Source organism: Blautia sp. St.27G3 (assembly GCF_059728505.1).
On sequence record NZ_BAAGFO010000001.1, the window covers coordinates 519,042 to 634,384 of the forward strand.

Annotated in this window: 102 protein-coding genes, 1 pseudogene and 1 riboswitch (2 of these 104 cut by a window edge); of the genes and pseudogenes, 12 read left to right on the plus strand and 91 right to left on the minus strand. The window is 46.9% G+C overall.

Annotated features, from left to right (window positions below):
- The 10 genes from tsaD to AC6I2O_RS02400 all read right to left on the minus strand — a co-directional run.
- On the minus strand, positions 1-335 hold the 5' end (the start) of the coding sequence (gene tsaD / locus AC6I2O_RS02355) for a tRNA (adenosine(37)-N6)-threonylcarbamoyltransferase complex transferase subunit TsaD (RefSeq protein WP_120393390.1). The gene continues 691 nt to the left of window position 1, outside the view; 335 of the gene's 1,026 nt are visible here — the first part of the coding sequence; its start codon is at positions 333-335; the stop codon falls past the left edge of the window.
- 13 nt (positions 336-348) lie between these two features.
- A complete protein-coding gene (locus AC6I2O_RS02360; protein ID WP_120393389.1) occupies positions 349-1,260 on the minus strand; it encodes a ribonuclease Z in 912 nt (303 codons plus the stop codon).
- An 87-nt stretch (positions 1,261-1,347) separates the two neighbouring features.
- Entirely contained in the window at positions 1,348-1,563 is a 216-nt protein-coding gene (locus AC6I2O_RS02365) for a hypothetical protein (RefSeq protein WP_120393388.1), read from the minus strand.
- A 137-nt stretch (positions 1,564-1,700) separates the two neighbouring features.
- Positions 1,701-2,144 carry a ribosomal protein S18-alanine N-acetyltransferase gene (gene rimI / locus AC6I2O_RS02370; protein ID WP_120393387.1) on the minus strand — a complete coding sequence of 148 codons (444 nt, stop codon included), beginning with the start codon at positions 2,142-2,144 and terminating at the stop codon, positions 1,701-1,703.
- Positions 2,131-2,880 carry a tRNA (adenosine(37)-N6)-threonylcarbamoyltransferase complex dimerization subunit type 1 TsaB gene (tsaB, locus tag AC6I2O_RS02375; protein ID WP_120393386.1) on the minus strand — a complete coding sequence of 250 codons (750 nt, stop codon included), beginning with the start codon at positions 2,878-2,880 and terminating at the stop codon, positions 2,131-2,133. The genes rimI and tsaB overlap by 14 nt, the downstream gene beginning before the upstream one ends.
- Positions 2,877-3,311 (minus strand): tRNA (adenosine(37)-N6)-threonylcarbamoyltransferase complex ATPase subunit type 1 TsaE, encoded by a 435-nt coding sequence (gene tsaE / locus AC6I2O_RS02380; protein WP_120393385.1) that lies wholly within the window; start codon positions 3,309-3,311, stop codon positions 2,877-2,879. Before tsaE ends, tsaB begins: the two co-directional genes overlap by 4 nt.
- 19 nt (positions 3,312-3,330) lie before the next feature.
- Positions 3,331-3,828 carry a YcxB family protein gene (locus AC6I2O_RS02385; RefSeq protein ID WP_497741702.1) on the minus strand — a complete coding sequence of 166 codons (498 nt, stop codon included), beginning with the start codon at positions 3,826-3,828 and terminating at the stop codon, positions 3,331-3,333.
- A 62-nt stretch (positions 3,829-3,890) separates the two neighbouring features.
- Positions 3,891-4,529: an NUDIX hydrolase gene (locus AC6I2O_RS02390; protein ID WP_120393408.1), complete on the minus strand. Its 639-nt coding sequence runs from the start codon at positions 4,527-4,529 to the stop codon at positions 3,891-3,893.
- Between the two features lie 152 nt (positions 4,530-4,681).
- On the minus strand, positions 4,682-5,443 hold the full coding sequence (locus AC6I2O_RS02395; RefSeq protein WP_120393383.1) for an ECF transporter S component: 762 nt from the start codon (positions 5,441-5,443) through the stop codon (positions 4,682-4,684).
- Positions 5,444-5,600: 157 nt separating this feature from the next.
- Positions 5,601-5,800, minus strand: a riboswitch (FMN riboswitch).
- Positions 5,801-5,891: 91 nt separating this feature from the next.
- Entirely contained in the window at positions 5,892-6,200 is a 309-nt protein-coding gene (locus AC6I2O_RS02400) for a peptidoglycan-binding domain-containing protein (RefSeq protein ID WP_120393382.1), read from the minus strand.
- Between the two features lie 456 nt (positions 6,201-6,656).
- Here AC6I2O_RS02400 and AC6I2O_RS02405 point away from each other — a divergent pair, with 456 nt between their 5' ends.
- On the plus strand, positions 6,657-6,998 hold the full coding sequence (locus AC6I2O_RS02405) for a hypothetical protein (RefSeq protein WP_497741703.1): 342 nt from the start codon (positions 6,657-6,659) through the stop codon (positions 6,996-6,998).
- 171 nt (positions 6,999-7,169) lie between these two features.
- On the opposite strand, the gene AC6I2O_RS02410 is transcribed toward AC6I2O_RS02405, so the two are convergent.
- On the minus strand, positions 7,170-10,094 hold the full coding sequence (locus AC6I2O_RS02410) for a methyl-accepting chemotaxis protein (RefSeq protein WP_497741704.1): 2,925 nt from the start codon (positions 10,092-10,094) through the stop codon (positions 7,170-7,172).
- Positions 10,081-12,162, minus strand: coding sequence for an efflux RND transporter permease subunit (locus AC6I2O_RS02415; RefSeq protein WP_120393379.1), 2,082 nt, complete (start codon positions 12,160-12,162; stop codon positions 10,081-10,083). The genes AC6I2O_RS02410 and AC6I2O_RS02415 overlap by 14 nt, the downstream gene beginning before the upstream one ends.
- Positions 12,163-12,310: 148 nt before the next feature.
- Here AC6I2O_RS02415 and AC6I2O_RS02420 point away from each other — a divergent pair, with 148 nt between their 5' ends.
- The gene (locus AC6I2O_RS02420) at positions 12,311-12,931 is read left to right on the plus strand and encodes a TetR/AcrR family transcriptional regulator (RefSeq protein ID WP_497741705.1); all 621 of its coding nucleotides are present in this window, start codon (positions 12,311-12,313) and stop codon (positions 12,929-12,931) included.
- 112 nt (positions 12,932-13,043) lie between these two features.
- Here the strand turns inward: AC6I2O_RS02420 and AC6I2O_RS02425 are convergent, their stop codons facing one another.
- The 12 genes from AC6I2O_RS02425 to AC6I2O_RS02480 all read right to left on the minus strand — a co-directional run bounded on the left by AC6I2O_RS02425 (position 13,044) and on the right by AC6I2O_RS02480 (position 24,201).
- Positions 13,044-15,188 (minus strand): Tex family protein, encoded by a 2,145-nt coding sequence (locus AC6I2O_RS02425; protein ID WP_497741706.1) that lies wholly within the window; start codon positions 15,186-15,188, stop codon positions 13,044-13,046.
- A gap of 241 nt (positions 15,189-15,429) precedes the next feature.
- On the minus strand, positions 15,430-16,443 hold the full coding sequence (locus tag AC6I2O_RS02430; protein WP_120393376.1) for an asparaginase: 1,014 nt from the start codon (positions 16,441-16,443) through the stop codon (positions 15,430-15,432).
- 9 nt (positions 16,444-16,452) lie between these two features.
- On the minus strand, positions 16,453-17,226 hold the full coding sequence (locus AC6I2O_RS02435; RefSeq protein ID WP_120393375.1) for a creatininase family protein: 774 nt from the start codon (positions 17,224-17,226) through the stop codon (positions 16,453-16,455).
- Positions 17,227-17,335: 109 nt separating this feature from the next.
- Complete coding sequence (locus AC6I2O_RS02440) at positions 17,336-18,478, minus strand: ABC transporter substrate-binding protein (RefSeq protein WP_120393374.1); 1,143 nt, start codon at positions 18,476-18,478, stop codon at positions 17,336-17,338.
- 54 nt (positions 18,479-18,532) lie between these two features.
- Positions 18,533-19,648 (minus strand): branched-chain amino acid ABC transporter permease, encoded by a 1,116-nt coding sequence (locus AC6I2O_RS02445; protein WP_120393373.1) that lies wholly within the window; start codon positions 19,646-19,648, stop codon positions 18,533-18,535.
- Positions 19,648-20,544, minus strand: coding sequence for a branched-chain amino acid ABC transporter permease (locus tag AC6I2O_RS02450; RefSeq protein ID WP_120393372.1), 897 nt, complete (start codon positions 20,542-20,544; stop codon positions 19,648-19,650). The genes AC6I2O_RS02445 and AC6I2O_RS02450 overlap by 1 nt, the downstream gene beginning before the upstream one ends.
- A 2-nt stretch (positions 20,545-20,546) precedes the next feature.
- Positions 20,547-21,254: an ABC transporter ATP-binding protein gene (locus AC6I2O_RS02455; protein WP_120393371.1), complete on the minus strand. Its 708-nt coding sequence runs from the start codon at positions 21,252-21,254 to the stop codon at positions 20,547-20,549.
- Positions 21,241-22,023, minus strand: a complete 783-nt coding sequence (locus tag AC6I2O_RS02460) for an ABC transporter ATP-binding protein (protein ID WP_497741707.1) — start codon at positions 22,021-22,023, stop codon at positions 21,241-21,243. The genes AC6I2O_RS02455 and AC6I2O_RS02460 overlap by 14 nt, the downstream gene beginning before the upstream one ends.
- A gap of 241 nt (positions 22,024-22,264) precedes the next feature.
- Entirely contained in the window at positions 22,265-22,666 is a 402-nt protein-coding gene (locus AC6I2O_RS02465; RefSeq protein WP_120393370.1) for an SdpI family protein, read from the minus strand.
- Positions 22,667-22,690: 24 nt separating this feature from the next.
- Complete coding sequence (locus tag AC6I2O_RS02470) at positions 22,691-23,089, minus strand: PH domain-containing protein (protein WP_497741708.1); 399 nt, start codon at positions 23,087-23,089, stop codon at positions 22,691-22,693.
- A gap of 120 nt (positions 23,090-23,209) precedes the next feature.
- Positions 23,210-23,857 carry a DUF3887 domain-containing protein gene (locus AC6I2O_RS02475; RefSeq protein WP_497741710.1) on the minus strand — a complete coding sequence of 216 codons (648 nt, stop codon included), beginning with the start codon at positions 23,855-23,857 and terminating at the stop codon, positions 23,210-23,212.
- On the minus strand, positions 23,854-24,201 hold the full coding sequence (locus AC6I2O_RS02480; protein ID WP_497741711.1) for a PadR family transcriptional regulator: 348 nt from the start codon (positions 24,199-24,201) through the stop codon (positions 23,854-23,856). Before AC6I2O_RS02480 ends, AC6I2O_RS02475 begins: the two co-directional genes overlap by 4 nt.
- A gap of 184 nt (positions 24,202-24,385) precedes the next feature.
- On the opposite strand from AC6I2O_RS02480, the gene AC6I2O_RS02485 reads away from it, so the two are divergent.
- Together AC6I2O_RS02485 and AC6I2O_RS02490 are read left to right on the plus strand one after the other, a co-directional pair.
- Positions 24,386-24,922, plus strand: a complete 537-nt coding sequence (locus AC6I2O_RS02485) for a hypothetical protein (protein ID WP_120393366.1) — start codon at positions 24,386-24,388, stop codon at positions 24,920-24,922.
- A complete protein-coding gene (locus AC6I2O_RS02490; protein WP_120393365.1) occupies positions 24,919-25,671 on the plus strand; it encodes a DUF975 family protein in 753 nt (250 codons plus the stop codon). The genes AC6I2O_RS02485 and AC6I2O_RS02490 overlap by 4 nt, the downstream gene beginning before the upstream one ends.
- A gap of 122 nt (positions 25,672-25,793) precedes the next feature.
- On the opposite strand, the gene AC6I2O_RS02495 is transcribed toward AC6I2O_RS02490, so the two are convergent.
- The 5 genes from AC6I2O_RS02495 to AC6I2O_RS02515 all read right to left on the minus strand — a co-directional run bounded on the left by AC6I2O_RS02495 (position 25,794) and on the right by AC6I2O_RS02515 (position 30,981).
- Positions 25,794-27,200, minus strand: a complete 1,407-nt coding sequence (locus AC6I2O_RS02495) for a DUF4179 domain-containing protein (RefSeq protein WP_120393364.1) — start codon at positions 27,198-27,200, stop codon at positions 25,794-25,796.
- A 22-nt stretch (positions 27,201-27,222) separates the two neighbouring features.
- Positions 27,223-27,723: an RNA polymerase sigma factor gene (locus tag AC6I2O_RS02500; RefSeq protein ID WP_120393363.1), complete on the minus strand. Its 501-nt coding sequence runs from the start codon at positions 27,721-27,723 to the stop codon at positions 27,223-27,225.
- A gap of 255 nt (positions 27,724-27,978) precedes the next feature.
- Complete coding sequence (locus AC6I2O_RS02505) at positions 27,979-29,181, minus strand: cofactor-independent phosphoglycerate mutase (RefSeq protein ID WP_497741712.1); 1,203 nt, start codon at positions 29,179-29,181, stop codon at positions 27,979-27,981.
- A gap of 93 nt (positions 29,182-29,274) precedes the next feature.
- Positions 29,275-30,483 carry a homoserine dehydrogenase gene (locus AC6I2O_RS02510; RefSeq protein WP_120393362.1) on the minus strand — a complete coding sequence of 403 codons (1,209 nt, stop codon included), beginning with the start codon at positions 30,481-30,483 and terminating at the stop codon, positions 29,275-29,277.
- Positions 30,484-30,537: 54 nt separating this feature from the next.
- The gene (locus tag AC6I2O_RS02515) at positions 30,538-30,981 is read right to left on the minus strand and encodes an ACT domain-containing protein (RefSeq protein ID WP_120393361.1); all 444 of its coding nucleotides are present in this window, start codon (positions 30,979-30,981) and stop codon (positions 30,538-30,540) included.
- A gap of 272 nt (positions 30,982-31,253) precedes the next feature.
- Between AC6I2O_RS02515 and AC6I2O_RS02520 the strand changes: the two genes are divergently transcribed.
- The gene (locus tag AC6I2O_RS02520; protein WP_497741713.1) at positions 31,254-31,403 is read left to right on the plus strand and encodes a CD1871A family CXXC motif-containing protein; all 150 of its coding nucleotides are present in this window, start codon (positions 31,254-31,256) and stop codon (positions 31,401-31,403) included.
- On the plus strand, positions 31,396-32,340 hold the full coding sequence (locus AC6I2O_RS02525; RefSeq protein WP_497741714.1) for a 4Fe-4S binding protein: 945 nt from the start codon (positions 31,396-31,398) through the stop codon (positions 32,338-32,340). The genes AC6I2O_RS02520 and AC6I2O_RS02525 overlap by 8 nt, the downstream gene beginning before the upstream one ends.
- On the opposite strand, the gene AC6I2O_RS02530 is transcribed toward AC6I2O_RS02525, so the two are convergent.
- The 6 genes from AC6I2O_RS02530 to AC6I2O_RS02555 all read right to left on the minus strand — a co-directional run bounded on the left by AC6I2O_RS02530 (position 32,240) and on the right by AC6I2O_RS02555 (position 37,009).
- The gene (locus AC6I2O_RS02530; protein ID WP_120393358.1) at positions 32,240-32,782 is read right to left on the minus strand and encodes a M48 family metallopeptidase; all 543 of its coding nucleotides are present in this window, start codon (positions 32,780-32,782) and stop codon (positions 32,240-32,242) included. The genes AC6I2O_RS02525 and AC6I2O_RS02530 overlap by 101 nt on opposite strands.
- A gap of 47 nt (positions 32,783-32,829) precedes the next feature.
- Complete coding sequence (locus tag AC6I2O_RS02535; RefSeq protein WP_120393357.1) at positions 32,830-33,471, minus strand: YidC/Oxa1 family membrane protein insertase; 642 nt, start codon at positions 33,469-33,471, stop codon at positions 32,830-32,832.
- On the minus strand, positions 33,468-34,169 hold the full coding sequence (locus AC6I2O_RS02540) for a MerR family transcriptional regulator (RefSeq protein ID WP_497741715.1): 702 nt from the start codon (positions 34,167-34,169) through the stop codon (positions 33,468-33,470). Before AC6I2O_RS02540 ends, AC6I2O_RS02535 begins: the two co-directional genes overlap by 4 nt.
- An 85-nt stretch (positions 34,170-34,254) precedes the next feature.
- A complete protein-coding gene (locus AC6I2O_RS02545) occupies positions 34,255-35,304 on the minus strand; it encodes a helix-turn-helix domain-containing protein (RefSeq protein ID WP_497741716.1) in 1,050 nt (349 codons plus the stop codon).
- A gap of 189 nt (positions 35,305-35,493) precedes the next feature.
- The gene (locus tag AC6I2O_RS02550) at positions 35,494-35,748 is read right to left on the minus strand and encodes a kinase (RefSeq protein ID WP_497741717.1); all 255 of its coding nucleotides are present in this window, start codon (positions 35,746-35,748) and stop codon (positions 35,494-35,496) included.
- 58 nt (positions 35,749-35,806) lie between these two features.
- Positions 35,807-37,009 carry a class I SAM-dependent rRNA methyltransferase gene (locus tag AC6I2O_RS02555; protein ID WP_120393354.1) on the minus strand — a complete coding sequence of 401 codons (1,203 nt, stop codon included), beginning with the start codon at positions 37,007-37,009 and terminating at the stop codon, positions 35,807-35,809.
- 182 nt (positions 37,010-37,191) lie between these two features.
- On the opposite strand from AC6I2O_RS02555, the gene AC6I2O_RS02560 reads away from it, so the two are divergent.
- Positions 37,192-37,422 carry a hypothetical protein gene (locus AC6I2O_RS02560; protein ID WP_120393353.1) on the plus strand — a complete coding sequence of 77 codons (231 nt, stop codon included), beginning with the start codon at positions 37,192-37,194 and terminating at the stop codon, positions 37,420-37,422.
- 81 nt (positions 37,423-37,503) lie between these two features.
- Here AC6I2O_RS02560 and AC6I2O_RS02565 read toward each other — a convergent pair whose 3' ends face one another.
- The 16 genes from AC6I2O_RS02565 to rsmH (AC6I2O_RS02640) all read right to left on the minus strand — a co-directional run bounded on the left by AC6I2O_RS02565 (position 37,504) and on the right by rsmH (AC6I2O_RS02640) (position 54,716).
- Positions 37,504-37,734 carry a hypothetical protein gene (locus tag AC6I2O_RS02565; RefSeq protein WP_120393352.1) on the minus strand — a complete coding sequence of 77 codons (231 nt, stop codon included), beginning with the start codon at positions 37,732-37,734 and terminating at the stop codon, positions 37,504-37,506.
- Positions 37,725-38,288, minus strand: a complete 564-nt coding sequence (locus AC6I2O_RS02570) for a DUF3990 domain-containing protein (protein ID WP_497741718.1) — start codon at positions 38,286-38,288, stop codon at positions 37,725-37,727. The genes AC6I2O_RS02565 and AC6I2O_RS02570 overlap by 10 nt, the downstream gene beginning before the upstream one ends.
- Positions 38,272-38,505 carry a DUF3791 domain-containing protein gene (locus AC6I2O_RS02575; protein WP_120393351.1) on the minus strand — a complete coding sequence of 78 codons (234 nt, stop codon included), beginning with the start codon at positions 38,503-38,505 and terminating at the stop codon, positions 38,272-38,274. Before AC6I2O_RS02575 ends, AC6I2O_RS02570 begins: the two co-directional genes overlap by 17 nt.
- Positions 38,506-38,862: 357 nt before the next feature.
- Positions 38,863-40,137, minus strand: coding sequence for an adenylosuccinate synthase (locus tag AC6I2O_RS02580; RefSeq protein ID WP_120393350.1), 1,275 nt, complete (start codon positions 40,135-40,137; stop codon positions 38,863-38,865).
- 134 nt (positions 40,138-40,271) lie between these two features.
- On the minus strand, positions 40,272-41,705 hold the full coding sequence (gene purB / locus AC6I2O_RS02585; protein ID WP_120393349.1) for an adenylosuccinate lyase: 1,434 nt from the start codon (positions 41,703-41,705) through the stop codon (positions 40,272-40,274).
- Between the two features lie 49 nt (positions 41,706-41,754).
- Positions 41,755-43,215: an amidophosphoribosyltransferase gene (purF, locus tag AC6I2O_RS02590; protein ID WP_120393348.1), complete on the minus strand. Its 1,461-nt coding sequence runs from the start codon at positions 43,213-43,215 to the stop codon at positions 41,755-41,757.
- An 82-nt stretch (positions 43,216-43,297) separates the two neighbouring features.
- Positions 43,298-44,092, minus strand: coding sequence for a hypothetical protein (locus AC6I2O_RS02595; RefSeq protein WP_120393347.1), 795 nt, complete (start codon positions 44,090-44,092; stop codon positions 43,298-43,300).
- 21 nt (positions 44,093-44,113) lie between these two features.
- Positions 44,114-45,376, minus strand: a complete 1,263-nt coding sequence (locus AC6I2O_RS02600; RefSeq protein WP_120393346.1) for a DUF5716 family protein — start codon at positions 45,374-45,376, stop codon at positions 44,114-44,116.
- A gap of 15 nt (positions 45,377-45,391) precedes the next feature.
- Positions 45,392-48,949, minus strand: a complete 3,558-nt coding sequence (locus AC6I2O_RS02605; RefSeq protein ID WP_497741719.1) for a DUF5717 family protein — start codon at positions 48,947-48,949, stop codon at positions 45,392-45,394.
- Positions 48,950-49,258: 309 nt separating this feature from the next.
- Positions 49,259-49,708, minus strand: a complete 450-nt coding sequence (gene nrdR, locus AC6I2O_RS02610) for a transcriptional regulator NrdR (RefSeq protein WP_120393344.1) — start codon at positions 49,706-49,708, stop codon at positions 49,259-49,261.
- Between the two features lie 179 nt (positions 49,709-49,887).
- Entirely contained in the window at positions 49,888-50,145 is a 258-nt protein-coding gene (locus AC6I2O_RS02615; RefSeq protein ID WP_120393343.1) for a YlmC/YmxH family sporulation protein, read from the minus strand.
- A gap of 65 nt (positions 50,146-50,210) precedes the next feature.
- Positions 50,211-50,990, minus strand: a complete 780-nt coding sequence (gene sigG, locus AC6I2O_RS02620) for an RNA polymerase sporulation sigma factor SigG (protein ID WP_120393342.1) — start codon at positions 50,988-50,990, stop codon at positions 50,211-50,213.
- A gap of 113 nt (positions 50,991-51,103) precedes the next feature.
- Positions 51,104-51,844, minus strand: coding sequence for an RNA polymerase sporulation sigma factor SigE (gene sigE / locus AC6I2O_RS02625; RefSeq protein WP_120393341.1), 741 nt, complete (start codon positions 51,842-51,844; stop codon positions 51,104-51,106).
- 1 nt (position 51,845) lies between these two features.
- On the minus strand, positions 51,846-52,637 hold the full coding sequence (locus AC6I2O_RS02630) for a sigma-E processing peptidase SpoIIGA (RefSeq protein ID WP_497741720.1): 792 nt from the start codon (positions 52,635-52,637) through the stop codon (positions 51,846-51,848).
- A gap of 134 nt (positions 52,638-52,771) precedes the next feature.
- The gene (gene aroD / locus AC6I2O_RS02635) at positions 52,772-53,536 is read right to left on the minus strand and encodes a type I 3-dehydroquinate dehydratase (RefSeq protein WP_497741722.1); all 765 of its coding nucleotides are present in this window, start codon (positions 53,534-53,536) and stop codon (positions 52,772-52,774) included.
- Between the two features lie 133 nt (positions 53,537-53,669).
- The gene (gene rsmH, locus AC6I2O_RS02640) at positions 53,670-54,716 is read right to left on the minus strand and encodes a 16S rRNA (cytosine(1402)-N(4))-methyltransferase RsmH (RefSeq protein WP_497741724.1); all 1,047 of its coding nucleotides are present in this window, start codon (positions 54,714-54,716) and stop codon (positions 53,670-53,672) included.
- 222 nt (positions 54,717-54,938) lie between these two features.
- Here rsmH (AC6I2O_RS02640) and aroE point away from each other — a divergent pair, with 222 nt between their 5' ends.
- Entirely contained in the window at positions 54,939-55,808 is an 870-nt protein-coding gene (gene aroE, locus AC6I2O_RS02645; RefSeq protein WP_497741725.1) for a shikimate dehydrogenase, read from the plus strand.
- Positions 55,809-55,960: 152 nt separating this feature from the next.
- Here the strand turns inward: aroE and ftsZ are convergent, their stop codons facing one another.
- From ftsZ to AC6I2O_RS02805, 32 genes are all read right to left on the minus strand, one after another.
- Complete coding sequence (ftsZ, locus tag AC6I2O_RS02650; RefSeq protein WP_120393402.1) at positions 55,961-57,115, minus strand: cell division protein FtsZ; 1,155 nt, start codon at positions 57,113-57,115, stop codon at positions 55,961-55,963.
- Between the two features lie 363 nt (positions 57,116-57,478).
- Positions 57,479-58,639 (minus strand): cell division protein FtsQ/DivIB, encoded by a 1,161-nt coding sequence (locus AC6I2O_RS02655; protein WP_497741726.1) that lies wholly within the window; start codon positions 58,637-58,639, stop codon positions 57,479-57,481.
- A gap of 4 nt (positions 58,640-58,643) precedes the next feature.
- Positions 58,644-59,906 carry a UDP-N-acetylglucosamine 1-carboxyvinyltransferase gene (gene murA / locus AC6I2O_RS02660; protein WP_497741727.1) on the minus strand — a complete coding sequence of 421 codons (1,263 nt, stop codon included), beginning with the start codon at positions 59,904-59,906 and terminating at the stop codon, positions 58,644-58,646.
- 132 nt (positions 59,907-60,038) lie between these two features.
- Positions 60,039-61,130, minus strand: coding sequence for an FtsW/RodA/SpoVE family cell cycle protein (locus AC6I2O_RS02665; RefSeq protein WP_497741728.1), 1,092 nt, complete (start codon positions 61,128-61,130; stop codon positions 60,039-60,041).
- An 11-nt stretch (positions 61,131-61,141) separates the two neighbouring features.
- Positions 61,142-62,500: a UDP-N-acetylmuramoyl-L-alanine--D-glutamate ligase gene (murD, locus tag AC6I2O_RS02670; RefSeq protein WP_497741729.1), complete on the minus strand. Its 1,359-nt coding sequence runs from the start codon at positions 62,498-62,500 to the stop codon at positions 61,142-61,144.
- Positions 62,501-62,603: 103 nt separating this feature from the next.
- Complete coding sequence (gene mraY, locus AC6I2O_RS02675; RefSeq protein ID WP_120393399.1) at positions 62,604-63,572, minus strand: phospho-N-acetylmuramoyl-pentapeptide-transferase; 969 nt, start codon at positions 63,570-63,572, stop codon at positions 62,604-62,606.
- Between the two features lie 117 nt (positions 63,573-63,689).
- Entirely contained in the window at positions 63,690-65,429 is a 1,740-nt protein-coding gene (locus tag AC6I2O_RS02680) for a peptidoglycan D,D-transpeptidase FtsI family protein (protein WP_497741730.1), read from the minus strand.
- Between the two features lie 88 nt (positions 65,430-65,517).
- Entirely contained in the window at positions 65,518-67,776 is a 2,259-nt protein-coding gene (locus tag AC6I2O_RS02685; RefSeq protein ID WP_120393334.1) for a peptidoglycan D,D-transpeptidase FtsI family protein, read from the minus strand.
- Positions 67,777-67,785: 9 nt separating this feature from the next.
- Positions 67,786-68,295, minus strand: a complete 510-nt coding sequence (locus tag AC6I2O_RS02690) for a cell division protein FtsL (RefSeq protein WP_497741732.1) — start codon at positions 68,293-68,295, stop codon at positions 67,786-67,788.
- A gap of 12 nt (positions 68,296-68,307) precedes the next feature.
- Positions 68,308-69,255 carry a 16S rRNA (cytosine(1402)-N(4))-methyltransferase RsmH gene (rsmH, locus tag AC6I2O_RS02695; RefSeq protein ID WP_120393332.1) on the minus strand — a complete coding sequence of 316 codons (948 nt, stop codon included), beginning with the start codon at positions 69,253-69,255 and terminating at the stop codon, positions 68,308-68,310.
- Positions 69,256-69,270: 15 nt separating this feature from the next.
- Complete coding sequence (mraZ, locus tag AC6I2O_RS02700) at positions 69,271-69,702, minus strand: division/cell wall cluster transcriptional repressor MraZ (protein ID WP_120393398.1); 432 nt, start codon at positions 69,700-69,702, stop codon at positions 69,271-69,273.
- Between the two features lie 319 nt (positions 69,703-70,021).
- Positions 70,022-70,171, minus strand: coding sequence for a hypothetical protein (locus AC6I2O_RS02705; protein ID WP_497741733.1), 150 nt, complete (start codon positions 70,169-70,171; stop codon positions 70,022-70,024).
- On the minus strand, positions 70,137-71,036 hold the full coding sequence (gene lgt, locus AC6I2O_RS02710; RefSeq protein WP_120393331.1) for a prolipoprotein diacylglyceryl transferase: 900 nt from the start codon (positions 71,034-71,036) through the stop codon (positions 70,137-70,139). Before lgt ends, AC6I2O_RS02705 begins: the two co-directional genes overlap by 35 nt.
- 51 nt (positions 71,037-71,087) lie before the next feature.
- The gene (ychF, locus tag AC6I2O_RS02715; RefSeq protein WP_120393330.1) at positions 71,088-72,185 is read right to left on the minus strand and encodes a redox-regulated ATPase YchF; all 1,098 of its coding nucleotides are present in this window, start codon (positions 72,183-72,185) and stop codon (positions 71,088-71,090) included.
- A 288-nt stretch (positions 72,186-72,473) separates the two neighbouring features.
- Positions 72,474-73,352: a ribosome small subunit-dependent GTPase A gene (rsgA, locus tag AC6I2O_RS02720; protein ID WP_120393329.1), complete on the minus strand. Its 879-nt coding sequence runs from the start codon at positions 73,350-73,352 to the stop codon at positions 72,474-72,476.
- The gene (locus tag AC6I2O_RS02725; RefSeq protein WP_497741734.1) at positions 73,352-75,718 is read right to left on the minus strand and encodes a protein kinase domain-containing protein; all 2,367 of its coding nucleotides are present in this window, start codon (positions 75,716-75,718) and stop codon (positions 73,352-73,354) included. The genes rsgA and AC6I2O_RS02725 overlap by 1 nt, the downstream gene beginning before the upstream one ends.
- 16 nt (positions 75,719-75,734) lie before the next feature.
- A complete protein-coding gene (locus AC6I2O_RS02730; protein WP_120393327.1) occupies positions 75,735-76,454 on the minus strand; it encodes a Stp1/IreP family PP2C-type Ser/Thr phosphatase in 720 nt (239 codons plus the stop codon).
- Positions 76,451-77,506 (minus strand): dual-specificity RNA methyltransferase RlmN, encoded by a 1,056-nt coding sequence (gene rlmN, locus AC6I2O_RS02735; protein ID WP_120393326.1) that lies wholly within the window; start codon positions 77,504-77,506, stop codon positions 76,451-76,453. The genes AC6I2O_RS02730 and rlmN overlap by 4 nt, the downstream gene beginning before the upstream one ends.
- 12 nt (positions 77,507-77,518) lie before the next feature.
- A complete protein-coding gene (rsmB, locus tag AC6I2O_RS02740; RefSeq protein WP_120393325.1) occupies positions 77,519-78,901 on the minus strand; it encodes a 16S rRNA (cytosine(967)-C(5))-methyltransferase RsmB in 1,383 nt (460 codons plus the stop codon).
- Positions 78,894-79,637, minus strand: a complete 744-nt coding sequence (locus tag AC6I2O_RS02745; protein WP_120393324.1) for a zinc metallopeptidase — start codon at positions 79,635-79,637, stop codon at positions 78,894-78,896. The genes rsmB and AC6I2O_RS02745 overlap by 8 nt, the downstream gene beginning before the upstream one ends.
- Before the next feature lie 81 nt (positions 79,638-79,718).
- A complete protein-coding gene (gene fmt / locus AC6I2O_RS02750; protein ID WP_120393323.1) occupies positions 79,719-80,675 on the minus strand; it encodes a methionyl-tRNA formyltransferase in 957 nt (318 codons plus the stop codon).
- Between the two features lie 43 nt (positions 80,676-80,718).
- The gene (gene def / locus AC6I2O_RS02755; RefSeq protein ID WP_120393322.1) at positions 80,719-81,210 is read right to left on the minus strand and encodes a peptide deformylase; all 492 of its coding nucleotides are present in this window, start codon (positions 81,208-81,210) and stop codon (positions 80,719-80,721) included.
- A 150-nt stretch (positions 81,211-81,360) separates the two neighbouring features.
- Positions 81,361-83,589 (minus strand): replication restart helicase PriA, encoded by a 2,229-nt coding sequence (gene priA, locus AC6I2O_RS02760; RefSeq protein ID WP_497741735.1) that lies wholly within the window; start codon positions 83,587-83,589, stop codon positions 81,361-81,363.
- Between the two features lies 1 nt (position 83,590).
- On the minus strand, positions 83,591-85,072 hold the full coding sequence (locus AC6I2O_RS02765) for a UDP-N-acetylmuramoyl-L-alanyl-D-glutamate--2,6-diaminopimelate ligase (protein WP_120393321.1): 1,482 nt from the start codon (positions 85,070-85,072) through the stop codon (positions 83,591-83,593).
- Positions 85,073-85,266: 194 nt separating this feature from the next.
- On the minus strand, positions 85,267-87,672 hold the full coding sequence (locus tag AC6I2O_RS02770; protein WP_120393396.1) for a glycoside hydrolase family 3 protein: 2,406 nt from the start codon (positions 87,670-87,672) through the stop codon (positions 85,267-85,269).
- Between the two features lie 169 nt (positions 87,673-87,841).
- On the minus strand, positions 87,842-89,194 hold the full coding sequence (locus AC6I2O_RS02775) for a sensor histidine kinase (protein WP_120393320.1): 1,353 nt from the start codon (positions 89,192-89,194) through the stop codon (positions 87,842-87,844).
- A 12-nt stretch (positions 89,195-89,206) separates the two neighbouring features.
- Positions 89,207-89,920, minus strand: coding sequence for a LytR/AlgR family response regulator transcription factor (locus AC6I2O_RS02780; RefSeq protein WP_497741736.1), 714 nt, complete (start codon positions 89,918-89,920; stop codon positions 89,207-89,209).
- Positions 89,921-90,020: 100 nt separating this feature from the next.
- Positions 90,021-91,505 carry a glutamate synthase subunit beta gene (locus AC6I2O_RS02785; RefSeq protein WP_120393318.1) on the minus strand — a complete coding sequence of 495 codons (1,485 nt, stop codon included), beginning with the start codon at positions 91,503-91,505 and terminating at the stop codon, positions 90,021-90,023.
- 12 nt (positions 91,506-91,517) lie between these two features.
- The gene (gltB, locus tag AC6I2O_RS02790) at positions 91,518-96,083 is read right to left on the minus strand and encodes a glutamate synthase large subunit (protein WP_497741737.1); all 4,566 of its coding nucleotides are present in this window, start codon (positions 96,081-96,083) and stop codon (positions 91,518-91,520) included.
- A gap of 191 nt (positions 96,084-96,274) precedes the next feature.
- A complete protein-coding gene (locus AC6I2O_RS02795; protein WP_497741738.1) occupies positions 96,275-96,982 on the minus strand; it encodes a CPBP family intramembrane glutamic endopeptidase in 708 nt (235 codons plus the stop codon).
- Between the two features lie 28 nt (positions 96,983-97,010).
- Complete coding sequence (locus AC6I2O_RS02800; RefSeq protein WP_120393315.1) at positions 97,011-98,189, minus strand: hypothetical protein; 1,179 nt, start codon at positions 98,187-98,189, stop codon at positions 97,011-97,013.
- A gap of 11 nt (positions 98,190-98,200) precedes the next feature.
- Complete coding sequence (locus AC6I2O_RS02805; protein WP_120393314.1) at positions 98,201-99,253, minus strand: YARHG domain-containing protein; 1,053 nt, start codon at positions 99,251-99,253, stop codon at positions 98,201-98,203.
- A 294-nt stretch (positions 99,254-99,547) separates the two neighbouring features.
- Here AC6I2O_RS02805 and AC6I2O_RS02810 point away from each other — a divergent pair.
- Both AC6I2O_RS02810 and AC6I2O_RS02815 read left to right on the plus strand, forming a co-directional pair.
- A pseudogene (locus AC6I2O_RS02810) lies at positions 99,548-100,772 on the plus strand (RecQ family ATP-dependent DNA helicase); the annotation flags it as partial.
- Between the two features lie 86 nt (positions 100,773-100,858).
- A complete protein-coding gene (locus tag AC6I2O_RS02815) occupies positions 100,859-100,972 on the plus strand; it encodes an HRDC domain-containing protein (RefSeq protein WP_497741740.1) in 114 nt (37 codons plus the stop codon).
- Between the two features lie 115 nt (positions 100,973-101,087).
- On the opposite strand, the gene AC6I2O_RS02820 is transcribed toward AC6I2O_RS02815, so the two are convergent.
- The 4 genes from AC6I2O_RS02820 to AC6I2O_RS02835 all read right to left on the minus strand — a co-directional run bounded on the left by AC6I2O_RS02820 (position 101,088) and on the right by AC6I2O_RS02835 (position 107,923).
- The gene (locus AC6I2O_RS02820; protein WP_497741741.1) at positions 101,088-102,170 is read right to left on the minus strand and encodes an RpnC/YadD family protein; all 1,083 of its coding nucleotides are present in this window, start codon (positions 102,168-102,170) and stop codon (positions 101,088-101,090) included.
- Positions 102,171-102,458: 288 nt separating this feature from the next.
- Positions 102,459-103,310 (minus strand): AraC family transcriptional regulator, encoded by an 852-nt coding sequence (locus tag AC6I2O_RS02825; protein ID WP_497741742.1) that lies wholly within the window; start codon positions 103,308-103,310, stop codon positions 102,459-102,461.
- Between the two features lie 112 nt (positions 103,311-103,422).
- Positions 103,423-106,197, minus strand: a complete 2,775-nt coding sequence (locus AC6I2O_RS02830) for a hypothetical protein (protein WP_497741743.1) — start codon at positions 106,195-106,197, stop codon at positions 103,423-103,425.
- Positions 106,187-107,923, minus strand: a complete 1,737-nt coding sequence (locus AC6I2O_RS02835) for a serine/threonine protein kinase (RefSeq protein WP_120393311.1) — start codon at positions 107,921-107,923, stop codon at positions 106,187-106,189. The genes AC6I2O_RS02830 and AC6I2O_RS02835 overlap by 11 nt, the downstream gene beginning before the upstream one ends.
- Positions 107,924-108,374: 451 nt before the next feature.
- Between AC6I2O_RS02835 and AC6I2O_RS02840 the strand changes: the two genes are divergently transcribed.
- Positions 108,375-108,812: a DUF3795 domain-containing protein gene (locus AC6I2O_RS02840; RefSeq protein WP_120393310.1), complete on the plus strand. Its 438-nt coding sequence runs from the start codon at positions 108,375-108,377 to the stop codon at positions 108,810-108,812.
- A 73-nt stretch (positions 108,813-108,885) separates the two neighbouring features.
- Here the strand turns inward: AC6I2O_RS02840 and AC6I2O_RS02845 are convergent, their stop codons facing one another.
- Positions 108,886-110,217 (minus strand): MATE family efflux transporter, encoded by a 1,332-nt coding sequence (locus AC6I2O_RS02845; protein ID WP_120393309.1) that lies wholly within the window; start codon positions 110,215-110,217, stop codon positions 108,886-108,888.
- 135 nt (positions 110,218-110,352) lie between these two features.
- On the opposite strand from AC6I2O_RS02845, the gene AC6I2O_RS02850 reads away from it, so the two are divergent.
- A complete protein-coding gene (locus AC6I2O_RS02850) occupies positions 110,353-111,177 on the plus strand; it encodes a MerR family transcriptional regulator (RefSeq protein ID WP_120393308.1) in 825 nt (274 codons plus the stop codon).
- A 12-nt stretch (positions 111,178-111,189) separates the two neighbouring features.
- Here the strand turns inward: AC6I2O_RS02850 and AC6I2O_RS02855 are convergent, their stop codons facing one another.
- The 3 genes from AC6I2O_RS02855 to AC6I2O_RS02865 all read right to left on the minus strand — a co-directional run.
- Positions 111,190-113,034: a serine hydrolase gene (locus AC6I2O_RS02855; protein ID WP_497741744.1), complete on the minus strand. Its 1,845-nt coding sequence runs from the start codon at positions 113,032-113,034 to the stop codon at positions 111,190-111,192.
- A 256-nt stretch (positions 113,035-113,290) separates the two neighbouring features.
- Positions 113,291-115,021 (minus strand): ammonium transporter, encoded by a 1,731-nt coding sequence (locus AC6I2O_RS02860; RefSeq protein ID WP_120393307.1) that lies wholly within the window; start codon positions 115,019-115,021, stop codon positions 113,291-113,293.
- 171 nt (positions 115,022-115,192) lie between these two features.
- Positions 115,193-115,343: the 3' end of an HAD family hydrolase gene (locus AC6I2O_RS02865; protein WP_120393394.1), read on the minus strand. The gene runs 509 nt beyond the window's last position; the window shows 151 of its 660 coding nt (coding positions 510-660); the start codon falls outside the window, past its right edge; it ends in the stop codon at positions 115,193-115,195.

Sequence of the window (115,343 nt, forward strand, 5' to 3'; positions counted from 1 at the left end):
ACCAGTGGCAGACCTGCCGCGTAACTGATTGCCTTAGCTTCTGCCACGCCGACAAGAAGCGCTCCGACAAGCCCGGGACCATACGTCACAGCAATGGCATCCATATCCTCCAGTCGTTTATGCGCTGCTGCGAGCGCCTCCTCAATCACCTGATTGATCTTCTCGATGTGTTTCCTGGATGCAATCTCTGGCACAACCCCTCCATAAAGTTTATGGAGCTCTATCTGCGAAAAAATAATATTCGACAGTACCTCCCGGCCATTTTTCACTACAGCGGCTGCTGTCTCATCACAGGAGCTTTCAATTGCCAGTATCAGAATGTCTTTCTCCTTCATTCGTATGCCTCCGTCATTCCTCTTCAAAATCAAGCTCAATGGTTTTTCCATCTTTTCCCGGATATATCTCCGGATAAACAGCCCGGATTTTTTCTATATAATCTTCAGCCCTTACCAGAGAAGGACTGTAATGAGTCAGCCACATTTGACGCGGTCTGGCCTTTTTCGCTAAATGTGCCGCCTCTTCAAATGTCATATGCTTATACTCTACTGCCTTCGCTGCTTTCTCCGGCTCACCATACATCCCTTCACAAATAAACAGATCCGCATGTTCAGCCTGCCGTGCAATAATTTCCACCGGTCTTGTGTCTGTACAGTAGGTCACTTTAATTCCCTTTCGCGCAGGCCCAAGAACATCAGACGGCTGATAAATCCGTCCTTCCGCCTCAATCACCTCGCCTTTTTGCAGTCTGCTCCAGAATTGCATCGGTATCTGTGCAGTCCTCGCACGGTCCACATCAAACTTTCCTGCACGGTCAATTTCAATCGTATAGCCATAGCAGCAAACATTATGCTGGACTCGAAACGCAGTTATTTTATATCCGTTTTGTTCAAAGACTTCCTCCTGTCCTTGAATTTCTTTAAAAACGAGCGGAAATGGAAGTTCCGGCGCAATGACACGCAGGGCATTCACCACTCGTTCCAGCCCCTTGGGGCCAATCAGCGTAAGCGGCTCGGTTCGCTCTGCATTTCCCATTGTAAGCAGCAAGCCCGGAAGTCCGCTGATATGGTCGCCGTGATAATGGGTAAAGCAGATCGTATCAATCGGTTTAAAACTCCAGCCTTTTTCTTTTATCGCAATCTGAGTCCCTTCCCCACAGTCAATCAGCAGATTACTCCCGTTAAACCTTGTCATGAGGGAAGTGAGCCACCGGTAGGGGAGCGGCATCATCCCGCCGCATCCGAGCAAACAAACATCCAGCATAATACTCCTCTTTTCATCTTAATTTTCCAAGCAATCTTACGCGCAAATATTTTACACTTTTGTTCATACATTCTTCTGCTGCGTTTTTTACAAGTAATCCTCTACCGTGACTGGCAATACGAAAGACTTCCGTATTCTGTCATAGCATGCCTCACACAGACAGAAAGAATGCTTTTCACCATCTTTTTCCGAAAAATATCCCCAGTTCCAGTCTACCTGAAGTACCCCTTCCCGGATCATACCATTTTCTGAAGAAATATTTTTCCCACAACCGTTACAGCGTAGTACTTTTTTCGTTTCCATCCTGATCCCTCCTGTGTTCTGACATTTTATGTCCTTGCAGACAAGGATCATTATAAATCTGCGTTCCTTTTATGGCTACTGGGAATTCCCGAGAACACAGGCAGCTTATTCCGTTTTTATTTTTTCAGCAATTTTTTTTATTCATCTGTCCACATAATCAAAGCATCTTCGCGTGGTCGTTCATAAAAATTTTTTCGGATACCAGCAGAAACAAAACCCAGTTTTTCATACAGATGAACTGCCGCTGCATTCCCTGTGCGTACTTCCAGTGTGTACCGCAAAACTCCGCGTTCTCTGCCAAGACGCATCAGCTCGGCAAGCATCTGATACCCCACTCCCCTTCCACGGCAACGCTCGCATACCGCAACGTTTGTGATATCCGCCTCATCAAAAGACTGCCAGAAACCACAGTATCCGATTAATCTTCCGTTTTGTTTTGCAGATAAATATAATGTATCCGGGGAACTCAGCGCAGAGCGAAACCCTTCCTCACTCCACGGCATTGTAAAAATCTGAGCCTCCAGCGCCGCCGCCTCTTTCACATCTCCCGGATGCATTCGCTCTATCTCAAGATCTGTCATCGCTGATGATTCCGCCTTTCTCTGGCTCTGCTGACCGTTTCTGCGCTTCCGCCCGTTCGCGCTCTGCCTGAGACATGCGAAGATAATCCGGAACGTGATCTGCCGCAGACTCTGTTTTTCCTTCTTTTATATACCGACTCGCAAGAAACGCTACCGATGCTGCTCGCTGGCGGTTCATATGCGCCGGAGCATAGGCGAAAGGTACCTCCATCCATTTTTCCAGCAATTCCTGATAAACTGGAACACCGTCTCCCAAAAAAACCACTTTTTTTCCAAGTGCGTTCAATTTCCCGATAATTTCTTCCACTGCCATTGGACTCTGAGCCTCCAGCGTCCGGAGACATCCATTTTCAAAACAGTAAATCCCCGTGTAAACCTGATTTCGACGTGCGTCCATAAGCGGGCATATATAACCGTCGTATCCGTATAAATTGCAGGCCAGCGCATCCACAGTTGGAATATGCACCAGTGGTTTTTCTAACGCAAAACCAAGCCCTTTTGCTGTCGCAGAACCGATGCGAAGCCCTGTAAACGACCCTGGCCCCGCTGCCACCGCAATCGCATCAATCGAGTGCAGATCCAGCTCAATCATTCTGGCAACCTCATTGAGCATGGGAAGGAGTGTCTGTGAATGTGTTTTTTTATAGTTTACTGTATATTCTGCCAGCAATACGTCATCTGCTACCACTGCTACAGACGCCACAAGGCCGGAGCTGTCCAATGCCAGTATTTTCATTTTCCATTCTCCTGTTCCACCGTAATTTTCCGAAAGTCAAAACCACGGCTCAAATCTTTCTCAATCGTAATCGTTACAGTATGCTCCGGCATAAGCTCCCGGATCAGATCCGCCCATTCCACAAGACAGATACCGTTCCCGTAAAAACAGTCCTCATACCCGATCTCTTCCATCTCCTCTGGTTCTTCAATTCGATATACATCGAAATGATAAAACGGAAGTTGTCCTCCCTCATATACCTGAAGAATGGTAAATGTCGGACTGTTTACCGGTTCTGAAATGCCCAGTCCTTCTGCCATTCCCTGCGTAAAAACGGTCTTGCCGACCCCTAGATCCCCCACCAGGGCAAACACCTGCCCTGCCTGCGCATCCCTGGCAATCTGCCGTCCAACCTCGCGTGTTTCTTTTTCCGAATTCGTTTCTATAATCATTTGATTCCCTCCCTGACACTTATCTTTTTAACTTTACAAGCGCAGGAGATACATTCTTTTTCAGAATCTCTCGTACGTTTTCCGTCTGCGATCCCATCTGCTTCTTTATAAGAATACAGGCATTTTTCGGCCCCGTGTAAATCAGGATACTGTCAGAAGTTTCTCTTACTTTCCGGACAGCAGTCCACGCTACGTTACTTTCCGCTTCCCCCTGTCTCGCCAGAATGCCTTCCTCGGAAAGTGTATAATGAAGCGGATTTTTAAAAACCGGGTTTAGTTTTGCCTGCTTCACTGCCCCAGTATAAAGCGTCCATGGCTGATAAACCAGAAACAATGTGCCAAATAACAGATAAATCCATGTATTTGCACCGCCTTTTCCCAAACTCCAAATATAATAAAAAATCAGAGCCGCTCCTGCCACAATACTGAATATCCCACTGAAGCTGTGGTACGCATGATACATCAGAAAACGATACATACTCGCCGTCGTCATTTTAATATCAAATTCCGTTTTCATAAATAGCTTCCTCCCAACTGCCAAACGCGACATTCTGAATAAATCACAGCAATCATACCCTGCTATTCAGAAAATCCTGCTCCTTCTCCTCTGTCTGCATGAAGAAATGCAAATGGCTCTTCATCCTGTAAAAAGTGCATTAACATGTAGGAACACACAACAGCAACACGTTCTTCCCTCAAAATACGCCGCACCTCATCCCGGTCTGCAAGCACAACCTCAATTTCCTCACTGTCTTCCAATGCATCCATATTAATTTCGCCATCGGCATATCCGTACACAGTTCCGCAGCACTCATCTGTCATCCCTATCGTAGTATAATACGGTTTTTCGTAGATTGTGTCAACCTTAAGCGGATGTAGTGTAAGGCCAGTTTCCTCTTTCATTTCCCGCACCGCAGATGCATGATAATCTTCCCCTGGTTCAACAAGCCCTGCCGGAAATTCATAAATATAATTATCAATCGCATAGCGGTACTGCCGAACCAACACAACCCGATCCCGTTTTTCTCCATACAGACTGTATATAATGACGCCATCCGGCTGTTGCTGTTTTGTGGACAATTCGAGATGCTCCTTATCTTTGGCCCTTGAAGCCACATAATAATATCCCTGTCCCCCGACGCGATTCTCCACTTCCAGATTATATAAATTCACATATGGATTGCTTGTAGCCTGTTGAACTTTCTTTATCTTACCCATAGCATCATCCTCCCCAAAAACAAAAAGCTGTCGCACAAAATGCAGATTGTGCGACAGCCCTGCCTTGTCATATCTCACTTTTAAACAGATTCTCCAGATGCGTCCTGCTGTCCGCTTTTTCAGATCTCTGTCCAACCGCCATTTCTCTCTGCTCAGTTCTGCATCTGGCTCTTTTGGCCCGATGTGAGGCCATCCTGAGCTGCATTATGCAGAACCTGGCTGACCCGCTTATATAATACCATAGTCAGCCCAGAAATCAATACACCTTTTAAGAGATTCAGCGGAGCCACTGCCAAAAGGACAAGCATCGAAATACTGTCGATTGCCGGATTGACAGCAGTTCCCATGCCTACCAATGTATCCAGCGGTAAACCATAAAGCTTCGAAAATGCCGGCAGCAGATAAATTGCATTAAACATACTTCCAAATACTGTCATGACGGCCGTACCTGATACAAGACCGGCAATCGCCATTTTCCGCGTCTTTTTCGTATGATATACAATAGACGCAGGCACCACGAAGGAGCAACCGATTACAAAATTGGCAAGATCTCCGACAAAAGCAGTCGAAGTCCCCTTGACTACCAGCTTCAAAAGAATTTTAACCAGTTCAATGATAACACCGCCAACAGGCCCGAGATAAAAGGCTCCAATCATAACCGGAACCTCGCTGAAATCCAGTTTGTAAAAATCCGGCGCCAAAAACGGCACAGGAAAATCATAAAGATGCAACAATGTGGCAAGCGCTCCAAGCATAGCACACAAAGTAAGAAAATGCGTCTTCTTTACGCGCGTCATACTGTCCTTTAAAATTTTTCTCTCCACCAGTTCTGATACCCCGACAATTGACAAAACAACAACCAGACTGATAAAAAGAAATTGCAGATTTTCTGCTGCTGCTTCCAAAAATCCCATGTTTTGTTCTCCTTTTCTTTTATTCATTTGGGAAAATCCCTTTAAGAAAAGTTCCTTCCGGCTGCTCCATAAATGTTGTATATGCACTGTTGCGCATACAAAAAAGGCGGAACGGAATATGTAAAAACTCCGTGGCCGCCCATATCATTACAATATGCTGCTTCTTCTCACATCCAGACTATACTGTCGGTACCGGAATCCATCTTTTTGAAACTATCTGGCAAATACGCCTGCAAGCTCCCTCTGATCTCACCGGTTCAGCCGCCTAAGCGGGTCGCGGACTATACCGCCGGTGGGGAATTCTCATTTCTCAGACTACAAATGCCGGATAAAAGTCACCCCGCCCCGAAGAACCAATTCTTAAATTTCTGTCATTATATCCTATGATCAGACTACTTACAAGTATAATTTCAAACAGATTTTCACAGCTTTTTTGGTGATTTTTCTATTATTCAACGCCCAAGCCTGCTGCAAGTATCGACAAAATGAGGTGGTCTGTGGTATTATTATGCTTTTGCTCTTCTAAAAATTTTTTTAAAGACTCTTTTGTCTTAGTCCCAGCAACCCCATCAACTGTGCCGCAACTATATCCCTTTTGGTTCAGCACTGCCTGGATAATCTTTATCAGATCTTTGGAAACCGTTATATTTATTCCGGAGCTTACCTCTATTCCTTCGTCAGCCGAATTCACCAGATTGACTGCCGCACTGTTTTGATCTACATTGATGGTTGCTTCGCTGCCTGTATAGGTCTCCACACTCGTATAAGGACAGCTTCCACCATCGTGCAGATGAGCCGGATTACCATCACAGTAATAATAGCAGTCTGCGCCACTTGTATTTCTATTCTCATTATGATGGCCATGCCAATCTTTTTAATATGTTTCTCATCTGAAATCTCCTCCTTTTCATATCATTCACAGCATAGCTGTTCGTCAACTTACGAAGTTCTGCCTTTTAAGCACGTGAACTGCGTATTAGCTATATTCGCAACAAATAAAACAATTGCAACAGCTAAAACAAAAGCAATCTTCAAAAAACAATTTCATAATTGTCTATAATTTGCTCGTATAATATACCACAATAATTGTTATAAATGCAACTATATGTCTCTCAGTATAAAAGGTTCGGAAAATGTTTTTCAGCCCAAACTCCATAGACTTAATCACTCAAATATGATATACTTTTTCATAAATCTGAAGAAGGAGCGTGGTATGATGACCGATCGAGAATTGTTGGAATTGCTACTTACAAATCAACAACAAATGCAGACAGAGCTCACTGATATCAAATTAAAAATTGGCTCTGTTGATGCCAAAGTCGACGCCGTTGATGCCAAAGTCGACGCCGTTGATGCCAAAGTAAACGAAATCAACGCTAAAGTTGATCTCAACTATGAAAAAACCCTTGAATTCTATGCTGATTACAAAGAAACGATTACCGACATCAAGGACATGCTCAGGATCATCATCGGGCAGCAGCAGATGCACAGTAACCAGATTTCGCGCAATACCTCTGACATTAATGATATGAAGAAAATCAGAAATATATCATAACACAAACATCACACCTGAACTGAGTGTAAATTTTGTTGGACTTCCGACTGATTTACACTCCTTTTTATTCTGGGGGCTATTTCAACAAAAGAAGGCAAAGCCATACAGCCTTGCCCTCTGTTTTTATAAATATCTGAATAATATCTGCAAACTTTTTTCAACCAAAGCCTGTCACTCGATTGCCGCTGTCTCGATAATGAACTTGACATTTCCATCCATATTTCCGGAATCGCTGAAGAGTTTGTAATCCTCTCCCGCGGTCTGTACTGCCTCAAGCCGGTCAAGCAGTTCCTGTACGTCTTCATCCAGGAAATCGGTAATCTTTTCAATTCCCTTTTCATTGAATTCTTTCATACCGTCGCGAAGCTCATCAGCTCCGTTTTTCAGATCTTCTACACCTTCATCCAGGTCTTCTCCGCCTTCTGCAAGCTGGGCCGTTCCATCTTTAAGTTTTGCACTGCCATCGGCAAGCTGCTGTACACCGTCCGCAAGCTCACCTGCTCCGCTTGCCAGCCTTACGCTTCCGTCCGCAAGCTGCACAATCCCGGCACTCAGAATTGCTGCTCCGCCGTTTAACTGATTTGCTCCGTTCTCCAGTTCTTTTGCCCCGCTATAAAGTTTGTTTGTTCCCGCAGACAAAGAAGCCGTTGCTGCTGCAAATTTTTCAAGATTCCTATCCAATGTCTGTGCGCCGCCCAAAAGCTGTTCCAGGCCACTGTCAAGGGCGTCTGCTCCCTCTGCCAGACTGCCAAGGCCTAACGCCAGGGCATCTGCTCCCGGTTTTAACTGTGTCGCGGCAGCTTCAAAGACTGCGCTCACTCCTCCATGCAACGCTACCGCTCCTTCTGACAACTGCTGAGCACCGCCAGTCAGCATCTGGGATGCTGTCGCGCCGGTCTGCGGGTCCGCTGCCCCAAGCAGAACTGCTCCATCTTTTAAAGCTGATCCACCTAGTTTCAGCGCCTGTATCTCTTCTCCTTCCGTAAGCTGTGTCCCCGCACCGCGAAGAGCTGCTGCTGTCTGGGCAAGGACAGCCTGATCCATCTGCATCTGAGCGTCGCTGCCTGTACCGTCTCCACCGCCCGTCGTCTCCATGATAACCTGAGGCGCTGCCATCAAAACTCTGGTCTGTACCGGCTGCTCAATGGTCTGCTCAACGGTCTGTTCCATTGTAACTGTGTCAATCGTCTCCTCCTGAATTCCCCCAAGTGCACCGCTGAGCAATGTAATACAGTCATTCAGCTCTGCCACATACGCATCATAAGAAGCATACAGTCTGATCAGATCTTCTTTTGTTGTCGCACCGTTAATCGTATTTTGCACATCCTGCAAATTTGCCAGAACGGTCTGAATATTTGCAACTGCCTCTTCATTAATCGTAGTTTTCGTCACCTGCGCTTCCGCTTTCACAACCGGTTCCCTGTAAATCTGTTCTTTCACTATGTCGGATACCTGCTGTACTTCCGGCTCTCCGACTGCAATCTGCTCTACTTCCGCAATCATCCTTTGCTGCGTACCACTGTCCACAGAAGTGGTGGTAGAGCCCGCTGTTATGCCATCCAAAAGCCCGTTCACTGCCCCGACATAATTTTGTACACTTTGCATATACTGATCAACGCCGTCCACATATCCCGGCAGTCCCTCTGCAATCTGATCTACTCCGTCTGTATATTCTCCTAAATTTTTTACAAGGCTCTGGCTGCCTGTTTCAAGAGCCTGGCCGCCAGCCAGAAGCTTTTTGCCATCTTCCCCTTCCACAAGCGCCGTAATTCCATCCGCAAGTGTCTGACTACCCTGTGCAAGCTCTTTGCTGCCTTCCACAAGTGCCTTGCTGCCTTCCGTAAGCTGTTTGCTACCTGAGCCCGACGCAAGTTCTTTCGCTCCGGCTTCCAGCTTTTTACTGTTTCCTGCAAGTTCTTTACTGCCTTTTTTCACGGTATTCATCCCTTTCCGAAGCTCTGTTGCTCCGGAAGCCAGATCGCCAACTCCCTGCACAAACATACTTTTTTTGTCGTTTAAAGTACCAATCCCATCTGCCAAAGTACCGATCCCGGCAGTCAGATCATCCTTTTTTTCGTTCAGCGTTGCAATTCCACTGGCAAGTGTTCCCATGTTTTCATCCACAGTGTTCATACCGTCGATCAATTCTGTACAGGCATCCTGTAATGTTTTCACTCCGTCTGCCAGCTCCCCGCTTCCATCCACAAGTTGCGTTGCTGCATCCGTCAGTTCTGTAAATAATTCTTCAAGGTCCTCCAACCCCTCGATCTCATCAAGACCAAACGTATCCAGATTCAGAGGAACAGCTACTGTCATTGTCATTGCCAGCTTACAGTCTGTTACATCTGCCTCAATTTCAAACGTTTCCGGAAGTTTGACGTCTTTCAAAAGTTCTGTGTCCTGAAGCTTCAGACTCTCTGCCATACCAGGAAATCCGATTCCGACTGCGATTTCCTTTTCCCCGTCTGAAATGACTTTTCCGTTGTTCACTTTGACATTTTTGAAATTTTCAGAGGGCAGAACCAGACCAGTGGCCATCGTAAAAGGCGTATATACGTCGTTATTTTTCAGTTTATTTTCATACGTATAGCAAATTTTCAGATGGCCGCTCTTTCCAGCAAGTTCCTCTGGAAGTATCTTTCGCCCATCCAGATAATAGGTCGCGCACACAGTTACCGGAAGCTCCTTTTGCGTACTGCCCTGATAATAAATGTCCTGTCCGTTTGCATCCCAGGTCATCTTCTGCCCATCAGACGAAAACCCTTCCTCTCCTTTTACATTTTCAATATCTTTCAGATCTGACTGGTCCGAAATGGAGGCCTTTCCTTCACTGTTTTTGAGCCAGTCACTGACGATAATCTCCTGTACTGTGCCTGCCGCATCCGCTTTTACGTACACCGTCTCCTCTTTCGAAACCGAAGTGTTTTCTGCCCCTGAAGTGCCTTGATCAGCCGATATGACCGTTTTCCCATATACTGCCTCCGTATTTCCATCCGAAGCAGTTCCTGCATATACAAGCGGCGCCCCTGCTTGCGCCATCATCACACCTGCGATTGCCACTGCAAATTTTTTTGTCATTTTTTTATTTCTGTTCATTTTTTCTGGCCCCCTTAAAATTTTTACTCGTTTTACAGATTACCTTGTCAAAAACCATAAACATGGACGGCAGTACACACAGAACCACAACCATACTGATCAGAGCGCCGCGTGCCATAAGGCTGCACAGAGCGCTAATCATATCAATATTCGAATAAGCCCCCACACCGAAGGTTGCAGCAAAGAAACTGAGCGCACTGACAATCACAGATTTCATACTTGCGCGATGTGCAATCTGAATCGATTCCTTTTTACTCTTTCCGCTTCCACGTTCCGTCTCATAACGGCTCGTCATTAAAATTGCATAATCCACCGTCGAACCAAGCTGAATCGTACCTATAACAATGGATGCAATAAACGGAAGCGTCGTTCCAGTCAGATACGGAATGCCAAGGTTGATAAAAATTGCAAACTCGATGACAGCTACAAGTACAACCGGTAAAAAACAGGATTTAAATACAAAAATAATAATGATAAATACCGCCAGAATTGAAACAGCATTCACTACCTGAAAATCCTTGTCTGTAATGGTAATCAGGTCCTTGGTACAGGGAGCCTCTCCAACCAGCATACCGGTCGGGTCATAACGCTTCAAAATCTCCTGCAATTCACCGATCTGTTGGTTTACCTCGTCGGATGCCACCTTATATTCATTGCTGACCAGCATAAGTTCATAATTACCGTTTTCCAGTATCTTTTTGATAGAATCTGGAACCATACGCTCCGGTATCCGGCTTCCAAGCAGCGTTTCCATTCCAAGCACCGCTTTTACTCCGTCCACCTGCTCCATTTCACCGATCATCGAGCGTACCTCTTTTCCAGGCAAACGATGATTAATCAGAAGCATGTGCAATGCTCCCATATTGAAATTTTCCTGCAATTTATGATTTGCCATAATACTCGGCAAATCCTCCGGAAGCGTTTCGTCCAACGCATAATATACATCCGCATTTTTCTGGCAATATGCAGCCGGAACAAATAGCAAAAGCAACAGCAGCGCAAAAATCTGATAATGTCGTGTAATAAAATCCGACACGCGCGGCATATCCGGCAGAAGCGGTCTGTGCTTCGTCTTTTCCAGAACCCGATCAAAAATCAGGATCATAGACGGAAGAATCGTAACACAGCAGAATACTCCGATCACAACACCCTTTGCCATAACGATACCCAGATCAAGTCCCAGGGTAAAACTCATAAAACAAAGTGCGATAAAACCTGCTACTGTGGTAAGTGAGCTGCCGCATACGGATTTGATTGTCTTTTCCACCGCATGGGCCATCGCTTCCTTTCGATCCGTGTAATTGTTAAGCTGCTCCTGATAGCTGTGCCATAGAAAAATAGAATAATCCATGGTAACTCCAAGCTGGAGAACCGCTGCGAGCGCTTTTGTAATGTAAGAAATTTCTCCGAGAAACAGATTCGTTCCCAGGTTGTAGAGAATTGCCATGCCAATGCCAAGCAAAAACACCACCGGAATAAAAAACGATTCCATTGCAATCGCCAGTACCAAAGCTGACAGAAAAACTGCAATCAGAACATAAACCGGCGTTTCCTGCTCGGAAAGTTCCTTCGTATCTGTAACAATCGCCGACATACCGCTCAGGAAACACTGTTTTCCGGCCAGAGCACGTATTTCCTTGATCGCCTCCATCGTCTCATCTGCTGACGTAGTCGTATCAAATATAAGAAACATCATGGTACAGTCTTCCGTATTAAAAATCTCCCGCACTTTATCCGGAAGCATCTCCATCGGCACGCTCAAATCCATCAGACTGTCATACCAGACAACTTTCTCCACATGCTCTACCTGTTCTATTTTTTTCTTCAGTACTGAAACATCTTTGTTCTCCATCCCCTCACAGAGAAACAACGAGTATGCTCCGGTGCCAAATTCCTCTACCAGGATATCCTGCCCCTGCATTGTCTCAATGTCTTTTGGCAGATAGTACAGAATATCGTAGTTGACTCTAGTCCGTATCATTCCCAACAAGGAGGGAACTAACAGAAGAAGGCCCACTATGAAAATCGGGATTCTCCACTTTACAATCTTTTCTCCTACTTTATACATCTCTTCCTCCTAAAATTGACCTTTAGTCATTTTCTATTATGTGTTATAACGCAAAAATGACCATTAGTCAATATCCTTTCCAGAAAAACATTGACCAAAAGTCATTTTTGTGATAAAAATAGAGAAAGGGGATGCAGGAGGCTTGAAAATGGGAAAAATTGAACAAAACAAGAAAATAAAAATGGAATCTCTTCTGAACACAGCGTTTACACTGTTTACTTCAAAAGGATTCCAAAACACATCCATTTCTGATATTGTAAAAAATGCCGGTGTTGCCAAAGGCACTTTTTATCTTTATTTCACAGATAAATACGACATCCGAAACAAACTGATCGCTCATAAAGCAACCAGTCTGTTCTATGATGCCTATGCTTCCCTTTGTACACGTCCCGATATCGTGAGCTTCGAGGAACAGCTCATTTACATGACAGATTACATTATAGAACGCTTAAACACAGACAAGTCCCTGCTGAATTTCATCGCCAAACACCTGAGCTGGGGGATTTTCCGCAACAGTCTGATCAGCTTCCATGACAGCAACGACCACAATGCCTATGAACTGTTCAACGATCTGCTGCGCCAGTCCGGCCTTGCGTTCCGTGCCCCCGAAATCATGATCTACATGATTATCGAGCTTACAAGCGGCACGATCTACAACCCGATTCTTTATGGGCAGCCTGTGCCGCTCGACCAGATCAAACCTCATCTTTACGATGCCATCCGAAGCCAGATCCGCCGGCATATCATAGCACAGCAGGAACATCCGTAATGTAGCTGACCATATAACCGCAGACGATGCATCTAAATGCATAACCGTACATTCCGCAGACAGCGTATCGAATTGCATAAGCATCCTTATTTGGCAAAAATACTTACCACGCCTATAACCGCATCGTCAGAGCAATTCGCTTCTTTTGAAGATCTACACTCAGAACCTTCACCTCAACGATATCGCCGACGCTGACAACTTCCAGTGGATGCTTCACAAATTTCTGATTGCTCAACTGCGAAATATGCACCAGACCGTCCTGGTGGACACCGATATCGACAAATGCGCCAAAGTCTATGACATTTCGCACGGTTCCTTTCAGAATCATGCCTTCTTTTAAATCTTTCATATCCAGGACATCTGTCCTCAAAATCGGCTGCGGCATGTCCTCTCTCGGATCACGGCCCGGTTTGCACAATTCTTTTACCATATCGCGCAGCGTCGGTTCCCCGATGCCAATCCGCTCTGCCGTTTTTTTGTAATCTTTCACAAGAACAGAACGCACTCCCTGCTCCGTAATCCATTCTTTCGTATAACCCAGTTCTGCCAGCAGCTTTTCCGCCGCTTCATAGCTTTCCGGGTGGATACTCGTGGCGTCCAGAGGGTTTTCACCACCTGCAATCCGCATAAAACCGGCGCACTGCTCAAATGCCTTAGGTCCGAGTTTCGGTACTTTCAAAAGCTCTCTGCGGTTTCTGAATCTTCCGTTCGCCTCACGGTAAGCCACAATATTTTTCGCAATCACTTTTGAAATGCCGGAAATATGTTCCATCAGCGGCGCTGACGCGGTATTCAGGTCTACGCCGACGCGGTTAACACTGTCCTCCACCACGCCGTCCAGCGCTTCTCCGAGCTTTTTCTGGTTCATATCATGCTGATACTGGCCGACACCGATTGATTTCGGATCAATTTTCACCAGCTCCGCCAGCGGGTCCTGCACGCGACGGGCAATCGAAGCAGCACTGCGCTGCCCGACGTCAAAATTCGGAAATTCTTCCGTTGCCAGTTTGCTGGCCGAATAAACGGACGCTCCGGCCTCATTTGTAATAACGTAGGACACCTGCTCCGGAATCTCCCCTAGGAGCTCCACGATCACCTGCTCAGACTCCCGGGAAGCAGTGCCGTTTCCAAGTGAAATCAGTGTCACGCCATATTTATGGATTAATTTTTTCACAGTCTCCTTTGCTGCCCGAATCTTCGCTTCGTTTGTCGGAGCAGTCGGATAGACCACCGTAGTATCAAGCACCTTTCCAGTCGCATCCACGACAGCCAGCTTGCATCCGGTACGAAATGCCGGGTCCCAGCCCAGAACCACATGTCCCGCGATCGGCGGCTGCATCAGTAACTGTTCCAAATTTTTCCCGAATACAGAAATTGCCCCGTTCTCTGCCTTTTCCGTCAGATCATTTCGTATCTCCCGTTCAATCGCCGGTGCAATCAGACGTTTATAACTGTCCGCAATCACTTCCCGCAGCGCTTCGGCTGTGATCGGATTGTCACGCGTGATGACCTGCTTTTCCAGATATCGCAGAATCTTTTCCTCCGGCGCCTCAATTTTTACAGTCAGGAACTTTTCTTTTTCTCCCCGATTGAGTGCCAACACGCGGTGGCCTGCTGCTTTTGCAATCGGTTCCGCATACGCATAGTACATTTCATAGACAGACTGCGCTTCTTCATCCTTTGCCTCTGAGACAAGCATCCCTTCCCGAACCGTCATCTCACGGATACGAATGCGGTAATCCGCCTCATCTGCTACGGACTCTGCCAGAATATCTTTTGCACCATTTAACGCATCGGCTACTGTCAAAACTTCTTTTTCCTCAGACAGAAACGCCTCTGCCTCTTTTTCCAATGGATTCTTTGTCATCTGCAGCAAAATAAGATTGGCGAAAGGTTCGAGCCCTTTTTCTTTTGCGATCGTGGCCCTCGTACGCCGTTTCGGGCGATACGGCCGGTACAAATCCTCAACAACAACCAGCGTCTGTGCTTCTTCAATCTGTTTTTTCAGTTCCGGTGTCAGCTTGCCCTGTTCTTCTATCGTAGCAAGTACCTGCGCCTTTTTTTCTTCCAGATTCCGCAGATAATTCAGCCGTTCAAACAGGCCTCTGAGTATTTCGTCATTCAGTGAGCCGGTCGCTTCTTTTCGGTAACGCGAAATAAACGGAATCGTATTACCGTCATCAATCAGCTTTACAGCTGCCTCTACCTGCCATACATTGACTTCCAGTTCCTGTGCCAGTGTCTTGATAATATCCATAATTCCTCCTGCTGTTATGCTTCTGTTCCCAGACAGTATAGCGCATTCGGAATAAAATCACAAGCAGCCGCTTCCTTTCTATCTTTTTTCTGCCATATCGTTCGTCACATCCGTCTGGTGTATTGAATTTTCACGCAAATGCTACAGAATTAATATCTTTTAAATACATTTGCTGAATATACAAAAATAAGGACATACCGCATTTGGGTATGCCCGCAATTACTTCTATATTTTTATTTCTTCAGTTTCCGCACCAATCCAACATGGTTCCTATTTCACCCAACAAATTTGTTTTTATCACTTCTCTGACCCGATTCATGTCATGATACTGCCCGAGCGCCCACATAAGTTTTGTTATGGCTCCCTCTGTTGTCATGCCGCCCGCAGTAATCACTCCCTGCTCCAAAACCTGCCTGCCAACTTCGTAAACAGTAAAATCGCTTCCTTCATACAGACATTGGCTCCCAACTACCACAATCATTCCACTGCGAACAGCTTCTCCGATTGCCGTAGTTATATTGCGTTTCCGTGAGGGCAGGCCGCCGATACCAAACGCCTCCACATAAACGCCCCGAACACCCATGGATTTCAGCTTCATAAAAATATCGGGAGAAATACCCGGAAACAACTTCAGCACAAAAATATCCGTGCAGAATTTATTCTGCAGGCAGCATGTCCTACCATAGGAAATTGGAACAGCCGGATTAACAACAAATCCACTGCTGTTAATCCGCGCCGCATACGGATAATTAATGCTTTCAAACGCATCAAAACTTCTTGTCCTGACTTTACTTGCCCGGGTACCCATAATAATCTTCCGGTTAAATGCCACGAAAACACCGGGGCACCCGCTTGCCGCCATGTGAAGCGCTGCACGGCAATTCTCTGTCGCGTCCGCTATCGGATTTTCAATGGATACCTGGCTGCCTGTCAGTACGACAGGCACCTCAATCCCCTGAAGGGCAAAGGAAAGCGCACTTGCAGTATAGGCAAGCGTATCCGTACCATGAATAATTACAATTCCGTCAAAATCCAGCCTGCGCTCATAAATCCGCTGCGCAAGCTGCGCCCATTCTTCCGGCTGGACATTTGAACTATCCATCATGAACAACTCTTCCTCTTCTACGCAAAAGCCGGCAGTCAATCCCTCTATTCTATCAAGAATATCATTCCCATGAAGTCCCGGAGCCAGCCCGTTTTCGCTGTATGAGGAGGCCAGCGTTCCCCCAGTGCTAATCATTAATATATGTTTCATCTATGTTTTTTAATCCAAATTGGCAGTATGCTGCTTGGAACAATAGTTCCATCCTATCGCATCAAGCTCTTTTATCGTATCAGCTACACATTTTACGAGAACCTCTGTCATCTTCTCGCCCTTTTCTGCTGTTGCCTTTGTTGCATCGCCGGTCTGCGCCGTATTCGTAATCTCGGCAAAATCCCACTTCATCTCCACATATTTCGGAAGCTTATCCGGCACAACGCAGGTTGCCTGATCCGGTTCACAGTACTGCGGAAACAGATAGTATGCAATAGAGGTCTCTCCCTCTCCCGCGTGTCCAAGGCCATCCCACACTTCGAACGTACCTTCCGGAAGCAATTCACCTGCAGTCACCCACCATGCCGGAAGAGCTGCAATCCTTACATCCGGATATTCTTCTTTTAATTTTCTCGAAGCAATTTCCATCGGTGCAATATTTCCGTCATGTCCGTTCATAAGAAAAATCTTATTGATGCCATTCCGTACAACACTTTCCATCATATCGTAGATGACCTGTGTTACTGTATCATATTTCAAGGTCAGTGTAAACGGGAAAGTATCATAATGTCCGCTGTAACCAACCGTAATCGGGGGCAGTACCAGCAATCCCTCAACTTCATCCGCTACTTTTTTGCTGAGCTCATAGGATACAATTGTATCACATCCTTCTGCGATATGCTGTCCGTGTGCCTCACAGGAACCAATTGCCAGAATTGCTTTATCGTATTTCCCCTCTGTTACCTGATGTGCTGTTAATTTCAATAATTCATGATTTGCCATACCGCTCTTCTCCTTTTCTGCCGGATTTGATCCTGCTCTTTTCCATAGTCCGACAGGCCGCCGCAGTCTCAGATACAAACGTGTGGCAGCCTGTCGGTCAAACTAAAAACTATTCTTCTGTTACAAACTGGAATTCTCCGTCAACAAGCTCTAGGATAGATGCTGTCTTATCCGGCTTGTGGCTTTCTGCTGAATACGAGATTGTACCGGTTACACCCTTGAAATCTGATGTCGCTTCAATCGCATCCTTGATAGCTGCAGTATCAGTGGGATCCTCCACAGTTGCCAGTGCCTGACCGATCAGATCCATCGCATCATAACCAAGCGCTGCAAATGCATTTTCCGGTGCTGTGCCGTATGCATCCGTGTAAGCCTTTACAAAGTTCTGTACATTTTCCGCCTCGTTTGTATAGGAACAATGTGTAGAAACAAATACATCATATGACTGAGCGCCTGCCACCTCTGCTACCAGCGGAGTATCAAATCCATCGCCGGAAACGATCGGAAGCTCTACGCCTTTGTCTCTGTACTGAAGCACAAGCGGGCCCGCATCATTCGGCACACTTGAGAAAAACATAAATTCTGCTCCGCCGTCATTGTTGATGAATTTATCAATCTGTGCTGAGAAATCCGGATCACCGTTCATGTAGTTGTCTGTTCCTACGATTTCACCGCCCAGCTCCTCAAAACGCTCCTGGAAGCATTCTGCCAGTGTCTTCGTAAACTCCATGGACTGGTCAATCATCATATAACATTTTGTTCCGATTTCAGCGTATGCGTATTCTGCTGCCGCATATGCACAGGTATCATCACCGAACGGTACCATAAACGAATAATCTCCAATTTGCTCGCACAGATCCGGCAGAGTCGCACCGGTGATTACGAACGGAACCTGCTTATCCTGTGTGATTGCCCCTGCCGCCAGCGCATAATTGGAATCTGAAAATCCGCTGACTACAACACAGTCGTCCACATCAATCATTTTCTTTGCATTGTTCGCACACGTAGCCTGGTCTGTTTTTCCGTCATAGGATACGACTTCAATCATCCTGCCGTTGATTCCTCCTGCAGCATTAATTTCATCTGCTTTCAGTTTGAATCCCTGGTAAGATGGTGTATCAATAGATGCCTGTCCGCCGGTAAGATTAAACAGAGCACCAATTTTAATCGTATCGCCCTCGTCTGCCATTACTGACATGCCTGATGTCAGTAATACTGTCGCCAATAACACACTTACAATCGCTTTTTTCATAGTTTCTTCCTCCTTTAATTATCTATATGAACTCTTTGCTGAGTACATATCCTTTTATTTTGCCGTTTTCTCTTTTTTCTTCCCTGTCAGCTTTGCTTTTGTAATATCCACAAGCTTCCGGTACGTTTCAGCTTTAAATATCCCCGTATAGGTACTTTTTGAAAAAATGCTCTCAACAATAATCTCACTGTCTCCAAGAATCCCCTGTCTTCTGAAGATAATAAGAAGGATCAAAAATACTGCCATAATCAAATTGGAGGCTCCGTAAAGCTCCGGCAGCTGAAATCCGCCTATCATGATCCCGGTCTCAAGCGGTGCCAGTATTTCCGGCAGAAATGTCATCACCAATGCACCCACAATGCCGCCGCTCAGGGAATACATACCACCGATAATCGACATCTCCACGATTTCAAAGCTGTCCGTAAAATAGAAAAACTGACCTGAAATTACAGTTTGGAGGTGTCCCCACAACGCACCGCCAATCCCTGCCGCAAATGCACTGAGGCAGAAAATAGAAATCTTCTTTGTCACGATCCGTACGCCCAGCGTTTGTGCCGCCACATCATCATCCCGCATCGCAATCAGACCGCGTCCGTAAGAGGAACATCGAATCAGGCGGTACATGATATACAACAGAATCAGGCCTGTCAAAAATACACTGAAAATTGTGGAGTACGACGGAAGCCCTGTAATCCCTCTCGCTCCGTTCGTAAACTGATCCTCATTATCGAGAAACGCCCGCACGATCACGATAAGTCCAAGCGTCGCCACGGAAAGATAGTGACTTTTCAGCCGCAGTACCGGAAAACCGATCAGCAAAGCCAGCAATGCTGCTACAAGTCCTGCACACAGCAGTGCCAGTGGAAACGGAAGCGTGAACTTCTGAAACCACTCCGGGAGCCCGGATATTCTCGCCTTTTGTGTCTCCGATATCGTCAGCAGTGCAGACGTATACGCACCGACTGCCATAAATGCCGCGTGCCCCATAGAAAACATGCCCGAAAACCCGTTTACAAGATTCAGGCTGGTAGCCAGAATCAGATGAATGCCAAAAAGACAAATCAAATCTGAATAATAATGGCCACGGTTGATCGCGCTATAGATCAGTATCAACAATGGCAGTAAAACAAAACATACGAATCGTACTGCCGCATTCTCTCTGTATTTCATCAGCTTCTTCCCCCTTCCGAGCTTCCTAAAATACCGTTTGGCTTAACGAGAAGAACCACAATCAGCAAAAAGAAAATAAATGCATCGCGGTACGGTGTTATATCAGAAGGCATCAGCCCGGCAAACAGCACCTCAGCAATGCCAATGATAAATCCGCCGAGTACCGCCCCGTTCAGGCTTCCGATGCCGCCCAGAACAGCGGCACAGAATGCTTTCAGTCCCGGCACAAATCCCATCAGCGGCTCAATTGTCTTGTATTCGCCTGCAAGCATCACCCCAGTCAGAGCCGCCAGCCCGGAACCGATCACAAAGGCAACTACAACTACGTTATTGATTTTGATTCCCATAAGCTGAGACGCCGCCAGATTGTCTGAGCATGCGCGCATCGCCATACCGATTTTTGTTTTCTTCAAAAGCAGTGTCAGTGCAATCAGTATCACAACGATTGATATCATCGTCAGTATATTGATGGTAGACAGGGAAACCGGACCGAGGGAATGATTTACCGTCAGGAAATCCGGAAGATGAAACGCCTTTTTCTGCGGTGTAAATATCATGCTGATTAAATTCTGTAAAAAAACAGAAACTGCCAGGGATGAGATCAGCGTCGTCTCTTCACCGGAGCCACGCAGGGGCCGGTACACCAGCCTCTCCATCGTCATTCCCACCATAATTGAAACAATACAGCCAGCAAGAATCACAAGCCAGATGGGCAGACCGGAAAACCCCATCAGTACAAGCATGGTATAAACGCCAACTGTAAGCAAATCGCCATGCGCAAAGTTTATCAGTCTTAATATGCCATATACCATGGAATAACCAATCGCTATAATTGCATAAATACTTCCGAGCTTTATTCCGTTTATCAGCTGCCCGAGTATGTAATTGAAACTCATCTCTAATCACCTCCCAGATATGCACGCTTGATTGCAGGATCTTCCATCAGGTCGCTGCTTTTTCCTTCTCGCGTAATCACACCATTTTCCATCACATAGGCCCGTCTGGAAATTTCCAGCGCATCAAATGCATTCTGCTCTACCAGCAGGATCGTTGTCCCGCTCTCATTCAGTGTGACGATTGCATCGAATACCTGCTCTGTCATAAGCGGTGACAGGCCCATGGACGGTTCATCAAGAAGAAGCAGTTTCGGGTTGCTCATAAGCGCTCTCGCGATTGCCAGCATCTGCTGTTCCCCGCCGGAAAGAGTTCCGGCCAGCTGTTTTTTTCGCTCCCGGAGAATCGGAAACATTTCAAAGCCCCGCTCCATATTGGCTTTCTGCCGTGCAGAATCACTTTCTGTATAAGCGCCCAGAATCAGATTCTCCTCAATTGTCATCTTTGAAAAAATCTGCCTGCCCTCCGGTACCTGCACAACTCCCAACCGGACAATTTCATCTGTACTGGCCTTTGTAATGTTTTTTCCATTGTAAACAATTTCTCCGTCAAAAGACCGTTTTACTCCCGAAATCGTCGTCAGAGCCGTGGTCTTTCCCGCCCCGTTTGCCCCAATCAAAGCAACCAGCTCTCCATCCTGGATATCCATTGATATGCCATGGAGAACCTGAATATTATCATACTTTACACTTAAGTCTTTAATTTGTAACATGGCTTGCCCTCTTTCCCAAATATGCTTCTATTACCCTTGGATTGTTCCGTATCGCTTCCGGCCCGCCCTCCGCGATCACTTCGCCTGCTGCCATGCAGTAAATATACTCACAGAGGTTCATGACCACCTTCATGTCATGTTCAATTAAAAGAATGGTCAATCCAAATTCCTTTTGTATACCCCTGATAATGTCCACCAGCTCATGGCTTTCCTGCGGATTCATACCGGCTGCCGGCTCATCGAGAAGAAGCAGTTTCGGGTTGCTGGCAAGAATTCTGGCTATCTCAAGCTTTCTCTGATTTCCATACGGAAGAGAACCTGCAAATTCCTTTTCGAATGCGGCAATCCCCATGATATCCAGCATCTTTCTTGCGTGCTCCCGCATGCTTTTTTCGTTTTCACGAAACCTTGACGTCTGAAATACTGATTCCCACGCTCCACAGGTACTGTGCATCTGGGCTCCCATCAGCACATTATCAAGTACCGTCATTTTTTTGAACAGCCGGAGGTTCTGATACGTTCTCGTCACGCCCATCTTTGCAATCCGGTCAGGACGCATTCCTGTGATATCTGTTTCCTGAAAACAGATGGTTCCTGCAGTCGGTTTCAATACGCCAGAAATCATATTAATAATCGTCGTCTTGCCTGCGCCATTCGTTCCTATCAGTGCGTATAATTTCCCCTCTTCCAGATTCATGGACACATTCTGTACCGCTTTTACGCCTTTAAACTGCATCCCAAGTCCGCTGATATTAAGACACGTCTTCAATGATTTTCCCTTCTTTCCCAATTGATATAAAAAAAGACAAAGGCTCTTTTCAAACGACGCCTTTGTCTTTGTATATCTGTTTCCTATTATCTTTTGCATGTACGGTTCCCTGTTCTGCAAACATGCTCCGGGCGAACCGTATATCCTTTACCCGGTATTGATTACTTATGTAACTGTAAATTTGGGTATATTCTACTACGTTTGTTATTTCACGTCAACAATTTATTGGAGTAAATTCCTATTAATCTTTGTTTTCATACTTACAAACGATCGGCTTCCCCATTTCGTCAAACTGTCCTTTCAGCGCTTTTTCCGTAAAATAACACGGCGACAAAAACGCTGCACACAGTATGAGGCAAACGATACTTCCCCAGATACCCACAGTTTCTTCCGACCCTCCGAATACCGGCAGCATCGCAAGCACCGTAAGTGGAATCAAAATTCTGCCCTGTCGGTACCACAGCCTTCCAAAATGCTGCTGCGCAAACAGCCATGCTTCCCCGCTGGCCCGCGAACGTCTTGTGCGGTATCCGTATATTGCGTTAATCTCCCGTGGCGGATGATTTTGAAAATGTTTTCCGAAAAAAATCATAAGAAGTGGCAAGGTCAGGTTCGAACACAACATAAAGATCCAGAAACCCATAGATACTCCTTTCCAAATAAAAAACTAATTGATTTTTATATTGGGGTTGCACTTTAGCAGCACCTGAAACAGCTGGTCTTTCTCGCAAACGGAGCACATGACTTCCTGGCGCCTGCTTTTTATGACAAGTCGGTCCAGGGAGGCTGCGCTCGAAGCAATCGGATCACAGGTCCGGCGTACTTCCACGATTTCTTCTATCGGAATCGACTCCTTCCCAAACCCAAAATACACCGTTAATTTTCCATCTTCAATCATCACGTAATTGCGCAACATAATCGGCAAAAAAACTGCCTGAATCGTCACCATCCCCAAAACCAATGCCCAAATATCCTCCCTCGAGAAAATTAGTCCATACAACGTCATTCCCGTTGCACCACCATAAACCAACCAAAACCACCATGCCGTTTTACCCTTGATTCTCAAAATCATCCTCCTCACATTCACAAACACATCACCTTCCGCAAAATCCTTTCAGATACAGTATTCCATGCTCACATACTGTCCACGCTTCACTTCCCGCGATATGGGAACAACCGTACAAAACTATTTCATATATAGTGCGCACAACCTCATCTCTTCATCAAAGGACAGTGTGTACGTAACCATCACATGCTCATACTGTGCAGTCAACTCTATCGCAGCATACGCCTTGCCCTGCTGCACAATCTCTGACATGTAGCTTCTGCCGAATTTCTGAAAATCACCCCACTCCTGCGCCACCGTGCTGCGCGCCTCATCCAGTTTTTCTGATGTCAGATAATCGACGATCAGTCCGGTTGCTTCCTGCCTGAGCGTATCCAGATCGTTCTCGTTTAAAAGCCGTATGACGTTCTGAGCCATCGCTTCTACGTCTGATTGCCGAAAATTTTTGCCATCGGTCAATGCACCTGCTTTTGGAAAAAACCAGTAGAGAAGCACGCCTGCCAAAAAAAGGACTGCCAGGAGCACTCCGATGAATTTCAATCTCCGTCGCCTCACAAAGCACCGTTTTTCCTCTTCCGGCATATCCTGGTTGAACTCCTGTGCAACATTTGTCGGGGTTCCCATCCTCTCCATGACAATCTCAAATGTCTCCCCACTCTCCAGCTCTGCCTCTATATCAGAAAGAAGCTGCCGACGTATTTCAACCTGCCGTTTGCGGGAACATTTTAACTTTCTTACAATTTTACCCACGTATTTTTCTGCTATCATTCTGCCTCGCCTCCATCCAGAAATTTCGCGACCCCAAAAGCAATCTGTTCCCATACCTGCCGAATCTCTCCCAGCGCTGTCTTTCCCTTCTCCGTCATTGCATAGTATTTTCTCGGTACCTGCTTTCCCTCCGGTTCACTCCATCTGCTCTCTATCAATCCGTCGTCCTCCAGCCGGTATAAAATCGGATACAGTGTCCCTTCTTTCAGCACAAAAATTCCATCGTTTTGATCGCGAAGTTCACTGATCAGCTGATAGCCGTATTTCGGCTGCCTGTTCAATAGTTTCAGAACAAGTAAATCCAGTATTCCTTTTTTCATCTGGCGCTCATATTTTTCAGTCATTTTTTCTCCCTAATACTTTGTATTACTATGTATATATTATCACTATACATCTAATCGTGCAAGTTTTATTTTCCGCTTCCTTGCGTCAAAATTTCCGTGCTGAACCGGAAGGACTGATTCTTTCTTGTCAGACACCTCCGTTTGTGATACCATGGAGCAAAGAATCCGGAAACGAGGTTAAATCATGTACGAAAACGATATGTACGAAAAGAATACACCCCCATATTTGCAGCAAAACAGCATGGCCCGGGCTTCCTTTACGCTCGGAATTATCTCGGTTTTGCTTTGCAGTATTTTTTATGTAGCGCTTCCCTGCGGAGCACTCGCCATCCTCTGTGCACTCCTTTCACGCACAGGGCGAACCCGTATGACACCGCGCTGTTTTTTTGCAATTACCTGTGGTCTGTGCGGTATCACAGCCAGCATTCTACTGACCAGTGTCTCCATGTACCGGGTCTTCACAGATCCTAAGCAGCGTGCGGCTCTGGAATATTATCTGAAAGCATATACCGGCGATCCTTCTATGACGCTGGAAGACCTTTTTCCCTTCCTCTCTGATGATAAAAATCAGGACCCTATTCTTCCAGATCAGGAGCCTGCTATTCCGGAAAATAATACCGATCCAAATAGCTATTTTTTAAACGACGGTGTTTATCCTGGAACAGATTTCTTTGGAGAACCGCCCTACAGTTTTAAAAATGGAGAGGAGACATTCGTATGAGAAAACCCAAAATACGCGACCTGAAAAGTCAGGCACGCCTTCTTTTAAATGGAAAATACAGCTTCATGGCACTTATCACAGCATTCATGGCATTTGCCAATGTAGGGCTCAATTATCTTCTTGTTCATGCAGTTCCGGCAGCGCCCGGAATCTTGGGACTTGTTCTGTATTTTGCCACCCTTGTTTTATGCAACATGGTTTATTGTATCCTGCAAGCAGGTATGATACGCATTTATCTGAATCTCGCACGCGGAGCGTCTTTTCGGTTTTCGGATCTTTTTTCCGCTTTTTCCAATCATCCGGAACCCATTGCCGTTTACGCTGTTGTCCAGCTGCTCCTTCAGACCGGACTTTTTTACTGCTTCGACCGGCTTCTTGAAGCGTTCCGCTATTTTGTACACGGAGCTGCCATTCCTCTGATTCCGTTTATCTTGATCCTTCTTCTCGGAGCTGTGCTGATCTGGATGATGCTTCATTTTAGCCTGGTTATTTTTCTTCATTGCGACGGACCATGGAAAACGACCTGGAAGCTGCTTACAGAAAGCTGGGACCTTACCTCCGGCAATATGGGACGCCAATTTTACCTGCTCCTGTCCTTCATCGGCGTCGGAATTCTCTGTCTCATCTCACTTGGAATCGGATTCCTGTTCGCTTTTCCCTACCTGCACGTCACGCAAACGCTGTTTTACCTTAATTTGTTGCGTAGTGCCCCGAACGAAGCAGAAAACCGCACAGCTTCCCACGTGTAAATCATACTAAAACAACAGAAAAAACCAGCTGAGGCAATATTTAACAGTTCCCCAGCTGGTTTTTATTATTTATTATTTATTATTTATTATTTATTATTCTTATCTGTTTTTTCCGGAATCTTTTATCCGAACGTTACTTCTTTATGATACATGTTACATGCATCCAGAACATCTTTCAATGTCTCTCCGGACTCGTTTGTATCATGCTCGTCAAAATAGCTGCCTTTAATCTGTTTTCCTTCAAAGTCCTCCCATGTGATATAGTAAATATCAATTTTTGATACATCGTGTCCGTCAATGGCAAGCATATTCAGGCTGCCTCCGCGTTTTCCTGTTTCTATGCGCTTTCCGTTTGCATCCAGTACAACAAGCACCGGATCCAGGTCTATTGCTTCTTCCAGTCCCTGTTCTTCCAGATACAATTCAAACGGTGTTTTCGTTACAGAAGATACAAAAGGTTTCCCTGCAGCATCGTTTTCTACCTCAACAGTAACCGTCTGCTCATGGTCTACCTGTACGGTAAAATCAAACGTATATGGACCTTCATAAGTATAATCCTCATATGGATTTGGCGTATTGTTATAATCCGGTACCAATTCAAACAGTTCCATCATATGACTGTTCCATTCTTCGTCTGACATCGCATTTAGCTCTTCCTCAGAAGGCTTCTCCACCTTGGCTGCATCATAGATTGACATTGGGTCTTTGCGATCACCAAAAATACGGTCAAAAGAAAGCGACACATCAAAGCTTTCCGGAAGATCACGCTTTTTGATCAGATCTCTGTACTGGGCTGTCTCACCATCATTTGACGGCCCTTCCTCTCCGTACGCCTCCTGCAGCGCTGCATGGAATTCGCTGTAGTCTGTGCACACTGGATCTAATTCCATACGGTACATGGCAAGATACGTATAATCATCCACAAATTTTCCGTCTAACACCTCCTGGAAGCTACAGTCCTCATCCATAAAACTGAATTTTGCTGTTCCCTGTGCCTGTAAAACCGGTTTCCCATCATAAAGCTCAAAATGATCCGCAATCGGTTCCTCCCCTTTCAGCTCCATGGTGAGATACAAAGCCACATCATTGCAGTATACTTCAGAAAGTGTTACCGTCATTCCATTTGCAGTCTGTGAATAATTTCCCGCTACCTCCTGCGCCCCGTTCTCCTTTCCTGCTATCTCTGCTGCGGCAGATGCTCCCGTTTCTGCATTTTCTCCGCCTTCGGCAAGCTGCGTCCCCACGCCGCTGTAATCGCCAGCATAGCTCGCCTCATCTCCCAGCTCTTCAAAAATATGCCCGATAAAAGGCAGTTTTGCAGCCAGCACAGGATTGCTCACGCAGAAAACGCCTGCTGCAAAAAACGCTGCCACAGTTCCTGCCGCGCCCTGCCATGCATGGAACCGGCTCTTTCTCTTCTGGGTCCGAATCTGTCGGTAAGTGTCTGAGAGGCGTTCCTCAACCTGCTCTGATACCTGCATCTCCTGTCCTAATATCTCTCTCATTTCCTGTTCTGTGTAATTTCTCATACTCAAATCCTCCTATCAGATCTCATAAACTATACACAATTGTTTCTCGCAGCTCATTGCGGCTACGCCGAAGCTTGCTTTTCACTGTATTTTCTTTCATTTCGAGAATCTGTGCGATCTCCCGCGTAGAAAACTGCTCGCCATAATACAGCAGCAAAATCGTACGGCAGTCCTCCGGAAACGATGACAGCATTTCACGGAATTCCACATTGGAAAAATCATTCTCCAGATAGCGAATTTCCGGGAAAACTTCCGTCACTTCGCAGCGTTTGCGCTCACGCAGCATTCCGTTGCAGCAGTTAATCAAAATCCGTATCAGCCATGTCCGAAAATATTCACTCCTTTTCAGGTCCCCGATATGCTCATACGCAGACAAAACAGTTTCGGATATTGCATCCGCAATATCATCCTCACTTTGGAAAAATCCTTTGGCTACGCGGTACAGACTGCTCTTATTTTCCTCTATCAGGGAAACAAAGGCATCCGGATCCCCGCGTTGTGCCTTTCTTACCAAAATCTGCATGTTACTCCTCCTCTTGTCCTGGACACTTTCACCGGTTTTAAAACAACTTACACCTATTAGATGGAGGAATCCCTGTTTTCGGTGCATGATTTTTGTATGAGAAAAAATTTACACATTTTAGTTTCACGATATATCCCTTTACGCAAAAAGCTGCCGCAAAGGTAGATTTCCTTTTGTCAGCAGCCTTCTTCTTTCCTTCACAACTTTTTAAACCGGCCAGTCTACTACCGGCAAACTGACCGGACAACCAATCGCTCAACTGCGTTCCAGCAGCACATCCATCATTCGGAAGCCTTCTTCGCGAAGAATCCCGCTTTTCTTTGCGCTCGTCTCGCCATAGGCTTTTCCATCCCCGAGTTTTTTCCTGCTGTCATACAGCAGATAGGGCACCGGGTCTGAAGTATGGGTACGAATGCGAAGCGGGGTCGGGTGATCCGGCAGAATCAACATGCGGTACGGCTCCCCGGAAGCATCCATCTGTTCTTTCACCAGACGAATTACCCGTTCATCCAAATATTCAATCGCCTGAACCTTGCGCTCCAGGCTCCCCTGGTGTCCCATTTCATCCGGGCCTTCCAAATGTACATATACAAAATCTGCGCCATCTTTTAAAAGCGCATCGACTGCTGACTGTGCTTTTCCCTCATAATTCGTATGAAGACCGCCATTCGCTCCCGGCACTATTACATTTCTCATCCCTGCGCCTACCGCAATCCCTTTGAGCAGATCAACTGCGGATATCATAACGCCCTTTTTGCCATACTTCTCCTCAAAAGAAGTGACCATCGGCTTCGTTCCAGCACCCCAGAACCAGCAGCTGTTGGCCGGATTCAGCCCCTTTGCCTTTCGTTCCCGGTTAATCGGATGGTCCGCAAGAATCTCATAGCTTCGCTTCATCATAGCCAGAATTGCAGGATTTGCAGGAAGATAATCCTCAATCACTTCGGTCAGGTGATCGTGCGGCGGAGTCAGAGGTTCAACCTTTCCATTCGTCCAGATCACGCAGTGGCGGTAACTTGTTCCAAGATAAAACTGAAACATATCATTTTCCAGCTCTGCACGCACTGCCTCCAGAAGAACAGCCGCATCTTCCGTGCTGATCTCACTGGAACTGTGATCCAGTATTCTCTTTTTTTCATAGGGCTCTTCTTCGGAGAGTGTCACGAAATTGCAACGCATAGCCACATCCGTATCCATCATCGGTACACCGATACTCAGCGCTTCCAGCGGGGAACGCCCTGTATAGTACTCCCTTGGATTGTAACCCATTACAGCCAGATTCGCCGTATCGCTTCCCGGACTCATACCTTCCGGAATTGTCTTAAGCAAGCCTACTTCCGCCTGTGCGGCAAGCGCATCCATCGTCGGAGTCTTAGCTGCCTCAAGCGGTGTCTTTCCGCCAAGGCTCTCCTGTGCTTCGTCCGCCATTCCATCTCCGAGAATTACAATATATTTCATCTCTTTCACCAAATCATGCAAAAGGCCGGCTTTCGCGCCAGCCCAGCATTATCCTTTCTCCAGTACTTCTTGCAGATTACTTTACCAGACGCTTTAACGGATGCGAAGCATACCAAGCACGTTCTCCATCTTTGAAGCGCGATCTTCATACTCTGCCTCTGTCATACATTCTGTCACAAAACCGTATTCCTGCGCCAGTCCTGCATCTACCACTTCAATTTTACCGAAAGCTTTTTCTGCCGCAGAGCTGTCGGCCGCACTTCCCTTTACGCGGACAAAGAAACGTTTTGACGTACCCGATACGTCAGTGAGCACCTGTTTCTCAGGACTCCAGGAAGCAACCACGCCTTTTCCGAGCATCTGCGCTTCTTCAATCACATCGCCCACCACAGCGCTCGCTGTCGCTTCTTTGCCTGCTCCCTGTCCATAGAACATTGCGTCGCCCAGCATGTTTCCATGGACAAAAATCGCGTTAAACACACCGTTTACCGCGTACAGCGGGTCGTTTTTATCTACCAGGTACGGCGCTACCATAGCCATCACCTGATTCTCCTGCCTGCTACTGTAAGCCAGAAGCTTGATCGTCTTTTTCATTGCCTTTGCGTACTGAATATCCGCAGACGTAATTCTCGTAATTCCTTCTGTATATATATCAGTGAAATCAACGCATTTGCCATAAGCCAAAGAGGAAAGAATCGCAATTTTCCGGCATGCATCGTGTCCCTCGACATCCGCCTCCGGATTGCGCTCCGCGTAGCCCTTTTGCTGTGCATCCCGCAGAACTTCTTCAAATTCCAGGCCCTCGTCAATCATTTTGCTCAAAATATAATTGGTCGTACCATTTAAAATACCGGTAATCTCGTCAATCACATCAGCAGTCAATGAAGTGCGCAGCGGACGGATAATCGGAATTCCGCCTCCACAGCTTGCTTCAAACAGATAGCTTGCATGGTGCTCCCCCGCAATCTGCTGTAACTCTGTCCCGTGACGCGCTACCAGCTCCTTGTTTGAGGTACACACACTTTTTCCGGCCTCCAATGCGCGCTTTGTAAACGTGTAAGCCGGATTCGTTCCGCCCATCACCTCAACAACAATATCGACTTCCGGGTCATTTACAATCACATCATAATCATGCACAAGCTTCTTTTCGATCGGATCACCTGGGAATTCCCGCAAATCCAGGACATATTTGACCTGAAGATCCACGCCTGCCTTTGCGAGTATGCTGTCGTGGTTGGTCTCGATCACCTCCACAACCCCTGAACCTACTGTACCATATCCTAACACTGCAACCTGTACCATTTTGTCCTCCTTCTTTCCCTGTCATGCGCCGGCTGTAAATCCGGCTATCTCTTTTCATTCCCGTGCCAAAATTTTCAGATACTGGATTCCGGCTTTCCCCTCAATCGTTTCGATCATGCTCGATACGTCTCCGGTCGCCGGAAGCACCTCCACACTGAGCGTCAGTGTAGCCACTCCGTTCGTCGGAATACTCTGATGAATGGTCAGGATATTTGCTTTATACTCTGCCACAACATTCAATACTTCCGAGAGCAGCCCCGGTTCATCATGCATCTGCATGACAAAGGTAAGCGTTTTTCCTTTTACATTGTCCCGGAACGGGAAAATATCATCCTTATACTTATAAAACGAACTTCTGCTGATACCAACCTGGTCGGCTGCTTCCTGCACCGTTTCCACACGGCCTGTATCCAAAAGGCGTTTTGCTTCCACTACCTTTAATAAAACCTCAGGCACAGCCTTCTGCCTGACCACAAAATACTTCGTCTTATCCGGCATGTCCTTTCTCCTTTTTGGCCTGACGCAAAGTCTGTCTTTGGGCATAAAACCAACATTTTGTTTGCGTCAGAAACACGTTTGTATATTCCTCAAGGATAGTAGCACATTTTATTTTCAGATGCAACCCTTTTCTATGTACCCTAAAAATACATATGTTTTTCACAGACTTTCTGTGAATGTTGTGTTATAATAATTTCTGCCTTTACAGCATGTACATACAAAAGGAATATAAATTTTAAACCAACTTGTTTCATTGCAAAGGAGTATAAACCATGAAGCAGTTCCTACGTTCCCGCGCAGCCGGTATATCCCTTGCTGCGCTGGCGCTTCTTATGATGGGCATTGGGATTTTCCGCGGTGAAATGACCGTTGTCTTTACAAAAGCAATCAATATATGTCTGGAGTGTATTGGAATTGGATAAGAAGAAAAATAAGAACAAAAAACTGAATGAATGGCCGCGTCACAGAGTTCAGATACTCTGGGTGCTGCTTACAAATAGTTACTTGATCGGTTTTGCCCGTGGAAAAATATATACGGGTAAACTCAAAAACCTGTGTCTGCCCGGTATCAACTGTTATTCCTGTCCCGGCGCCCTTGGCTCCTGTCCGGTCGGCGCGCTGCAGGCCGTGATTGGCAGCTGGAATTTCAAATTCACCTTTTACGTTGCAGGATTTCTGATGTTTGTCGGTGCTTTGATGGGCCGCTTTGTCTGCGGTTTTCTGTGTCCGTTCGGTTTGATACAGGATTTGTTGTACAAAATACCGGTTCCGAAAAAGATCAAAACCTTCCGCGGTGACCGGCTTTTGCGCAGGCTGAAATACGTATTTCTGCTCGTGTTTGTCATCCTGCTCCCCTTGTTTCTGGTGGATATTTTAGGGCAGGGCGCGCCGTATTTCTGCAAGCTTATCTGCCCCGTCGGTACGCTTGAGGGCAGCGTTCCGCTGGTATTGCTGAATCAATCCATGCGAAACGCAGTGGGGTGGCTGTACGCCTGGAAAAATGTACTGCTTATCGCACTCATCATCCTGTCTGTTATCCTATACCGGCCGTTTTGCAAATATATCTGCCCGCTTGGCGCAATTTATTCTGCATTTAATTCCGTAGCAATCTTCCGCTATCAGGTGAATCCGGAAAAGTGCACACACTGCGGCGCATGCGCAAAAGTATGCAAAATGCAGGTGAATCCCGAAAAGCAGATCAACAGTCCGGAATGCATCCGCTGTGGACAATGCAAAAAAATCTGTCCCACCGGCGCAATCACATCAAAACTGCATACTCCTTCAGCTTCGCACGGAGCTCACGATAATTCGGAAGCTCCGCTTCCACAACAGCCCAGAACGCCGGAGAATGATTCATAACCTTACGGTGCGCCAGTTCATGTACGACTACATAATCCAATAATTCCTGCGGCAGCAGCATCAGTTTCCAGTTAAAATTCAAACTACCTGTGCTGCTGCAGCTTCCCCAGCGTGTTTTCTGTTCCCGTATTGTGATCTTTTCATAGGTCACGCCCATTCTGTCCGCATACCAGGCCACTCTCTGCGGAACATACTGCTTCGCAGCTGCTCTTCCTGCTACCCGTTCTTCCTGTGAAAACTGCCGCTGCTGCATCCGTATCTGCGCAAATTTTTCCTGGCGCTCCAGAATCCAGACTTTATTTCGGTTTACAAATTCCCGTATTCGTACCTCGGATATACGATACGGCGCACGGACTACAACGCTGCCGTCCCGTCTTACCTGGAGCGCCAGCGTTTTTCTTTTTGATCGAAAGATCTCATACGTGATTCTTTCTTCCTTCATCACTTCTCCTGCTTATGTCTTATTATGAAGAAAATCTGTTCAGAAAGCTAAGCCTGCGCCGGCTGTCTTTGCATACCTTTCAGATTCATCACCAGCTGTTCTGCTGCGGTAAACACCCCGGACACAAAGTAATACAACCCGACGCCCGACGGAATCACAAATACAAAAGTGCTGTTGAGCGCCAGCATCATAAGTACCACCTTCCAGGACATCTTTTGAAGGCCAAGCGCTTGAAAATGCCGGATATACGGATACGTCTGCGGCAAAAACTGCACCACAAGCGTTGCGACCGGCAAAAGAAGCGTGGTATCCCGCAAAAGAAGGGAGGAAACCCATGGAAGCAAAACAGTAGTGCCCGATGCCTCGATCATCTGGATTCCATGATACAGACCAAGCATAACCGGAAACTGTAGAAAGCTGAGCAGACAGCCTGCTCCTCCAATCCCTTTTTCCTGATACAGCTTTTGAAGCTCCTCGTTTTGCTTCTGTGGATTTTTCTTATATTTCCGTTTCAGCTCTTCCATCTGTGCACTGAGCTCCTGCTGCTTTTTCATCTGCTTTCTCTGCTGTACACTCAATGGAACCATAAGAACCCGGATTGTAATAGTAAGAAGCACGATAGCAACTCCATAATCTCCGCAAAAACTGTAGATCCATTCAATTGTCTGTCTGATTCCCTGCGCTATCATTTCTGTGCCTCCTCCTTCCTTTCCCGCTTTTGTAATTTCCGGAAATGCCAAAATGCCCAGCCTAACGCAAGCGCCCAGACACTCCAAAAAACAATGCTGCGCGGCATAATTCTGCCATTCTCCTCATACTGCTCCCACAGTGCAACCGCCGGCAGCGCAAAATACACGATCAAAACCCCCAGAGAAATTCCTCTTACAGCCCGCCGGCTTGCAGTCAGCCCCGCCAAACGCCGGCTTCCCATCAGCGGATACATTCCTTCCGAGAGCTTTGAAAACTCAGACCAATCCTCCAAAAACTCATCAACCTGTGCAAATCGCTTTCCGTATTCCTCTTCTGAGTGTACATAATTCAGATAATAATCGACATCCAGCGACTGCCAATCTCCTGCTGCAAGGATTTTCCTGCAAAGCTCAATGGAGCCCTCCAGCATCTCACGCTGCGCCGTAAGCTCCTCCTCCTGCCGTTTCAACACGCCCTCAAGCGAAGCCTCTCCTTTTTGCAACAAATAGATCGTTTCCACCGGAATGTTCATTTTCCGATATAAGATAATTCGTTTCAGCTGCGCAATATCCTCTTTTGCATAATCCCGGTATTTGCTCTCTTCCTCACGAACTGGCGCCAGCAAACCCTTTTTCTCATAAAACCGGATATTACTGACAGAAAGTCCTGTTATTTTTGCCGCTTCACTAATCCTCATTTGACCAGCTCCTTTTTGTTTTTTCTGCAATTTACACCCTGAACCTGGTTGAGAGTCAAGCAAAAATGCAAATATTTTTCATTTTTTAGCCTTTTTGAACTTCTTGTCCCATGATTTTGCAAAAGCGCGGATCATCTTTCAGAAAATCCAGCCCTTCATCCTTACTCAAACCCCGTCTGAACATAAATTCTGTAAACCCACTGTTTTCCTTTGATTTAGCATTTGACGCAAGGTGGGCATACAGTCTGGATTGATAGAATCCATCCAGATCACTCAGCCCCTCTATCATCGTCTCCAGAAGCTCCAGCGCCGTTTCTTTTTCCTTTTCTTCTACTGACTGCAAAAATCTTAAACATACTTCCTGGTATTTCCCAATTTCCAAAGTCCTGGCAATCTGCTCCTGTTTTTCGATGATAAACGCACAATGTTCCCGATTCCCCTGTGTATGCGCCAGCGAATAGATTCCCATAAATGCATGATCAATCGTCCCATATCCGTCCAGGATCATCCGCTCGTAAATCTCCCATGCCTTTGCCTCTTCACCTTTTCGCACGCACAAAAGCGCCTGCATCTTCTGATGTTCCGTATCCCACCGCGAAACATAGGTCAGCATTTCCTCCGCACGGTCATACGCTTCCCGGTTCAAATACGCATAAAACAAAAAGTACGCCGCCATCCGCCGCATTTCCGGGTCCTGACTTCCAAGCAGCCTCAAATACGCTTTTTCAATCGCCTCATCGTACTGCGCCGGATGCTCTGCGCCCAGGATTCCCCGGAAGGAATCGAGCCCAGGCAAAAGCATGGCTTGAAGCTTCTCACAGTTCGGATAATCCGTAATCTGTTTCATCGCCCAGGCAAAAAGCGCTTCGTAATCGCCTTCCATCGAGCGCTTTGAAAACTCTTCTCCGATGCGGGCAATCTCCTCATCGGTAAGTGTTTCTTTATAAGAGAGCAATTCATCCGTATGAATGCCGAACACTCTTGCAATCGGCGCCACCAGAGAAATATCCGGCAAAGAAGCGCCATTTTCCCATTTGTTGACTGCCGGCGCCGTAACACCCAGATAATCTGCCAGCTGCTCCTGTGTAAGATTTGCCTGTTTCCGATATTTCCGGATCGTTTCCCCAATTTTCATATGATTCCTCCCTGCGGTCTCTGATGGCTCTGGCCTGTGACCCGCAAAATCATCATAACAAAAAAACAGGAATTGCGCATCTGAACATCCGTTAATTTCTGCTCACGAAAAATTGACTGCCAGTTATAAATCCATTCCGCAACAATCCAGGCATTTTTTATGCACGCTCTATCTTTCCCCTGCCTTTGCTCACATTCCCGGCATCATATCCGGCCAGGTCAGAATTTCTCCGGCAATCGTTTTTTCATACTCGCCCTCAATATCTCTGCTCTGTCCAGCGTTAAACACATTCGTCTCCGCGCCCCAGATTTCATCATAGTATTCCCATACATGATAGGAAAGACCGCGGAACAGAAAATCGAGGCTTCCGCACCCATCCTCCTCATGATACGAATAGGTAATCCTTTTTTGTTGCAAAGCTTCCTGAACCATTTGTAATCTCATCGCGCTATCCATTCCCTTCTTTTCACACAGATATAACAAAAATGTGTTTCATATACTCTTATTTTTCATCGACTACCTGGAAGATATAGAATTTCAGATAATAAGACTCCTCTGCTGCCCAGAGAATCGGATGATCCGGAGCCTGCGTACGATACTCAATCTGGCGCAGCCTTTTATGTGCGCTGCGCGCCGCCTGGTGGATGGTCTGTGTAAACAGCTCATACGTCATAAAATGCGAGCACGAACAAGTGGCCAGAAAACCGCCATCCTTTACGAGCTTCATAGCACGCAGATTAATCTCCCGATAGCCCTTCGCAGCATTCTTTACGGAATTCCTGGATTTCGTAAACGCAGGAGGGTCGAGAATGATCACATCAAACTTCTCGCCCTTTTCCTCCAGTTCCGGCAAAAGATCAAACACGTCTGCACAACGGAATTTCACACGATCTTCCAGGCTGTTCAGCGCTGCATTGTGCCTGGCCTGCTCCACGCCAAGCTCTGACGCATCCACACCGAGCACTTCCGCTGCTCCTGCAATCCCGGCATTTAAAGCAAAAGAGCCCGTATGTGTAAAGCAGTCCAGAACTCTGGCATCTTTACACAGCTTCTGAATTGCCAGACGGTTATATTTCTGGTCAAGGAAAAATCCCGTCTTTTGTCCATCCTGCACATCTACTGTATAACGAACTCCATTTTCTTCTATTTCTACATTCGTGTCAAACGCTTCCCCCAGAAAGCCCTTGTGCAGCTCCATTCCCTCCTGACGGCGCACCTTCGCATCGCTGCGCTCATAGACTCCGCGAATAAACACACTATCCTCTGCAAGGACTTCTTTCAGCAGCCTTAAAATAGTTTCCTTCATCCGGTCAATCCCAAGTGCCAGTGACTGCACGACCAGTACATCAGAAAACTTATCCACCACAAGCCCCGGCAGAAAATCAGCCTCACCAAAAATAAGGCGGCAGCTCCCGGTGTCAGTCACCTTTTTGCGGTATTCCCAGGCGTCGCGTACCCGCTTCCGCAAGAAATCCTCATCAATCTCCTGCTGCGCGCTGCGTGTCATCATACGTACCCGGATTTTCGAGTTTTCATTCAAAAATCCCTTTCCCAGACCATATCCGTCAAAATCCTGTACAGTTACAATGTCGCCATTATCCAACGGCCCCTCTACGCGCTCTATTTCATTGTCAAAAATCCAAAGGCCTCCTGCCTTCAGCATCCTTCCCTCGCCCTTTTTCAGTGTTACAACTGCCATGCTCATTATTTTTTCATCCTTTTCTCCTGAACTTTTCCGTGATGCTAAAAACTAAGAACATAAGTATAACATAATTCTTTTTTTCTTACTACCAAAACATATGCCCACATAAACTTCCTTTTTCCGGCATTTTCTGATAGAATGTAAAACAGAACTTCTAAACCGGCCCCCTTCAGGAGGAATTTATTATGAAAAAAGCAAAACGTATTTTCGCACTGCTCGGCGCAGTCCTGCTCGCCGGCATGTACCTGATCACCCTGATTCTCGCTCTCTTCGCAAATCCTGCCAGCAAAAACATGCTGATGGCTTCTATTGCCTGTACTGTGATTATTCCGTGTTTGTTTTACGGTATGATGCTGGTCGCACGTGTCCTTGGCACCCGCCACACGGACATAGAAAACCCGGAAGAAACGGAGTGATCTCCTGGACAATCGAATCTGCTTTCTGCCACACCGAAACAGGCGAATGAAAACTGTTCCGTCTTTCATTCGCCTGCATTTTTACTCTGAAATTTCTTTTTTATACATATCCGCAACAGCAGACGGGCCATCCCACCAGAGCTTTGTATCCTCATCATACAAAAGTATTCCGGTGTTAGACGATAAAAATTTTATCAATATTTCTTCTGGCTGCAACCGCAAATCCTCTGACAATTCATCAACAACCATTGTTATAACCAGATCTATTGCATTTTTTTTTGCTTCTTCCGTAATCGTTTTCTCTATAGCCATATTTTCTCACTTTCCATAAATGTCAGACATTTAAGCGCTTTATTTGTTCTAAAACAAAACTGATTCTGCAATCTTTCCGGAAGTAATAAACTAATACACATATCATCTGCGGATTTCATGCCCAGTTGTCCAAAAGTTCCAACCATATAGGCTGTTATCGTTGCATTTGTATTATCATCTGCAATTTTACCCGCTATAACATCACAAGCTTTTAATTTCTCAACGATTTCAGGAAAAGCTTTCTTTTTTCGGTGTCCAACGATACAATGCAGCCAATCTGCATCAGCTTCATTATAAATATGCACATCCAGCTCTCCCTCAAACATTACCTTAAAACTGGATACAACCCCATACCTCTGTTCAGTAGGTACGATACCATTTGCAACTGCTTTTCTAGTTGAAATCCCAGCAAAACTTTCCGCCTGTTTTTTTGATGTTGTCAAATAAAATCCGGTTCCAAAGTCTTTATACCTTGCGCACTTATTTAAATCGGGCATTGTTACTTCACAATAGCTGCCATGATAAAGGGCCAAACCATCAATCAATTCCAGCACTACTCAATCCCCCTCTATTTTCAAGATACGCCGTTACATCATCAAATATCGCATCGTCGCCTTCTACATGAAAGATTCCGAAACAACTCTTAATATACTGAAGAACATCAAATTTAGAAAATATTTCAGAAATTGTTTCTATCGGCAAATTCCATGCTTCAGACGCAAGTCGCATGATCCTCACCTGCATATATATAATCTGCTGTTTTTCAGTCATATAATATTCCTCCCATCCACACCTGTTTTTATTATACTTTGTGCTGTTTACTTAAGCAAATACTTTTTCTTACAGAAGTTGAGTGGTATTCTTTGAGTAGAGAAGACTTTCCCCGACTCGACATGCGGGCGCATGCCGTGAACGGCCAATTTTCATATGCGTCCCTTCATCGAGTAGGGAAGATTTCTTTCCCAACTCGGGTGCCAGTCATCTGTCAGCACTTACTAACCTATTTTCTTTGTTTTCCCGTAGGCATAGAAAAACTGCCGGCAGATTTCTCTGCCGACAGCCCCACAATCATTGTTATTTTATTTGTTCTTTCACTGTCTGCCGTCCAGATACGTTTATACGTTTCCCCTAACGGTAAATAATATCGTCTCTTCCCGGCCCGTTTGATACCATTGTGATCGGGAAGCCAATCTGCTTCTCTACAAATTCGATATAGTTTCTGCAGTTCTCCGGCAGTTCCTCATATTTGCGGATTCCCCGGATGTCACTCTTCCAGCCCGGCAGGTTCACAAATACTGGTTTCGCTTTCTCCAGAAGTGCAGTGGTCGGGAAATCTGTCGTTACTTTCCCGTCGATCTCATATCCGGTACACACCGGAATCTCGTCCAGATACCCCAGCACATCGAGTACGGTAAATGCAACATCCGTCGTACCTTGCAGTCTGCAACCATACTTGGACGCCACACAGTCAAACCATCCCATTCTTCTCGGTCTTCCCGTTGTTGCTCCGAACTCACCGCCGTCACCGCCGCGCTTGCGCAGCTCATCTGCCTCTTCTCCGAAAATCTCACTCACAAATGCGCCTGCACCGACTGCGCTGGAATATGCCTTGCATACTGTAATGATCTTCTTGATCTCATACGGAGGAATACCTGCGCCAATCGCACCGTACCCTGCCAGTGTGGAAGAAGAAGTTACCATCGGATAAATGCCGTGATCCGGATCTTTCAGTGAACCAAGCTGGCCTTCCAGAAGAATATTCTTTCCATCCTGTAATGCCTGATACAGATAAGACGCTGTGTCGCACACGAACGGCTCAACCATTGTCTTGTAGCTGTGCAGCTCTTCCATCAAGCTTTCCGGTGTAAGCGCCGGCTTGTGATACAAATGCTCAAGGATCGGATTTTTCAGATCACAGATGCGCTGTACCTTCTCCTCAAGCAGCGCGTCGTCAAAAAGCTCGCTTACCTGGAAACCGATCTTTGAAAACTTATCTGCATAAAACGGTGCGATACCGGACTTTGTTGAGCCAAATGATTTTCCGCCAAGCCGCTCCTCCTCGCACTGGTCAAACAGAATATGATAGGACATCACAATCTGTGCACGGTCTGACACCAGAATCTTCGGTGTTGGAACACCGCGGTCAACGATACTTTTCACTTCTTCAAAAAGCACCGGAATATTCAGCGCAACGCCATTTCCGATAATACTTGTTGTATGATCATAAAATACGCCTGACGGCAACGTATGCAGCGCAAATTTTCCATAATTGTTCACAATCGTGTGGCCTGCATTTGCTCCGCCCTGAAATCTTACGATAATATCTGCTTTCTCTGCAAGCATATCCGTAATCTTTCCTTTTCCTTCGTCTCCCCAGTTAGCCCCTACTACTGCCTGTACCATAATGTCTCCTCCTGTATCCGGCTGTGCGTCACCGCTGCTGTTTCGCTGCTACGCTGCCGTCATCAAACTATCTGTTTCCGTAGTCTACTGTCTGCAAATTTTATCCGGCCGAATGCCAAACGATCTGTCTTCGCTTATACATTGATCTCCGCCGTGACGCCAAGCAGCTCTTTATTTGCTTCAAGCACCGGCTGAACCACTGTCTTTACAAACCGTTCTACCTGTTCTTTGGACCGTCCAGTGTACCGTGACGGCTCCATTGATTTCTGAAGCTCCTCAAGCGTCATATTAAAGGAAGGATCTGCTGCAATCAGCTCCAGGAGATTATTCTCCTTTCCTTCTTCTTTTACATTTCTGCCCGCTTCCATCGAAAGCGTCCGGATTTTTTCGTGCAGCTCCTGCCGGTCGCCGCCAGCTTTTACTGCATCCATCATAATATTTTCCGTTGCCATAAACGGCAACTCTGCCATCAGACGTTTCTCTATTACCTTCGGATAAACCTTCAGGCCGTCTGTTACATTCAGACAGAGATCCAAAATACCGTCCACAGCCAAAAATCCTTCCGGAATGGAAAGACGTTTGTTTGCCGAATCGTCAAGCGTCCGCTCAAACCACTGGCAAGAAGAGGTGACTGCCGGATTTAATGCGTCACACAATACATAGCGTGCAAGTGATGCGATCCGCTCACTGCGCATCGGATTGCGCTTGTATGCCATCGCCGAAGAACCGATCTGCGTTTTTTCAAACGGTTCCTCTACCTCTTTCAGATGCTGAAGCAGACGAATGTCATTTGACATCTTGTGTGCGCTGGCTGCGATTCCCGCAAGCACATTCAGAACTCTCGTGTCCGTTTTTCTCGAATACGTCTGTCCCGAAACCGGTACGCACGCTGCAAATCCCATTTTTTCCGCAATCATCGGATCGATCCGGTCAATCTTCTCCTGATCTCCGTCAAACAGCTCCAGGAAGCTTGCCTGCGTTCCGGTCGTGCCTTTGGAGCCAAGAAGCTTCATTGTGGAAAGCACATAATCCAAATCCTCCAGGTCCATCAAAAACTCCTGCGCCCAGAGCGTTGCACGCTTGCCAACTGTAGTAGGCTGCGCGGGCTGAAAATGAGTGAATGCAAGCGTCGGAAGATCTTTGTAAGTCTCTGCAAAATCCGCAAGCTGCGCAATTACATTGACGAGTTTTTTCTTCACAAGGCGAAGCGCTTCTGTCATCACGATAATGTCCGTATTATCCCCTACATAGCAGGAGGTCGCGCCCAGATGAATAATCGGCTTTGCCTTCGGGCACTGTACGCCGTACGCATACACATGGGACATGACATCGTGGCGCACAACTTTCTCCCTTGCTTTCGCCACATCATAATTAATATCGTTCTGGAATTCTTTGAGCTCTGCAATCTGCTCCTCCGTAATATCCAGTCCCAGTTCCTTTTCTGTCTCCGCCAGAGCAATCCACAGCCTTCTCCAGGTCCGGAATTTCATATCCGGTGAAAAAATATACTGCATCTCCCTGCTGGCATAACGTTCTGACAATGGGCTTTGATACCTGTCTGTGCTCATATGTTTCTCCTTAAAATATATGTGAAGTTTATTGCTGCCTCTGTGATACCTACTGCTCGTAGCTTCCCCTGATATCCTCTGTGGGAGGGGCAAGCGGATACTTTCCTGTAAAACAGCCGTTGCAGATGGGCAAACGCCCTTCTACCAGCTCCGGCAAACGCTCCAGGCGCAGATATGCAAGAGAATCCGCCCCGATGATCTGCCGTATTTCTTCCACTGTATGATGATGTGCGATCAGCTGATCGCTCTTTGGCACATCTGTTCCGAAATAGCACGGATACAGAAATGGCGGCGAGCTGACACGCATATGAACTTCTTTGGCACCGGCCTCGCGGAGCATCCGCACAATCCGGTCGCTTGTTGTCCCACGGACAATGGAATCATCAATCATAATGACCCGTTTGCCCTCCACAGCCTCCCGCATCACATTCAGCTTTGTGCGGACGCTGGATTCGCGGTTGCTCTGTTTGGGTTTGATAAAGGTACGGCCTACATAACTGTTCTTAAAAAACGCCATACCGTACGGAATACCTGACTCAAGCGAATAACCGAGCGCGGCAACATTTCCGGACTCCGGCACACCTACCACAAGATCTGCCTCTACCGGAGAATCCATGGCCAGGAACTTTCCGGCCCGGATGCGGGAATTGTAAACGCTGATCCCATCCAGGCGGCTATCCGGCCTTCCAAAATAAATATATTCAAAAATACACCGGCCTTCGCGCTCGCCGCAGCCCGGCTTCAGACACATGCTGCGGTCGGAGACAATGCCATATTGCGGTGTAATCGTCACAATCTCTCCTGGCTCCACATCCCGGATAAATTCAGCCCCGACCGTATCGAGTGCGCACGTCTCTGATGCCAGAATGTAGGCATTGCCGCGCTTTCCAATGCACAATGGTCGGAAACCGTACGGGTCCCTTGCCCCGATCAGCTTTCTTGGAGACATGACAATCAGAGAGTAGGCGCCCTTCATCTTTTTCATCGCATTAGCCACCGCACCCTCTGCACTTTTCGTGTTTACCCGTTCCCGGGCAATATGATATGCCATTACTTCCGTATCAATCGTTGTCTGGAAAATTGCACCGCCAAGCTCCAGCTCTCTTCGAAGCTCCGGCGCGTTGATCAGATTGCCGTTGTGTGCCAGCCCCAAGGTTCCTTTTACATAATTCAGTACCAGAGGCTGCGCATTTTCTCGTGTGCTGCCGCCTGCTGTTGAATAACGCACATGTCCGACGCCGATATCTCCCTTCAGCTGTCCGAGATGCTCGCCAGTGAATACCTCATTGACAAGTCCCATTCCCTTGTGCGACAATACCTTACCTTTTGGCCCTTTTGTATCACTGACCGCAATTCCGCAGCTCTCCTGACCGCGGTGCTGCAGCGCATACAATCCATAATATATATCAGAAGCGACATCCTCCCCGGAAAAATCATAGATTCCGAAAACGCCGCATTCCTCTCCCAGTTTATCATCAAGCTCCATCTGATGGTGTACTCTGCAATCCATGCGCATCTCTCCTATTCTCTCCAAACTACGACACTTCATGACCAATTTCATAGTATACCGTATCTGCTCCCGGAAAGCAAGGTCAGATTTTCGTACTCCTGCAGTATTCCTCTTTTAATTCTTCCAGAAGTTCCGCCGGGTCCCTTCCGTGCAACCGTTCCAATTCATCCATAAACGGCTGCTGTGTACAGATCTTTGCATTATAACCCTGAATTTTCTGCACCAGATACGTATCTGCCTGCATCTCTTCAAGACGCTTCTGGTATTCCTCATCGGACAGAAACAGCGGCAGCGTGCTCACATACTTTCGAAAGGTCTCCTTTGTCTGTAAAAGAGCATAGGACTCCCAAAAACAGTCTGCCGCCTGCCGGAACTGGAACAGGCCTGCATGAGCTGCGCCCTTGTTGTTGAGAACCCCGGCATAAAACTGCGTTCCAAGCTTGCCGGGATTTCTCCGATTCAAAATCTGTTGATATTCCCAGATTGCCCTGCCAAACATCTTTTCTTTTACAAGGTAATCCCCCCGAAGCTTCTGCTTCATATCGCCGGACTGTACCTCAAGCTTGGCAAGTTTTTCCTGAAACTCCCGCATTTCCTGGTTCGTCAGATACCCCGCCTCCCTGAAAATGGGCAGAACAAAAAATGCAGCCCCGTCCTTTTTTTCAAGCTGTTCATAAAGCTGACGGTATAGCTTTCCCAAATGTAATTCGTCCCGAATCCAGTCACACAGTTTTTCGTTGATGATCGTATCGTCAATCAGGCAGACGTTATTGTACATATAAAAACAAAGCTCTTCGAGCGAATAAATCGCAGTCCTTATGCTTTCTATATAATAAGGCTTTTCTGCCTGCCGAAGCAGGCATAAATCATAGCTCATAGTAAACCCTTTCTCCGGAATCTAAAATTCAATTTCCCGGGTCCAGACAAATCCGGACGGCTTATAAAATCCTCCAAATCCCAGATCCTCCGCCTCAACATGGCATTTCGTCGGAGATGTGAAATAAATGGTCAGACGAATCCTCGTGGCCCGCGGCGGACGATGCGGCAGCCCCGTAAGCCGCATACTGTGCACAACGCCGTCCCCAGGCTCCATCGGATGCGAAATCATCCGAATCTCCCGCTCTTCCTTTAAAATGAATTCACATACATGATGAATTTCATACCAGTTCACCCCGGCGCTGACAATCGGATAGTACGTCTCCTTGCCCCGGATACGAACCTCCATCCCAATATTATGTTCCACCATATCCTGGCCGCTGAAAATAATATCGCGTTTCGCAATCAGACCGGCACGCTCCATCGCCGCATAGCATGCGCCTTTGGAATACAGATTTTGTCCCTGAAACGCGTGACGTTTATAGCAAAGATACTGAATCGAACGCTCTGCCCAGCTCTTATTAAAATAATCGCCCATCAGATAGCTGACAGAAATCGTCCTGCGCTCAAACACCTTTTTCAGAAGCTCAAAAAACAGGCGGTCCTTTTCTTTTTTCCAGTCTGAATCGCTGCGCCCGGCCCGAATCGTATCATCTACCGGCTGGCTGGCCACCTTCTCCACGCGGGCGATTGCAGGCCGCATTCTTCGATCAATGTGAAGCACATAACCTATGATTGTTTCATTTTCCATTTCCAGCAGCGCGACATCCTGATACCACAGCTCCTTTTTCTGATTCACCGTATAATAATAAAAAGAAGACAGATAATCCTGCAAATAGATCTGTTTTCGGTCCACGCCATTCTTTTCCAGCGCTTTTACAATCAGGGTGCTCCAGTGCTCGGTCAGTCTGCGCACCGTTACCATGATATGAATTTTTGTATTCTGCGTCAAAAGCTTCAGCTTTGCAAGACAAACTTTAAAATAAACGGACAGAAGCTCTGCCGCTTCCTCCACTTCCTGTTCCTCTTTTTTTTCTATTTTTCTGTAAAGATCAGAAATCCGCACTCTGTCGGGCTCCTCGCTTTCCAGTTGAGGCTTTCCGTCCCAGATCTGCCACTGTCCGTTTGCGCACTGACGCAGCGCCATCGGAATCAGTAGCTGCTCTGTATCGGAATTCAAACCAAGCGTAACTGGCTCGCGCACGGTCTGATGATAATAGGTCATCTGCGCATAAGCCTCATTTAATTCAATACCCAGAATCAGTTCATTCGTTGCCTGTATCATAAGTCTTCACCCTTTTTACACAAGTGTAAACACTTCCCTCGTAAGATATTCCAGCGTAAGATAAGACTCCAGTTCATTTTTCAGCGCCGTCTCATCCCCGCTTCGATAAGCTTTTGCGATTCGGTTCAGAATCTCGTATTTTGAATTTCCTCCTTCCGAGGCTGCAGGCGCCTTCAGCACAATCTTATCCGAACGCACTGTCTCTCCATCCCGTTCCTCTTCCAGATAGTATTCCAGTTCTTCTCCCGAAAACAATGTAAACTCCCGCACAAAAATGCCTTCAAAATAGTTTTTCACGGTTTCTTTCGTATATTCCTCCTGCTGCCCTTTCATCCGGTAAAAAATAGTCACAATGCTCTCCGGATTGCAAACATATTCCGCAAACACGCGACCTTCCATCTGATATGGCGCCAGAAGCGCCTGGTCAAACCGCTGCCAGAAAGCAAAACGCAGGCCATCCGCCCCAAATTCTTTCAGCATTTTTTCCGTTCTCGCACGCTGCTCTTCGGTAAGCTCCACTTTCTTCGCATAAAACTGCAAAAGTGCCAGCCGACACACCTCTTCCTGCTCTTCTATGCGCTCCTTTGGTTCCAGGTACTCATACTCCCGTTCTATATACTGAAATACAGGTGCAGCCACCGGAACACCTTTTACAAAATACTCGTAAGCTTTCAGATTCACATACGCCTTGCAGAGCCTTTTTCGCCCCATTTTCCGCACATACGACTCAAATACCGGCTCAGAGCCCTCGCTTCCGCTTCTGGTAAAAAGAATCATCATCATGATTTTTTCTTCCAGCAACATCGTATCGAGCTCAAAATCGACAGCCGCCTGCCATACCTGCACCATCTCGTGAACCGAGCCCTCATAATACAGGAGCAAATAACGGAGAAGCTTGTCATCGTATTTGCCGCTGCTGAAGCAATAATAGCACAGTGCGGTCAGCATCATATTTTCTTCAAATTCAAGCTCCAGCACCATCCGACTACAAATCCGGACAAGCTGCAAAAGCGGAATGCCTTCAGCCCCATAGGCATCCAGAAGAGCAAACGCATCCGCGCATTTTCCCTCCTCTGCGAGCAGCGCAATCAGCGCTGTTTTATCAACCCTGACATATTCCAGATAAGGAATACGCTCCAAAAATTCAGGCAAAGACTCATCTCTGATATGCTCCGCATAATAACCGAGCATCGCTCTTCGCAGCGCGTCTCGGAACGCTTCCGAAAAATCGTTCATCTCTGATGCAGCGCAAAAATACGGAAGTGTGTTCTGGTTGATCAGCCCCGCAGCAAGACACTGAGAACACAGATACAGCAACAGCCCCGGATAATCCGGTGCCTTCTGTGCGCACCAGCCAAGGATATCTTCATTCTCAAACAGTTTCCGACGTACACAGAGCCCGTCTGCATGATACCTGTGTCCCTGCGCATCTTCCACCAGAAGCACGCTGTCCGGATCATAAATGGGAATACAAGCCTTTCCGTCTGCAAAAAGTACCTGATGCTCACCCGCCAGATATTTTGAACGAACGATCAGTCTGCGCATCCGACTGTCACAACAACTGATCTCCCACGTAAACAAAACCCGGAGCATCTTTTCCGCCATCGGCCTTGTGAAAATGCTTTTGCGCAAAAATGCTTCATACAGAACTGCCAGATCATCAGAAATCCGGCCGCCTTCAATCTGATCAATTGCAAAGCGTTCCATCGCTGTCCGATAATGATGATACGTCTGCGCATCATTCTCACGATTTTCAATAATACTGCGATAAATAGCCGCACGGCGGCGATAATCAAGCGAATGATCATACGCAAAGTACATGCGAATGACCTGTGGCATGGACTGCAAATCCAGCGCTTCCATGCTTTCCATATAATATTCATATAACCCCGTAATACGCAGGCCGTTTTCCACACCTTTCGCGTACCACTGGAAATAACACGGCTCTTTTTTGTCGCCCTTCATCAGCAAAACACAGATGGATTTGACCAGATCTTCGGAGGGGTACAGCGAAAACCCGGCCGCAAGCACCTCATAGAGCCTGCGCTCAAAACGGCTGTGATGCACAGTGAGCCCTGCTACCTGACGCACAATCTCCGCCGTCAGAATCCCTTCACGTGCCGCAAAACGCAGCAGCTGCAGCTCATACTCGCCGAGATAGCGCATCAGGAACGGATTTTTCTTCAAAACCTGATAGGCTTCAAGATACATGATCCGGCTACGGCAGCCATAACGGAACTGCTCAGCGACCGCCTCATACTTGGCATTTTCGTTGTTTAACAGCTCTTCTTTGAGGTACAGTAAAATCCACTGAAGCTTCCAGTTTGTCTTGTCCCGGAAAAACATCCGTGTCACTTCCTCCTCCACCCGGTCCACATAAGACGCCTCATGGTAGAAAAAGGTTGACATGTAGAGGTAATACCCGTAACGCTCCGGTGTGTTCAGCCGGTATTTCTGATTCTCCAGGGTTTCCAAAAGCTTGTATGCTTTCTGCTTTTTCCCATCGGCAAAATAAAGCTGTACAAGAAAAAGATCTGCAAACGGGTCCAGCCCTCCTGCACGCTTATAGCTGTTAATCACACTGACGGAACGCTCCACCCAGGTAGTCAGATCAATGCGTTTGAGCCGGAAACTGACATACAGCGCTTCCAGTTCCTTCTGCATGATCTTGCAAATATGGTGCGCCCTGATCTTCTCTGCATTCCCTGTTTTCTTCGCACGCACCTCGATGGTGATCGTCTGTGTCCCTCCAATCAGCGAAAGTCTCGCATAATTGGTCCCGCTGTGCATCAAATTCGTATCAATCACCAGGCTGAGATCATACGTGCTGCCTGCAAACTCCTCGGTCGTAAGTGCCCTTTTTTCCGGGCGCAGAAACTTCGCGTCCGATTCAATCCGCAGTTTTCCAAAGCCCCAGTCGCTTCGCTCCACACGCAACACTTCCCTGACCGGCTCGGACAGATTCCCGAAATCAAGGACTGTCCTGTCTGCTGCAAACATCACAGGCTTCTTTTTCCCTGCTCCGACCAGGAACTCCTCCAGGCTGTAAAGCCCCGGTTCTCCTGCCATCAGACCGTTATAAAGCGCCAGAAGCTCTGTGTGTTTTTCATTCAGAAACCGTTCAAAAGCAGGAGATACAAACAGACGGTACGCCAGATGGAAATCCATCTGTGCCAGATCCGTAAGCTCAGATAAACTGCACAGCTCCAACGCTGCACTGTCGCTATCTTCTTCTGCAACACACAGACAGTACGGCAGCTCATATTCTCCGAGATCACTGCAAACCGTGATCACGCCGTTCATCTGTGTTCCGGCCGCAAGGCCGCTTGTATCCACCTGATAATGAATCTCATTTGAAAGTCCCTGAAACTCCACCGGTTCACAGATCATACGCGGACTGGATGTATACAAAAAACCCTTGATCTTCCTGTGATCTTCACTTTCCAGACGGAAGCTTCCCCGCACCGCAGTATCCGGCTGCGCTGTAATCGTAAGCTGCTCCGGCATGATTGCAAGCTTCGGACAGTCATATTCAAATATTCCATTTAATAATTGTTCAATTCTTCTTTTCAATTTTTTCACCTGTTCCAGCGTCAGGATATTAGAGGACGCTGTCATTAAAAGTATAACACTGACCGGGGCTGCGGTGCAACCGTATCAATCATTAAATTTTCCGGATGTGGGAGGCAAATGTTGGGAGGGGGTACCGGATGCCTTCCGGGCTGTGTATGGGAAAAATTGGGGTATCTGGTTGTTTTACCGTATATTTATTTTTTTGCTTCGAGCTAAATTATAAAACGGACTACCCCTGGTCCTGGATTATAGGGGGTAGTCCGTTCTGTCTTGCTTATTTCGTTTTCGTTTTTGATTTTGATGGTGATTCTATTCTAGTATTTTTTTGAGTTCGTCCATAAAGGTGTTGACATCTTTGAACTCGCGGTAAACGGAAGCAAAGCGGACATAGGCTACGGCTTCCAGGTCTTTTAGTTTGTCCATGACAATTTCACCGATTGCTTTACTTTCGATTTCTTTTTCTTCGCGGTTAAAAATGTCCATCTCAGCGGAATCTATCATTTCTTTGATTTTCTGAATCGGAATCGGACGTTTGTAGCAGGCGCGCATGACGCCGGCTTCTATTTTGCTCCGATCGTACTGTTCTCTGGTCTGATCTTTTTTGATGACAATGAGCGGAATGGTCTCCACCTTTTCGTATGTAGTAAAGCGTTTCCCGCATTCATCGCACAGGCGGCGTCTGCGGATGGAACAATTGTCATCGGCAGGTCTTGAATCTACGACCCGCGTATTATCCTGGTTGCAAAACGGACATTTCATGTGTGGCTCCTCCCCATCTTTCCTGCAAAAGCAGCGGCCTCGGCTGTGCTTACCGGCACCTGGCATCCCGCTTTTTTATGAGTATAAAGGATAAAAGGGAAGGCTGTCAATGACGAATGGAAAATATATGAAGAATTCGGCGAACTTAAAGTTACACTGTTTTTCTTTCGGGTAACTGCTCAGGTGCATTTCTTTCTGTGCTCTTCCTCGTCAATATCTACAAGAATGATGTCTGTTCCAATCTGCACGATGCAGCGCCATGGTATGATATACTCAAAATCCCGGCCCAGGAAACAGCAGAACTTTCCGGGACCGGGAACAATGAGCGCCAGAATGCAGCCGGTTTTGCAGTCAAACTCCAGATCGCTGACACAGCCCAGAGAACAGCAGGTCTGAACATTGATGACTTCTTTTTGTTTCAGATCACTGAATCGCATAAAAACGGTTCCTATTCTCTCTTTTTTCTATTGTATGATCTGCGCACCGCTTTGTTCTTTCTCATTTATGCCCTTAGATAATTTTTCATGCTTTTTAATGCATTTTTCTCCAGACGGCTCACCTGAGCTTGCGAGATCCCGATCTCAGCGGCAACCTCCATCTGTGTCTTGCCCTCGTAAAAGCGCAGCTCGATGATATGCCTTTCTCGTTCATCCAGGCGTTTCATTGCCTCCTTCAGTGATATGACCTCTACCCAGTTTTCTTCTTTGTTCTTTTTATCACTGATCTGGTCCATGACATACAGGGCATCACCACCCTCCGTATACACCGGATCATAGAGACTGACAGGGCTTTGAATGGCATCCATGGCATATACGATCTCTTCTTTCGATATGCCGATCTCTTCTGCAATTTCATTTATCGTGGGCTCTTTCAAATGCTTTTTCGTATAATTCTCTTTTGCGTAAATGGCCTTGTAAGCTGTGTCCCGCAAAGACCGACTGACGCGAATCGCATTGTTATCACGCAGATATCGCCTGATTTCGCCGATTATCATCGGAACTGCATACGTAGAAAATTTTACATTCAGGCTTGTATCAAAATTGTCAATAGCCTTCATCAGACCAATACAGCCAATCTGAAACAAATCATCCACATTTTCATTGCTTGCCGAAAAACGCTTGATGACGCTTAATACAAGGCGAAGATTTCCTTTGATATATAATTCGCGGGCATTCTCATCCCCTGCTTTAATCCGCTCAAAAAGAAATTCTTTCTCCTCACCCGTCAGAACCGGAAGCTTCGATGTGTTGACGCCACATATCTCTACTTTGTTCAGTGCCATATGAATCATCCTCCTGAAAGTATCTTCTGATTAGAATGATTCTCACAAAGCGCGGCGATTATTCGATTCCGGCAAAAATATAAAAATTATTCACCCTTGACAAAACAGCTTCTTTACTCAAACCGTACAATTTCACGTCTCAGGCGTTTGATAATCCGTTTTTCCAGCCGTGAAATATAGGATTGTGAAATTCCGAGGAGATCTGCCACTTCCTTCTGGGTTTTCTCCTCCCCGTCTTTCGTATCAATTCCGAACCGCAGCTGTACAATGGTCCGTTCGCGCTCTGACAGCTTGTCAATCGCTTTCAAAAGAAGATTTTTTTCCGCTTCTGTCTCCATATCCTTATAGATCACATCCTCATCGGTTCCAAGAATATCCGAGAGCAGCAGCTCGTTCCCATCCCAGTCTACATTCAGCGGCTCATCAATCGAAACTTCCATCTTTGTCTTGCTGTTCCTGCGCAGATACATCAGAATTTCATTTTCGATACAGCGCGAAGCATACGTTGCCAGTTTGATTTTCTTTTCCGGATTGAAGGTATTGATTGCTTTTATGAGGCCGATCGTTCCGATTGAAATCAAATCCTCCACACCCACTCCGGTATTGTCAAATTTTTTCGCTATGTACACGACAAGCCGCAGATTATGTTCAATCAGTCTGCTCTTTGCTCTCGCATCCTCATCTCTGCCGAGCATCGCAAGGCATTCCTGCTCTTCCTCCAGAGAAAGCGGCGCCGGAAGCACTTCGGTTCCCCCAATATAATGCGTATCCCCTGGTTTTCTGAAAATAATATCTCCAAATCCTGCCGCCATTTTAAACTGAAAACGTTGCGGCACAGCAATTTTTACAAGCATTTCACATTCCTCCTTCTTTTCTTCCAGGTACTGTATGCTGCGGATGAAGAATCATCCCATACTGCTTTTTGGCGCTCAGCCTGCCATCATAGAGTGCCAGGATCGGATTCGAAAACGATTCCCTGGCTTCTCCCCTCATTATGGTCATCCCGTCGATTGTGACGCCTCTCATCCAGCCTTTGTTCTTTCCAATACTGTGATATGGGATCAGATAAAACCCGCGGTGTTTTTCCCAATGTTCTCCCAGCAAAGAACACGCTGTTTTTTCCTCTATAATACTGACCGGTTTTCCGGTTAGCGGCTCTGTCAGCTGATTTCCGGTATCAATCAGTGCTGCCACTGTGATACATTTCCCCCGAAACGTAAGCTCCACCTGTGCCATCCGTACGAGATCCAGCTTCTGTTTTTCATGGCTGCGCTGTGCCCACTCCAGATAAACGGCAGCCACAGCGCCGGCTATCAGCACCGGAACCCTCCAAAGCACAAGGAGTGCTTCCATTGCCCCTCCAAAACAGACTGTCACAAAAAACAACAGACCGGTTTGTCCGGCAATTGTTCTGCGCGATTTTCCGCGAAATACCCAGGAACCGACAAGTACCAGTCCCACTAAATACCACCAGAAATTCCCCGCCAAAACAGCAAGCAGCATTAGTACTGTATTTATGAAGCTGCCTCCCAAAAGTCGTTTCCACGATATCGTCTGCCGTCCGATTTTCGCAGTCAGACGCAGCAACAAATATCCGATAAGCAGGTGCTCTAAAAAAAACTGATCTATGTAAAACTCATAATACACAAAACACCCCCTGCGGCAGCAACTGTTACCAGTATACTCCGCAGAGGGTGTTTCTTTTGTCAAATCCAGGGCGCGTTTTTGCTATTTTCATCGACGTGTTCCGACACTTATAAGGCTTCTGAAAGAATGCTTCGCTACAGCTGTGGCAGCAATCCTGCAACCTGCGCTGCAGCAAGTTGTCCGGGCGCAGAGGCCCGTCCTGCTGTCGCAAAGGTGAGGGCAGAACCGGTCAGGGAGCCAGCCAGTCGGCTCACCGCCCCGAGACGCCCCATCGACATCGTGATAAATGGCCGGTCGGCATATTTCATCTTCATCTCCACACTGGCAGAAAGAAGCGCCAGCACATCCGGTTCTGATTTCGGCATCACAGCCGCTTTTGTGAGATCCACACCACAATTTTGCATGCGGCAAAGAATCTCTGTGATTTTCTCCTGCGAAGGCGTCCCTGTAAAATCATGAAACGAACCGATAACGGCCATTCCCTTTTCATGAAGTTTCCCTGTAAGCTCCGTAAGAAGTGCTTCGCCCCGATTCAGCTCAACATCAATCAGATCTGCCAGACCGGTCGATGCCACTGAAAGGTTTAGTTCTTTATAGGCTTCCGGTGTGACACTGCGTTCCCCGCCCTCTTCTTTTGTCCGGAAGGTAAAAATAAGCGGACGCTCCCCTATTTCTGCGCGCAAAAATTTAAGCGTATCTGCAAACAGCTGCGCTTGTATCTCTGCCGCATCACAGGTTCCAAAAAAGTCTGCACGCCACTCCAGTAAATCACATGGCCCATCCAGTGCCTTTCTTACTTGTTCCTGCAGCTCTGTCTGATTCGCTGCTGTGACAGGAATACAGATTTTGGGAACCCCGTCCCCCAATACCGTTTCCCTGATCTTTACGATTCTCCTCATGCTCTTCTCTCCTGAAATTCTCCGTATTTCCATGCTTCTGTTTTATTTGCTCTTCTCTTTTTACCATGGCTTCTGTATTTCCGGTGCATATCTTTTTGCATTTTCCCTTCATCAAGTCCGCCTGGCTTTTATCTCAGGTTTCCTCCTCTGCCGCCCGGATCGCCCAACGCATTTTTGTGGAGCGCGCCCGCGGATTCCTTGCACATTCCTGTGCGGTAGGCCGGATAACCTCTTCTGATATTGCACTGTAAAGGCCCTGCTGTTTTCCCTCTTTGAAAAACCGTTTTACAAGCCGGTCTTCCCCGGAGTGAAACGTCAGGATTGCCACTCGCCCACCCGGTGCAAGCACGCCTGGGAGCTTCTCCAAAAAACTGTACAATACCTCAAACTCCTGATTCACATCAATACGCAGCGCCTGAAAACAGCGCTGGCACGATTTTTTCACAGCCTCCTTCTGCTCCCCTGGCGGCAAAAAAGAAAGCGCCTGCGTGATCGCGTCTTTTAACTGTGTTGTTGTCTTAATCTTTGCCCCCCGCCGATTGCGTCTGACAATCTCCCGCGCAATCTCGTCCGCATACGGCTCGTCCGCATTTTCTTCGAACATTCCGGCCAACTCCCCGGCGGAAATGCCGTCGAGCCGCTCGGCCGCTGAAATCCCCTTTTCCGGATTCAGGCGCAGATCCAGCGGCCCTTCGTATTTGTATGTAAACCCTCTCTCCGGATTATCAATCTGCATCGAAGAAACACCCAGGTCTGCCAGCACAAAGTCAAAACGCCCTGCCTCCTGCGTAAGCTGATCAATATTCGCAAAATTCAGCTGACGTATGGTCAGAAGATCTTCCCCAAATCCCTGAGCTTCCAATCGCTCTTTCGTCTTTTTTATCTCTATCGGATCAACATCAAGTCCGTACACATGCCCCTGTCCTTTCAGACATTGCAACATATGCGACGTATGTCCCCCATAACCGAGCGTAGCGTCAAGTCCCTTCTGCCCTGGCTGAATCTGAAGAAAATCCAGAATCTCCTGCACGCAGATCGAAAGATGCATGCCGGCCGGCGTGCTTCCCTTGCGAATCACCTTCTCAACTGTATCGCCATACTTTTCCGGATTCTGCTCCTTATATTTTTCCTGAAATGTCTTCGGGTGCGTCCCGCTGTACCGCACCCGTCTTTTATGCATCGGGGCCTGCCCCGTCAAATTTTCATCCTTCACTGAATTGGCCCTGTTCCTTTCCTTTTCTTTTCCGATTGCTATTGCCCATAAATCATGGTTTCTATCATACCATACCCGCAAAAAAATAGGAACAGGATTGACTCTTTTTCCCAAACCTTTTAAAATTGTAGCAGACTTGTACTTTATCACCATAAAATACAACGAATTTTATTTATCAGGAGGACTTTCATGACCGACCAGATCATCACAGGACACACCAGACTCGGCTGTCTGCTCGGCACACCGGTTGCACACAGTATCTCACCCATGATGCACAACGAGGCGTTCCGCCTTCTCGGGCTTGACTGTGTTTACCTCTGCTTTGATACCAGACATGCAGATCTCCGGAATATGGTACAGACCTTAAAAGAAATGAACGTTTACGGCTTTAATCTCACGATGCCGGATAAAGAACGGATTCTTCCGTTTCTCGATGACCTCTCTCCGGCAGCCCGCATGATCGGAGCTGTGAATACTGTCAAAAATGAAAATGGACGCCTGATCGGCCACAACACGGACGGAATCGGCTACATGCGTTCTTTACAGGATACCGGCTACAATGTCAAAAGCGGCGCCATGACTTTGTTTGGAGCAGGCGGTGCGGCTTCCTCCATCGCTATTCAGGCCGCACTCGACGGTGTTCCCGCACTACATATCATAAACCGCCGCGGACGCTCCTGGGAAAACGCCAAACGTCTGGTAAGGCAGATCACGGAAAATACGGACTGCCATGCTGACCTTACCGATATGGCTGATCACGATGCAGTCAGAAACCGTATCGCAAACAGCACACTGCTTGCGAATGCAACCTCCATCGGCATGGCTCCGGACACCAACATTACACCTGTACCGGACCTATCCTGTTTTCACACAGAACTGCTCGTCTCTGATATTATTTACAATCCACGCTGCACGCGCCTCTTGCAGGATGCTATGGCCGCCGGCTGCAAAACCTTCAATGGCATGTATATGCTCCTTTATCAGGGAGCCGCCGCTTTCCGCATCTGGACCGGCCAGGATATGCCGGTGGAAGAAATCCGCAGAAAATTCTTTTCCTGAGAGAAAGAATCCATATTTAAGAACAAAGAGCAGTTCTCGCAATAATATAAAAAATGCCGGTATTTTAAAGGCCCTCACATGCTGGAAAATCCTTTAAAATATCGGCATTATTATTGTTCTGTAGAAAGATTCGTCCCTAAAAAGTTCACCTCTTAGCTTCTCTTCAGGAAATCCGGAATCTGAATATCTCTTTCCGGTACCTTGCTTTCCGGCTTACGCGTTGTGTTCAGCGCATTGAGCTGTGGCGCGCGCAGCGGGGTCGTCGGAGTTCTCGGAACCGAAGTCGGCGCAGAAGGCATACTTGTACTTCTTGCAAAATTGAATTCCGGAACACTTCTCTTCTTTGGAGCTTCCTCTTTTACTTCATTCTTGTCATCCAATCCGGTAGCAATAACGGTTACGCTGGCTTCGTCTGCGTATGTATCGTCGAACAGCGCACCAAAAATAATATTTGCGTTCTCGCCTGCCATCTCCTGCACGTAGCTTGCCGCATCATTGGCATCAACGAGAGAAATATCACCGGAAATGTTGATGATCACATGGGATGCTCCCTCGATCGTCGTCTCAAGCAACGGACTGGAAACGGCCTGTTTTACTGCCTCCAGAGCCTTGTCGTCTCCCTTTGCCTGTCCGATACCGATATGCGCAATACCCTTGTTGATCATAACAGTCTGAACATCTGCAAAGTCCAGGTTGATCAATGCCGGCAGATTAATCAGGTCAGTAATACCCTGAACTGCCTGCTGCAGTACTTCGTCCGCTTTCTTCAGCGATTCCGGCATCGTCGTCCGACGATCAACGATCTCCAGAAGCTTGTCATTCGGTATTACAATCAGCGTATCTACATTGTTCTTCAGCCGTTCGATACCATTCACGGCATTGTTCATACGTACCTTGCCCTCAAATCGAAACGGCTTGGTCACTACTCCAACAGTCAGGATACCCATCTCTTTGGCAATTCCTGCCACAACCGGAGCTGCACCGGTACCGGTACCGCCTCCCATACCACAGGTAACAAATACCATATCTGCTCCCTGAACTGCCTGACGAATCTCTTCCGCACTCTCTTCTGCAGCCTGCTGACCAATCTCCGGCTTGGCACCTGCTCCAAGTCCTTTTGTTACTTTCTCTCCGATCTGAATCGTCGTAGGCGCCTTGCAAAGCAACAGTGCCTGTTTATCTGTATTTACGCCAATAAACTCAACGCCTCCAATTGTATCTTCAACCATTCTATTTACTGCATTATTCCCGGCCCCACCGACTCCGATTACAATAATCTTTGCAGCGGATTCCGTTTCATTTGACATAATCTCTAACACCGAATTTCCTCCTTTTTGTAGCAGGCGCTCTCCCAGGCATGGGTGTCTCTTTCATAATTACGGTAAAATTGCGTACTTTCGCCCTTGCTACCATACTATCTTTTATAATATAAGTAAATTCAGAATTTATCAAGTACCATTTTTATGTTTTTGCACGTTTCTTTTCTCCAGGCAAACCGAAAAGGAATCAATTTTACAATTTTCCAGTGTAACTCTGCCCTGTTTCAAATAGCCATATACGCTTCTCTGTCACGGAAAGCCTTTATGATGCGGTCCTCTGAGAAAATAATGAACCCTCTGAGCCTTGTTTTTACAGGCCCAGAGGGTTGTTCTACTTGTTTTTGCCAGGAATCAATTCTGGATCAATTCTCCTGTTGTAGGATCAAATTCATTCATATATGCATCCACTACATGGCCGTTTTCATTCACATAGCAGCCAGGTACGGCATTCCCGTTTGCATCCACCACCGTTCCATTGGAAACATGTACATTGTAAACCAGTGTTCCGGATGAATTAAAGACCATCGGATAAATAGTTCCCACATCGTCCGGCTCCGACGCATCCGGCTCCTGTGTGCCCGTGTTGTCTCCGCCTTCTGGTGCTCCTGGTTCCTGTGTACCTGTATCGTCTCCGTCTTCCGGTGCTCCTGGTTCCTGTGTATCCTGATCATTTCCACCTTCCACGGTTCCAGGCTCCTGCGTATCCTGTTGGTCTCCGCCTTCTGCGGTTTCCGGTTCCTGCGCATCCGACTCACTCTGGCCACCTGCCACTCCTGAAGTATGAGCGCTGCCGCCAGGGGTAAAGGATACGGTTTCATTGCGTCCTGTAAAATTCTCAAGATGCAGCGTACCGCTTTGACCTTCAAGCTGAGGAAGAATTTTTTTCATATTTGCCACTTTTTCTTCCAGGTATTCATCCTGCCCAAGCTCCGCTTCCACCTGCCCGATAAACACAGTAATATCCATGTTGTCTCCAAAGCGGATTTCAGTAGCATCCACCTCATGATAGGAAAGAAGCTGGGTCAGGCTGAGGATTGTACGTAGCTGCGCACTGCTGCTGGTCGGAAGCTTCTGATAAAGAACTGCTTCCCCCACGCTGGCTCCCGTAATGATCGGAACGCCCCCATACAGCTCATCTGTCATCTCCAGTATCACGCCGCTCTGATCAAAATACACATATCCATTCTGATCAATATATCCGGCCAGATCTTTTTCCGTCACCTGTATTTCAAGATGAGACGGGGATTTCATCTGTACGTGCAAAGAGCTCAAAAACGGGAGCGAATCCGGGATTCCACCCTCTCTGTACTTCCAGAGCAAATACAGCGTATTCTTCCCAAGCGCCCCTTCTCCCAGTCCAGCTGTAATCTCCTGTGAAGAATGACGCGTATTGCCATATACATCTGCCTTTCTTACCTGAAATAAAAACATCACTCCTAAAAAAAGCAGGAAGAGCAGCGCCACCACTGCAAGCTTGATAAGTCGTCTTTTTCTTTTGTTTATTCTGCCCATTTTTTCACCTGTACCTTCTGATGTCCGCCCCCAGTCGGGCCAAATCCCGCTCAATTGCCTCATAACCACGGTCTATATAAGTCATATCACTGATTACTGTACTCCCTTTTGCCTGAAGTGCCGCAATCACCAGCGCCGCCCCACCCCGAAGATCCGGCGGGACGAGCGTCCCTGCGTGAAGCTGCGCCACACCGTCAATCACTGCAAGGCTGCCCTGTATTTCTATTTTTGCACCCATCTTTTTCAATTCGTCTGCCGTACAGAAGCGGTTCTCAAAAACTTTCTCGCAGATACAGCTTCTCCCTCTGGCCCTGCACAGAGCTGCCATCAAAGGAGACTGCAAATCCGTCGGAAACCCGGGATGCGGGGCCGTCTCAAGATACGGTACCGCGCATACGCGGCTCTCCGAAACATGCTGTGCATCCAGGCACACAGCCCCTTCCCTGCATGAAATACTCACTTCCATCTGGTCTAAAACCTCCGTCAGCATTCCCAGACGCGAGGCATCATCGTTTACGATTCTGACCATACCTCCGGTTGCCGCAGCTGCCAGAAGATAAGTACCCGTCACAATACGGTCCGCCTTCATCCGGTAACAAACCGGTCCAAGCGGTATTCCCCCGCAAATTCGGATGCTGCCGTTTTCTTCTCTGTTTATTCTGGCTCCACGACAATTTAAAAATTCGCAAAGCTCATCAATCTCCGGCTCTCTGGCTGCATTTTCAATCAATGTCTCCCCACTGGCACACACAGCCGCAAGTATCGTATTTTCCGTTGCTCCCACACTTGGAAACGGAAGGGATACGATATCTCCGTGCAGTTCCTCCGCGCTGGCCACAATCCGCGTCTCTCCTGAAAATTCTGCTCCCAGATGTGCAAGTGCCCAAAGATGCTGGTCAATCGGTCTTGCACCGATCGCGCAGCCTCCCGGAAGCGGAAGCACTGCTTTTTTCATTCTACCAAGAAGTGCGCCTAAAAACAAGACAGAAGAACGGATTCTTGCAGCTTCCATGGCCGTAATCTCATACCGGCATACTTCAGATGCATCCACCCGGACCGTTCCTGCGTGCTGTTCCACTCGGCATCCGAGCATTTTCATAATCTCAAGTGTATCGTTTACGTCCCTGATCGAAGGACAGTTTTCAATAACACAAACTCCCGTACCCAGCATACAGGCCGCAAGTATCGGAAGTACACCGTTTTTGGAGCCCTGTACCTTCACCTCTCCGCAAAGTGGAACTCCTCCCCTAATTTCCAGATAGCTCAAGTCCATCCCCCGGCTTTCTTTTTGCCGTCCAAATGCGGCAAAACACCATATACCTCAGTATATGCACCGGAAAAAATTTTGCTACCATCTGTTGCATGCTCTTTTGCAAAAGATAATTTCGAAGCAGTCCGGCTATCCCCTGCCTGGATAATGGCAATGCCTGCTTACCGACAGAGCCAGCCCCATTTCTGCCAGCAAAAACAAGACAGAAGTACCGCCATAACTGATAAAGGGCAGCGTGATTCCCGTATTCGGGATGGTATTCGTAACGACTGCGATGTTCAAAATAACCTGAATCGCAATATGTCCCATGATACCCGCCGCAATCAGCGAACCAAACAAATCTGGAGCATGCGTCGCGATTACCATAAACCTCCATAAAAGCAAGAAAAACAGCAACATCAAAAGCAGCGCCCCGAAAAATCCCAGCTCCTCGCAGATCACTGCAAAAATCATATCGTTCTGTGCCTCCGGAACAAATCCCAGCTTTTGCAGACTGTTTCCCAGCCCCCGGCCAAAAAGTCCGCCGGAGCCGATCGCATACAGCCCCTGCATCGTCTGATATCCTTTTTCATACAGCTCCGGATTCCTCCAGATCGCAAGCCGTTCCAACCGGTACTGTTCCAGACTCAAAAAGATGCCAAGGAACCCTGTACCCATCAGCAAAATCCACAAAAACGGCAGATACCTTGGATTTGAAATAAAAATCATAATCACGGCAATACCCAGAATAATAACAGCCGTACTCAGATTGTTCGTTCCTACCAGGCCTACAACCGGAAGCACCATAAGCAGTACGGCGCCAATCAGCCGTCCGCTCTTTTTCCGATCCATCTGGCTGACCACACCGGCCATCAAAAGAATGACCGCCGGCTTCGCATATTCCGCAGGCTGAAACGACAACGGTCCGATGGAAAGCCATCTCCTTGAACCATTATACGCGTCTCCAAAAAGCAGAACTGCGCCGGACAAAACCAGCGAAACAAGATAAGCCGGAACCGCAAAGCGCATCAAAATATGGTAATCCAGTGATGAAATACCATACATCACTGCAAGGCCCAATACCATTGCGAATAACTGTTTTTTAAAATAAAAGGCAGCGTCATGAAACCTGACCTGCCCGTTGTATGCGCTCATACTGTAAAGAACCACAAGGCCAAAAACCACCAAAAACAGCACGGCAGCAAGCAGAAACCCGTCTGGCTTCCCCGGTTTCCTCTGCAAGCAATCACTTCCTATGCTAATTGATTTACCAGTTCTTTAAATCGCCTTCCACGCACCTCGTAATTGGGAAACATTCCCCAGCTTGCACAGGCCGGGGACAGCAATACCGCATCACCGCTCACTGCCCTGTCCGCACAGATCTGCACCGCTTCCTCAAGCGTATCAGCCAGAATAATGTTCCCGAAACCACAACGTTTTGCCGCTTCAGCAATTTTCTCCCTCGTCTGTCCTATCAATACCAGATATTTTACTTTTCCGTCAAATGCCTGAATCCATTCTTCATAGGAGGAGTCTTTGTCGTATCCCCCGCCAATCAGAAGTGTAGGGCGATCCATCGCCTGAATCCCCTTAATCGCCGCGTCCGGATTCGTTCCTTTGGAATCATTATAGTAAACGACTCCATGCTTCTCCGTCACATATTCAATCCTGTGTTCCACTGCCTTGAAGCTCCGCACAACGGTACGAATCACCTCAACCGGCACTCCGTAAGCAATCGCCATTGCAGATGCAGCCATCACATTTTCATGATTGTGACGTCCCGGAAGGTTCAACTCTTTTACAGAGCAAAGTACCGTCCTGTCTTTTTCATCCTGGTATACAATATTTTCATCTTCCAGATAAATACCCTGTTTCAGTGTATGCAGGCTGCTGAAATAAATAACCTTTACAGATAAAGTACTGCCAAATTCACGCAGAATATCATCCTCATAATTCAACACACACGTATCTTCCGGCCGCTGATTCTTTGTAATCAGCTCCTTGACGCGGATATATTCCTCCATCGTGTGATGGCGGTTCAGATGATCCGGAGTAATGTTCAGAATCGCGCTGACCCTTGGCGCAAAACCTTCAATTGTCTCCAACTGAAAGCTGCTGATCTCGGCCACCGTTACTGCCTTTTCCGTCATCAGGGGCGCTGCCTCTGTGTACGGATTTCCAATATTTCCCACTATGTATACTTCTTCTTTCCAGGCTTTCATAATCGCACCGAGCAGGCTGGTCGTTGTCGTCTTCCCATTTGTGCCGGTAATAGCCAGCACATCCCCTCTGCCGCATGCGTTTGCCAGTTCGATTTCACCCCAGATGCGTACCTGCTTTGCGCGAATCGCATTTACCTGCGGCAGATCGGTCGGTACGCCGGGACTCAGCACAGCCAGGTCCAGCACATCCAGTACACGGTCCGGAAGCTCGCCGAGCACAATTTCCAGCCTTCCTCCCTGCGGCAGCTTAGCGCGAACCTCCTCCGGATTCACTGAAGTATTCCCATCAAACAGTATCACCTCAGCCCCCGCATTCAGCAAAAGCTTCGCAGCTCCAATTCCGCTGATTCCGGCGCCAAACACCAGAACCTTTTTTTGTGCAAGTTCCATTTTATCCTCCCCGCGCCATCTGGCGCGTTTCTCTTTTCTTTCTTCTGTTAAAACCAACTTTCTGTGACCCGGCACCATCTCATCTGCTCTGTCATGTATCTCATCAGTTCAGGCCCACCAGCGCCAGAAGGCACAGGAAAGCCGTAATCACAGTAAATACCGTCACAATGCGCGTCTCGGACCATCCACACAGCTCAAAATGATGATGGATCGGCGCCATTTTAAAGAAGCGTTTTCCGCCTGTCTTTTTAAAATACGTCACCTGAATCATCACGGACAGGACCTCTACCAGATAAATCAGTCCAACAATCAGGATAAACAGCGGCATACGCAGCACGTAAGCGGCGCCCGCCACAAATCCCCCGAGTGCCAGCGATCCCGTGTCGCCCATAAAAACCTTTGCCGGATAAACATTAAAAAGCAAAAAGCCCAGAAGCGCCCCGGCTACCGCAGCGGTGAGTGGCTCTATTCCTCCGCCAAGCACCAGAGATGCCACTGTAAAGAATACGGCTACCATGGTTGTAACCCCTGTCGCAAGACCATCCAGACCATCTGTAAAATTCACGCCGTTTACTGTTCCGATGATTGCAACGTACGCGAGCGGAATTGCCACCATGCGCGCCAAATCGCCGGAAATCACTTCTCCGCCGGAAAATGGAATCAGAAACTCCAGGCAGGACGCATCCATATTCCAGATATAGACCACAAAAATAGTCGTGACGATAATCTGTCCCAGCATTTTCTGTCTGGGATACAAACCGTCAGACCGCCGCAGCACCACCTTCAGATAATCATCGAGAAATCCGATAATTCCAAAGCCGAGCACCAGAAACAGAACCGGCACCAGCCGCGGAAAGCGTCCGATATAAAACAAAGAGGTCACTGTCAGACTGATCAGAATAATCAGACCTCCCATCGTCGGCGTGCCTGCCTTTTTCAGATGAGATTTTACTCCCTCCTCACGCTCTGTCTGCCCGACTTTCAGTCTTTGCAGAAACGGAATCACAAACGGGCTGAGCACTACGCTGATCATAAATGCCGTAAACAATGGAATCATTACATCCTTATTAATTATCATCTCACACCTCTTCTTTTCTTTCCTGCGTTTTTTATCATTTTATTTTTATCACACTTACCTGCGATTGACAAGAGCATACGCGTCCAGGACAGGAGAATTTTTATGTGACAGTCAGCCTGGAACCTCTGTAACTGTCTCCTCAGTTTTCTCAATTCCGAGATACGGAAGGATATTTTCAAACATTTCCCGGATGACCGGAGCCGCAATTGTCCCCCCATAGTATACGCCCTGCGGATTGTTAATGATACAAAGTCCCAGTACTTTCGGTTCATTTGCCGGCGTAAAACCGAGAAATGAGGAAATGTATTTGTTGGCACTTCGCGGAAGTGTCTCTGAGGTCGCTGTCTTTCCTCCAATCCGATATCCTTCAATATACGCGTTTTTTCCTCCGCCTCCGTCTACCACCTGTTCCAGCAGATAGCGCATCGTCTCAGATGTCTCTTCTGAGACAATCTGTTTTCCTTCTTCATACTGGAATACTTTCAGCAGTGTCCCGTCATTTTCTTTTACCTGAACACCAAAATGCGGCGTAATGCGTTTCCCGCCGTTTATAATCGAGCTGACTGTCGTCGCAAGCTGAATCGGTGTAATCTGAAAAGACTGTCCAAATGAAATGGTTGCAAGCTCTACCTGCCCGACATTTTCCTTTTTATGCATGATCGTTGCCGCCTCACCCGGCAAATCAATTCCGGTCTTGTTCTTCAGGCCAAACTGTTCAAAATAAGAAAAATACCGGTCTACGCCAAGCCGAAGCCCAACTTCGATAAACACGGGGTTGCAGGAATTCTGCGTTGCCTGCACAAAGTTTTCCCCACCATGCCCGCTGACTCTGGCACATCGGATGCGCCGATCCTCCACAATTTTAAAGCCCGGACATGAAAACTGATCCGTCAGTGAAACAACTCCTGCTTCAAGTCCCGCAGCTGCCGTGATAACCTTGAAGGTGGAGCCTGGCTCGTAGGTATCGTTAATACAGCCGTTTCGCCACATTTTATTTAAGGCATCCTGCCCCTCTTCTTCCGAGTAACCCGGCAACAGCGTAAAAGGCTCGTTCAGATTAAACTCCGGTACATTGGTCATCGCATAAATTTCTCCATTCATGGGATTCAGAATGATAATCGACACACTGTCTGCCTGTTTCTGTTCCATGACCTTCAACGCCGCCTGCTGCGCATATTCCTGTATATTATAGTCGAGACTGATCACCAGATCATTCCCCGCCACCGGCTCCAGGCGGCTCTCCCCTGTGTTTTCCAGCTCAACGCCCCGTGCATCTGTTAGGGTAAGGATTTTTCCCGGTTCACCGGAAAGTTCCTCCTCATATTCCACCTCAAGACCAATAATTCCCTGATTATCGCTTCCCGTAAACCCGAGCACCTTCGACGCCATATCGTCATAGGGATAATAACGGCGATAATCCTCATCCACTTTGACGCCGGCCAGGTTATAGTTGCGGATTCGGTCGCCAATCTCTTTTTCAACATTCTTTTTTACCCGTTCAATGGAGCTGACTTTTTCCACGCGCTTGCGCACAGTCTCCTCTTCCAGTGAAAGCTCCTTTGCCAGAACCTCGATCACGCGTTCCGGCTCTTTGATCTGACTGTGAATGACAGACACCGTACATACCGTCCGGTTATCTGCCAGTACCACGCCATTGCGATCCAGAATCCTTCCGCGTGCCGCTTTAATATCTCGCTCACGCTCATGTAAATCCTGTGCCAGAGCCGCATAATACTCGGAATCAGCCACCATCAGATGTCCCAGTCGTCCGCCCAAACCACACAGTGCAGCTGCACATCCAAAAAAAATCACCACGACCTTCCGCCTGTGAAACGGCCTCGTTTTTTGCATAAAAACCCCCTCATAAAAGCTTTACTACAAGTATATTAACCTTGCGCTTACTTTTATGAGGGGAGAAATATCATATGCTGCCAGGACTTTATTCCTGTGCACTGACCTCATCGACAGCTGTTCCATCCCAAACTGCCGTGTTGTCCGGATTATTTTTGTTTTCGGTAGGAGGCAGTGCCATATCCGGGTTGTCTGCTTTCGGATCAATGACAGGTTTCACCTCCACGTGTGATACCTCATTCTGAACAGCATCATACACGGTGCCGTCCTCCGCAATATAGGCTCCTTCAATGATATTTCCGTCCGCATCCTTGACTTTTCCGTTCTCCACACGTGCATCTTTGTGGTAGATTCCATTGGCATCAATCGCATCAAAAATGTGAATACCGCCGTTGACATCCTCCTGCGTAAGTCCAAGCGAGGCCAGCATTTCATTGGTCACCTCTTCTGTGGGATAGATTCCCATGTAAGGAAGGACTTCCATTGCGATCTTCTGATAAATCTGCTGTGCAAACGTACTGTTCGCCTGATCTTCCACGTTCGGCTCATCTACAACAACGTAAATGACAACCTCCGGATCATTGATCGGCGCCGCACCGATAAACGATACCAGATATTTTCCTTTTGCCCGCTGTCCGGTCGCCGGATCAATTTTTTCCGCCGTACCGGTCTTTCCGCCGATCCGGTACCCCGGTACCTGTGCATGTCGCCCGGTACCTTCCTGCACTGCCGTTTCCAGATAACCGCGCAGCGTCTCAGATACGTTCTGTGAAACGGTCTGCTTTAGCAGAAGCTGTGAGGTATCCTTGATTGTTTTCCCGTTTTCATCCAGAATCTTTTCAACCACATGCGGCTGATAGTAATATCCGCCGTTTACCACAGCAGAAAACGCCGCAATCTCCTGAATCATCGTACAGGTAAGTCCCTGTCCGAAGGTACAGGTAGCCAGTTCAACCTCGTTCATTGTCTCTCTGCTGTAAACAGCACCGGAGGCTTCGTTCGGCAGATCAATTCCGGTCGGCTTTCCAAAATTAAACATGGACTGATATTTGATAAAGTTCGCAATCGTCATTTCCATACCGATCTGCATCAGACCATCATTACACGAATTTTTCAGAACATCCCCAAGGGATTCATCGCCATGCGCATTGGGGTACGCGTCACAGTGAATCTCGGTATCGGTAATGAATTCTCCGCCGTCACAGTAAAAGTAATCGCTTTCCGAAACTGCACCGCATTCCAATGCTGATGCAATGGTGATCGGCTTGAACGTGGAACCCGGCTCAATACCGTTTGAAATGCAGTAATTACCCCACATTTTATTTAAGGCATTGACGTATTGCTGCTCTGTCATGGCCTTCACTTCCGATTCTGTGTACCACGCGCTCATATCCTGCGGATTGTTCAGATCATAGCTGGAATTTGTCGCCATTCCCAGAATTGCACCGGTATTCGGATTCATAATAATCACACCGATATCCTTCGCCCCGTGCTTTGCCGTTCCGTTATCCTTATCCTCGCCGTACATATCGTCGAATTCTGCTATATTTTTCTCCACACTCTGCTGAATATTGATATCCAACGTCGTCTGAAGCGTGTATCCATGATCCGGTGCAATCGTTCTTTTTTCAAATTCCTGGTTCTGATTCAGATATCCGAATACACGGCCGTTTGTACCTTTCAGCTGCTGGTCATAATATGCTTCCAGCCCAACTATCCCGTCCCCGATATCATTCGAAAACCCTACAACTGTACTTGCCAGGGAATTCATCGGATATTTTCGTATAAACTCCTCCTCGAACCATATACCTGTCACCTTTGAAAGACGCTGCCTCTGCTCTTTTGTCAGCTCACGTTCTTCATCAAGCGAAACATATGCCTCATAGGCATCCTTCTGCTCCTCCGTCACCTTTTCCAAAAGTACCTGATACTGGCTGTCGCGTGTTTTTTCACTCATGATGCGGTCCCGCACCGCAGCCCCGTCAAGGTCCGGAAATACTTCCGTCAATGCCTGTATGGTGGGCTCTACATATACTTTCTCTTTGTTCACTTCCTGGTTCACTGCTTTGCAGTCCAAAACAAGGTTGTACACCTTCTCGCTGTAAGCCAGAAGTCTTCCGTTTGTATCACGAATCTCCCCGCGGCGGCTGTAAATGGTCTGGCTGTCATAATTTTTCTGGGACAACACCTGCTTTGCATAGAGATTGCCGCTGTGTACATTGATATACACGATACGTATTAAAATAATAATCAGGAATAATAAAATGAATGCAAATACAGCCAGAAGCTTTATTTGCATTTTTCTCGTAAATCGTCTTTCTTTTTTTGTCTGTTTTGCTCTTGCCAATCTATTCACCTACTCTGACGGTATCTCGGAATACTGTCTTACATAGTCATTGTCATCCATCTTGTATGTGATGATCTGAGACTTTTTCGCCTGTACCATACCGAGTTCATTCATTGCCACATCTTTTACATGTTCCATATCGACATTTGTCATAATACGGTTGTAATCGGAATTATTTTCAAGAATCGCTGCATTCAGCTGTGTCTCCAGAGTCGTCACTTCTTTTTGCAGTTTCGTCCCCTTTGCCTGAAGCTGCAGGAAATTCACGCACATCAGTACGCTTGCAACAGCTGCCACAGTCAAAAATGTCACATAACCAAAATTCATGGAAAGTGCCCGCTCACGATTTTGCTTGGTACGGGTGCTTGTCTGCGGCCTCTGCTTCTTTTGAGGACTTTTTGCCGGAGCGGTCTGAAGTTTACGTACGGCTGTTCCGTCCACGTACGTATACACTCTCCCACTTTGTGTCTTTCTGTTCTGACTGCGCATTGTGCCGTCCATTCGCTCTATCTTTGCCATTGTATTTTCCCCTTACTCCTGCTGTATCTCCCGTTCAAAGACTCTCAGCTTTGAACTTTTTGCCCTGCTGTTCTCTTCCAGTTCCTGCGCCGACGGAACAATCGGCTTTCTCGTAATGACTCTCCCCTTTGACTTCTTCCCGCACACACAGACCGGAAAATCCTTCGGACATGTACACGGGTCTTCACAGTACCGGAATTTGTTCTTTACAATTCTATCTTCCAGTGAATGAAAGGTAATCACACAGATGCGTCCCTTGTCATTCAGCAGATCAATCATATCTTCCAGTGAGTTCTCCAGAACTTCCAGTTCGCGGTTAAGCTCAATCCGGATCGCCTGGAACGTCTTTTTGGCCGGGTGTCCCCCTACTGCTCTGACTTTCATCGGTATCGCCGCTTTTATTACATGAATTAACTCCCCAGTTGTTTCCAATGCTTTTTCTTTTCTGGCGTTTACGATGTGCCTGGCAATGTTTTTTGCAAACTTGTCCTCCCCATAATCACGGATGATGCGGTAAAGCTCCATCTCGCTGTACTCATTTACAATGTCCCTTGCCGTTCTGGTCTGCCGCTGATCCATTCGCATATCGAGCGGCACATCCTCGCGGTATGTAAACCCGCGTTCTGCTTCATCAAGCTGATAGGAGGAGACCCCCAGATCCAAAATGACTCCATCTACAGATGTGATACCTAATTTGCCGAGTTCCCCTTTTATATTGCAGTAATTACTGCGAATAATTTTAACCCGGTCTTTGAACTCCCCTAAGCGCTCCGTAGCCGCTTCAATAGCTGCCGCATCCTGATCGATGCCGATTAATCTTCCCTTCCCAGATAATCTTCGGCATATTTCGTACGAATGTCCGCCGCCCCCCAGCGTTCCATCCACATAAACCCCGTCTGGTTTTATGCAAAGCGATTCAATGCTTTCATCCAAAAGTACAGATTTGTGTCTGAATTCCATACAATCCTCCCCAGGTTATATGCTTAAACCAAAATCCGTCATTTGTTCTGCGATATCATCCATATCATCGTAGGCATTGTTTTCCGTCCAGTTCGCCTTGCTCCAGATTTCAATACGGTTCAGGTTACCGGCCAGTACAACCTCTTTCTCCAGTCCAGCAAAATCCCTCAGCACTTGAGGCAGAAGGATTCTCCCCTGCTTGTCCAGTTCGCATGTAGTTGCCCCGGCTACCAGAAAACGTGTAAATTTTCTGGCGCTCTTATTGTTAAGTGGAAGAGCGCGCAGCTTTTCTTCGATGATCTGCCATTCGTTTTTGGGAAACACAAACAGGCATCCATCCAATCCCTTTGTTGCAATAAATTCTTCTCCTAAAAGGTCTCTGAACTTTGACGGGATAATCAGTCTGCCTTTGGTGTCAATCGTATGATTATATTCTCCCATAAACATAAATGACACACCTTCTTCCGGCTGCTCTTCTGGTGTCCCTTTTGCCATGGCTCCTTTTTGGTTTCACCCTCCATTTATCCACCACCAGGCACCACAGCACACCACTTTCTACCACTTGACCACTATCATACCGTAATTTTATACAAAATACAAGGAAAAGTTCAAAGAAAAAATTTACATTTTTTTCTATTTTCTTGGCCCACAATATCTTGCGCAAAACGAAAAAAAGACCCGCAAAATCTTGCAGGTCCCAAAATGCGGACATTTAAAATGTCCCGTTAACTTTGTGTTTTTTTAATTCTCAGCATCCTGATTGATGCTATTGAAACTGCATGTACTTCTCAAGCAATGCATCCACAACAAGGCTCTGGCGGTAAATTTCCTCCACTTTTCCTCCACTTTTCAGAAGACTGTTCAGAATCCGCCGCTGCTCCTCAATGTGATGCATCAACTGTTCCTTTGCCGTCATATTCCTTTGTTCCTTTCCTCTTTTTCCCCACAACAAGCAGTACGAGGGAAACGATTACAAACACGCCGGACAAAACCTGGGAAACAGCGATCTTTGTGCCTGGCACAAGAAGCTGATCCGTGCGCAATCCCTCGATCCAGAACCTCCCAATTCCATAAAACAGCAGATAAAACAGGAAAATCTGACCTTCAAACCGCTCTTTCAGCCGGTATGTCAGATATACCAGCAGAATAACCAGGCACAGATTCCACAGAGATTCATACAAAAAAGTGGGATGTACCTGAATACAGGGAACTCCGTCAACCGTCTGCAAATGTTCCCTCATTTTTTCAGTAATTTCATATGCTCGGACATCTGATACCGGAATCTGCATGGCCAGAAGATTATCCGTGTAATCCCCGAACGCCTCCCGGTTGAAAAAATTCCCCCACCTTCCGACCATTTGCCCCCACACGAGGCCAATCACTGCGGTGTCCAGCAATTTTTTCCAGGAAAGTTTTCGGATACGGGCAAACACAAATACCGTCGCTCCCCCTCCGATCACCCCGCCATAGATAGCCAGGCCCCCGAGACGCAGATTAAAAATCTCGGTCAAATGCTCCCGATAGTAATCCCAGGAGAACGCAACATAATAGACACGCGCACAGATCACGGATATCACAATCGCAATGAGTCCAAGATCAAAGTAATCGTCTCCTCGCTGTCCCGTCGTATCCGCAACTTTCATGGCGATCAGAAGCCCTGTCACCATCGCCGCTGCCAGCACAATTCCGTAGCAGGCGATCTCAAAATTACCGATGGAAATCGACTTTATCACATGCTCCAGCGTAATCCCCAGATGCGGAAAACGGATCATGCCCTCCATAAAATCCTCCTTTGCTTTTACCTGTGTAAAAACGCGCTTCACTCATTGTTTTCACACGTTGAAACGGAACAGGATTACGTCGCCGTCTTTTACCACGTAATCTTTTCCTTCCAGTCCTACCAGCCCCTTTTCTTTCGCCGCTGCGTAAGAGCCACAGTCCAGAAGATTTTGGTAATTCACAACCTCCGCGCGGATAAAGCCGCGCTCGAAATCAGAATGAATCTTTCCGGCCGCCTGCGGAGCCTTCGTTCCTTTTTTGATCGTCCATGCCCTTGTCTCCTTTTCGCCTGCCGTCAGATAACTCAACAGGCCAAGAAGACTGTAGCTTGCCTTTATCAGTTTCTCCAATCCGGACTCTTTTAATCCCAGATCTTCGAGAAACATCTGTTTTTCATCGTCATCCAGCTCTGAGATCTCCTCTTCAATCTGCGCACAGATCACAAATACCTCGCTGGCACTGTTTTTTGCATACTCACGCACTTCCTGCACGTATTGATTCTCAGCTCCGTCATCTGCCAGATCATCTTCAGCAACATTCGCAGCAAAAATAACTGGTTTGCCGGTCAGGAGATTGTATTCCGCAAGCCATGCCTGCTCGTCCTCATCATCCGTCTCGTAAGTAATCGCCAGTTCACCCGCTTCCAGATGCTCTTTTAAACGCTGAAGAAGTTCCAGCTCTTTTGCCTGCGTCTTGTCATTTCTCGCAGCACGGGCAGTCTTGGAAATTCGGCGTTCCAAAATTTCCAGATCGGAAAAAATCAGTTCCAGATTGATTGTCTCAATATCGCGCACCGGATCAACGCTGCCATCTACGTGAATCACGTTTGTGTCCTCAAAACACCGAACCACATGTACAATTGCATCTACTTCTCTTATATTTGCCAGAAACTGATTGCCCAGTCCCTCTCCTTTGGAAGCCCCCTTTACAAGGCCTGCGATATCCACAAATTCAATCACAGCTGGCGTAGTCTTCTCAGAATGATACAAATCCGTTAAAAGCTGAAGTCTTTCATCTGGCACAGCAACCACACCTACGTTCGGATCAATCGTACAAAACGGATAATTCGCGGACTCAGCTCCAGCTTTTGTTAAAGAATTAAACAACGTACTTTTTCCTACATTTGGCAGACCAACAATTCCTAATTTCATGTTTTTCTCTCCATTTCTTTCTTCTATTTACATTTTCCTGTATTTTTCCTTTTTTTATCTCAGCAAGTCACAGTTTAGCACAGAAACCGACAAGAAACAATAGTCGTGAAAAGAAATCGCTCGACACAATTCGCGAACAGGATAAGAAAAAAGAAGAATTTACTCGAAAACTGACAGCTCCGTAAACACTACATTTGGTATACTGAAATAAAAACAGCCCCAAATCGGCCCTGCTTATACACAGAAACCGATATACGGCTGTTTGTCTTTTGTGTCATTCCCTGTTTTTCAGTATTTCTTTTTATCCTTCAGTTCTGCTGCAAGCAGCGTATAGTTCTCATATCTCGTTCTGGAAATTCTGTGTTTTTCCAGCGCCTCTTTCACGCCGCAATCCGGCTCCATAAGATGCATACAGCCCTGAAAACGGCAATATGGTTCATAACTTGAAAATTCCGGAAAGTAATTCTTGAGTTCCTCATACGCAATACCATCCAAGTACAACGAGCTAAATCCAGGCGTATCAAGAAAATACGTGTTTTTCCGCAGCACAATCAGCTCTGTATGACGTGTCGTGTGCTTTCCACGATCAATCTTCCGACTGATTTCGCCAACCTCCATACGGACTTCAGACTGAAGGGCATTCGTCAGAGAGGACTTTCCAACACCGGACGGACCTGCAACAATTGTCGTTTTTCCTTCCAAAAGCTGCTGGAGCTCCTCAATCCCCTCCTGCTCTGCCACACTCAGAAAGCGTACCTCACTGCCACACAAACGATAGGAAAATGCGAGCTCTGACAACGACGCTTTCTCCACCAGATCTGTTTTGTTGAAACAGATAATTACCGGAACCTGCTGCTGCTCCATCGAAATCAGAAAACGGTCAAGCAGATTCAGGTTCGGACTTGGACTTGTCACTGCAAATACCACGAGCGCCTGATCTACGTTTGCCGCAGCAGGGCGTACCAGGGCATTTTTCCTGGGAAGAATCTCATCTACATTTCCTGTTTTCTGTTCTTCGTCGAGCACAGAAATTTCCACATTGTCTCCCACCAGCGGTTTCTTTTTATCTTTTCGGAAAATCCCTTTTGCCCTGCACTCATAGACGGCATCATCTTCCGCATGTACATAGTAGAAGCCACCGACACCTCTGATAATTTTTCCCTGCATCAATTCACCTGACTAAACGTAATTCCTGCATATTCAATCGTGCTAGTCACCTCATTTGTACCCGGATCCAGCAGATAAACATACGCGGTTCCTTCCGACACGCCGGAAGCTCCCTGTACCTCAAAAGAATACGGGAAGGTCGTCGTTCCCTCAAAAACTGTTGTTTCAGTGCCGTTTTGCTTCAAAGTGATACGCACCGGCTGTCCGTTGTAACCCGCCGGGGAATCCAGAGATGCATTACACCTCCACGTCCCAGCAGTGTCAGTAGTATTTGCTCCTTCATTCGAAAAGGTGATGTTGTCATCACCGTCCGGCATCTCCCCTGGCCCTGTACTGATAATCAAAGTTACGGTAGAACCTTTGGCTGCCTGCTCACCGCCTGCCGGTTCACTGCGGATTACCCATCCATCCGGCACGCCCGCATTGTTCGGCTCATAATCATATGCAGGAATAAAACCCTGAAGCTCCAAAGCCTCTGTCGCAACCTCTTTGGAATAATAATACAGATCACGCACCTGAACATATTCCGGCTCTGTCTGGGGAGCCTGACTTACAAACAGCTTCACGGTATCTCCTGGTTTTACTTTTGCTCCTGCTCCCGGTTCTGTCGTAATGACACGGCCATACTCAATTGTATCGCTCTGCCTGGACGTATCAATCTCACATTTGAGGCCCTGCGTCAGCAAAAATGCCTGTGCCTGGTTCTGCTCCTGATTGCTCAGATCTGAAAGAACAATCTCCTCCTCTTCTTCCACAACCTGATAGCTGACCGTACTTCCCTGCGCTACCATCTCTCCGGCCTTTGGACTTTGATTATACACCTGTCCCAGCAAATAGCCTTCTGCCTTTCCCTCGCCCATCTTCTTTCCAGGCAGGCCAAAGCTTGCCAGCAGATCAAGGGCTTCTTTTTCTGTCTTTCCGTCTATTTTCGGCACAGATACGTTCTGCACTGCTTCTGTCTGGGTCATCTGTTCTGTTGCAGGCTCTGTCTGCGTTGGTTTTTTTCTAAAATTGAACAATCCAAAAGCGTTCGCAAGCAGCACCAGAAATACACAACCTATAATCACCGCAACAATGATACCGCCAACGGTAACTGCCTTTTCCAGGCGCGGATTCAGTCCAATATCCGAATCATCCCTGCGTTTTTCCTTTTTCGGCGCAAACCCTTCGTCAAGCTTATAACCGCCATCCCGAATCGCGTAGTCATCCGGATTGTCATATGCGTCAAAATACGGATCGTACTCTCTGGTACTCCGCTCCTGATCCAGATCCTCCTCCCATGAGCCTCCGTCCGGACCCTCTGAACGATCCAGACGTACTTCCTGGTATGTGCTTTTCTGATAATAGCTTCCCGGCTGATAAGCCCGGTTAGTCGCAGGACCGTTGTTTTGCATATGGAGGTTGGCTGCCGCTCCCACATCAAGCGTCTCATCATAGGCAGGCATTTTCGCCTCTGCCCCTCCCTGCCCCGGTTCACGCGAAGGCGCAGTTTTCTCTTTTGCTTTTACTGCATGCCCCTCTTCCGCACGTACAACAAAATCCCCCTCCGGATTTACGAGAGACTCGCGCAGATCGCGAATCAGCTCCGTCATATTGGCATAACGGCGATCCGGGTTTTTCTGCGTGCATTTCAATACGATCTGATTGGTGCTGTAGGAAATCTCCGGAACAATTTCTGCCGGTCCATGAATTTCTTCCTGCAAATGACGAATCGCCACCGCCACTGCCGTATCGCCGTCAAATGGCACACAGCCCGTCAGCATCTCATACATCGTAATACCAAGCGAATAAATATCACTCTTCTCATCGCTGTAACCACCCCTGGACTGCTCCGGAGAACTGTAATGCACAGACCCCATCGCAGCAGAATTGGCAGTATTTGTCGTCACTGCACGCGCAATACCAAAATCAGCCACCTTAACCTTTCCGTCTGTGGAAATCATGATATTCTGCGGCTTCACATCTCTGTGAATAATGCCATTGTTGTGCGCTGCCTCCAGTCCTGCTGAAATCTGCAGCGCGATGCTTGTCGCCTCTCGAACGGACAGATGCCCTTTGTTTTTGATGTACTCTTTCAGAGTAATCCCCTCGATCAGCTCCATCACAATATAATAGATACCGGCCTCCTCGCCGACATCGTAAATATTCACGATATTGGAATGCGCCAGGCCTGCGGCGGACTGCGCCTCCACCCGGAACTTGGAAATAAATACCTTGTCATCCCGGAACTCTTTTTTCAGTACCTTTACAGCTACAAAACGATTTAATTTATGGTCTTTTGCTTTATAAACGTCAGCCATCCCGCCCGATCCGATACGGGATATAATTTCATATCTGTTTTGAATAAACATTCCGACTTTTAACATATAAATACCCCGTCCGTTAAAATTCAGCAAGGACTACTGAAATGTTGTCTTTTCCGCCATTCTTATTCGCCTCTGTAATCAGACGCTGCGCCGCCTCCTTCAGTGAGGCGCTCTTTTTCACAATATATAAAATGTCTTCGTCTTCGACCATGTTCGTCAGCCCGTCAGAGCACAGAAGGATCTTATCTCCCTGCTCCAGCTTCACGTCAAAAAAATCAACCTTGACCGGGGCTCTGGCGCCAATCGCTCTTGTAATAATATTCCGGTCCGGGTGGCTTCTTGCATCCTTTCTCTGAAGCTCGCCAACGCGAATCATCTCTTCCACAAGAGAATGGTCTCTTGTGATCTGCTCAATTTCCTGATCAATCAGATATAGCCTGCTGTCACCTACATTGGCCACGTACAAATAATCATCCTTTATGGTAGCCGCCACAACAGTAGTTCCCATACCTTCCAGCGCCCGGTCTGTTTTTGCTTTCTCCATTACCAGCTCATTTGCATGGTGGATGGACTCGCTCAGCAGCGGAATCGGCCTTTGCTCCCTGGCATTTTCAATATAGTCAACCATAGATTCGACGGTATAGCGCGATGCCAGGTCTCCCGCATTATGGCCACCCATGCCGTCCGCCACAATCAGCATATTGGACAGATTCCCAACCGGCTGGTCGGAGGCATAGACAAAGTCCTGATTGACAGAACGTCTCTTGCCGATATCTGTAATGCTATACGTCTTCATACTCCTGTTTCCTTTCTCTGTTCCTCGATATAACTCTTTCTGAGCTGGCCGCAGGCCCCGCCTATATCACGGCCCATTTCTCTTCTAATAGTAACATTTATCCGATATTTTTCAAGTTTATTTTTGAACGCCTCCACAGCACTTCGGTCCGGCTGACTGTAACTGCGCTCTTTAATTGGATTAACTGGAATCAGGTTCACATGACAATTGATTCCCGAGATCAAAGCCCCCAGCTCCGCCGCGTCTTTTGCCGTATCATTTACTCCTGCTACCAGACTATATTCAAACGTAATCCTTCGGCCTGTCTGCGCAAAATAATAACGACAGGCATCTAGTACATCCTTCAATTCATATTTATATGCAATCGGCATCAGTTCTTTGCGCTTTTCCTGACTCGATGCATGCAGAGAGAGCGCCAGCGTAATCTGCATTTTTTCATCTGCCAGACGGCGGATATTTTCTACAATACCACAGGTAGATACCGTCACATTCCGCTGGCTGATATGTAATCCATGTTCGTCGGTCAGCAACCTGAGAAACCGCAGCAGGTTCTCGTAATTGTCAAGCGGCTCTCCGGTCCCCATAACCACAAGATTTGATACGCGCTCCCCGGACAGCCTCTGAATCTGATATATCTGACCGAGCATCTCGGATGGCAGAAGATTTCGCGTAAGGCCGCCAAGCGTCGACGCACAGAAGCGGCATCCCATCCTGCATCCGGCCTGAGAGGAAATACAGACAGAATTTCCGTGATGGTAACGCATCAGCACACTTTCAATCACATTTCCGTCCGAAAGGCGAAACAGATACTTTTCTGTGCCATCCAGCTCTGAAACCATGCGTTCTACCATGTCCAAAGACGTATAGGTAAAACGTTCAGCCAATCTGTCTCTCAGGCTCCCGGGAAGATTTGTCATCTCCTCAAAACCTGTCGCCAGTTTTTCATGCATCCACTGATACAGCTGCTTCGCCCGAAACGGTTTTTCTCCCATCCCAGCGAGCGCCAGCTGTACTTCTTCATACGTATAAGATCTGATATCTCTCTCATCCATGTTTGCTGTCCTTTATCCTTCTTCGAACGCGGCTCTGCTCTCCTCTTCGCGGCGCAGCCTTGCAATAAAAAATCCATCCGACTGATGCAGGCCCGGAAGAAGCTGAATATAGCCTCCCCCTGTCGTTCTACCTTTTAATTCGTCACAGATATACGGATCAATACTTTCCAAATGAAACGGAAAATTGTCAAGAAACCATTTAATATTGTACTGATTCTCATCAGCTCCGATCGTACACGTACTGTAAATCAGCACGCCGCCCGGCTTTACATACTCCTGTACAGCAGAAAGAATCCGTCTTTGCAATCGGATAATATCCTGCTGTTGCTTCTCCGACATTTTATACTTAATATCCTGCTTTTTGCCAATTACTCCAAGCCCGGAACACGGCACATCGGCCAGGACAATGTCGGCCTTTTGGACCGACGCTTCGTCACGCACGGTCGCATCCTTCAAAACAGCCTGAATATTGATGGCCCCAATGCGGTCAATATTTTCCTGCATCAGTTTTACCTTATATTCGGAAACATCTCGCGCTTCCACACAGCCGCTTCCCATCAGTTTTTCAGCTACGTGCAGGCTTTTGCCCCCTGGCGCCGCGCATACATCAAAACACGTATCGCCCCAATTCGGTGCTGCAACCTCAGCAACCAGCATGGAACTGATATCCTGCACCTGAATCCAGCCTTTTTTGAACGCTGAGATCGCCTTTATATAATTATAACCGGAAATTTTTAGCGCATAATCCAAATATGGATGCGGTTCTGTCCGAATCCCCTGTTCTTCAAGCTCCCGGATAATCTCCTCGCGGGAGGCTTTGGACAGATTGCAGCGCACCACGGTCTGCTTTTCCATATGGGTATCCCGGCAGATTTTTTCCGTCGTCTCGTACCCGAACTGTGCCACCCATTTATCCAGCATCCAGATCGGGAATGAATATTTCACAGACAGATAATGCAACGGCTCCATCTTCGGATCCGGATAGCACACCTGTCCAAGCCTGCGCGCAGTACTGCGCAGCACCCCATTTACAAATCCTTTTAAATTATAAAATCCTCTGCGCTGAGCAAGCCGCACAGCTTCATTACAGACGGCAGAATCTGGCACACTGTCCATGTATTTCATCTGATAAACAGACATGCGCAGAAGATTGCGGATCAGTGGTTTCATATTATAGACCGGAACATTGGAAAACTGTTCGATGATATAATCCATCTGAATCATATGCTCAAGTGTCCCCTCCACGCATCTTGTAATAAATGCGCGGTCTCGTTTCTCAAGATACTGATATTTTTCCAGAACCTGTCTCATCACCACATGACTGTAAGCTTGCTCTTCTGTGATCTCCATCAGAATTTCCAGCGCAATTTCTCTTATGTTCAGAGGTTTAGTCACGATCTCTTCCTCCCGCAAGAATAATCAGCCGCAGAAGCTGAAGAATGGATGCCGCAAGACTGGCCACATAGGTCAGCGCTGCCGCTCCGAGCACTTTTTTACCCCCGGCAAGCTCTGTATCACCAAGAATGCCCCCATTTTCCAGAACTTTAAGCGCTCTTGAGGAAGCGTTGAACTCAACCGGAAGTGTGACCAGCTGAAAAAGAACTGCCAGAGAAAATAAAACAATTCCGACAGTAAGAAGCGGGCGCATCGAAAAAATAAGCCCCATCAGAAACACCGGCCACGCCAACGTTGAGCCAAGATTCGCAGCCGGAACCAGAGTGCTCCGAAGTACCAGCGGACCATAACTTTTCTGATGCTGAATCGCATGACCGCATTCATGAGCGGCAACACAGACGGCCGCAACGGAATTGGAGCTGTACGTACTGTCAGACAGCCGCAAGACTTTTGTCCTTGGATCATAATGGTCTGTCAGATTTCCGGAAATATGCTCGATCCGAACATCCTGAATACCGGACAGCTGCAGCACTTTCTGCGCCGCCATCGCTCCGGTCAGACCGCTCATACTGCGGACCTTCGAATATCGGTTAAACGTTCCTTTTACATTTGCGGAAGCTATCATAGAAATAAGCAGACCCGCTATGACAAGCAGATAGGTCCAGTCAAAATAACGGTATGCGCCGTAGCCTCCGTAGCCATAAAAGGAATTTGCAGTTGTTACAAGCAGATTCATGTAAAATCAGCTCCTTTCTACTCCGGGGTTTGACTCCTGCCATGCTTTGGATTTGATTACTACCCCGATTTTGTTTTTTATTTAGCCCAAATGCTCGCCAAGGTTGACGGGGTAGCCGCGCAGGAATGCGTCGACTGGCATCCGTTTTTTCCCCTCTGGTTGAAGTTCTTTGATGCTTAAAAGACCGTTTCCGGTCTGGATTTTCAGTGAAGTTTTGGTTACTTCGACGGCCATGCCTGGCAGAGTATCTGCGGTTTGTGTCGTGTCTGTATCCTGATGCTCTGCTTCTGCACGCCAGATTTTCAGGGTTTTGCCGCGGTATTTTGTGTAGGCGCTCGGCCATGGATTCAAGCCGCGGATCAGTCGTTCGATTTTCATGGCATCGGCAGACCAGTCGATCAATCCGTCTTTTTTGGTCAGCATTGCAGCGTATGGCGTCGGACTTTCTTCCGGCTGCTTTGTCAGGACAGCAGTTCCGTCGTCGAGCGCATCCAGCGTGCGGATCAGGAGCTTTGCTCCTACTGCGCTCAGTTTGTCGAAAAGGCTGCCGCCCGTCTCGTCTGCTGCAAGCGGTACGGTTTCTTTTAGAATCATATCTCCCGTATCCAGGCCTGCATCCATGCGCATGGTGGTGACACCGGATTCTCTGTCACCGTTTATGACCGCCCACTGAATTGGCGCTGCACCGCGGTACAGAGGAAGCAGGGATGCATGGACATTGATGCAGCCATGCAAAGGCAACTCCAAAATCGACGGCGGAATGATCTGACCGAACGCTACGACTACGATCACATCAGGGTTCATCTCTTTGAGCTTCTCCACCCATTCCGGCTCCCTTATCTTTGCCGGCTGACACACCGGAATTTGGGCTGCCAGCGCAAGTTCTTTGATCGGGGACATCTGTACTGCGCCCCCTCTTCCTTTTGGTTTATCCGGCTGTGTAAATACAGCCTGCACATGATATTTTTCCGAATTAATCAGGGCCTGCAACGTACCCACTGCAAAATCCGGCGTTCCCATAAATACAACATTTTTCATTCTAGCTCCTCCAAAACCGCTTCTTTGCGGCGGCAAATGGAAATCATTCCTCTGTTTCGTCTTCGTCATAGTCCTCGTCGGAGGTGTCAAAAAGCTCACCCTCGACATACCGCACGTACATGATTCCGTCCAGATGATCGCATTCATGGCAAATGGCACGTGCCAAGAGCTCCTCACCTTCCAGCTCAAATTCCTGCATGTTTTCATCGCAGGCTTTTACTTTTACGTAATTCGGACGCGTCACAATACCTGCCTGCCCAGGAAGACTCAGACAGCCTTCCTGGCCGGTCTGCTCGCCGGAGGTCTCCAGAATCACCGGATTCACCAGGACAATCGGTCCTTCTCCTACATCTATTACCACAATTCGTTTTAATATACCTACCTGTGGCGCCGCCAATCCAACACCGTTTGCATCATACATTGTGTCCAACATATCGCGGATCAATTCTTTTGTCCGCGGAGTCATCTCCGTTACTGGTCTGCATGTTTTTTCCAGTTTTTCGTCTCCCATAATTCTGATTTGTCTTAAAGCCATCAAAATCCCTCCGGTTTCTTTTTTTTATTATACAAATCTGTATTTACTTCTACGTTTCAAGCTCTGCCTATTCGTATCAATGCCAGCATTGCTTCTTGGCACCTTCCCAGCTTTTGTCTCGTTACCGGCCTTCGCTATAGTTACTTACCTTTATCGCCGCTCAAACTGAACGGAAATATCTTTAAAGCCTTCGTTCATTTCAACATATTGCTCCACAATATTTTTCACAGAAGTGAGCACTTTGAAGTCCGCATGCTTCAGGTACATTGCCTTGCGGTACACATCATTTACCTTTGAAACCGTCTCATCTGCTGGCCCGATCACCGTTACGCCGCGGCGCCCTGCAAGCTGTCGGACAAATTTTGCAAGATAGGTAACCGCAAGCCCGAGCTGCTGTTCCTGCTCTGAAGCACAATGAATGGTCATCATATCCCCAAGCGGCGGGTACCCTGCAAGTTGTCGGTACCTCATCTCCTGTTCATAAAAGCTGTCATAGTCCTGCGCAGCCGCACATGCAACTGCATAATGCTCCGGCTCATACGTCTGAATTACGACCTCACCCGGCATTTTTCCACGTCCAGCCCTGCCCGCCGCCTGGGTCAGCAGCTGAAACGTCCGCTCCGCAGCCTCATAATCACTCATATTTAAAGACAAATCTGCGGCCAGAATCCCGACCAGCGTCACCAGCGGAAAATCATGTCCTTTTACAATCATCTGCGTACCGACCAGAATATCTGCATCCCGCTGTGCGAATGCCCGCAAAAGCTCGGCATGGCCATCCTTTCCTTTCGTCGTGTCCGCATCCATGCGCAAAATCCTTGCGTTCGGAAAAACCTGCTGCACAAGCTCCACAACCTGCTGTGTACCGACTTTAAAGCCTCCGATAAACGGGGAACCGCAGGTTGGACATTTCCCTACAGCCGGTTCCTCATACCCACAGTAATGGCACACGAGCCGTCTCCCCTGATGGAGAGACAACGATACGTCGCAGTGCGGACATTTCATCACATGTCCGCAGGAACGACAAGACACAAACCCCGCATAACCGCGGCGGTTCAAAAACAGCATCACCTGCTCCCCGCGCTTCAGCCTCTCTCCGATCTTCTCGGTTAGTATACGGCTGAAAACAGAGCGGTTGCCGGCTTTTAACTCCTCGCGCATATCCGCCGTAATCACCTCCGGCAGCATGCCTCCGGCAGCCCGCTCTTTCAAAGTAAATAACCTGCTTTCCCCCATCTGTGCTTCGTAATATGCCTCCAGAGACGGCGTCGCAGAACCAAGCACCAGCTTTGCGCCTTCCAGTACAGCCCTCTTTCTCGCAGTCTCTCGCGCATGATACCTGGGTACCTGTTCACTTTTATAGGAAGTCTCATGCTCTTCATCCACAATAATCATACCAAGCTTCTGAAAAGGTGTAAACAGAGCGGAACGCGGCCCGATCATCACATCAATATCGCCCTGGCGCGCCCGTTCAAACTGATCATAGCGTTCTGCCTGTGAAAGACGGGAATGTAAAACAGAAATCCGGTCCCCGAAGCGATGATAAAAACGAAGGACATTCTGATACGTCAGCGAGATTTCCGGAATCAGAAGAATTGCTTGCTTCCCGCGTGCAACCGTGCGTGCAATCAGTTCCATATAAACAGCGGTCTTTCCGCTCCCTGTTACACCATGAATCAGATAAGATGCGATTTCTTTTTCTTCCCATTCAGACTCTATTGCATCCACAATTTCCTGCTGCTCATAATTCAAAATAACCCTGTCCTGCGCACTTGTTCCAAGATTCTGTAGCAATTCCGGTCTGCGGTACACCTGCTCGTGCTCACAGGAAATAAGCTTCTGCTGCTCAAGCGCCCGCAGCACAGATGGCGTAATCTTCAGACTTCCGGTCACAACCTCGTACGGGAGCATGGGGTCCTCCAAAAGCGCCTCCAGAAGTCTTGCCCGGGCTGCCTGATGTTTGTGGCGAAACAGTTCCAGCTTTTGCTGCGCCTCCTGATGGGAAACCTGCAAAGTAACCGTCCGTTTCTCCTTCACAGCCGCCTTCTGTCGGAACGGAAGTACCGTCCGCAGCGCCTGCACCGCCGTACATCCATAATAATCCCGCATCCACAAAGCCAGCGCCGTCAACTTGGAATCCGTACCGGCAAAATCCGTCGCCACTGCCTCGATCCACTTCATTTTTTCCAATGGGCAAGACGGATAATCCGTAATCCGAAGCACATATCCCTTTGTCATGCGATTCCCGCGTCCAAAGGGTATCTCCACAACATTTCCCGGCTCCAGACTGCTCTTCAGTGTTTCCGGAATCCGATACTGAAAAGTCTGATCCAGCTTTTTGCAGGAAATATCAACAATAATATCTGCAAACAATTCCATGTCAGTCTCTGTTATTATCTGCCTCCAGGATTTCCTGAATCAGCACGCGCTCATCCATCGGATAATGCTTTCCTTCAATCTCCTGGTAATCTTCATGCCCCTTGCCTGCCAGCACAATGATGTCTCCCGGCTCTCCATGATGAATTGCATAGGCAATCGCCTCTTTCCGATCTGCAATCGTCACATATTTGCCATCCGTTTTCCGGATGCCGGTGACAATATCTGCAATGATATCTTCGGGCTTCTCAAACCGAGGATTGTCAGACGTAATAATCGTCAGATCTGCAAGTCTTCCGGACACCTCGCCCATCTCATACCGGCGCAGCCTGGAACGGTTGCCGCCGCAGCCAAACATGCAGACAAGACGATGCGGCTGATATTCCCGCAGTGTCGTAAGCAGGCTTTCAAGCGCCATGGCATTGTGCGCATAATCAATCATAAGCGTAAAATGGTCCGATACCTTCACCATCTCCACGCGCCCCCTGGCCTTTGCTTTTTTGAGCGCGCGTTTGATGTCATCCGTCCCGACTTTAAAATGGCGGCAGATCGCAATCGCTGTCAGTGAATTGTAAACACTGAACTTGCCTGGAATATCCACCTCCACATCAAAGCGCTCTTCGTTCGTGCCGGTACATACCGCAGTATAAGCAATTCCAAGATAACCGAAGCCGGACACAAGCTGCAGGTCCTCTGCCCTCAGATCTGCCTTTTCCGACAGTCCGAATGTTTCCACCTGACATGTGTGCCCTTCCAGAATCCGCTCCAGATGTGCATCATCCGCGTTGAAAATACCAAAACGGCACTGCCGGAACAGACGGCTCTTGCATTCTATATAATCCTCAAAGCTTTCATGCTCTGCCGGCCCGATATGATCCGGCTCAATATTTGTAAAAATCCCGATTTCAAAATCGATTCCGGCTGTCCGGTGGAGCATCAGTCCCTGCGACGATACTTCCATCACAACGACCTGACAACCTTCATCGGCCATCCGGCGAAAATATTCCTGTATCGAATAGGATTCCGGCGTGGTATTGTTTGCCGGGATCACCTCGTCCCCGATAATTACCTCAATCGTGCCAATCAAACCCACCTTATATCCGGCCGATTCCAGAATAGACTTTACCATATAGGTTGTCGTCGTCTTCCCCTTTGTACCGGTAATTCCGATGATCTTCATCTCCTGTGCAGGATACCCGAAATATGCCGCCGATATGAGTGCCATCGCATAACGACTGTCCTCTACCTGAATGACTGTCACATCCTGCGGTGCTTCCACCGCATCCTGTACTACAAGCACCTTTGCTCCCTTCCCTACCACATCTTTGATATAGGTGTGTCCGTCTGTCACAGCGCCCTTAATACAGATAAACAGCGATCCTTCCTCTGCATTCCTGGAATCATTTATCACATTTTTCACTTCCACATCCGTGCTCCCCTGAAGACACCGATAGGAAACATGCTCCAATAGTTTTTCCAGCTTCATTCCGGATTTACCTCCGTTTCTTTCTTTTATCCCTTTATATTATCATGTTCCTGGGCGCATCACAAGAAAAAAAGTTTTAAAAAAAGAAGCATAAAAAAGAAACGCAGCAGCGCAAATGGGATCTTCCACCCGCACTGCCGCGTTTCTTTATGCCATCCTTATCCTGTTCACTTTTTCAGAATCAGCCGGACTGACTATTTTGTCTGCGGTCCGTAAGCTGCTGTTCTCTCATCACTGATAACGCCTGACCAGTTCTGTCCATAAGCAACATCATACGTATTTCCTGCTGCATCCACATAGCATTCCATATCCATCGGAACGTCTTCATACTGTGCTTCTACAGTCTCCATATTAGCAGGCTGCTGCAACGGAAGCAGACCGGACGGTTCTGTCACACCTGCGATAATATCCACAGCTGCCTGATCTGCGATTCCGTATCCTACGATAATCGCGTCTGCCAGCGGCTCAACCTCGCTCCATACTACCGGTTTCTTTGCACGCATGTAGACAACCACCGGCTTATCTCCCATAGCTTCCTTTGTCTCTTCCAGCGTATCCAGCATATACTCGTTGGCAGCTGTCACAGTCTTACCTTTGTAAGAACGGTTTTCTGCATTGTCTGTGTAAACCATCTCGCCTGTCTCGGAATCAATAAACTGCTTGCCCGGGTCATTTGCGATTGCTGTCTCTCTCGCTGTATCAGCGGTATATTCACGGTACTGCAAGGTGATCGGCTGGTAACCGTTTCCTCCCTCTTCCAGTTCCGCCATGTCATAACCGGAACCACCGTCCGGGCTGTCCATACCAACAATGGCAAAATCTGCCTCTTCCGGATTTTCCGTTACATTGAAATACTGAGAAAGAACCGGTACGCTGACACTCGGTGTGGAAACAGAAGTCACAACCTTTGTCGTTTCGTCTTTTTTCACAGTCGTATAGCTCGGAACATAAACCGTCTTCTTCTCTGCATTTGCATCATATGCTGAGATTACGTTGTTCTCATTTTTGAGCATAACAACGGATTTTACCTGTGCATTGTAGCCGAGTTCCATCAGCTCCGGTGAACCAACGGTAGCAACGGTCTCGTCAATATCCAGATACGGATCTTCAAACAGCCCCAGATTGAACATATTCAACAGAATTCTTGTTGCTGACTGCGCAAAACGGTTATCTGCGAACTCCTGTCCCTGTTCTTCCACCATCATATCATAAGCTTCCATCACAGGTCCGATTACATTGTTGCCTCCAAACTGGTCCATACCAGCCATCAGACACATATAGTGACGCTCAGCGACGGTCTTATCTTCAACGCCCCAGCATTTTCCCTGGAATACACCGTCATTGTCTGCATCGGCTGTAATCATCCAGTCTGTGCAGGCCACGCCATCGAATCCGTATTCTCCGCGGAGCAGTTCGTTAATCATATAATTGCTGAAACCATTGCCGAGATTCTCTCCGCTCGGGTCCTGGTTAAAGCTGATTGTGTAGTACGGCATAACAGCAGAAGCCATTCCTGTCGCACCATCCAATTTCAAAGCGCCCTCCGTAAAGTTACGGATCTGCTCGCCAAACTCTTCACCTGGATATACGGCATATTTACCAAAGCCATAATGTCCGTCACGGCCGCCTTCTTCCGGTCCGCCGCTCGGCCAGTGTTTGATCATTGCGACGATTGACTCTTCACCCCATCCAAGATCATTGCCGTCTTCATCGTAGGTGGACTGATAGCCATCCACAATTGCTCTCGAAAGATCTACGGTCAGTTCTGTGTTCTCACCAAAGGTTCCGCTTACACGGCTCCATCTCGGCTCAGAAGAAAGGTCGATCTGCGGAGAAAGAGCTGTTCCGATTCCGAGTGCGCGGTACTCAGTTCCGACTGTTTTACCAAACTCTTTTACCAGCTCCGGATCGTAGGTTGCAGCCAATCCAAGCATTCCCGGCCATTTGGAAATAGCTCCGGATTCGCCTGCCACATACTGTACGGATGTATCTGAACTTGCCTCATGACGCGGGTCAGAACTGTTGTTACACGGGATTCCGTACTCCATGCCTTCTACGATAGACTGCAGATTATTGCTCCATTTTGCACCGATTTCAGGGCTGGCAATAGAAGTCACCAGAACGTGGCGCAGCTTGTGATCTGTAATCGCATCCATCGTGGTAGTACCATCCTGTGTACGTGCACGGGAATCAATCTCTGTTCCGGAAACTGTCTCGGAATCCACTTTCGTATGTGCACTGTACAGCATGAGTCCTGCAATGCTCTCAATTCCGTCACGGCCGTCTGCCACCATCAGATCGGCCAGTGCCTGTGCTCTGGTCTTTGCATCAAGACGCCAGTCCTCATACGTATCCAGCTCACCGTTCTGGTTCAAATCCTTAAATGCAAAGCCGTCGTCCTCCAAAAGTGTGACGCCGGATTCCGGAGAATAAGAAAGCTTCTTTCCGCCTTCCTGGATTACCTGGTTAAAACCGCCTGCGTTTTCAACCACCTCATACTTCTTTCCTTCTGTTTCCTCCGCCATCGCTGCCGATGAAACCGATGAAACTGCCATCGCTGTTGCCAGCATCAGAGAAGAAACCTTTTTTGTTTTTTTCATTTTGTTCACTCCAAACTCCTCCTTTTTTGTGCATTTTAATACGAAATTGTATATTTTCTCGTTATTTTATACAATTCGCAAATTGCACTTCTATTATAGTTCAGCATTTTATCCAATTCCATGACTTTGTCGTGAACTACGTGCTTTTTGTCGTGAACTACGTCCCCGTTTACGCATCCATCAGCAAAATACGCGTCTTGAATGTATGCTCTGTAGCTTCTGTCTCATAAATCCCTTCATAGGAGTTTACAATATTCTTTATAATCTTAATTCCAAGCCCGTGCAGCTCCTTTTCTTCCTTGCTCGTGAGAAACTCTGGATTCTCAACCATGACGTTCCCACTCGTAGAGTTCTCCACCTCAATCTGCACGTACGCCTTTTTTCTGGAAAACTGCACAAACACCCTTCCATGCTCCACCTGCCCTGCCGCCTCAATTGCATTGTCACACAAATTAGAAATCAGGGTGTTGATATCGAAAACCTGTATATGCCCGTCCTGAAACGTCTCCGCCTCAAGCTCTACCTTTACCGTAAAATCAATTCCTCTTCTTACTGCTTCAGCCCGTTTCTGATTCAGCACCAGATTCAGGGCATTGCTCTTTGTATACGGAATGATAACCCCTTCCTCCACTGGCAACTGATGCAGCTTTTCCAGATACCGATGAGCCTCCCTGTAATTCCCCTCCTGCACCAGAGCATCCAGGCAAAACAGATGGGCCCTGTAATCATGCCGGAACCGCTTCAGCTCCTCCTGCATTTCCTCTGTCTGTAGCATCTGCTGCTCCTGCGTGCTCAGCCAGGTGCTCTGTGCCAGTCTTACACGGTTGCTTTCCCCCAGCTTCAGTATGAGACAGATCATATAAAAACAACCCAGAGGCACAACCAGACAGAAAACCGATAAAATCAACCCCTGTGTCAGAATCAGATGGTCTGCTGTGTTTTTCACCAGTATGCTTTTATAAATCACACAGTCCGCCGTGCACACAGCCGCCATAAAATACCAGTAGCCGCCTACATCCTGTGTGTTTTTTTTCACAACATCAATCATAAACATTTTAATTACCCAAAGCAGACCCGCTTTCATAAAAATGCGGCGGAACAAAAAAATAACCCGTACGGTATCAAGCGCAATCAGATATTGATCGGAAAAATAATATGTCAGATACATCATCAGATTTTCTATTGAACTCGTCATGGTAAAAAAGATTATGCAGACCAGCCCTTTTCGGACGATCTTCCCCTTAAAAAACAGACAGGCATACAAAAATGGCAGCACAAGCATAACCGCTGCATAGGAATAAAAACTGTTTTTTGTGAACAAATCTGCAAAATGCAGCACGCCGGTAAACAACATACTTCCCAAAATAAGTCTTTTTTTCGAGCGATATGCTGCTTTTCGGGGTTCGAAAAAATTCTGGATCAAATAAAAAAACAAGACAGCATCTATAAATTGCCCCAAAAGATGAATGGCTGCAAAATCAGGCATTTGAAATATAACGCGACTCATTCTGATATCCAACATGCTTTCCACCTCCTACAACCGGCAAAATCGCCGTTTCACCTCTTCGGACCGGCCCCGGCCAAGAGGAAGCTCCTTTCCGTTATCCAGTATCACTTTTTCGTATTTAATTGCGTATACTGCCCGCAGATTTACCACAAAGGATTTATGTATCCGCACAAACTGCTCGGGTTCCAACATTTTTTCAATATTGGACAGCGTATTCCTGACATAAAAATCTTGGCCTCTCTGTACGAAAACATTGACATACTTATCCCTTGCCTCCAGATAAAGCGTATCGGCAAGCGGAAGCTCATAACAGCGCCCTGCCTCATCCCGTATGCTGCAAAATGCCTGATTTTCCTGACAGAAACGCCTGCTCAGATCGCATACGGCCTTCTCCATATCCTGTTTGAACCGGCTTTTACGAACAAATGAAAACGGATGTACTTCAAAACTTTGAAACACATATTCTTCCCTGGCAGAAACAAAAACAAGAGGTATCTCCTCCCGCTGTTCCCGCAAAATACGCGCCAGTTCCAGCCCGTTCATCTTCGGCATATCAATGTCCAGAAAATAGACGTCGTACGATTTTTCTCTCAGTACTTTCTCAAGTTCAACCGGAGAAATAAAAATATCCGCCTCTGCACAAAGATCGTATTTTCCAAATTCTTTTCGTATCTGGTCTGTCAGATAAGATAGCACCGGTGCTTCATCGTCACAGACCGCCAACCTGATACTTCTTCTCATACGCAATACTCCTTCCCGAAATCTATCTTTCATTATAGATACAGGAAGGAGTAAAAACCATAGGATATTCTTTTGTGTTATGATATATTTTTTTCGGCGTCTACAGATTCGTGTAGCCCATCAGATACCGGTCGACCTCACGCGCCGCTTCGCGGCCCTCACGGATGGCCCATACAACGAGTGACTGCCCGCGGTGCATATCTCCTGCAACAAATACTTTTGGAACGCTCGATGCATACTGCTCTGGTTTCGTCTGAACATTGGTCCGCGCATTCAACTCCACTCCGAATGCATCCGTCACATATTTCTGACAACCAACAAAGCCTGCTGCAATCAGTACCAGGTCCGCTTTTACCGTCCACTCACTTCCCTCGACCGGCACCATCAGCATACGGCCCGTTTTCTCGTCCCTCTTGCTCTCCAATTTGACAAGCACTGCTTTTGCGACCTCACCCTTTTTATTCAGAAGAAACTCTTTGACGGTCGTCGTATAAATCCGGGGGTCCTGTCCGTATACCGCAATTGCTTCCTCATGTCCATAGTCAGTCTTAAGTACGCGCGGCCACTGCGGCCACGGATTGTTTGCCGCACGCGTTGTCGGAGGCTGCGGCATCATTTCCAGCATAGTAACGGACGCTGCTCCGAACCGTACCGCGGTTCCGCAGCAGTCATTTCCCGTATCTCCGCCGCCGATAATCAACACATGCTTTCCTTTTGCAGGAATGAATTTTTTATCCGCAAAGTCTGAATCCAGAAGACTCTTCGTTGTCGCTTTTAGGAAATCCACTGCAAAATAAATTCCCTTCGCTTCACGCCCCGGCACCGTGATATCGCGCGGGTTAGAAGCCCCGCAGCAAAGCACCACCGCATCGAATTCCTTCAGCAGTTCATCTGCCTTTTTATTTCCCCCTACATTCGCATTTGTGACAAACGTAATCCCTTCTGCTTCCAGCAGTGCAATGCGACGGTCAATCACCTTCTTGTCTATCTTCATATTGGGAATCCCGTAACGCAGCAATCCGCCAATCCGGTCATTGCGCTCATATACGGTCACAAGATGACCGCGCTTGTTCAGCTGCATCGCCGCTGCCAGTCCGGAAGGACCGCTGCCAACCACAGCTACCTTTTTCCCGGTACGCACCTTGGGCGGATGTGGTTTTATGAGACCGGTCTCAAATGCATGCTCAATAATCGCCCGCTCATTGGCTTTCGTCGCTACCGGATCTCCGTCCAAGTTGCACGTACAGGCCGCCTCACAGAGCGCCGGACAAACACGCGATGTGAACTCCGGAAAGCAGTTTGTCTTTGTCAGCCTCCGATAAGCCTCCTCCCAGTTTCCAAGATAAACGAGGTCATTCCATTCCGGAACGAGGTTCTGAAGCGGACAGCCGGAAGCCATGCCACCAATCATAGCCCCCGCCTGACAGAACGGCACGCCGCACGCCATGCATCTGGCGCCCTGCAGCCGCTGTTTTTCCAGTGAAAGCGGGGTATGAAATTCATGAAAATTCTGAATTCGCTCCTTCGGTGCACATTCCAGGTCGTTTTCCCGTCTGTACTCTAAAAATCCTGTTGGTTTTCCCATAATCTGCACCCCCTACTCTGCCTGATCTGCCGTATTGGCATAAAATGCTTCAATCTGTGCCTGTTCACTGGAAAGTCCCTTTTCCTCCATCTGGACAATCCGCATCTGCATTGCATTGTATTCATGTGGAATGATCTTTTTGAATTTCGGCAGATACGTTCCGAAATCTTCCAGGATCTTTTTGCCCTTCTCTGAATTGGTGTAGTTCACATGCTCCCCGATCATTTCCTTCAGTTCCAGCACGTCATATTTTGAAGTCACTTTTTCAATGGAAACCATCTTTTTATTTACCTTTGTGTAGAGATCATTCTCCTCATCCAGCACGTAAGCGATGCCGCCGCTCATGCCTGCCGCAAAGTTTTTCCCGACTTTGCCGAGAATAACCGCGCAGCCGCCTGTCATATATTCACAGCCGTGATCTCCGGCGCCCTCCACAACAGTAACTGCTCCGGAATTGCGCACGCAGAACCGCTCCCCTGCAACACCATTGATAAATGCCTTGCCGCTTGTCGCGCCATAAAGTGCAACGTTTCCTATTATAATGTTCTCATCCTGCGCAAATTTCACGCCGGCCGGAGGGTACACAATCAGCTTTCCTCCGGAAAGTCCCTTGCCAAAATAGTCGTTGCTGTCGCCTACGAGTTCCAGCGTCAGGCCTCTCGGAATAAATGCTCCGAAACTCTGCCCGCCCGCGCCGCTGCATTTTACGGTGTAAGTGTCCTCTTCCAGTCCATCCGGATAGCGCCTTGTAATCTCTGAACCAAAAATGGTACCGAATGCTCGGTCGATGTTCGAAACCTCTACCTCAATGCTTCGTTTCTGTCCGTTTTCCAGCGCCCCTTGCAGCCGGTTCAGCAGAATTCTGACATCCTTTGTTTTCTCCAGGCCGAAGTCATAAACCTGGGACGCATCAAAGGTCACCTTGTATTCCTTTCCGGCATACGGATTGCTGAGAATATTGCTCAGATCAATCAGCTCTCCCCGCGGATTTTCGCAGTGCGCTTTCTTTTTTAGTAGATCGCTGCGCCCAACCATCTCATCCAACGTGCGGAAACCAAGCCTTGCCATATGCTCCCTCAGATCCTGTGCAATAAAACGCATGAAATTCACGACATACTCCGGTTTCCCACGGAAACGCTTGCGAAGCTCCGGATTCTGGGTAGCTACACCTACCGGGCACGTATCGAGGTTGCAGACGCGCATCATGACACAGCCCATCGTTACGAGCGGCCCGGTCGCAAAACCGAACTCCTCAGCGCCGAGCAATGCAGCGATTGCCACATCCCGACCACTCATCAGCTTTCCGTCTGTTTCAATACGCACCTTCCGGCGCAGTCCGTTCATCATAAGCGTCTGATGTGTTTCCGCAAGTCCAAGCTCCCACGGAAGCCCTGCATGGTGAATGGAGCTTCTTGGAGCCGCCCCGGTTCCTCCATCATATCCAGAAATGAGAATCACCTGCGCACCTGCTTTTGCAACGCCCGCTGCAACGGTTCCGACGCCAGCCTCTGAAACAAGCTTTACTGAAATGTCAGCCTCACGGTTGGCATTTTTCAGATCGTAAATCAGCTGTGCCAGATCTTCAATCGAATAAATATCATGGTGCGGCGGCGGCGAAATCAGGCTGACGCCCGGTGTCGAATGCCTCGTCTTTGCAATCCATGGATAGACCTTTTTCCCTGGCAGATGGCCGCCCTCTCCCGGCTTTGCGCCCTGCGCCATTTTAATCTGTATTTCCTTGGCGCTCACAAGATATCTCGAAGTAACGCCAAAACGCCCCGACGCCACCTGCTTGATTGCAGAACAACGGTTCTTTCCATCTGGTCCAATCTTTAGGCGTTCCAGGCTCTCGCCTCCCTCTCCGGTATTGGATTTACCATGCAGCAGATTCATTGCAATGGCCAGCGTCTCATGGGCTTCCTGGGAAATAGAGCCATAGGACATTGCGCCGGTTTTAAATCTCCGGACAATTGAATCTACACACTCAACCTCTTCGAGCGGCACACCTTTTTCCGGATAGCAGAATTCCATCGTACTGCGAATGTAACCGGATTCCTCCTGGTTGACAAGCTCCGTATACTCTTTGAACAGCTCATAATCACCGGTTCTCGTGGACTCCTGTAAAAGATGAATCGTGCGCGGATTATACCGATGGTGCTCCCCGGCGCTTCTTGACTTATGCCAGCCTATACTGTCCAGTGTCAGATCTTCCTGAAGTCCCAGAGGATCGAAAGCACTGGTATGCCGCTCGTCCACTTCGCGCTCAATATCCTCTATCGTAATACCGCCGATCCGACTGACTGTGTTCGTAAAATATTTGTCGATCACTTCCCGGCTGATGCCGATCGCCTCAAAAATCTGAGCCCCCTGATAGGACTGAATCGTCGAGATCCCCATCTTGGAAGCAATTTTTACAATTCCGTTTATGATCGCCTGGTTATAGTCATCGACCGCCGCATAATAATCCTTTTCCAGCATTCCGGAATCGATCAGCTGATGAATTGTATCCAGCGCCAGGTACGGGTTGATCGCACTCGCACCGTACCCAAGCAGCGTCGCAAAATGATGTACCTCGCGCGGCTCCCCTGTCTCCAGTATCAGGGCCAGGGATGTTCTGCGCTTTGTTTTTACAAGATACTGATTGACTGCTGAGATTGCCAGCAGAGACGGAATCGGCACACGCAGCTCATCAATGCCACGGTCTGTCAGCACCAGAATATTGGCACCATCCCGTAATGCCCGGTCCACCTCAAGAAACAGATGCTCAATTGCCTTTTCAAGTCCCGTATTTTTATAAAACGTGATTGGAATTTCTGCAACCTGAAATCCCTTTATTTTTAAGTTTTTAATTTTCAGCATATCGGTGTTCGTCAGTATCGGATTTTCGATACTCAGCACCTGGCAATTCTCCGGCTGTTCTTCCAGAACATTACCCTCCATACCGATATACATCGTCTTTGAGGTTACGATTTTTTCCCGGATTGCATCAATGGGCGGGTTCGTCACCTGCGCAAACAGCTGCTTGAAATAATTAAACAGTGGCTGTCTTCGGTCAGACAGAACGGCCAGCGGCGTGTCGATTCCCATTGCACTGATGCTCTCGCTGCCTGTCGTTGCCATCGAAAGAATCGAGGTTCGGTAATCCTCATAACTGTAACCAAACGCCTTCATCAGGCGCAGCCGCATCTCTTCTGAATATGACTCCACGCGCTTGTTCGGAATCCTGATATCTTTTAATTTCACAAGATACTGATCCAGCCATTCTCCGTACGGCTGCCGGGACGCATACCGTGTTTTCAGTTCTTCGTCGTCCACAACTTCGCCTTTTACCGTATCGACCAGAAGCATTTTTCCCGGATGAAGCCGTTCTTTCAGAACAATTTTTGCCGGATCTATATCCAGAACTCCCACTTCAGAGGACAGAATGACATCCCCGTCCTCCGTAATGTAATAGCGGGAGGGCCGCAGGCCGTTACGGTCAAGCACCGCGCCCATCACATCGCCATCGCAGAATAAAATAGAGGCCGGACCATCCCATGGTTCCATCATCGTCGCGTAATACTGGTAAAAATCCTTCTTCTTTTGCGACATCACCGCATTGTTTGCCCAGGGCTCCGGGATTGTAATCATCACTGCCAGGGGCAGTTCCATGCCGTTCATAGTCAGAAATTCGAGCGTGTTATCCAGCATCGCCGAGTCAGACCCCGTCGCATTGATCACTGGAAGCACCTTGTGCAGATCGGATTCCAGATACGCAGAGGATATCGTCTCTTCGCGTGCAAGCATTTTATCCGCATTGCCACGGATTGTATTAATCTCACCGTTATGTACAATAAAGCGATACGGATGCGCCCGTTCCCAGCTTGGATTTGTATTTGTACTAAATCTGGAATGCACAATCGCAATTGCAGATTCATACTCCGGATCCTGTAAATCCTTAAAAAATGTACGGAGCTGCCCGACCAGAAACATTCCTTTGTAAATAATGGTACGGCTTGAACATGAAACAACATACGTTGTATCATTTGATTGTTCAAAGGTCCGCCGGACCACATACAGTCTGCGGTCAAACGGGAGGCCCTTTTCCACATCCTTTGGACGTTCCACAAATGCCTGCTCAATGCAGGGCATTTTTTCAAGCGCTTTTTGACCGAGCACCTCCGGTACGGTCGGAACCTGTCTCCATCCCAGAAACTTCAGGCCCTCCTTTTTTACAATGCTCTCGAACATTTTTTTCGCCTGATTTCTTTTCAGGATATCCTGCGGGAAGAAAAACATACCGATTCCGTAGTCTCTTTCTTCACCTAAAAAAATGCCAAGGTCCAAACAGGTTTTCCGGAAGAATCTGTGCGCTATCTGCAGCATGATTCCAACTCCATCACCTGTTTTTCCCTCGGCATCTTTGCCAGCTCTGTGCTCTAAATTTTCTACAATACGAAGTGCATTTTCTACTGTCTGATGAGTCCTGATCCCTTTGATATTGACAACTGCTCCGATTCCGCAGTTGTCATGCTCAAACTCGGGCCGGTACAGCCCCGGTCTCACACAGACAGATCCGGAAGTATTTCTTGCATCCATCTCTGTCCCTCCTGCCTGTTTCTTTTTCAGTTTTCATCATACACCTATTTTTCTGTTCTGTAAACAGCTTTTTTCTCTGTAATTGTCTGATTGTTTCTTAATTTATTCATTTTCCCTTTATTTATCAGTTTATTTAAGGCGATTATTTGTAATAATCGCCTTGTTTCCTGCAATTTTCTTTTAAATTTCTTCTAGTTTTGGAAATAAAATCCTAAAATAACTGTGGTCAGATTCGCTCCCATATGAAATAGTACGGGAAATACAAACAATTTTCCATGTTCATAAACCGCCGCCAATGCAAGTGCCATCGGAAAAGCAAAAATTATCTGAATCGGATTCCCATGATATACCGCAAACAAAAGTGACGACAAAAATGCGGACACCTTCACCGGAAAAAAACATTTCATTCTCATATAAACCAGACCACGGAAAATCAGCTCCTCTGCAATCGGAACAACTACGCCAAGCCCCAGTACCTGCACCACGCTTCCGCTTTGCAGCAGACTTTCCTGCACTTCATTGGAAAAATAGTCCTGGATGTGGACAGCCTCCAAGGCTGCGCTCCATGCAAGATTTAAAACGCCTCCGGCCATAAAACAAAATATTCCGAACCAGATTACCCGCTCCCCGGAAAGCTTTTCTGCACTTCTGCCGACTGCATATGCCATGCTTCGACTTCCGATATTTTTCGCCTCTTTCTCATTCCCTGCTGCCCGAACGCGGTCTTTTCGATACATCTGATACGCCAGCGGAATCGTAATCAACGCTGTCGCCACCGTAGCGGCCGTCGGATCACTGATCTTCATAATGCCCATTGCAAACCCTATTGCAAATGATAGCCCTAAATGGAGTAATACAGGCGTAACTAGGGAAAAGATACTGATTCCTTTTTGCTTCATATTCTGCCTTTCTTTTTACCTTGTTCCTCTATTTCGGGATGACTGGTATTTCCATAGAAGCAATGTGCCAGGCGTCATGATGCCATGCCATCACAAGCTGAGCCGTATTATCTCCCGAAATCACCTGTGTTTCTCCATCTTGCACCACAGTTCCGACCTGCGGCCTTTCGGCATCGCCTTCCTGTGACTCTTCCTCGTCTCCCTGTTCATCTGAAGGCTCCGAAGTAACATTCTCGCGCACGATATACCGGTATGACAATTTCACAGGGACTGTGATCGCTCCGGTCGCTTCTCCCGTAAAAACAGGCGCTCCAAACTGAACCGCAAAATCGGTAATACCTGCACTTTTAAAGACTGCTGAATCTTTATGGAATTCCTGGCCCTGCTCCTTTACAAACAGCTTTGCTTCCTCCAGGCATTCCCCAAGTAGATCTTCCAGATCTTCTGTTTTTTCTCGTGCTGCACAAGAATATAACTGTTTTAAAGCTTTTATACTAAGCTCCTTGCATACATCCTGTGCCGCCTGCCCAAGCGCCATTTTTTCACCGTACTCTGCGCTTCCATCCAAAGGATCTATTGTCCCGTTCACAGAGTCAAACGCAGGATGTCTGATTGCCAGGCTAATACGCCCAGGTAAAAGTGACGGAATCTGGTAGCAGTCGTAGGACGGCAAAACGCCATCCCTTATCAGCCACGATGCATCTGCTTTCCGGCCATCCAGATAAACTTCCGCCCCGGCCGGAACCGTCAATACAAAGTCCTTTACCATACAGTGTCCTGAAAGAACTTTCCACTGATCAAACACGCCAAACAATGGTTCTGCCTGTTTTTTTACTGTGAAGGTTTCTTCCATCTGTACCGCTCCGTCTGCATCTTTAAACTCTGTGCGGTAATCTACATATTCATTTCCGCTCTGATCTCTGCGCTTTTCCGACGCGGTCACATCATAACTGGCGAAAAGGCTGTATTTTTTCTCTGCCAACGCTGTCTCATATTCTTCTGATGTCATTGCCGCATCCTCAGACTGATCGAGCAGAGCATAAGCTTTTTCGCCGCTGTTCTCAATCAGAAGCGCGATATATTTATCCATTGCATATTCCGGCGTACTCTGGCGGTACGCCTGCCATCCTGCCGCACCTGCACCAAACAGGACAATCACAAATGCCAGAACCACTGTTTTTATCAGAACTCTTTTCCATACACTCATGTTTTTACCTCCTAATTTCCTGCAAGCGCTGCTTCATAGTTTAAAATAACCTGCAAGTTCGCTTTCTCATAATCGTTCAGGTAATCAAACATGTTTGCATCAAAATCGTCCGGCGCATACGTCGGCACATACCATGATTTCCCGTTAAAATATTCCTGTATCTCCGGCGTACGGAACATTCGCCCATGAAGCGCAAAAATCTCATTACGAATCAGGCACAGCTCGTCCAGGTTATAATTATACAGCTCGCTCTCATCTATATATCGACTGCTGATTCCCCACAGGATCACATCGTCCGGTGTGGATACCGGAGGCTTTTCAATGATGATATTATCCGAATTACCCGAGCTACCACCAGAGGAATCTCCCGTACTGCCACCACTGCTTCCACCTGAGGAGCCCCCTGTGCTACCGCCAGTACTTCCGCCGGAAGAACCTCCCGTGCTGCCGCCCGAAGAGCTCCCAGTATTATCGTTCCAAGTGCTTCCGTCTGTATAGTAATAATATCCATTTCCCGGATCTGTAATCACAATTGATGGCCCAGAGTAATCGTCCCAGGAAGAATTGCCTGCATTTTCGCCCGCATTATCCCAGGAAGAATCTCCTGGATCAGTACCGGCTGTATCGTTGTACGAGCCATTCCCGCCGGAATTGCCTGAACCATCTTGATCCGAACCGCTTCCAGAAGATCCGGCACCATTCCCCACGGAATCTGTCCCATTTTCATTCATCTGCGTGCCATTGCCAATCGGATTTCCATTTGCATCCGTTTCTGTCTGTTTCTCCGTCTCCTTTTTCTCCGGTGCCTCTGTCTCAACACCTTTTATAATATTTCCGGATGCTGTGACGGTAAATGCATCTGTCTCGTATACTCTTTTCTCACTTTTTTCTGGCGGAGCTGTTTCCCTCGTCTTTTCCGGTGTCTGTTCTTCGGACGGCATAACTAAAGATACCATTCCTTTTTCCATCACAAGATTCGCAGTTCCAAACGACGCACCCGCCACCAATACGCAACAGGCCAAAAAGCCACTGTTCCGCTTTATGACATTTCGTTTCCTCTTCATTTTTATACTCATCCCCTTTACGGGGCATCATAACACAGATGTCGAAAAATGTCTACCTACAGGGCTTTACAAGGCATAAACAAGTCTTTATTTTTAACAAGGCTTTGCAGCTAATGTTGTAACATATTCAAAGACTTTTGCTTATTTCATAATTATTTCACAAATCCCCTCTTTCTTTTTCCTTTGCTCCATGATACAATATTGATATGTTACTTTTATATATTTAATGTGATGTTTCGTCATCTATATCTGCTAAACAGACAAAATATATCCAACCATACAGGAAAAATGATCATGACCAAATACGAAGCACTTAAAAAATATTTCGGCTACGCTTCCTTCCGTGAAGGTCAGGAAACGATTGTAGATGCTCTGCTTTCGGGCCGCGACGCTATGGGTATTATGCCAACCGGCGCCGGCAAATCACTCTGTTATCAGATCCCGGCACTTTTATTCCCTGGCATTACAATTGTGATATCCCCATTGATTTCTCTCATGAAAGATCAGGTAGCCACACTGAACCAGATCGGCATTCATGCTGCTTATCTGAACAGCTCCCTGACATCGGGCCAATATAGAACTGCTTTGCAGAATCTGGTCCGAGGCCAATACAAAATCGTATACGTAGCCCCGGAACGGCTTTTTACAGACAGCTTTGTTGAGGCTGCACGCAGGATTGATATCTCCATGATCAGTGTAGACGAAGCACACTGTATCTCCCAGTGGGGCCAGGATTTTCGTCCCAGCTACCTCCGTATTCCTGATTTTCTGGAGGATCTTGCGCAACGCCCTGTCATCGGCGCTTTTACAGCCACGGCAACACGTGAAGTACGTGAAGATATCCTCGCCCTCCTTGATTTGCAAAATCCTGCATACATCGTTACTGGATTTGATCGAAAAAATCTGAAGTTTATCGTCCAACAACCCGAAAACAAGCTGCGAACTGTGTTCGAAATCCTCAAATCACGCCAGAATGAATGTGGAATCATCTATTGCCTGACCCGAAAAATTGTAGAAGAAGTCTGCGAAGAGCTGATTCGTAAAGGCTATTCAGCCACAAGGTATCACGCCGGTCTCTCCGATAAAGAACGGCATCACAATCAGGATGATTTTCTATACGACCGAAAACAAATCATGGTAGCCACCACCTGATACGGATGTGGAAACTGCAAACGCCATTCAAGCTCGCGAACAAGAACGCCTCAAACAAATGACCTTCTACTGCTTTACAAACGACTGTCTGCGTGCATATATTCTCCGTTACTTTGTCGAATACGGAGAAGGTTATTGCGGAAACTGTTCCAATTGCCTGACACAGTTTGAAGAAAAAGACATGACAGAAACCGCAAGCAAACTGATCGCATGCATTAAAAACAACCGCCGTGCATATGGCCTTGTCACGATTGCTGACATCGTACATGGCAGTAGAAATACCAAAATTCTCCGTGCACACCTCGATCAAAATCCATACTACGGTTCCTGCAAAGACATTCCCATTTACCTTCTTCGCCAAGTACTGAACAGCCTTGTCATACACGGAAACCTTAAAATTTCCGACGGCGAATACCGCGTTTTGGAGTTTTTTCGGACCAAACGCTTACACAAATGTGTATTTTGCTGCCTAAAACAAAAGAAGAAATGCTGTCTATCTCTGGTATCGGTGAAATGAAATATGCCAAATACGGCGACCGTTTTCTTTCTGTAATACAGAACAGATGAAATAAAATTCTTTTCTCCTATCGAAAAAACAGAGGGTACATCCAAAATGTTCCCTCTGCTTTTTAACAGACTGCTTTCCTTTTATCCCTTTCTGATCCAATCACAGCTATTCCGTCTAATTCATGTTATCCGGATACAAGAGCTCTTCCATACGGCTATCTTCCAAGTCATATTCCTCATACAACGCTTTTCTTACCCTTTCATCCTGAACTGCCCGTTTCAGATCATCCATTCTTCCATCACCAAGGAGTAATTCTGTCAACGCTGCAAAAAGCTTTTCTCCCTCCTGTCGCCCCTCCCTTATTCCTTTCTTTCTACCTTCCTTTATTCCTTCTTTTATGCCCTTTTCTCTTCCTTCTTTTATCCCTTCTTTTATACCCTCTTCTCTGCCTTCTTCTATTGCCCCTTTTCGTGCCAGTTCCATCTGTCGCTGTTCATCGTATTCAAATATACTCACTTTTAACACCTCCGCCCTGTTTTTCCTAAAAAAGTCTGACAACACATCCTCTTCTATACACGCTTCGATTGCCAAATCAACTGCTTCAGAAAACGATTGATTCTGTCCATACTTGCGTACTTTATCTACAAAAACTGCATAATCGGACAGCAGCTTGCATCGTTCCATGAGCAACTTATTACAGCCAGCGTTAATATTCCACACTTCGGTTCTCAATTCTAACGCCGGAATTTCTGTTTTTGTTGCAAAAGCATCTGACAATTTTAGTTCAAACCGCTCCGGCAATTCCTCTTTCCCATTATAAAACACAACAAACCTTGCCTCTGGGATTTTTACTATCCGTGGTCCATAAAGGTTCTCATCTCTTGTCAAACCTGAATATAAACTGCTCACATAAAATAAATTTCTAAGCGGCATGTTCGGGTTATTGGTCGATTGATGCTCATACAAATTTAAGTGATCATACAAAAGAAAAGAAACGTCGTTTTTCATCCCAAGATACACCGCATTTTCCAGTGTCGTTACCACCAACTCCTCTGGCTCTTGATAATCGGTTCCATTCATTGCATTATACAGCTGCAACAGACTTTCCTTCTCTTTGAAAATCATGCGAAAAACACGATCTTTGTATGCGCGCAAAGGTACAACCGCCCTTTCGCTGCACTCCTGATTTTGATAATCAATTTGGTTCTGTCGTAACTCATATCCATTTTCTTTTCTTAAATCCCTGTTTTCTTTCATTCAATGTCCTCCTTTTACTTTCTGAGAGGACTCTGTTTTTGTGAAATCCTCTCTGCATTTTTTTGAATCAGCATCAAGAATTTCTATTTCTGCAGAACGCAGTAGAAAAACAGAATGGCATTTGCCATTAAGAACTATAAAGAAATACAATGCTTGATAAAATTATAACATCCAGTACGATATCTGTCATCTTCTTTTCAAAATCTTCGCAGTCTTTTCTGTCGTCTCAACTGTGAGCCATAACAAAATTGTTCTTGCTACAGCAAACAATCTCTTATAAATACAATCTTATTGCTGCCTTTTGACCACCGGAATCCATACCTCATACTGCGCATTTTGTGGATCTGGATTCAAATAAACCTCAATATCCGGAGCATTCGCATATTCATATCCGGAAGCCGGCAACCACTCTGTAATTATGCGTCGCTCCAATTCTTGCACAGACTGGTTGGTTCCTGTACCGGAAAAAATTGCCCAGGTAGATGCCGGTACAACGTATTCTTCAAATTCACCGGTTGCCTGTGTACTCGAAACGGCAATAAAATATTTCCACTGTTCGGTGTCATTACAAGCACTGACGCCCAAAAGTCCCATAGGAAAAACATCCATCAATCCTGCCAGCTTCTGAATTGTTCCGTCTGCCACAGCCTTCTGCCACATATCTGGTACAACTGCAAAATTCTGTTCAATTTCCTGCTGAAGCGGCCTTGACACACCGACAATCCGAAAAGCATCCTTTGTTTCAATCCGATAGTTCAACTCCGCAGCGCCTTTTACAGCAATGCTAAAAACTATAGGAGAAAAAGACTTCACAGACACCCCTTCGTTTTTTACACAGGATGGAGCGATCCCATGAAAAGCCTGAAACGCTCTGTTAAATGCAGTCGGCGAATGATACCCATATTTTTCTGCAACATCAATAATTTTTTCATTTCCCCCCTGCAGATCTACAGCTGCCAGCGACATTTTCCGTCTGCGAATGTATTCTGCCAAAGTGATACCCGCCATATAGGTAAACATTCTTTGCATATGATACGCCGAGCAACAGGCTATCCGCCCAAGTTGTGCATAATCAATCTCATCTGTCAGATGCTCCTCAATATAATCCATACTCTGGTTTAATTTTTCAACCCATTCCATCCGTCTCTCTCCTCCTATATAAATTCAACGCATTTATACCAACATTTTCTTTATTATAAAGCATTTGCCCGAAATTTGCCTCTCTATTCTTGCACAAAAAAGAGAGTTTTTTCTACCTTGTGGAACCGGATTTTGACAGTCTACATGCTATCATAGTACTTAAAAATGTAAGTATCCCCAAACTTAAAAGAATCGCTCCACTTCGTCTTTCCTCCACATTGCCACTTCTCATTTCTCCCTGCTGCCTGTGATCCGGAAAAGTTTCTTTCGTCCATTGATTTGTATTTTCCGCATCCCCTATCTCTTCCTTTTCCAATTCTTCCTTTTCCTTTATTGTATTCCCGGCACTTTCCCCATCTATGTTTTTTTCATCACTGCTTCCTGTTCCACTGTTCTTTTCTTCTGCGTTATTGTCTGTTGCAGCAGTCCGCCTTCTTTCCTCTTCTTCTCTGGCGCTTGGCCTGACCTTCTGGTAATTCCCAGCTTCCTCCTTCTTTTCTCCAACATATACCGGTATTTCTTCACTCCAGTACTCATTCCCCGACAAATCGCGTAAAAACACCTGATAAGTCTGCCAGTATTCCGCTTTCTCTACCTTTATTTTCAAGGGGCTGTCATTTTTCCCGACCTCTTCACGCAGCAGTACACTGTTGTGATAAATCCTGATCACATCCATTCCTATATTATCATGTGGTACAATGCAAGCTGTTATTTCTTTTGCTTCATACACTTCCCCTGCCTCTAACCCAGTCACCGTGCAAGTCGGTGCTGTCCAGTCAAGCGCAAAAGCCAATCGTTTTCCCTGTATTCCCGTATCGCTCACATTTTTTGCCCGATCGCTTGAAGAGAGCAGTAATTCATATACTCCTTCTTTTTTAAAATATCCGGCCGGAATTGTGTATTCATAACGTTTCCAGGTCTCACGGCTTCCCTGCATTGTAACATGATAATCCTGGCCCCGTATGAGCTTATGCAGTTCGCCGTCACACCGGCAAAAAATCTCGGTTCCACTCACATAGTCTATATTTGTCTCATATAAAACAATATCTTTGGGTTCTGAAAGATAATAATGTCCCAACTGCTCTCTCGTATCTTTGGAAAGATCGTATACAGAACCGAAACGATTCACAGAAAAATCAAAGCTCTTTTTCGTTTTATTCCCTGATATGTCTTCTGCAAAAACCTCCATTTGATAGACATCATCGTAACTTTTCTGTTTGGGAAAATCAAAATATTCCATTACAGCACCTTCCCGGTTTTCCGATTTTTCTCTCACAGAAGGCATCTTTCCTCCATTTCTTCCTTGAATGCTGATTTTCATAGAACCCGCCTTATAATTGACATCCTGGCAAGATATTTTAATATTCACTTTCCCCGCATTTGCTGTCTCTGCCCCTACACCTTCGATCAGAATCTCCGGCGCTGTCCGATCAACACAAATCATATCGCTTTCCGAAAATGCGAGATTTCCCACCTGGTCTTCCGTTCGAACATATACGCGATATGTTCCCTCCTGATCAATCAAAACCTCTTCCCCATTTCGACACGGGTACCATGTGATCGAATCCGGCTCTTCCAGAACTTCCCCGTCTTTGCTGCAACGTATTACTGTATAATCAGAATTTTTCAGTCCGCTTTTTCCATCCGGTGCAATCAATATCATCGAACGAGCTGCCTGCGCCGTATAAACAATTCCTTCTTCCCGGATACCAGGCAGAAAAACCGCTGCCTCCGGTGCTTCTCCGTCCACATAATAAGCTTCCTTCTGAAGTGCTGATTCTTCTGTAACATTTCCTTCCTGATCCGTCTTTTGCAGTCGAAATGTCAGAGTTCCGTCCTCCCGGATATTCATTCGGCTGGCTCCACGGCCATAACCACCCGATTTTGTTTCCACATAGAGATTGCTTCCTGCTCGTACCCACAGCCGATCATTTGCATCTCGATACCAAGCATTCTGTTCTCCCCGTATCTCATATTCTTTCCCACGTTGTACTTTTTGCGGCTGTTTCTCTGTTTCAGTCTGCCTGGCTGTTTCTTGTTCCGGTTCTGTACCTGATTCATTTTCTACAGATTCCTCCGTTCTGTTTTCTGTTTCGCTTTCGTTTTCCGTTACAGTTTCCGTTTCAACCTCACTTTCCCCTTCTTCCGATGCAACCTCTGTTTCAACAACGCAGCCTTCTTCTGTTGTAGCTTCTGTTTCAACCTCACTTTCCCCTTCCAGTACAATCTCTGTTTCAACAACACAGCCTTCTTCTGTTGTAGCTTCTGTTTCAACCCCACTTTCCCCTTCCGATACAACCTCCGTTTCAGCTTCACTTCCTTTTTCTGATACAGTTTCTGTTTCAACCTCACTTTCCCCTTCTGGTACAACCTCTGTTTCAATTCTACCTTCTTCTTCCGTTATAGCTTCTGTTTCTCCCTCACTTTCCCCTTCTGGTACAACCTCTGTTTCAACTCCACTTCCTGCTTCCGTTACATCTTCGGTTTCAGCTTCACTCTTCTTTTCCGTTACAGCTTCCGCTAGTTTCGATTCCGTCTCAGTCTCGCTTTCTGACTCATATTCTAATTGGTACACGCTATCCCTTTTTTCCACAATACCCTGAAATTCTTTTTCTGTCATTCCACCAAATGCAAACGTAGATCGGTATTCCGGACAAAAAAAACGGCCGGTACAAAGCAAAAAGATAGTCAGAATCAGAGATAACAAAATTCCTGCCATCCAATATACTTTCTTTTTTCTTTGATTGTCCCGTCCACTCGTTATTACATTCTTGTTGACGTTCTCTTTCTGATCTTCTCCGTCCCTGAACCTGTTTTCTCCTTTCTCAATTTCGTTGCGATCTCTCCATTTACTACTCTTGTCTTTTCCAATACAACTATTTTTCAAATACAGTACCCCCTATTCTTTCATAAACTCGCATAATTGAGACCCTTGCCTCGTTGCACTGTTCCTTTGCCTTCTCCAGGTCTGTTGCTTCCATCTCTTTCCCCGTTCTCTGAAAAAAGTTTTCTAATAATTCCAATAATTTTTTCACTGTCTCGTATGATTCCCCTGATTCATAAATCTCCTGCATATGAAACAGCATGCAGCCAAGCAGCTCGTCTGCAACATGAAGCTGCACGCCACGGCCCTCCTTTTCCAGGGAATCCAAAGCCCAGAGTCTCTTCAAATCTTCCCAATAACTACTGTATTTCGCTCCCATAAAGCCCTCTGCATCCCTTTTTCCCAGCCTCTCGTAATAACCGCTGATTTCTGCATGAATCTTTGCTGATTCCAGCCATGCGGACTCTTGCTCGCATGCATCCTTGTTTTCTTTCTGTTCTCCTGATTCTACTTGCTTTCGTTGCAGATCCACCGCTGCTTCAAACCAATTTGCCGCGGCCCGTTTCCCTCCGGTTCCGCTATAGAAATACCAATAAAGCATTCCCATGCGATATGCCAGTTCCCGGTATGCCGAATTGTTCGTACTTTTCTGATATTCCAAAAAAGTCCATTCTTCTCCGGGCAGTACTGTGTAAATCAGTTTTCTTACTGCTTCCTCCTCCCCTTCATCAAAGATATAATCACTCCCGATCCGTTCAAGCAGCAGAAAACACCACTCGTTTCTACCGGGACATAGCTTCACTGCCTCCTCAAAACATCCCACTGCCAGACTAAAACCAAGCGCCTCTGACCGTTCCAAAAGAAGATCATACTTCTTCCTGTTCTGCCGGACGGCGATCTCCGAAAACATCCCGGTATACAGCAGATGGCTCCATGCAAATCCCAGTACTACAGCCAAAAATACTACCACGCCAATACTCTTTTGCATCCGCCTGTACCAGTGGTATCGGAGTCTCACAAGCGCAAACGCTTTCTGAACTTCCTGAAAATCAGTAAAACGTCCCTCTGGTTCCGGAGACAGACACCTCTCCACAATCTGTCTAACCCCTCTCTTGCACCTCTTCTGCCACGGCGAATTCCATTCCATTTTTTTCGTTTGGGCCACTACAGGCCGTTTTTCGCACAAATAAAAATATAAAAGTGCCCCATAACCATAAATATCCGCCCGCACATCAATTCTTTTTCCCTGTTGTTTCTGCTCAGGCGCAGCAAAACCTGGTGTACCATAATGTCCCTGCGTCTCTCCCCAGGCTTCTAAAATTGCCGCACCAAAATCAATCAGAACCAAACTTCCATCCTGACGTAAAAGTACATTTGTTGGCTTAAGATCAAGATGCAAAATCGGACACGGTCTTGTATGTAAATAGATCAATATCTCTGAGAGCTGACGGGCAATAGAAAAAAACTGTATCATGGACCGCTCTTCACAAGGTATCTCAGAGATATTTCTTCCGTTGATATATTCCATAATCAACCAAATTTGTTGTTCACCAATACAGATATCCAAAACCTGTGGTAAAGCAGAATGTCTGAGCCTTTTAATCAGCATCAGTTCCTGTAGGCGTCTTTGCGAGTTTTCGGTCCGAAAGCATTTGGCAGCACGCATTTGTTCTGTCGGCTTGTGAAATACAAGATACACCGTGCCGTCTCCGCCTCTGCCAATTTGTCTTATTTCTCTGTAATCTCTGTTGATAAAAATTTTTTCACATGACAAGCTGTCGTTTCTCATCTCCTGTCTGTATGGGATTTTCTTGCGAATGATAAAGTAAATGAAATAAATGATTAAGATGCTCAGAAGTTTTTAATGGCATAACAGTAATTATAGAAATGCCAAAATGATATTTGAAAATTGACCTGTATAAGATTTTGTTTGTTTAAATTCGACTTATTCTTATATGTTTTGTGACATTTTATCACATTGTTAGTTGTGTGTCAAGCAGTGTTTTCATACGGATTCTTATCATATTTTCATACAGATTTTTACCATACGTTTTTATAACAGATCATTTATGTTATAGAAGCAATCACAGCTCACTGTAACACTTATTCTAAACTCACGGTAACATTCCTTACAAATGACGATTGAATTTTCTGTTGTTTCACGGTATAATTGGGCCTAATGTGAGCACCCAAAAGTAAGATATGCACTGAAAAAATTGAGTTTACCAGGAGGTATTTTTATGTTATCCATTTGTGGTACCGATTGTTGCTGTAAATGTAATAAAAAAGAAGAATGTGGCGGCTGCATAAAAACAGACGGACATCCTTTTGGAGGAACCTGCATCGCCGCTGAGTACATAAAACAGACAGACCTTGAGGCATTCCAGATTTACAAAAATATTCTGATCCATGAATTCAACTCACTCGGAATTCAGAATCTGAAAATAAATGATCTGTATCTGCTGAATGGTTCTTACATCAACTTGGAGTACCATCTTCCGAGCGGGCAGTCGGTTAAATTGCTTGAAGATAACAACGTATATCTTGGAAATCAAGTGGAAATCCCCGGCCAGGACAGATGCTACGGCTTAGCTGCAGATCATCACTATCTTCTTGTATGTGAATACGGATGTGAGGGGAAAGATCCTCAGATAATCCTCTACAAAAAAAGATCGTAGATATAAATTATCAGAAGCATTCTCTGAAGTATTTCCAGATACATATCCCCTCTTGGTTATCTATAGCTCTATTCTAATACCCATATTGCTTTGCATATTTCCTGAACATTCCTGTTGCCAGAGCGAATGCCATAAGCTCTGCTGCAGGTGTGGCCAGCCACACACCATGCACGCCAAAAATCATCGGCAATACCAGCATCGCTATCATCATGAACACAAAAGACCTCGAAAATGCAAGTAGAGCTGAAATTTTACCGTTCGAAAGCGCTGTAAATAATCCGCTGGCAAAAATATTAAAGCCAATAAAAAGCAAAGCTACGGTACAAATCCGATTCCCGGTTACTGCCAGATCATACACCGGATTTTGCGAGGCGGCAAATACCGACACAAGTGGCCGGGTAAAGAAAAAAGAGAAAGTGGCTGTCAAAAAAGAAAAAACAGCAATGACTTTAAGGCTGACTGCAACCAGCTTCTTCAATTTTTCCCGATTCTGTTCCCCGTAATAGAAGCTGATCATAGGCGCAACTCCATACGAATAACCTGTGTACAGAGAACTTGCAAACATCAGTACATACATGATGATTGTAACAGCAGCAACTCCGTCTTCCCCCGCATAATGAAGCATCGTCCAGTTGAACATCACAGTAATAATCCCGGTGACAAGTGCGGTCGCCATTTCAGAACAGCCATTGAAAGCCGCTTCTGCGAGAACATGGAATCGAATCTTTGGTTTCTTAAAATGAAGAAGGCTGCTTTTTCGCTTAAAAACAAATACCCCAACCACTGCCGTTACAGAATATCCAAGCCCTGTCGCAACAGCCGCACCACCAATTCCCGTTCCAATCCAGGCAAGAAACACAAAATCGAGCACAATATTTAAAATGCCGCCCGCCACAGAACATCCAAACGAAAGAGCTGCCTTTCCGCCTGCAATCATATAAAGGGTAAAATTATTCATAAGCAGAATCGGAACTAGAAACAACAGGTAATGTCCCAGATATTCTACGCAATACGCCCGTACCTCTGCCGACAAATCCATGCCTGCAAAAACAGGCTCCATCACCAGATATCCAAGCACACACATCGCCAAACCTGCTATTACATTTACCAAAATCAAAAATGTAAAATCTTCGCGTGCTTCCTTTTCCTTTCCTGCTCCTGCCTTTCTCATGATCACTGCGCTGCCTCCCGTGGCAAGCATTGTCGATATGGCAGTCACAAGCTGCACAACCGGTGCGGTCAGATTAATGGCAGACAAAGCAGCCGTTCCGATCAGATTTGCGACAAACAGACCATCCACCATCGTATAAAACGCCATAAATACCGTCATAGCTATCGTAGGAACCGCGAACTTTAGAATGTTTTTCAATGTCACAGGCTTTACATATATATTTTGCTTTTCCATAAATTCATTTCCTCCTGTCTTGCATTTATCTCCTGTATCGCGTATCATAGACCATACAGTTACTGTACAGTCAAGAGTTTTTTTATTTTTCAGATTTAAGTTCAATTCAGAAAATTCAGGAGGTGCAGAGTCAAAATGAAGGAAAAAAACAAGCTTCTCACAATTGGCCAGTTTGCAGCGCTCCACGGCATCAATAAAAAAACGCTGATGTGGTATGATGAAATCGGCCTCTTTGGCCCAGCTGTTGTTCATCCGGAAAATGGATACCGCTATTACAGCTACCGGCAAAGCGCTCTACTCGAAACGATTCTTTTACTGCGTGAGCTGGATGTATCAGTAAACGAAATACAGGAATTTATGAAAAACCGATCTGCCCAAACCCTGAAAGATCTGCTGGAAGAAAACATAGCCGGACTGGACCTCAAGATCAACCATCTGGCCGCTGTCCGGAAAACATTATGCAATTATCGCCAGAATATGGAAACGCTGCTGGCTGCCGATTTATCTGAAATTACCCTAATTACCAAAGAGGACTGCTGCCTTGTAACAGTAGAAATTGATAAAGAGTTCTCCTATGACGACCAAGTAGAACGGGTTCTGGCGGAAACACAGAAATATCACCTTCGCCGTCTGCACGACGCCTCCTACGGAACGATGATATCTGTTGAAAACCTGTATCAAAAAAACTATGACGATTATTCCGCACTCTTCATTCAGATTCCTTTTTCCGTACAAAAAAAGGGGCTGCACATACAGCCCCGCGGAACCTATATAAAAGCATTTTACAAAGGAGACTGGACAAAAATGTCCACAAAATATGAAGAAATTTTCGATTATGTACAAAAACACAACCTTGAACTGACTGGGTTTTCGTATGAAATGATTATCAATGGAAACGTTACGGATCAACCGGAAGCTTCTGTGATACAAATCGAAATTCCGGTGCGCTGCAAAGCTTAAATCTTCTCAAATTCATTCTCGTATAAGCTCATGCACCAGCCCGGAGATATCACCGATACGTGTGATTGCCGCCCCATTATCCTGCACATCATTGCTCATGACACACAGAACATAGGCCGTCCCACCATCCTCCACAACTGCAATATCGTTTTCCACATAGTCACCATAATCACCTGCAAGCTCTCCCGTCTTATTTGCCACCGATGCGAAGGTTCCGGAAAGACCGGCTGGAATTTTATTCCGCCGAGTCTGATTCTGCAGGTAAACGTACATTTTTGCAGAAGCCTCCGCATTCACGCAGGTACCGTTGTAAATGCTTTCGAGCAATCTGCAACAATCGTCGGTTGAGGTATAATTGTCATCCGACGGATTTTCATCCAGAAATTTTCTGCCCAAGTGAGTACCCGTATATCCATTTTCCTCACAGAACTGATTTACGACTGCCATCCCGGCCTGTGCATCCCCGTTGCCGAGACGCTCAATCAGAAGATTTGAGGCATCATTATCGCTCACTGTAATCATATCTGTAATTTTCTGTTTCAGCTCACCTTCATACGACTCTGGAAAACTGATCTGCCGCTCCTCTGATTCAGGATAACAAATCCTGTCATAGATCGCAGCCATAATAAATACCTTGATAATGCTGGCTGATTTCAGTTTCTGGCTTCCGCCAATGCTTCCTTTCGCTCCTGTTTCAAAATCCTGAATGCTGACAGACCACTTTTCCCCCTGTGCAGTGGCCGGAGTAATGAGTTCTTCTTCCAGACGCTTCACAACTTGATCCATTTTCTTCTGACTTTCCTTGGAGACCTCTTTTTTCTTCAGGCCTTTTTCCGTGAAATATCGGTCAATGCCGTCCGCAATACCGGTTGCCATAAGTGGCTGAACCGTGGCGTCTGCCATACGCTGATCGTCTTCCTGATTTGTCATAAAACCCATTTCAAGAATCATAACCGGCAGCTTGCTCCAGTTGATTCCGGTCATATTGTCATAATACTGGACCCCAAGTGAAGAAAACGATGCCTTTTCACAGTACCCATTTAAGATACACTCTGCCAAAAGATAGGAATCAGCAGCCAGATCTCCGATGTATGGATTAGAAGCAGACGGTACCATGGCCAGCGCACCGCTGACACTGGAATCATCCGAACCATTTGCATGAATCCGGACATAAATGTCACCGCCCTTGTCGTAGGCCATCAACGCTCGCTCGGAATTGCTGATCGCCGCATCATGATCCTCCCGTGTAAGGATTACCTCATAGCCTCGCTTTTCCAGCTCCTCTTTCAACAATAAAGAAATCTCCAGATTCAGCTCATACTCTGCCTTGCCACTGAACGGACTCTGCGTACCGGTACTCGCTTTCGCTTTCATCTCAGAAGAACCCGGACCATTTGGTTCCGTATCGCTCATATTCACCCAGCTCCCCTGATGGCCCGGATCAATTGCCACAACAAGCTTTTCTGCCAACTCAGTTTCTGTCACGAAATCCCCTTCCGTCTCCGGATCTCTCTCCGTTTCCGACTTCATTTCCGACTTGGTTTCTGATTCAGCGTTCATCTGTGCCTTGTTTTCTGTACCTGCTTCAGACTCCACCCCTTTTTGACTTTTCGGAGAAGCCGTTCCCAGCTTTGCGCCGCTCTTTGTGTCTTTTGACTGCGAATTTGTATCGTCAGTCTCTGATATGTTTCCTGATTGTAGCTCCTGCTCCTTTTTCGCACGTTCCGAGCTTTTCCGGCTATTCTCCTGCCGCAGCACCATCATTCCAAGAATCCCGGCACAGAACATCAGTACAAGAACCAGAACCGTCAATCTTTTTGTCTGAAAAAACGTTCTCTTTTTTCTATCCCTTTTCATCTAGTTATTCCCCTGTTCCTTTCTGATTTACACTGTTTTTTATCCTTCACATATCCACTGCAAACAAAACCTTTTCCATGTCAAACTTCCGGATTATTGCCAAATCATTTGAAAAGAGGTTCTCCTCACTGCAAAAATTATACCGCCGGAAGTTTTCTGTCAGTATAGCACAGAATCCCTCCGGCGGCAATTTACCAAGCCAATTTAAGAAAAACCAAAAGAAACCTTAAAATATTTTTTATCTTGTCATAAAATTTCAGAAGAAATCTTCTCCTTGCAGTGCATCATACCCTTCCTCACCCGTACGCACCTTTATAACATTGGCAACATGATATATGAAAATTTTTCCGTCACCGATATGACCAGTATACAATGCTTTTTTGACCGCCCGAATCACCGTTTCCGGTGCGACCTTGCTCACCACGACATCCACCTGAATCTTTGGCAGCAGATTCATATCCATTGCAACTCCGCGGTAATATTCTGCTTTTCCCTTTTGAATACCGCACCCCAGCACGTTCGTGACCGTCATTCCCGTAACACCGATCTCATTCAGCGCCTCTTTCAGATCATCAAATTTGCTTTGTTTCGCAACGATTGTTATTTTGGTCAGTTTTGTATCGCTTGCCATCGTCTCTGTAGGAAATTTTATCTGTACCGGAACTGCGTCATCCACAGGGACTGCTTCTTCCAGTGCCTCTGTCCGTGATGGTTCCGATACACCGCCGAAGTTATTGATACTGGAACTCAGGGCAAAATCAGCATAGGCTGAAGCAAGGCCATGCTCGTGAACATCCAGGCCATCCACCTCTTCTGCCACTGACGCACGGAGCCCGATTGTATGCTTTAACACCATAAAGATCACGGTCATGGTCACAACCACCCATACAATTACAGAAACAACGCCAAGCGCCTGAATACCAAAGAACTGAAAACCGCCTCCATAAAACGCGCCGAGCCGCTCGCCGCTGCCAAAATCATAAAATGCAAACAGCCCGGTCAACAATGTTCCAGTTGCACCGCAAATTCCATGTACGCCTACCGCACCTACCGGATCATCCACCTTCAGTTTTTGATCTACAAATTCAATTCCAAACATCACTGCAAAACCAGCTACTATACCAATTACCGCTGCGCCCGTCGGCGTCACCGTGTCACACCCGGCCGTAATCGCAACAAGTCCTGCAAGTGCTCCGTTTAATGTCATAGAGACATCCGGCTTTTTATAACGCAGCCAGGTTAAAATCATAACCGTTACCGTTGCCATTGCCGCCGCAAGATTTGTCGTATAGAATATCCTGGCTGCATTTGCAGCTCCCTCGCCTGACAGGGCCAGTGTGGAACATCCATTAAATCCAAACCAGCAGAACCACAGAATGAATACCCCAAGCGCTGCCAGCGTCATACTGTGCCCGAGAATTGCATTTGGATTCCCTTTTTTATCATACTTTCCAATCCTTGGTCCCAGGATTGCCGCACCGATAAACGCTGCTACACCGCCTACCATATGTACTGCCGTGGAGCCTGCAAAATCATGGAAACCGAGCGATGACAGCCACCCGCCGCCCCAGATCCAATGCCCGGAAACCGGATACACAAACAGACTGATCAACGCACTGTAAATACAGTAAGATGAAAATTTTGTCCGCTCCGCCATCGCACCAGAAACGATTGTCGCGGAGGTCGCACAAAAAACAGTCTGAAAAATCAGCGTTGCAAAATCATCTGTACTCAGACAGAACAGATCAATTTTTCCAAATAACGGCGCCGTGTTGCCAAACATAATACCAAAACCTACAAGCCAGTAAATCGGCGTCCCGATGCAAAAATCCATCAGGTTTTTCATAATGATATTGCCGGCATTTTTGGCCCGTGTAAGACCTGTTTCCACCATCGCGAACCCTGCTTGCATGAAAAATACCAGAGCCGCTCCTATGAGAATCCAGCCAGTATCAACACTACCTGCCAAAGCCCTTAATTCATCCATAATCTTCTCCTCCTCTTTACCAAATCCTAACATCAGTAATCATCAGGGACGCGCATCCTTGCAGCGAAAAAGGCACTGTGGATGTACCACAGCGCCTTCGCTTGATTGACAGTAGTTTACACCTGTATTTACGGTCTGTCAACAAAATCTATAAATTTTTTCTTACATCTATCATTCTAAAATCTTCTTCAGCTCGTTTACATTTGCCACAATCTGATCTGGCCGACCCCCATGGGAAAGCAGAAATTCCCGGCTGCGAAATCCCCAACTCACCAAAATGCCATCCATTCCGGCATTCTGAGCCGTCATGAAATCTACATCG

Coding starts and splice junctions, on each gene's coding strand:
- AC6I2O_RS02360 (WP_120393389.1), bottom strand. CDS start 1,260: ATGCTGGATGTTTGTTTGCTCGGATGCGGCGGGATGATGCCGCTCCCC.
- AC6I2O_RS02365 (WP_120393388.1), bottom strand. CDS start 1,563: ATGGAAACGAAAAAAGTACTACGCTGTAACGGTTGTGGGAAAAATATT.
- rimI (WP_120393387.1), bottom strand. CDS start 2,144: ATGACAGATCTTGAGATAGAGCGAATGCATCCGGGAGATGTGAAAGAG.
- tsaB (WP_120393386.1), bottom strand. CDS start 2,880: ATGAAAATACTGGCATTGGACAGCTCCGGCCTTGTGGCGTCTGTAGCA.
- tsaE (WP_120393385.1), bottom strand. CDS start 3,311: ATGATTATAGAAACGAATTCGGAAAAAGAAACACGCGAGGTTGGACGG.
- AC6I2O_RS02385 (WP_497741702.1), bottom strand. CDS start 3,828: ATGAAAACGGAATTTGATATTAAAATGACGACGGCGAGTATGTATCGT.
- AC6I2O_RS02390 (WP_120393408.1), bottom strand. CDS start 4,529: ATGGGTAAGATAAAGAAAGTTCAACAGGCTACAAGCAATCCATATGTG.
- AC6I2O_RS02395 (WP_120393383.1), bottom strand. CDS start 5,443: ATGGGATTTTTGGAAGCAGCAGCAGAAAATCTGCAATTTCTTTTTATC.
- AC6I2O_RS02405 (WP_497741703.1), top strand. CDS start 6,657: ATGATGACCGATCGAGAATTGTTGGAATTGCTACTTACAAATCAACAA.
- AC6I2O_RS02410 (WP_497741704.1), bottom strand. CDS start 10,094: ATGAACAGAAATAAAAAAATGACAAAAAAATTTGCAGTGGCAATCGCA.
- AC6I2O_RS02415 (WP_120393379.1), bottom strand. CDS start 12,162: ATGTATAAAGTAGGAGAAAAGATTGTAAAGTGGAGAATCCCGATTTTC.
- AC6I2O_RS02420 (WP_497741705.1), top strand. CDS start 12,311: ATGGGAAAAATTGAACAAAACAAGAAAATAAAAATGGAATCTCTTCTG.
- AC6I2O_RS02425 (WP_497741706.1), bottom strand. CDS start 15,188: ATGGATATTATCAAGACACTGGCACAGGAACTGGAAGTCAATGTATGG.
- AC6I2O_RS02430 (WP_120393376.1), bottom strand. CDS start 16,443: ATGAAACATATATTAATGATTAGCACTGGGGGAACGCTGGCCTCCTCA.
- AC6I2O_RS02435 (WP_120393375.1), bottom strand. CDS start 17,226: ATGGCAAATCATGAATTATTGAAATTAACAGCACATCAGGTAACAGAG.
- AC6I2O_RS02440 (WP_120393374.1), bottom strand. CDS start 18,478: ATGAAAAAAGCGATTGTAAGTGTGTTATTGGCGACAGTATTACTGACA.
- AC6I2O_RS02445 (WP_120393373.1), bottom strand. CDS start 19,648: ATGAAATACAGAGAGAATGCGGCAGTACGATTCGTATGTTTTGTTTTA.
- AC6I2O_RS02450 (WP_120393372.1), bottom strand. CDS start 20,544: ATGAGTTTCAATTACATACTCGGGCAGCTGATAAACGGAATAAAGCTC.
- AC6I2O_RS02455 (WP_120393371.1), bottom strand. CDS start 21,254: ATGTTACAAATTAAAGACTTAAGTGTAAAGTATGATAATATTCAGGTT.
- AC6I2O_RS02465 (WP_120393370.1), bottom strand. CDS start 22,666: ATGGGTTTCTGGATCTTTATGTTGTGTTCGAACCTGACCTTGCCACTT.
- AC6I2O_RS02475 (WP_497741710.1), bottom strand. CDS start 23,857: ATGATAGCAGAAAAATACGTGGGTAAAATTGTAAGAAAGTTAAAATGT.
- AC6I2O_RS02480 (WP_497741711.1), bottom strand. CDS start 24,201: ATGACTGAAAAATATGAGCGCCAGATGAAAAAAGGAATACTGGATTTA.
- AC6I2O_RS02485 (WP_120393366.1), top strand. CDS start 24,386: ATGTACGAAAACGATATGTACGAAAAGAATACACCCCCATATTTGCAG.
- AC6I2O_RS02490 (WP_120393365.1), top strand. CDS start 24,919: ATGAGAAAACCCAAAATACGCGACCTGAAAAGTCAGGCACGCCTTCTT.
- AC6I2O_RS02495 (WP_120393364.1), bottom strand. CDS start 27,200: ATGAGAAATTACACAGAACAGGAAATGAGAGAGATATTAGGACAGGAG.
- AC6I2O_RS02500 (WP_120393363.1), bottom strand. CDS start 27,723: ATGCAGATTTTGGTAAGAAAGGCACAACGCGGGGATCCGGATGCCTTT.
- AC6I2O_RS02505 (WP_497741712.1), bottom strand. CDS start 29,181: ATGAAATATATTGTAATTCTCGGAGATGGAATGGCGGACGAAGCACAG.
- AC6I2O_RS02510 (WP_120393362.1), bottom strand. CDS start 30,483: ATGGTACAGGTTGCAGTGTTAGGATATGGTACAGTAGGTTCAGGGGTT.
- AC6I2O_RS02515 (WP_120393361.1), bottom strand. CDS start 30,981: ATGCCGGATAAGACGAAGTATTTTGTGGTCAGGCAGAAGGCTGTGCCT.
- AC6I2O_RS02520 (WP_497741713.1), top strand. CDS start 31,254: ATGAAGCAGTTCCTACGTTCCCGCGCAGCCGGTATATCCCTTGCTGCG.
- AC6I2O_RS02530 (WP_120393358.1), bottom strand. CDS start 32,782: ATGAAGGAAGAAAGAATCACGTATGAGATCTTTCGATCAAAAAGAAAA.
- AC6I2O_RS02535 (WP_120393357.1), bottom strand. CDS start 33,471: ATGATAGCGCAGGGAATCAGACAGACAATTGAATGGATCTACAGTTTT.
- AC6I2O_RS02540 (WP_497741715.1), bottom strand. CDS start 34,169: ATGAGGATTAGTGAAGCGGCAAAAATAACAGGACTTTCTGTCAGTAAT.
- AC6I2O_RS02545 (WP_497741716.1), bottom strand. CDS start 35,304: ATGAAAATTGGGGAAACGATCCGGAAATATCGGAAACAGGCAAATCTT.
- AC6I2O_RS02550 (WP_497741717.1), bottom strand. CDS start 35,748: ATGAGATTACAAATGGTTCAGGAAGCTTTGCAACAAAAAAGGATTACC.
- AC6I2O_RS02555 (WP_120393354.1), bottom strand. CDS start 37,009: ATGAGCATGGCAGTTGTAACACTGAAAAAGGGCGAGGGAAGGATGCTG.
- AC6I2O_RS02560 (WP_120393353.1), top strand. CDS start 37,192: ATGAAAAAAGCAAAACGTATTTTCGCACTGCTCGGCGCAGTCCTGCTC.
- AC6I2O_RS02565 (WP_120393352.1), bottom strand. CDS start 37,734: ATGGCTATAGAGAAAACGATTACGGAAGAAGCAAAAAAAAATGCAATA.
- AC6I2O_RS02575 (WP_120393351.1), bottom strand. CDS start 38,505: ATGACTGAAAAACAGCAGATTATATATATGCAGGTGAGGATCATGCGA.
- AC6I2O_RS02580 (WP_120393350.1), bottom strand. CDS start 40,137: ATGGTACAGGCAGTAGTAGGGGCTAACTGGGGAGACGAAGGAAAAGGA.
- purB (WP_120393349.1), bottom strand. CDS start 41,705: ATGAGCACAGACAGGTATCAAAGCCCATTGTCAGAACGTTATGCCAGC.
- purF (WP_120393348.1), bottom strand. CDS start 43,215: ATGGATTGCAGAGTACACCATCAGATGGAGCTTGATGATAAACTGGGA.
- AC6I2O_RS02595 (WP_120393347.1), bottom strand. CDS start 44,092: ATGAGCTATGATTTATGCCTGCTTCGGCAGGCAGAAAAGCCTTATTAT.
- AC6I2O_RS02600 (WP_120393346.1), bottom strand. CDS start 45,376: ATGATACAGGCAACGAATGAACTGATTCTGGGTATTGAATTAAATGAG.
- nrdR (WP_120393344.1), bottom strand. CDS start 49,708: ATGAAATGTCCGTTTTGCAACCAGGATAATACGCGGGTCGTAGATTCA.
- AC6I2O_RS02615 (WP_120393343.1), bottom strand. CDS start 50,145: ATGCGATTCAGTGATCTGAAACAAAAAGAAGTCATCAATGTTCAGACC.
- sigG (WP_120393342.1), bottom strand. CDS start 50,990: ATGGCACTGAACAAAGTAGAGATATGTGGCGTCAACACATCGAAGCTT.
- sigE (WP_120393341.1), bottom strand. CDS start 51,844: ATGCTTGTAAAAATTGCTGTGCCGCAACGTTTTCAGTTTAAAATGGCG.
- aroD (WP_497741722.1), bottom strand. CDS start 53,536: ATGAGGAGAATCGTAAAGATCAGGGAAACGGTATTGGGGGACGGGGTT.
- rsmH (WP_497741724.1), bottom strand. CDS start 54,716: ATGCATAAAAGACGGGTGCGGTACAGCGGGACGCACCCGAAGACATTT.
- aroE (WP_497741725.1), top strand. CDS start 54,939: ATGACCGACCAGATCATCACAGGACACACCAGACTCGGCTGTCTGCTC.
- ftsZ (WP_120393402.1), bottom strand. CDS start 57,115: ATGTCAAATGAAACGGAATCCGCTGCAAAGATTATTGTAATCGGAGTC.
- AC6I2O_RS02655 (WP_497741726.1), bottom strand. CDS start 58,639: ATGGGCAGAATAAACAAAAGAAAAAGACGACTTATCAAGCTTGCAGTG.
- murD (WP_497741729.1), bottom strand. CDS start 62,500: ATGGAACTTGCACAAAAAAAGGTTCTGGTGTTTGGCGCCGGAATCAGC.
- AC6I2O_RS02680 (WP_497741730.1), bottom strand. CDS start 65,429: ATGCAAAAAACGAGGCCGTTTCACAGGCGGAAGGTCGTGGTGATTTTT.
- AC6I2O_RS02690 (WP_497741732.1), bottom strand. CDS start 68,295: ATGGCAAAGATAGAGCGAATGGACGGCACAATGCGCAGTCAGAACAGA.
- rsmH (WP_120393332.1), bottom strand. CDS start 69,255: ATGGAATTCAGACACAAATCTGTACTTTTGGATGAAAGCATTGAATCG.
- mraZ (WP_120393398.1), bottom strand. CDS start 69,702: ATGTTTATGGGAGAATATAATCATACGATTGACACCAAAGGCAGACTG.
- AC6I2O_RS02705 (WP_497741733.1), bottom strand. CDS start 70,171: ATGACGGCAAAGGAACAGTTGATGCATCACATTGAGGAGCAGCGGCGG.
- lgt (WP_120393331.1), bottom strand. CDS start 71,036: ATGGAGGGCATGATCCGTTTTCCGCATCTGGGGATTACGCTGGAGCAT.
- ychF (WP_120393330.1), bottom strand. CDS start 72,185: ATGAAATTAGGAATTGTTGGTCTGCCAAATGTAGGAAAAAGTACGTTG.
- rsgA (WP_120393329.1), bottom strand. CDS start 73,352: ATGCAGGGAAAAATTATCAGAGGTGTCGGTGGCTTCTACTATGTACAT.
- AC6I2O_RS02725 (WP_497741734.1), bottom strand. CDS start 75,718: ATGTTAAAAGTCGGAATGTTTATTCAAAACAGATATGAAATTATATCC.
- AC6I2O_RS02730 (WP_120393327.1), bottom strand. CDS start 76,454: ATGAAGACGTATAGCATTACAGATATCGGCAAGAGACGTTCTGTCAAT.
- rlmN (WP_120393326.1), bottom strand. CDS start 77,506: ATGGATGAGAGAGATATCAGATCTTATACGTATGAAGAAGTACAGCTG.
- AC6I2O_RS02745 (WP_120393324.1), bottom strand. CDS start 79,637: ATGAATCTGCTTGTAACAACTGCAAATTCCTTTTATGGCTACGGAGGC.
- fmt (WP_120393323.1), bottom strand. CDS start 80,675: ATGAAAAATGTTGTATTTATGGGAACGCCGGATTTTGCAGTGGGTACG.
- def (WP_120393322.1), bottom strand. CDS start 81,210: ATGGCTTTAAGACAAATCAGAATTATGGGAGACGAAAAACTGGAAAAA.
- priA (WP_497741735.1), bottom strand. CDS start 83,589: ATGGAATTGTTTGCAGATATTATTGTTGATATTTCCTGCAAAAAGCTG.
- AC6I2O_RS02765 (WP_120393321.1), bottom strand. CDS start 85,072: ATGAAGCTGGAAAAACTATTGGAGCATGTTTCCTATCGGTGTCTTCAG.
- AC6I2O_RS02770 (WP_120393396.1), bottom strand. CDS start 87,672: ATGAAAAAAACAAAAAAGGTTTCTTCTCTGATGCTGGCAACAGCGATG.
- AC6I2O_RS02775 (WP_120393320.1), bottom strand. CDS start 89,194: ATGTTGGATATCAGAATGAGTCGCGTTATATTTCAAATGCCTGATTTT.
- AC6I2O_RS02780 (WP_497741736.1), bottom strand. CDS start 89,920: ATGAGAAGAAGTATCAGGTTGGCGGTCTGTGACGATGAAGCACCGGTG.
- AC6I2O_RS02785 (WP_120393318.1), bottom strand. CDS start 91,505: ATGGGAAAACCAACAGGATTTTTAGAGTACAGACGGGAAAACGACCTG.
- gltB (WP_497741737.1), bottom strand. CDS start 96,083: ATGGATGCAAGAAATACTTCCGGATCTGTCTGTGTGAGACCGGGGCTG.
- AC6I2O_RS02795 (WP_497741738.1), bottom strand. CDS start 96,982: ATGAAGCAAAAAGGAATCAGTATCTTTTCCCTAGTTACGCCTGTATTA.
- AC6I2O_RS02800 (WP_120393315.1), bottom strand. CDS start 98,189: ATGAGTGTATGGAAAAGAGTTCTGATAAAAACAGTGGTTCTGGCATTT.
- AC6I2O_RS02805 (WP_120393314.1), bottom strand. CDS start 99,253: ATGAAGAGGAAACGAAATGTCATAAAGCGGAACAGTGGCTTTTTGGCC.
- AC6I2O_RS02815 (WP_497741740.1), top strand. CDS start 100,859: ATGTGTATTTTGCTGCCTAAAACAAAAGAAGAAATGCTGTCTATCTCT.
- AC6I2O_RS02820 (WP_497741741.1), bottom strand. CDS start 102,170: ATGAAAGAAAACAGGGATTTAAGAAAAGAAAATGGATATGAGTTACGA.
- AC6I2O_RS02825 (WP_497741742.1), bottom strand. CDS start 103,310: ATGGAATGGGTTGAAAAATTAAACCAGAGTATGGATTATATTGAGGAG.
- AC6I2O_RS02835 (WP_120393311.1), bottom strand. CDS start 107,923: ATGAGAAACGACAGCTTGTCATGTGAAAAAATTTTTATCAACAGAGAT.
- AC6I2O_RS02840 (WP_120393310.1), top strand. CDS start 108,375: ATGTTATCCATTTGTGGTACCGATTGTTGCTGTAAATGTAATAAAAAA.
- AC6I2O_RS02845 (WP_120393309.1), bottom strand. CDS start 110,217: ATGGAAAAGCAAAATATATATGTAAAGCCTGTGACATTGAAAAACATT.
- AC6I2O_RS02850 (WP_120393308.1), top strand. CDS start 110,353: ATGAAGGAAAAAAACAAGCTTCTCACAATTGGCCAGTTTGCAGCGCTC.
- AC6I2O_RS02855 (WP_497741744.1), bottom strand. CDS start 113,034: ATGAAAAGGGATAGAAAAAAGAGAACGTTTTTTCAGACAAAAAGATTG.
- AC6I2O_RS02860 (WP_120393307.1), bottom strand. CDS start 115,021: ATGGATGAATTAAGGGCTTTGGCAGGTAGTGTTGATACTGGCTGGATT.